Annotated in this window: 100 protein-coding genes, 1 tRNA gene, 1 pseudogene and 1 riboswitch (2 of these 103 running past the window's edge); of the genes and pseudogenes, 59 read left to right on the forward strand and 43 right to left on the reverse strand. The window is 66.8% G+C overall.

Features of this window, described 5'->3' with window-relative positions:
* Both OCJ37_RS10055 and OCJ37_RS10060 read right to left on the reverse strand, forming a co-directional pair.
* A protein-coding gene (locus OCJ37_RS10055) for a lipocalin-like domain-containing protein (RefSeq protein WP_263113488.1) crosses the window boundary here: on the reverse strand, positions 1-347 show its 5' portion. Its footprint begins 154 nt before the window's first position; 347 of the gene's 501 nt are visible here — the first part of the coding sequence; it begins with the start codon at positions 345-347; the stop codon falls past the left edge of the window.
* Positions 348-349: 2 nt separating this feature from the next.
* Positions 350-1,174, reverse strand: a complete 825-nt coding sequence (locus OCJ37_RS10060; RefSeq protein ID WP_263113489.1) for an SDR family oxidoreductase — start codon at positions 1,172-1,174, stop codon at positions 350-352.
* A 97-nt stretch (positions 1,175-1,271) separates the two neighbouring features.
* On the opposite strand from OCJ37_RS10060, the gene OCJ37_RS10065 reads away from it, so the two are divergent.
* The 3 genes from OCJ37_RS10065 (at position 1,272) to OCJ37_RS10075 (ending at position 4,513) form a co-directional block, all read left to right on the forward strand.
* Positions 1,272-2,201, forward strand: a complete 930-nt coding sequence (locus OCJ37_RS10065; RefSeq protein WP_263113490.1) for a LysR family transcriptional regulator — start codon at positions 1,272-1,274, stop codon at positions 2,199-2,201.
* A gap of 270 nt (positions 2,202-2,471) precedes the next feature.
* Positions 2,472-3,482 (forward strand): AraC family transcriptional regulator, encoded by a 1,011-nt coding sequence (locus OCJ37_RS10070; RefSeq protein ID WP_263113491.1) that lies wholly within the window; start codon positions 2,472-2,474, stop codon positions 3,480-3,482.
* On the forward strand, positions 3,479-4,513 hold the full coding sequence (locus OCJ37_RS10075; RefSeq protein ID WP_263113492.1) for an SDR family oxidoreductase: 1,035 nt from the start codon (positions 3,479-3,481) through the stop codon (positions 4,511-4,513). Before OCJ37_RS10070 ends, OCJ37_RS10075 begins: the two co-directional genes overlap by 4 nt.
* A gap of 35 nt (positions 4,514-4,548) precedes the next feature.
* On the opposite strand, the gene OCJ37_RS10080 is transcribed toward OCJ37_RS10075, so the two are convergent.
* Entirely contained in the window at positions 4,549-6,528 is a 1,980-nt protein-coding gene (locus OCJ37_RS10080) for a M61 family metallopeptidase (RefSeq protein ID WP_263113493.1), read from the reverse strand.
* A gap of 147 nt (positions 6,529-6,675) precedes the next feature.
* On the opposite strand from OCJ37_RS10080, the gene OCJ37_RS10085 reads away from it, so the two are divergent.
* The 7 genes from OCJ37_RS10085 (at position 6,676) to OCJ37_RS10115 (ending at position 12,849) form a co-directional block, all read left to right on the forward strand.
* The gene (locus tag OCJ37_RS10085; RefSeq protein WP_263113494.1) at positions 6,676-7,323 is read left to right on the forward strand and encodes a helix-turn-helix transcriptional regulator; all 648 of its coding nucleotides are present in this window, start codon (positions 6,676-6,678) and stop codon (positions 7,321-7,323) included.
* A gap of 508 nt (positions 7,324-7,831) precedes the next feature.
* Entirely contained in the window at positions 7,832-8,170 is a 339-nt protein-coding gene (locus tag OCJ37_RS10090) for a serine hydrolase (protein ID WP_263113495.1), read from the forward strand.
* A gap of 81 nt (positions 8,171-8,251) precedes the next feature.
* Positions 8,252-8,554 carry a hypothetical protein gene (locus OCJ37_RS10095; RefSeq protein ID WP_263113496.1) on the forward strand — a complete coding sequence of 101 codons (303 nt, stop codon included), beginning with the start codon at positions 8,252-8,254 and terminating at the stop codon, positions 8,552-8,554.
* Between the two features lie 278 nt (positions 8,555-8,832).
* Complete coding sequence (locus tag OCJ37_RS10100) at positions 8,833-10,611, forward strand: hypothetical protein (RefSeq protein ID WP_263113497.1); 1,779 nt, start codon at positions 8,833-8,835, stop codon at positions 10,609-10,611.
* Positions 10,608-10,946, forward strand: coding sequence for a hypothetical protein (locus OCJ37_RS10105; protein WP_263113498.1), 339 nt, complete (start codon positions 10,608-10,610; stop codon positions 10,944-10,946). The genes OCJ37_RS10100 and OCJ37_RS10105 overlap by 4 nt, the downstream gene beginning before the upstream one ends.
* Positions 10,943-12,511: a Hint domain-containing protein gene (locus tag OCJ37_RS10110; protein WP_263113499.1), complete on the forward strand. Its 1,569-nt coding sequence runs from the start codon at positions 10,943-10,945 to the stop codon at positions 12,509-12,511. The genes OCJ37_RS10105 and OCJ37_RS10110 overlap by 4 nt, the downstream gene beginning before the upstream one ends.
* Positions 12,508-12,849 carry a hypothetical protein gene (locus tag OCJ37_RS10115; protein ID WP_263113500.1) on the forward strand — a complete coding sequence of 114 codons (342 nt, stop codon included), beginning with the start codon at positions 12,508-12,510 and terminating at the stop codon, positions 12,847-12,849. The genes OCJ37_RS10110 and OCJ37_RS10115 overlap by 4 nt, the downstream gene beginning before the upstream one ends.
* A 47-nt stretch (positions 12,850-12,896) precedes the next feature.
* Here the strand turns inward: OCJ37_RS10115 and OCJ37_RS10120 are convergent, their stop codons facing one another.
* Positions 12,897-20,924: a Tc toxin subunit A-related protein gene (locus OCJ37_RS10120; RefSeq protein WP_263113501.1), complete on the reverse strand. Its 8,028-nt coding sequence runs from the start codon at positions 20,922-20,924 to the stop codon at positions 12,897-12,899.
* Positions 20,925-20,987: 63 nt separating this feature from the next.
* Positions 20,988-28,055 carry a SpvB/TcaC N-terminal domain-containing protein gene (locus tag OCJ37_RS10125; protein WP_263113502.1) on the reverse strand — a complete coding sequence of 2,356 codons (7,068 nt, stop codon included), beginning with the start codon at positions 28,053-28,055 and terminating at the stop codon, positions 20,988-20,990.
* 1,001 nt (positions 28,056-29,056) lie between these two features.
* Between OCJ37_RS10125 and OCJ37_RS10130 the strand changes: the two genes are divergently transcribed.
* Complete coding sequence (locus tag OCJ37_RS10130) at positions 29,057-29,848, forward strand: single-stranded DNA-binding protein (protein ID WP_263113503.1); 792 nt, start codon at positions 29,057-29,059, stop codon at positions 29,846-29,848.
* 329 nt (positions 29,849-30,177) lie between these two features.
* Here the strand turns inward: OCJ37_RS10130 and OCJ37_RS10135 are convergent, their stop codons facing one another.
* Entirely contained in the window at positions 30,178-30,957 is a 780-nt protein-coding gene (locus tag OCJ37_RS10135) for a hypothetical protein (protein ID WP_263113504.1), read from the reverse strand.
* A gap of 557 nt (positions 30,958-31,514) precedes the next feature.
* On the opposite strand from OCJ37_RS10135, the gene OCJ37_RS10140 reads away from it, so the two are divergent.
* The 5 genes from OCJ37_RS10140 (at position 31,515) to OCJ37_RS10165 (ending at position 34,475) form a co-directional block, all read left to right on the forward strand.
* Positions 31,515-32,279, forward strand: coding sequence for an ATP-dependent nuclease (locus tag OCJ37_RS10140; protein WP_263113505.1), 765 nt, complete (start codon positions 31,515-31,517; stop codon positions 32,277-32,279).
* Entirely contained in the window at positions 32,186-33,010 is an 825-nt protein-coding gene (locus tag OCJ37_RS10145) for a DNA-binding protein (protein ID WP_263113506.1), read from the forward strand. Before OCJ37_RS10140 ends, OCJ37_RS10145 begins: the two co-directional genes overlap by 94 nt.
* 88 nt (positions 33,011-33,098) lie before the next feature.
* Positions 33,099-33,191, forward strand: a tRNA-Ile gene (locus OCJ37_RS10150).
* A 655-nt stretch (positions 33,192-33,846) separates the two neighbouring features.
* A complete protein-coding gene (locus tag OCJ37_RS10160; protein WP_152249660.1) occupies positions 33,847-34,206 on the forward strand; it encodes a hypothetical protein in 360 nt (119 codons plus the stop codon).
* 83 nt (positions 34,207-34,289) lie between these two features.
* The gene (locus OCJ37_RS10165) at positions 34,290-34,475 is read left to right on the forward strand and encodes a type II toxin-antitoxin system RelB family antitoxin (protein ID WP_104564397.1); all 186 of its coding nucleotides are present in this window, start codon (positions 34,290-34,292) and stop codon (positions 34,473-34,475) included.
* Between the two features lie 385 nt (positions 34,476-34,860).
* On the opposite strand, the gene OCJ37_RS10170 is transcribed toward OCJ37_RS10165, so the two are convergent.
* The 11 genes from OCJ37_RS10170 to OCJ37_RS10220 all read right to left on the reverse strand — a co-directional run bounded on the left by OCJ37_RS10170 (position 34,861) and on the right by OCJ37_RS10220 (position 43,149).
* Positions 34,861-35,292, reverse strand: a complete 432-nt coding sequence (locus OCJ37_RS10170; protein ID WP_263113508.1) for a nuclear transport factor 2 family protein — start codon at positions 35,290-35,292, stop codon at positions 34,861-34,863.
* Between the two features lie 207 nt (positions 35,293-35,499).
* On the reverse strand, positions 35,500-35,814 hold the full coding sequence (locus tag OCJ37_RS10175; protein ID WP_263113509.1) for a putative quinol monooxygenase: 315 nt from the start codon (positions 35,812-35,814) through the stop codon (positions 35,500-35,502).
* Positions 35,815-35,843: 29 nt separating this feature from the next.
* Positions 35,844-36,797 carry a zinc-binding dehydrogenase gene (locus tag OCJ37_RS10180; RefSeq protein WP_263113510.1) on the reverse strand — a complete coding sequence of 318 codons (954 nt, stop codon included), beginning with the start codon at positions 36,795-36,797 and terminating at the stop codon, positions 35,844-35,846.
* 118 nt (positions 36,798-36,915) lie between these two features.
* Positions 36,916-37,443 (reverse strand): DoxX family protein, encoded by a 528-nt coding sequence (locus OCJ37_RS10185; protein ID WP_263113511.1) that lies wholly within the window; start codon positions 37,441-37,443, stop codon positions 36,916-36,918.
* A complete protein-coding gene (locus OCJ37_RS10190) occupies positions 37,440-38,210 on the reverse strand; it encodes a glucose 1-dehydrogenase (protein ID WP_263113512.1) in 771 nt (256 codons plus the stop codon). Before OCJ37_RS10190 ends, OCJ37_RS10185 begins: the two co-directional genes overlap by 4 nt.
* A complete protein-coding gene (locus OCJ37_RS10195) occupies positions 38,207-38,683 on the reverse strand; it encodes an ester cyclase (RefSeq protein WP_263113513.1) in 477 nt (158 codons plus the stop codon). The genes OCJ37_RS10190 and OCJ37_RS10195 overlap by 4 nt, the downstream gene beginning before the upstream one ends.
* A 155-nt stretch (positions 38,684-38,838) precedes the next feature.
* Positions 38,839-39,261, reverse strand: a complete 423-nt coding sequence (locus tag OCJ37_RS10200) for an ester cyclase (RefSeq protein ID WP_263113514.1) — start codon at positions 39,259-39,261, stop codon at positions 38,839-38,841.
* 82 nt (positions 39,262-39,343) lie between these two features.
* On the reverse strand, positions 39,344-39,943 hold the full coding sequence (gene wrbA, locus OCJ37_RS10205; RefSeq protein ID WP_263113515.1) for an NAD(P)H:quinone oxidoreductase: 600 nt from the start codon (positions 39,941-39,943) through the stop codon (positions 39,344-39,346).
* A 59-nt stretch (positions 39,944-40,002) separates the two neighbouring features.
* Positions 40,003-40,668, reverse strand: a complete 666-nt coding sequence (locus tag OCJ37_RS10210; protein ID WP_263113516.1) for a hydrolase — start codon at positions 40,666-40,668, stop codon at positions 40,003-40,005.
* A 213-nt stretch (positions 40,669-40,881) separates the two neighbouring features.
* Positions 40,882-41,484, reverse strand: a complete 603-nt coding sequence (locus OCJ37_RS10215; RefSeq protein ID WP_263113517.1) for a response regulator — start codon at positions 41,482-41,484, stop codon at positions 40,882-40,884.
* Positions 41,485-41,640: 156 nt separating this feature from the next.
* Complete coding sequence (locus tag OCJ37_RS10220) at positions 41,641-43,149, reverse strand: ATP-binding protein (RefSeq protein ID WP_263113518.1); 1,509 nt, start codon at positions 43,147-43,149, stop codon at positions 41,641-41,643.
* 889 nt (positions 43,150-44,038) lie between these two features.
* Between OCJ37_RS10220 and OCJ37_RS10225 the strand changes: the two genes are divergently transcribed.
* Positions 44,039-44,701 (forward strand): hypothetical protein, encoded by a 663-nt coding sequence (locus tag OCJ37_RS10225; protein WP_263113519.1) that lies wholly within the window; start codon positions 44,039-44,041, stop codon positions 44,699-44,701.
* Between the two features lie 420 nt (positions 44,702-45,121).
* On the opposite strand, the gene OCJ37_RS10230 is transcribed toward OCJ37_RS10225, so the two are convergent.
* From OCJ37_RS10230 to OCJ37_RS10250, 5 genes and pseudogenes are all read right to left on the reverse strand, one after another.
* Positions 45,122-46,588, reverse strand: a complete 1,467-nt coding sequence (locus tag OCJ37_RS10230) for a cation:proton antiporter (RefSeq protein WP_263113520.1) — start codon at positions 46,586-46,588, stop codon at positions 45,122-45,124.
* Between the two features lie 4 nt (positions 46,589-46,592).
* On the reverse strand, positions 46,593-46,997 hold the full coding sequence (locus OCJ37_RS10235; RefSeq protein ID WP_263113521.1) for a carboxymuconolactone decarboxylase family protein: 405 nt from the start codon (positions 46,995-46,997) through the stop codon (positions 46,593-46,595).
* A 16-nt stretch (positions 46,998-47,013) separates the two neighbouring features.
* Positions 47,014-47,301: a DUF1330 domain-containing protein gene (locus OCJ37_RS10240; protein WP_263113522.1), complete on the reverse strand. Its 288-nt coding sequence runs from the start codon at positions 47,299-47,301 to the stop codon at positions 47,014-47,016.
* 41 nt (positions 47,302-47,342) lie between these two features.
* Positions 47,343-47,567 (reverse strand): annotated as a pseudogene (locus OCJ37_RS10245) (Atu4866 domain-containing protein); the annotation flags it as partial.
* A gap of 125 nt (positions 47,568-47,692) precedes the next feature.
* Positions 47,693-48,430, reverse strand: a complete 738-nt coding sequence (locus OCJ37_RS10250) for an SDR family oxidoreductase (protein ID WP_317633232.1) — start codon at positions 48,428-48,430, stop codon at positions 47,693-47,695.
* 242 nt (positions 48,431-48,672) lie between these two features.
* Between OCJ37_RS10250 and OCJ37_RS10255 the strand changes: the two genes are divergently transcribed.
* The 7 genes from OCJ37_RS10255 (at position 48,673) to OCJ37_RS10285 (ending at position 54,065) form a co-directional block, all read left to right on the forward strand.
* Positions 48,673-49,638: an AraC family transcriptional regulator gene (locus OCJ37_RS10255; RefSeq protein WP_263113523.1), complete on the forward strand. Its 966-nt coding sequence runs from the start codon at positions 48,673-48,675 to the stop codon at positions 49,636-49,638.
* Positions 49,639-49,649: 11 nt separating this feature from the next.
* Entirely contained in the window at positions 49,650-50,555 is a 906-nt protein-coding gene (locus tag OCJ37_RS10260) for a helix-turn-helix domain-containing protein (protein ID WP_263113524.1), read from the forward strand.
* A gap of 128 nt (positions 50,556-50,683) precedes the next feature.
* The gene (locus OCJ37_RS10265) at positions 50,684-51,430 is read left to right on the forward strand and encodes an SDR family oxidoreductase (protein WP_263113525.1); all 747 of its coding nucleotides are present in this window, start codon (positions 50,684-50,686) and stop codon (positions 51,428-51,430) included.
* A gap of 71 nt (positions 51,431-51,501) precedes the next feature.
* A complete protein-coding gene (locus OCJ37_RS10270; RefSeq protein WP_263113526.1) occupies positions 51,502-51,837 on the forward strand; it encodes a putative quinol monooxygenase in 336 nt (111 codons plus the stop codon).
* Positions 51,827-52,663 carry an oxidoreductase gene (locus OCJ37_RS10275; RefSeq protein WP_263113527.1) on the forward strand — a complete coding sequence of 279 codons (837 nt, stop codon included), beginning with the start codon at positions 51,827-51,829 and terminating at the stop codon, positions 52,661-52,663. The genes OCJ37_RS10270 and OCJ37_RS10275 overlap by 11 nt, the downstream gene beginning before the upstream one ends.
* Before the next feature lie 22 nt (positions 52,664-52,685).
* Entirely contained in the window at positions 52,686-53,453 is a 768-nt protein-coding gene (locus OCJ37_RS10280; RefSeq protein ID WP_263113528.1) for a meso-2,3-butanediol dehydrogenase, read from the forward strand.
* Positions 53,454-53,504: 51 nt separating this feature from the next.
* Entirely contained in the window at positions 53,505-54,065 is a 561-nt protein-coding gene (locus OCJ37_RS10285) for a flavin reductase family protein (RefSeq protein WP_263113529.1), read from the forward strand.
* Positions 54,066-54,251: 186 nt separating this feature from the next.
* Here OCJ37_RS10285 and OCJ37_RS10290 read toward each other — a convergent pair whose 3' ends face one another.
* Positions 54,252-54,674 carry a hypothetical protein gene (locus tag OCJ37_RS10290; protein WP_263113531.1) on the reverse strand — a complete coding sequence of 141 codons (423 nt, stop codon included), beginning with the start codon at positions 54,672-54,674 and terminating at the stop codon, positions 54,252-54,254.
* Positions 54,675-54,684: 10 nt separating this feature from the next.
* Positions 54,685-55,701, reverse strand: coding sequence for an NADP-dependent oxidoreductase (locus tag OCJ37_RS10295; RefSeq protein ID WP_263113532.1), 1,017 nt, complete (start codon positions 55,699-55,701; stop codon positions 54,685-54,687).
* A gap of 89 nt (positions 55,702-55,790) precedes the next feature.
* Here OCJ37_RS10295 and OCJ37_RS10300 point away from each other — a divergent pair, with 89 nt between their 5' ends.
* The 3 genes from OCJ37_RS10300 (at position 55,791) to OCJ37_RS10310 (ending at position 58,924) form a co-directional block, all read left to right on the forward strand.
* Positions 55,791-56,714, forward strand: coding sequence for a LysR family transcriptional regulator (locus tag OCJ37_RS10300; RefSeq protein WP_263113533.1), 924 nt, complete (start codon positions 55,791-55,793; stop codon positions 56,712-56,714).
* A gap of 476 nt (positions 56,715-57,190) precedes the next feature.
* Complete coding sequence (locus OCJ37_RS10305) at positions 57,191-57,892, forward strand: alpha/beta fold hydrolase (protein WP_263113534.1); 702 nt, start codon at positions 57,191-57,193, stop codon at positions 57,890-57,892.
* Between the two features lie 75 nt (positions 57,893-57,967).
* Complete coding sequence (locus OCJ37_RS10310; protein ID WP_263113535.1) at positions 57,968-58,924, forward strand: helix-turn-helix domain-containing protein; 957 nt, start codon at positions 57,968-57,970, stop codon at positions 58,922-58,924.
* A gap of 190 nt (positions 58,925-59,114) precedes the next feature.
* Here OCJ37_RS10310 and OCJ37_RS10315 read toward each other — a convergent pair whose 3' ends face one another.
* The 3 genes from OCJ37_RS10315 to OCJ37_RS10325 all read right to left on the reverse strand — a co-directional run bounded on the left by OCJ37_RS10315 (position 59,115) and on the right by OCJ37_RS10325 (position 62,090).
* Entirely contained in the window at positions 59,115-59,726 is a 612-nt protein-coding gene (locus OCJ37_RS10315; protein ID WP_263113536.1) for a TetR/AcrR family transcriptional regulator, read from the reverse strand.
* Positions 59,727-60,024: 298 nt separating this feature from the next.
* Positions 60,025-61,425: a sensor histidine kinase gene (locus tag OCJ37_RS10320; protein WP_263113537.1), complete on the reverse strand. Its 1,401-nt coding sequence runs from the start codon at positions 61,423-61,425 to the stop codon at positions 60,025-60,027.
* Entirely contained in the window at positions 61,425-62,090 is a 666-nt protein-coding gene (locus tag OCJ37_RS10325; RefSeq protein WP_263113538.1) for a response regulator transcription factor, read from the reverse strand. Before OCJ37_RS10325 ends, OCJ37_RS10320 begins: the two co-directional genes overlap by 1 nt.
* Before the next feature lie 392 nt (positions 62,091-62,482).
* Here OCJ37_RS10325 and OCJ37_RS10330 point away from each other — a divergent pair, with 392 nt between their 5' ends.
* The 7 genes from OCJ37_RS10330 to OCJ37_RS10360 all read left to right on the forward strand — a co-directional run bounded on the left by OCJ37_RS10330 (position 62,483) and on the right by OCJ37_RS10360 (position 69,869).
* Positions 62,483-63,886 (forward strand): NTP/NDP exchange transporter, encoded by a 1,404-nt coding sequence (locus OCJ37_RS10330; protein WP_263109309.1) that lies wholly within the window; start codon positions 62,483-62,485, stop codon positions 63,884-63,886.
* A gap of 53 nt (positions 63,887-63,939) precedes the next feature.
* Entirely contained in the window at positions 63,940-64,725 is a 786-nt protein-coding gene (locus OCJ37_RS10335) for a MipA/OmpV family protein (RefSeq protein WP_263109310.1), read from the forward strand.
* Between the two features lie 282 nt (positions 64,726-65,007).
* Positions 65,008-66,126, forward strand: a complete 1,119-nt coding sequence (locus tag OCJ37_RS10340) for an SDR family oxidoreductase (protein WP_263109311.1) — start codon at positions 65,008-65,010, stop codon at positions 66,124-66,126.
* A gap of 207 nt (positions 66,127-66,333) precedes the next feature.
* Entirely contained in the window at positions 66,334-67,710 is a 1,377-nt protein-coding gene (locus OCJ37_RS10345) for an NTP/NDP exchange transporter (RefSeq protein ID WP_263109312.1), read from the forward strand.
* A 147-nt stretch (positions 67,711-67,857) separates the two neighbouring features.
* Complete coding sequence (locus tag OCJ37_RS10350; protein ID WP_263109313.1) at positions 67,858-68,814, forward strand: SDR family oxidoreductase; 957 nt, start codon at positions 67,858-67,860, stop codon at positions 68,812-68,814.
* A 150-nt stretch (positions 68,815-68,964) separates the two neighbouring features.
* Complete coding sequence (locus tag OCJ37_RS10355; protein WP_263109314.1) at positions 68,965-69,324, forward strand: hypothetical protein; 360 nt, start codon at positions 68,965-68,967, stop codon at positions 69,322-69,324.
* Between the two features lie 344 nt (positions 69,325-69,668).
* Positions 69,669-69,869 carry a hypothetical protein gene (locus OCJ37_RS10360; RefSeq protein ID WP_263109315.1) on the forward strand — a complete coding sequence of 67 codons (201 nt, stop codon included), beginning with the start codon at positions 69,669-69,671 and terminating at the stop codon, positions 69,867-69,869.
* A 297-nt stretch (positions 69,870-70,166) separates the two neighbouring features.
* On the opposite strand, the gene OCJ37_RS10365 is transcribed toward OCJ37_RS10360, so the two are convergent.
* The gene (locus OCJ37_RS10365) at positions 70,167-70,865 is read right to left on the reverse strand and encodes a TraX family protein (protein ID WP_263109316.1); all 699 of its coding nucleotides are present in this window, start codon (positions 70,863-70,865) and stop codon (positions 70,167-70,169) included.
* A 372-nt stretch (positions 70,866-71,237) separates the two neighbouring features.
* On the opposite strand from OCJ37_RS10365, the gene OCJ37_RS10370 reads away from it, so the two are divergent.
* The 3 genes from OCJ37_RS10370 to OCJ37_RS10380 are packed head-to-tail and all read left to right on the forward strand — an operon-like array spanning position 71,238 to position 73,530.
* Positions 71,238-71,582, forward strand: a complete 345-nt coding sequence (locus OCJ37_RS10370; RefSeq protein WP_263109317.1) for a DUF3649 domain-containing protein — start codon at positions 71,238-71,240, stop codon at positions 71,580-71,582.
* Positions 71,579-73,201, forward strand: a complete 1,623-nt coding sequence (locus OCJ37_RS10375; RefSeq protein WP_263109318.1) for a PepSY-associated TM helix domain-containing protein — start codon at positions 71,579-71,581, stop codon at positions 73,199-73,201. Before OCJ37_RS10370 ends, OCJ37_RS10375 begins: the two co-directional genes overlap by 4 nt.
* On the forward strand, positions 73,198-73,530 hold the full coding sequence (locus OCJ37_RS10380; RefSeq protein ID WP_263109319.1) for a DUF3325 domain-containing protein: 333 nt from the start codon (positions 73,198-73,200) through the stop codon (positions 73,528-73,530). Before OCJ37_RS10375 ends, OCJ37_RS10380 begins: the two co-directional genes overlap by 4 nt.
* A gap of 31 nt (positions 73,531-73,561) precedes the next feature.
* Here OCJ37_RS10380 and crcB read toward each other — a convergent pair whose 3' ends face one another.
* Together crcB and OCJ37_RS10390 are read right to left on the reverse strand one after the other, a co-directional pair.
* Positions 73,562-73,981 carry a fluoride efflux transporter CrcB gene (crcB, locus tag OCJ37_RS10385; RefSeq protein ID WP_263109320.1) on the reverse strand — a complete coding sequence of 140 codons (420 nt, stop codon included), beginning with the start codon at positions 73,979-73,981 and terminating at the stop codon, positions 73,562-73,564.
* Between the two features lie 108 nt (positions 73,982-74,089).
* A riboswitch (Fluoride riboswitch) is annotated at positions 74,090-74,161 on the reverse strand.
* 1 nt (position 74,162) lies between these two features.
* Positions 74,163-75,473 (reverse strand): replication-associated recombination protein A, encoded by a 1,311-nt coding sequence (locus OCJ37_RS10390; RefSeq protein WP_263113647.1) that lies wholly within the window; start codon positions 75,471-75,473, stop codon positions 74,163-74,165.
* Positions 75,474-75,656: 183 nt separating this feature from the next.
* Here OCJ37_RS10390 and dmeF point away from each other — a divergent pair, with 183 nt between their 5' ends.
* Positions 75,657-76,745 carry a CDF family Co(II)/Ni(II) efflux transporter DmeF gene (gene dmeF / locus OCJ37_RS10395; RefSeq protein ID WP_263109321.1) on the forward strand — a complete coding sequence of 363 codons (1,089 nt, stop codon included), beginning with the start codon at positions 75,657-75,659 and terminating at the stop codon, positions 76,743-76,745.
* Positions 76,746-76,775: 30 nt separating this feature from the next.
* Here the strand turns inward: dmeF and lolA are convergent, their stop codons facing one another.
* The 3 genes from lolA to OCJ37_RS10410 all read right to left on the reverse strand — a co-directional run bounded on the left by lolA (position 76,776) and on the right by OCJ37_RS10410 (position 81,889).
* Positions 76,776-77,402 (reverse strand): outer membrane lipoprotein periplasmic chaperone LolA, encoded by a 627-nt coding sequence (gene lolA, locus OCJ37_RS10400; protein WP_263109322.1) that lies wholly within the window; start codon positions 77,400-77,402, stop codon positions 76,776-76,778.
* A gap of 75 nt (positions 77,403-77,477) precedes the next feature.
* On the reverse strand, positions 77,478-79,277 hold the full coding sequence (locus OCJ37_RS10405; RefSeq protein ID WP_263113648.1) for a DUF3857 domain-containing protein: 1,800 nt from the start codon (positions 79,275-79,277) through the stop codon (positions 77,478-77,480).
* Positions 79,278-79,531: 254 nt separating this feature from the next.
* Positions 79,532-81,889: a DNA translocase FtsK gene (locus tag OCJ37_RS10410; RefSeq protein WP_263109323.1), complete on the reverse strand. Its 2,358-nt coding sequence runs from the start codon at positions 81,887-81,889 to the stop codon at positions 79,532-79,534.
* A 288-nt stretch (positions 81,890-82,177) separates the two neighbouring features.
* Between OCJ37_RS10410 and trxB the strand changes: the two genes are divergently transcribed.
* The 4 genes from trxB (at position 82,178) to infA (ending at position 85,405) form a co-directional block, all read left to right on the forward strand.
* Positions 82,178-83,146, forward strand: a complete 969-nt coding sequence (trxB, locus tag OCJ37_RS10415; protein ID WP_263109324.1) for a thioredoxin-disulfide reductase — start codon at positions 82,178-82,180, stop codon at positions 83,144-83,146.
* A gap of 54 nt (positions 83,147-83,200) precedes the next feature.
* Positions 83,201-84,322, forward strand: coding sequence for a GNAT family N-acetyltransferase (locus OCJ37_RS10420; protein ID WP_263109325.1), 1,122 nt, complete (start codon positions 83,201-83,203; stop codon positions 84,320-84,322).
* Between the two features lie 31 nt (positions 84,323-84,353).
* Entirely contained in the window at positions 84,354-85,091 is a 738-nt protein-coding gene (aat, locus tag OCJ37_RS10425; RefSeq protein WP_263109326.1) for a leucyl/phenylalanyl-tRNA--protein transferase, read from the forward strand.
* Between the two features lie 95 nt (positions 85,092-85,186).
* A complete protein-coding gene (infA, locus tag OCJ37_RS10430; RefSeq protein ID WP_004425677.1) occupies positions 85,187-85,405 on the forward strand; it encodes a translation initiation factor IF-1 in 219 nt (72 codons plus the stop codon).
* Between the two features lie 126 nt (positions 85,406-85,531).
* Here infA and clpA read toward each other — a convergent pair whose 3' ends face one another.
* On the reverse strand, positions 85,532-87,814 hold the full coding sequence (gene clpA, locus OCJ37_RS10435) for an ATP-dependent Clp protease ATP-binding subunit ClpA (protein ID WP_263109328.1): 2,283 nt from the start codon (positions 87,812-87,814) through the stop codon (positions 85,532-85,534).
* Between the two features lie 123 nt (positions 87,815-87,937).
* Entirely contained in the window at positions 87,938-88,258 is a 321-nt protein-coding gene (gene clpS / locus OCJ37_RS10440) for an ATP-dependent Clp protease adapter ClpS (protein WP_263109329.1), read from the reverse strand.
* Between the two features lie 87 nt (positions 88,259-88,345).
* Between clpS and OCJ37_RS10445 the strand changes: the two genes are divergently transcribed.
* The 6 genes from OCJ37_RS10445 to OCJ37_RS10470 all read left to right on the forward strand — a co-directional run bounded on the left by OCJ37_RS10445 (position 88,346) and on the right by OCJ37_RS10470 (position 92,803).
* Complete coding sequence (locus tag OCJ37_RS10445) at positions 88,346-88,837, forward strand: hypothetical protein (RefSeq protein ID WP_263109330.1); 492 nt, start codon at positions 88,346-88,348, stop codon at positions 88,835-88,837.
* Positions 88,837-89,295 (forward strand): NUDIX hydrolase, encoded by a 459-nt coding sequence (locus OCJ37_RS10450; RefSeq protein ID WP_263109331.1) that lies wholly within the window; start codon positions 88,837-88,839, stop codon positions 89,293-89,295. The genes OCJ37_RS10445 and OCJ37_RS10450 overlap by 1 nt, the downstream gene beginning before the upstream one ends.
* On the forward strand, positions 89,292-90,434 hold the full coding sequence (gene mnmA, locus OCJ37_RS10455) for a tRNA 2-thiouridine(34) synthase MnmA (RefSeq protein WP_263109332.1): 1,143 nt from the start codon (positions 89,292-89,294) through the stop codon (positions 90,432-90,434). Before OCJ37_RS10450 ends, mnmA begins: the two co-directional genes overlap by 4 nt.
* On the forward strand, positions 90,431-91,045 hold the full coding sequence (hflD, locus tag OCJ37_RS10460; protein WP_263109333.1) for a high frequency lysogenization protein HflD: 615 nt from the start codon (positions 90,431-90,433) through the stop codon (positions 91,043-91,045). Before mnmA ends, hflD begins: the two co-directional genes overlap by 4 nt.
* A gap of 129 nt (positions 91,046-91,174) precedes the next feature.
* Positions 91,175-92,365, forward strand: a complete 1,191-nt coding sequence (locus tag OCJ37_RS10465) for a methyl-accepting chemotaxis protein (RefSeq protein WP_263109334.1) — start codon at positions 91,175-91,177, stop codon at positions 92,363-92,365.
* 150 nt (positions 92,366-92,515) lie between these two features.
* A complete protein-coding gene (locus tag OCJ37_RS10470) occupies positions 92,516-92,803 on the forward strand; it encodes a hypothetical protein (RefSeq protein WP_263109335.1) in 288 nt (95 codons plus the stop codon).
* Positions 92,804-93,012: 209 nt separating this feature from the next.
* Here the strand turns inward: OCJ37_RS10470 and OCJ37_RS10475 are convergent, their stop codons facing one another.
* The 4 genes from OCJ37_RS10475 to OCJ37_RS10490 form a co-directional block, all read right to left on the reverse strand.
* Entirely contained in the window at positions 93,013-94,332 is a 1,320-nt protein-coding gene (locus OCJ37_RS10475) for an ABC transporter ATP-binding protein (protein WP_263109336.1), read from the reverse strand.
* Positions 94,333-94,353: 21 nt separating this feature from the next.
* Positions 94,354-96,102 carry an ABC transporter permease gene (locus tag OCJ37_RS10480; protein ID WP_263109338.1) on the reverse strand — a complete coding sequence of 583 codons (1,749 nt, stop codon included), beginning with the start codon at positions 96,100-96,102 and terminating at the stop codon, positions 94,354-94,356.
* A 76-nt stretch (positions 96,103-96,178) separates the two neighbouring features.
* Positions 96,179-96,850: a PA4824 family protein gene (locus OCJ37_RS10485; RefSeq protein WP_263109339.1), complete on the reverse strand. Its 672-nt coding sequence runs from the start codon at positions 96,848-96,850 to the stop codon at positions 96,179-96,181.
* Between the two features lie 300 nt (positions 96,851-97,150).
* Entirely contained in the window at positions 97,151-99,940 is a 2,790-nt protein-coding gene (locus tag OCJ37_RS10490) for a sensor domain-containing protein (protein WP_263109340.1), read from the reverse strand.
* 196 nt (positions 99,941-100,136) lie between these two features.
* Here OCJ37_RS10490 and OCJ37_RS10495 point away from each other — a divergent pair, with 196 nt between their 5' ends.
* On the forward strand, positions 100,137-102,236 hold the full coding sequence (locus OCJ37_RS10495; protein ID WP_263109341.1) for a PAS domain-containing sensor histidine kinase: 2,100 nt from the start codon (positions 100,137-100,139) through the stop codon (positions 102,234-102,236).
* 4 nt (positions 102,237-102,240) lie between these two features.
* Positions 102,241-103,965: an EAL domain-containing protein gene (locus OCJ37_RS10500; protein ID WP_263109342.1), complete on the forward strand. Its 1,725-nt coding sequence runs from the start codon at positions 102,241-102,243 to the stop codon at positions 103,963-103,965.
* A 248-nt stretch (positions 103,966-104,213) separates the two neighbouring features.
* Here OCJ37_RS10500 and OCJ37_RS10505 read toward each other — a convergent pair whose 3' ends face one another.
* From OCJ37_RS10505 to flgA, 4 genes are all read right to left on the reverse strand, one after another.
* A complete protein-coding gene (locus OCJ37_RS10505) occupies positions 104,214-105,410 on the reverse strand; it encodes an ATP-binding protein (protein ID WP_263113649.1) in 1,197 nt (398 codons plus the stop codon).
* 122 nt (positions 105,411-105,532) lie between these two features.
* Positions 105,533-105,877, reverse strand: a complete 345-nt coding sequence (locus OCJ37_RS10510; protein WP_263109343.1) for a flagellar protein FlgN — start codon at positions 105,875-105,877, stop codon at positions 105,533-105,535.
* Positions 105,874-106,191 carry a flagellar biosynthesis anti-sigma factor FlgM gene (flgM, locus tag OCJ37_RS10515; RefSeq protein ID WP_263109345.1) on the reverse strand — a complete coding sequence of 106 codons (318 nt, stop codon included), beginning with the start codon at positions 106,189-106,191 and terminating at the stop codon, positions 105,874-105,876. Before flgM ends, OCJ37_RS10510 begins: the two co-directional genes overlap by 4 nt.
* A 65-nt stretch (positions 106,192-106,256) precedes the next feature.
* Positions 106,257-106,901, reverse strand: coding sequence for a flagellar basal body P-ring formation chaperone FlgA (gene flgA / locus OCJ37_RS10520; protein ID WP_263109346.1), 645 nt, complete (start codon positions 106,899-106,901; stop codon positions 106,257-106,259).
* A 278-nt stretch (positions 106,902-107,179) separates the two neighbouring features.
* On the opposite strand from flgA, the gene OCJ37_RS10525 reads away from it, so the two are divergent.
* From OCJ37_RS10525 to OCJ37_RS10565, 9 genes are all read left to right on the forward strand, one after another.
* Positions 107,180-108,124, forward strand: a complete 945-nt coding sequence (locus OCJ37_RS10525; RefSeq protein ID WP_263109348.1) for a chemotaxis protein — start codon at positions 107,180-107,182, stop codon at positions 108,122-108,124.
* 166 nt (positions 108,125-108,290) lie between these two features.
* Complete coding sequence (flgB, locus tag OCJ37_RS10530) at positions 108,291-108,692, forward strand: flagellar basal body rod protein FlgB (RefSeq protein ID WP_263109350.1); 402 nt, start codon at positions 108,291-108,293, stop codon at positions 108,690-108,692.
* A gap of 2 nt (positions 108,693-108,694) precedes the next feature.
* Positions 108,695-109,102: a flagellar basal body rod protein FlgC gene (flgC, locus tag OCJ37_RS10535; protein ID WP_263109351.1), complete on the forward strand. Its 408-nt coding sequence runs from the start codon at positions 108,695-108,697 to the stop codon at positions 109,100-109,102.
* A gap of 38 nt (positions 109,103-109,140) precedes the next feature.
* Positions 109,141-109,812 carry a flagellar hook assembly protein FlgD gene (locus tag OCJ37_RS10540; RefSeq protein WP_263109352.1) on the forward strand — a complete coding sequence of 224 codons (672 nt, stop codon included), beginning with the start codon at positions 109,141-109,143 and terminating at the stop codon, positions 109,810-109,812.
* A gap of 25 nt (positions 109,813-109,837) precedes the next feature.
* Positions 109,838-111,061 (forward strand): flagellar hook protein FlgE, encoded by a 1,224-nt coding sequence (gene flgE / locus OCJ37_RS10545; RefSeq protein WP_263109353.1) that lies wholly within the window; start codon positions 109,838-109,840, stop codon positions 111,059-111,061.
* A 149-nt stretch (positions 111,062-111,210) separates the two neighbouring features.
* Entirely contained in the window at positions 111,211-111,966 is a 756-nt protein-coding gene (locus tag OCJ37_RS10550) for a flagellar basal-body rod protein FlgF (protein WP_263109354.1), read from the forward strand.
* Between the two features lie 108 nt (positions 111,967-112,074).
* Positions 112,075-112,860: a flagellar basal-body rod protein FlgG gene (flgG, locus tag OCJ37_RS10555; RefSeq protein ID WP_263109355.1), complete on the forward strand. Its 786-nt coding sequence runs from the start codon at positions 112,075-112,077 to the stop codon at positions 112,858-112,860.
* Between the two features lie 23 nt (positions 112,861-112,883).
* Positions 112,884-113,585: a flagellar basal body L-ring protein FlgH gene (flgH, locus tag OCJ37_RS10560; protein WP_263109356.1), complete on the forward strand. Its 702-nt coding sequence runs from the start codon at positions 112,884-112,886 to the stop codon at positions 113,583-113,585.
* Positions 113,586-113,593: 8 nt separating this feature from the next.
* Positions 113,594-114,404: the 5' portion of a flagellar basal body P-ring protein FlgI gene (locus OCJ37_RS10565; RefSeq protein WP_263109358.1), read on the forward strand. The gene runs 308 nt beyond the window's last position; 811 of the gene's 1,119 nt are visible here — the first part of the coding sequence; it begins with the start codon at positions 113,594-113,596; its stop codon lies off the right edge, out of view.

A 114,404-nucleotide genomic window follows, 5' to 3' on the forward strand; every position in this document is an offset into this window, starting at 1 on the left:
CCGGCGAAACGACCGTGCTCGTCCACCGTGTACGTACCGAAGAACCCGATGCTGGACGCCATGGCGCGCCTGTTCTCATCGTCGGTGCCACCGCCCCGGGCGTTCGACGCGAAGCGTGGGGTGTCGCCATCGGTCAGTACCTCGATGAAGTGCATGTCGCCAGTGAAGACGAGCATGCCTTGGGGATTCTCACCATAGGGCCGCTGGGTCTTGCCATCGCTCTCCAACGTGGCAGCAACCATGCGCCACGTGCCGACGACCTGGTTGGGTTCCGCAGGGGAGGGCATAGGCTCACGGGCTCCGACGGCGATGGGGGCCGCAAGCAAAAGCACGAGCGCACACTTCATGTTCATACCTTGTCCGCCGTCAGCGTCAGCGACTTCTGCGCCACCAGATCGTCCAGACGGGCGGTCAATGCGCGATGGATGTTCTCGAACGCGGTGCTGCCCAGCGCGATCCGGCGCCGCGGCTGCGCCGAATCCGCCACCTGGATCATCGCATCGACCGTACGCTCGGCGTCGCCCTTGATCTCGAATGCGCCGCTGGATACGGCGCGGCGCACGTCGCCGGCCGGCGTCGCGTCGTAGACCTTCATTGGAGTCGCGTGATCCAGGCCACGGGCGAACCCGGTCGCGGTCGGCCCCGGCTCGGCGATGACGACGTCGATGCCGAACGGCGTCACCTCCTGGGCGACCGCATCGAGAAAACCCTCGATGCCCCATTTGGTCGCGTGGTAGAGACTGAAGTTGGGATAGGCCACCTGTCCGCCCTCGGACGAGACCTGCACGATCCGGCCGCCACCCTGCGCGCGCAGATGGGGAAGCGAGGCGCGCACCAGTTGGATCGACGCGGTCAGATTGGTGGCGATCTGGCGTTCGATCTGCGCATCGGTGAGCTCCTCTGCGGCGCCAAACAGTCCGTAACCGGCGTTGCTGACCACCGTATCGATCCGGCCAAACGCAGCGAAGGCGGCATCCACTTCCTGCCGCAGCGCGGCCGTGTCGGCAAGGTCGAAGCACGCGACGCGCAGCCTGTCGCCCACCGATCGCTGGAGCGCCTCGAACGGCGTCGCCCGTCGCCCGCATGCCACCACCCGGTCGCCCCGCGCCAGCAGCTTCGTGGCCATGACCAGCCCAAGGCCGGACGACGCGCCTGTGATCAACCATGTCTTCATCGGGAGCTTCCTGTAGGGGTTTGCATACAAGGTAAGGACCCGGACGGCGTATGATAAGTCGCGCCAGTACGAACAAGCTGGTGATAAAAATTCACCAATGACGGATGTGAGCCTCTCCGATCTGAAAGCATTCGCCCTTGTGGCGCGACACCGCGGCTTCCAGAAGGCCGCCGACGCGCTTGGCGTATCGCGTTCGTCCCTCAGCCATTCCCTGAAGGGGCTCGAGCGCCGACTCGGCGTCCGCCTTCTGCATCGGACCACCCGCAGCGTTGCGGTGACGGAGGACGGCGAGCAGCTGTTGCAGCGCCTGGTCCCCTTGTTGCGGGAACTGGACGACCTGCTGGATGCAGTCAGCCATGGCCAGAACGAACTGGTCGGCACACTACGCATCAACGCCAACAGGGGCGGTGCACGCTGGTTACTCAGGCACGCCGTCCCGATATTCCACCAGCGTAATCCGCGCGTCGTACTGGATCTCGTCGCCGAAGGGCAACTGGTGGACATCGTGGGCGAAGGTTTCGATGCCGGCGTGCGCCTAGCCGAATCGGTACCGAAGGATATGGTGTCCGTACCGTTCGGCAGTGACATCCGTTTCGTTGCGGTGGCTGCGCCGGGTTACGTCGAGGCGTTCGGAGCGCCCGCGACGCCGGCCGACCTGATGTCCCATCGCTGCATTCGCCAGCGGCTCCCCAGCGGCAAGCGCTATCGATGGGAGTTCGAGAAGGGCACCCAGCAACTCGCTCTGGATGTGCCCGGCGTGCTGAGCCTGGACGACAACGACCTGATGGTCGAGGCGGCGTCCGATGGCCTGGGCGTAGCGTTCGTCCCGGAATCCTTCGCTCGGCCAGCCCTGGATAGCGGCGCGCTGGTCCTGCTGCTGGAAGACTGGACCCCGGCGTCACCTGGCCTGTGCCTCTACTACGCCAGCTATCGCCACGTGCCTGCGCCGCTGAAGGCATTCATTGCGGTCGTTCGTGAGGCGACGCGGAGCCGCGACTTGCGCGGATCACCGAAAGCGTCCAGCTGAGCTAGGCGGGATCCATTGCGACTGGCGGCCCGGCCATCCGGAGCGCCGAGCGCGACATGCAGGCGCCGGCGGCTCCCGGTTCTGGGTGGCGCGTCGATCGGCGGTGTCCATTGGCGGCAACGAAGCGTGCTCCCCGGCCCCAGGCCAGCATCGTTCCCAATGGGATCGCGTTGCCGGCGAGCTGTTGGACGTCACCGCGCCATTCTTCGGGAATCGCAATGTTGGCGCGATCGGATTTGCCGACTTCGCGCATCTGCCTATAGTCGCGCCATGGAAGGGCCAGACACGTTCTCAATCCATCAGGACATCCTGACAGACCCCGGTCTGCCGTTTGCCCGGCTTTTGGCGCGCGCGGGCGTCGAACCGTCAAACAGATGGACGACGAAGGACTTCTTCCGCATCTGGGAAGCCGCAGACCGAGAGTTCGACGACCGGTCCATGGGTCTGAGCTTTGGAGCGAACGGGATGAGTTCCGGCTATGGCATAGCGTCGTTGGTCGCCCTGCATGCCCCGGACTTCAGTGGCGCGCTCGCCGCCCTGTCTCGCTACAAGCGCCTGACGTGCCCGGAGCTTGTCGAGGTGGACGTCACGGGGAGCGAGGCGATCGTTCGCTACCGCTGGCTGCAAGCTACGAGCGAAGTGCCACGACTGCTCGTCGACATGACGATGGCCTCGTTGTTCCAGCTGGCCAAAGTCGGGACGGGCTCGAAGGTGAAACCGATCAGGCTCGAACTCTCGCGCCCAAGCAAAGATCGCGAAATGCTCCAGAACCACTTCGGTTGTCCCGTGGTTTTCGGGGCGATGTCCGACGCCATGGTCTTCGAGAGATCCGCGCTCGATGCAGCGTTCGTCACCGCGAATGGAGGCGCGTTCGCTCGCCTCGTGAGGGATCTCGATGGGGAGTTGGCCAGCGGGGCGGGGTATCCAGCACCGATCGCGGAGTTGCGGGTGACCATCGCTCGCCAGCTCAGCGAAGGCCGCCAGGCAAGCGTTGCTGCAGTCGCAGGCCGACTCAATGTCAGCAAGCGCACGCTTCAGCGTCGCCTGGATGGGCACAAGACCAGCTTCCAGCAGCAGCTTGCCGACGTGAGGCGGACGATCGCCAGGCGCCTGCTCGCAAATACCAAGTTCGATACCGTCGCCATTGCCATGGCGCTGGGCTTCGTCGAGCCGAATTCATTCACGCGCGCGTTTCGCTCCTGGGAAGAACAGACGCCGCTTCATTGGCGTCAACAGAACGAAGGCGCGCGCAAGCGCCAAAAGACAAGGAACCGCCCGTGAAACATTCGCATGTGCTTGTTACCGGGGGCTCCGGTTTCATTGCCGGCCATTGCATTCTTGAGCTCCTTGGGCAGGGATACTCCGTACGTACTACGGTGAGATCCCCCGACAAGGAGGCGGCCGTGCGGTCGGCGCTCGAGGACGCCGGCATGGCGCACTCGGATAGGCTGAGTTTCACTGCAGCGAACCTCGCCGATGATGCAGGCTGGACGGAAGCAGCGTCCGATGTCGAATTCGTGTTGCACGTGGCTTCTCCGGTGCAGCCCGGATACGTGCGAAGCGAGAGCGAGCTGATCGCTCCCGCACGGGAGGGTACATTGCGCGTGCTGCGTGCCGCGCGGGACGCGGGAGTAAGACGGGTCGTGCTGACCTCGGCATTTCATGCCGTAGGTTGGGGCCACCCCCGCCGCAACCATGCTTTCACCGAGAGCGACTGGACCAACATCGACGGTCCGGGTGTGGATGCGTATGGAAAGAGCAAGACGCTTGCAGAACGAGCGGCCTGGGACTTCGTGTCCAGCGGCGCTGGAGCCATGGCGTTGACGACAATGCTGCCGGTCGCGGTGATGGGGCCGGTCCTCGGCAAGGAGATTACCGGCTCGAATCACTTGATTCAGCTCATGCTCGCTGGGCGGATGCGCGCCCTGCCTGATCTCCATGTGCCCATTGTGGACGTCCGGGACGTGGCCAAGGCACACGTCCAGGCCATGACCAACCTGCGCGCTGCCGGCGAGCGGTTTCTGCTGTCGAGCGGCCGCGCCCTCTCCATGACGGAGATCGCAACCATCCTCAAAACCGAGTTCGGCGGTGCGGCCGGGAAAGTTCCCACCCGGTTGGCGCCGAGCCTGGCGCTGAGGATCGCTTCCTTCTTCAATCCGGTCGTTCGCGGCATCCTTCCCGATCTCGGTTACGCAAAGAAGGTGTCTCATGAGAAGGCGACAGGCCTGCTCAACTGGATCCCGCGCGACTCGACCGAAGCACTCGTTGCTGCGGCTGAAAGCATGATACGGAAGGGACTGATCGATGCGTGATCTTCGACGACGCGCTTCGATCAGAGATCGAAGGGCTACTCACCCCTCTCGACTTCCACCGGCTTGTCGGCCGACACAGGCGCTCCGAGTGATCGTGGCTTCAGGAGTGGCGTCAGTCGATCAGGGCGACCGCCGATCCTGCGCAGATGCGGATAGCGCGGGCCTCCGTCATAGTCGATCTCCAGGTCGGATCGACAGGCGTCGGTGTTCACCCGCAAAGCGATGGGTGTACCAGCGCTTCTCTCGATCGCGCTCAGCAGCGCCTCGCGAGAGAACGCTTCGCCATCGATCGCCTCCAGCACCGCCCCCGGAGCGATACCCGCACGGTAGGCCGGGCTGTCCCACATGACCGACTGCACCCGTCCCCGCGTGTCGACCACCATGCCAATGGAGTGACGCACGTCGTAGCCCCCCATCTCCGCTTCGTATTGCAGAAAGGTGGGTGTGGGCTTGCGGTCATAGACAAGCTCCCAGCCCGCACGTTCCAGCCCTCTCAGTACCAGCGGCATGTGCGTATCCAGTCGCTCGTCAAGTTGCCTTGACCAGTCAATGGGTAGAAGTCCGTGCAAGGCAGTGCAGAGATCATCGAACGTATAGGTATGAGGACCAGGCCCCATGTCGGCGGAATAGAACGCCGCGGCCAGGTCGTCCAGACCATACCGGCCATCGGAGCCCTCGCGAAGCATCATGTCGATCTCCAGCCAGAGCAGGACTCCCTCGGTGTAGTAGTCCTTGCGACGCTGCCATTCCGGCCATGCCGCATAACGGCTTGACAGGTAGACCGGGTCGTTCGTGGTGTCTCGCAGCGTCTTCCACGCTCGGCCGTTCATCGCCTGGGTGTTGGCCGCATCCAAGGCAAGTTTGTCCAGGGTCTCCTGGTGGTTGCGCAGGCCGCTTCTGGCCGCAAGCACTCGTCCCCAGAACTCGGTCTGACCTTCGTAGATCCATAGCATTCCGTTGCGTATCGGGGTGTTCGGCGTGGGAGTCCATTGTCCAGTCGGCGCGCGGAAGCGCCCATTCCATGCGTGCACGTGCTCGTGGACGATCAGGTCGAGGTTGTTGAGCTGGCTGGAGCGATCGCGGAAGTAATCTGCAGGCAGATAGATCTCCGCAGAGTCGGCATGCTCGACGCCTCCAGCAGGGAATGCGTCACTCAGCACCACCATGGCCTCAAACCGTTCGTAGGGTGCCCGACCGAATACCGCATGGGTTTCCTCCACCATGCGCCGCATGCCGGTCGCATCTCGATCCGAGAGCTGGGGTGCTTCTTCGCTGTCGGACAGAAGGCTTAGCCGGAAGGCCGGCTGTCCAGGCAGGCCCAAGTCGTGAGCGCGGATGTATCTCGCGGCTATCACCGGGGCGTCCAGCAACGCATCCAGCGTAGTGCCACCGAACCGCACCGATTCACCCGAGGTCGCTTCGGCATGCAAGGAAGAAACAGCGTGCAGGCCGCGCGGGAGACGGACACCCGCCTGGATGGGGAGGTTTCTCGCGTACCAGCCGGCAGGGTAGAGCAGCAGCCTTTGCCATTGCACCGTGACCAGGTCCGGACGCAGCAACGCTTCGCCCGCCCGTACCACGTACTGGAACTCGACCGTGATGTCATTGGCGCCTTCAGGGACATCGACATGGAAGGCATGCATCTCGAGCTCATCTCTGCGCCACTCCAGGCGCTGCTGGCCGGCGAACACCACCAGTCCCGCCAGACTTGCCGCAGAGATGGTGGGCGCGTGGCTGGACGCTTCCCACTCCGGATACAGCAAAGTCATCGTGCCCGGCGCCTGCACGGGGATGGTTTCCCGGACGTGGAACACCCGGCGAACGACATCGCGAGCGTCGACCTCGAGCCGTATCGTGCCGTCGAACCTCCGGTCTTGCGGTGCCGCAACGGTCGGCTGCTGCAGAGCCTGCTGCGCATGACAGTTGGCCGAGGCCGGCACTCCCAACGCGGCCACCGCGCCAAGGAACTGAACCAGCCAGCTCAAGAGGACGCCATGACCTTGTTTGCTCGCCACACAATGCCTTCTGTTGCCGCACCGGTCGTCCGGTGACACCCAGGCTAGATCGATTCTAGACAATTTGTCAATGGTGGATAATTTGGATAAATCTGCTTGATCGGGCTACGCTGCACGCTTCCAACATGGTTCCCGCCACCTCCCGACATGCCCAATCGTCCTAGCCCTGCCGTCTCTCTTGCGCCGCATTTCCCGGTTGCCGACGCGATAGCAGCGCTGTTCAGACCTCACGTCGAAGTGGTCGTCCACGACCTCCACACGATGAAGATCGCCCACATCGCCAATCCGATCTCCAAACGCAAGGTGGGCGACAGCTCCAGCGGTGACCGCTTTCCGGATGAGGCACTCCTGCAACCTGTGATCGGCCCCTATCGCAAGACCAATACCGATGGCCGCAACCTACGGTGCGTCACAGCGGTCATACGCGACGAGAAAGGGAAGCCACATGCGATGCTGTGTATCAACTTCGATGTGACCATGCTGGAACGCGTCCGCGATAGTCTCGGGACGCTGGCATTCCTGCCCCCGTCGCCTGAGCCAGAGAACTTCTTTCACGACAACTGGCGACAGGTCCTGGAACAGATCGTCAGCAATCACGAGACGGACGTGGGAATGTCCGCCCGGGCACTGGACGCCACCGGACGTCGTGAACTGATTTTCCGGCTGCACGAGGCCAGGATCTTGGATATCCGCAACGCCGCGCCCGCCGTGGCGAACAGGATGGGCATTTCCCGCGCATTGCTCTACAAGTATCTGAAAGAGATCCGAAAGCCGGACTCGGCTTCCGGCAACTGATCCATCTTTGCCTCGAATCGAATAGCGCGTGCCATCAGCACCTGGTGCCGTGTGCTGGCTGACAGCGCTGGCATCTGCCTGGAGGATGGATGCGGCGCCTCCTGAGCAGCAGGCAAGCTTCGCTCTGCGAGGGCAGGGATTCGGGAACGTTATCGGGGCTAGGGCAGGAGGCCGCTTCTGGCTGATAGCGGCCTCACGTCCCGTGTACTCGGCGTTCGGTCGCCAGGCGGGAGTCGAGCGAACGGTTTCGGATCCTCGCGTCTCCATTTCTGCAGAAGGCTCAGCGACGTTCAGGATCAACCGCACAGCGCTTGGAAACCCGTCTCTCGGCCTGCTCGGCGTCCGTCTCACCGTTGTATCAATCGTGCTGATGCTCGTGGTGCCATCGGCACCTGCGCAGGAGCTGTCACCTGCAATCCAGTCCCGGATTGCCCGGGTGGAACAGGGCCTTTCCAGCCGTACAGTCGTCAAGGGCGCGCCCGGCTAAAAGGCGTCGATTGCCACACGCATGGCCTTCCACGACGTTCCAGCGGTCAGCATTGCCCTCATCAACGCTGGGCATATCGAATGGGCTCGCAGCTACGGTGTGCTCGATACGACCAGCCAACGAGCTGCCGCGCCCGCGAGCCTGTTTCAGGTTGGTTCAATCAGCAAGTCGATAAGTGCGTTAGGCGCGCTGTACCTGGTTGAGCAGGGCAAGCTGTCTCTGAACGCTCCAGCGAACGGGCAGCTCGGTATGACCGCACAGGACATGACGGTTGAGTTCCAGCAGGTAGGCAGCGAAAAGCCGAGCAGCTTTTCTCTGAAGCGCGGGAACAACACCTATCTCGCCATGCTGGCGAAATAGTCGCCAAGCCAATATCACCCAGATGTCCGTTTCTAGCCGGAAGCGGACATCAGTTGGAAATGAGAGGCGGACGAGGGAGCCATGGGTTTTCTGACCTATGGCATTAGCCGCAGCTCCATTCTCCAAGTCGAAAGCGATTACAAGCGGCTCGGCATTGGTAGGGTATTGGTTGAATGCGGCATCGCCGATGAAGTCGTGAAAGGCAACCCGAGATTGATGCTGCGGAACACTTTCCGGTTATGGTTCTGGTCTATCCAAGTGACGCCCTTCACAGACCGGGTGCAGCCTTCTTGCTCGGAGCGTAGAAAAGCCAGCGCCGATGAGCTTACTGACGTAAACCCGGATTGGCTGGCGAAGCCCTTGCCAAGGGCGGGGTGCCCTTGAACCTATATTGTCTACGAATTAGCGCAAAACGCGTCTCCGCATGATGGGTTCGATCTGATTAAATGTTGTAGCGTAACTAGGTAAAGCGTCGTTGCACTCGGGGTGGCCAACGACGCGCGTGCTGCCATCCCTGTTGCGCAACTCCGTGCCATGCATGCGAGACGGCGGTCGCGATAGTGGCGTCGCCTCGGCAGGGGCTGCATTGCATTGGCACAACGGTACCGGTCACGGTTCACCGGTCCTGCGCGTCCTTTACACGCCTCAAAGATCCCCGAGCCATGGTCACTTACCAAGGAGAAAAGGGTATGTTCTGGAGATGGAATCGTATCTTCGGCCTGGCACTTCTGGGCTTCGTCACCGCCGGCGCTCACGCTGGCAATCCGGCCGCATTGACGGCGCAGGAGTCGAGAGACCTGAAACATCTGATCGACAGCGCGCCGAAGCATGGCGAGGCTGCATTGATGGATCTGTCCAATCCCGCATATGAGCGAGCGTATCGCGCTCTGCTGCGGCTCAATGGCCTAACTCCCGATAACCGCCCCCACCTGTACAGCACGCTCGAGCACATAAAGAAATCCCAACAGTCCCTGAGCGCGAAGGGCAAGCCACTGCCGTCGCTTTCACTGCGAAGCAGCGCCTTCGCCAACACCGATTCCCCCCTCAACGACTATGCCGTGCTGAATATCGGTACCAACGACTGGAAGACCATCGATTCCACCGCATTCAGCACCATGTTCAATGGCTCGCATTACTCCAACACCATGGTCACGGTCACTGATGACCGGAACGAGGTGATCAAGAGCAACCTCGCCGAGGAATGGGACGGCGGCCGCGACATGGCCGTGGACAGCGGGCAGGGCGAGAACAAGACGGGCGGTCCGATCGATGCGCTGGGCGTCTATCTCGGCGAAGACAGCACCGGCAAGCCTTACGGCCCGGTCTATGCCGCCATTTCCGGTGGCTATTACCCCAAGCAGATCAACAACGACAAGCCGGTCGTCACGACGACCAACACCAACATCGTGATCTGCCTCAACCGGGCCAATCCGGACCCGTCGGCCCCGACCGCCTGCGATTACGGTCCTACCGATCCTGGCCGCATGCCGCCGAACATCAAGTTACCCTTCAAGGGTTCGGTGCAGTATTTCGGTAACATCGACGTCGATCCGAACACCGGCAAGCCGGCAAAGGGCAGCTACAGCGTGTCGCTTTCGCTCACCGGCCGCACCACCGGGGGCAATTGCAAGCTGGTGGACATCGGCGAGTCGTTCATGAACGACCCGAAAACCAAGGTCAACGGGAACACGATCACCTGGGACCTGGAGCCGGCCAACTTCGGAACCGTGTGCTGGCAGAACAACGAGTATTACACGCTGACGCTGGCGTTGATGCTCAACATCAACAAGGTGCCGGTGTGGGCGACGATCACCAACGCGCCCAACACCAAGCCAACGGTATCGACACTCGTCACCAAGGACATGCAGCTTCAATACGGCTGCATTGTCGAAGGCACGCCGATCCTGATGGCCGATGGCACCGCCAAGCCCGTGGAAGCGGTACGGCGTGGTGATCGGCTGCGCGGCCGGGATGGCAAGCCGGTCGTCGTCGAGTGGCGCACGAACGGATGGGATACCCAGTCCGTGGAATTGACCGACAGCGCCGGCAAGCGCGTGCGGCTGACCCCATTGCATCCGGTGGCGACGGGTCGTGGCATGGTCCAGGCGCGCGAGTTGAAGGTGGGGGATTCGGTCTACGGCCCCGAAGGTGGGACGACGTTGACCGCGGTCTCGACGCGACAGGCGCCGAAGGCGTTCAACGTCTACAACCTGGGCGTGGTCGACGGCAATGGTGCCTTCATTTCCCAACGCGACCAGGCTGCCTTCTTTGCCGGCTCCCTGCTGGTGGGGGATGCTGCCGTCCAGGGCGAACTGGCCCGTGCGATCTCCAAAGCCAGCCACGCCGGCAACCATGTCCAGTTGCGCAGCCGCGTGCCGTCCGCGTGGCATGCGGACTTCGATCACTGGGTAAAGGAACAGTCCGCCCCGGTGAAGCCATGAGCGGCGCGCGCAAGGACGATACCTCGCCGATGGTGATCACCTCGGCGAGTTACGACGGCTCGGAGGTCACGGTGAAATGGCAACCTTTCACGGCGGCCAACCTCACCGGTTACATCGTGACGCTGCTGCAGGTCGGCGTTGGCATGAACAACGTGCCGGTCAATGACCCCGGCGCCGTCTCCAAGGCGTTCGGCGTCCTGCTCAAGGCCGGCGACGTGTACGAAACCTGGGTGACGCCGCTCTTGCGTCCCGGGTTTCCGGACGTACCGAACCAGAGCAACGTGGTATCGATCCCGTATCCATCCACGATGGCATCGCAAGGGAGCTCGAAATGACCCCGTGGAAAGGCAGTCTGCGGGTCGTCACCGTCGCGGTGGCGGCCCTGCTGGCGGTGGCGCCCTGGGCGTCGTCGCAAGCGTACGCGGCGAATAACCGCAGCGGGCTGGAAGCAGCCCCTCGCGCACGTCCGCTCGATCTGGATGATCCAGCGAAGCGACGCATCTATCACGATCTCTTGCGACGCGCCGGTGTGAAGGAGGACAGCCCGCTGTATCAATGGTCGGGCTCCAATCGCAGAACCCCGGTTGCCGATGAAAGCAAGGCCAGCAGCAGTCAGGTGTTCACGCTGCTCGGCTTCGGCAGCGATGACGCAGGCGAGAGTGTGTCCAGTGGCGCCCTGTATGCGTCGAATGCCGACGTCTACAAGATCACGCTGACGCTGCTCGTCACCGATTCGGACGGCACTGTCGTGACCAGCGGTACGACCGAAGTCACCGATCGCCCATCGGCGGTACTGAATGCACCCAAGGGTGCCAATCCGCAGCGAATGCCGCTCAACGCGCTGGCCAGCGCGAGCGTGCTCTACAAGGACGGCTCGCACCAGGTGTACTACGTCAGCGGCGATACTGCCAGCTATCCGACCAAAGTCGATAACCGGGCGCCTGCGCTCAACAGTGCCGCACCCGGCAATACGGACGTGCAGGTCTGCATCGATCGCGCCACCGCCGTGGGGGCGCCTGCGCCGGCCTGCAATTTCGTGCTTGCGGCTGTCGACTCGCCCTCCGCGCTGCGATTGCCGGTCATCGGTTCGACGCTCTTCGACGGGGACATCGACGTCGATGGCACAGGCAAGCCCAGCAACGCCAGTGCGACGCTGGTGATGCTGGCACCGGATGGATCCTCGCCATGCCGCTTCGTCGAGTTGGGTGAGGACTTCTTCAGCGATCCGGGCACCAAGGTCGATCGAAAGACGCTGAGCTGGTCGTTCGACCCGCTGCGTTTCGACAACGGTTGCGCGATTGCTGCGGGTGCGTACAGCTTCTCGCTGGTCATTTCGGTGAGCGTCCAGGGCAAACCCGCCTGGGCCACCGTGAGCAGCGTGGTCGATGGCGACACTGTGACCACTCGCGAGATTCCGTCGGTTCAGGTGGTTGCCGGATGCCTCGCCAAGGGCTCGAAGGTCACGCTTGCGACAGGCGCCACCCGCGTGGTGGAACAGTTGAAGGTGCGGGACAAGCTCAAGAGCCAGGGGGGCAACCTGACGCTCGCCGCGATCGCATCGGGCACGCGCGAGGAATCCGTGACGCTCACGCTGGCCAGCGGCCAAAGCGTGCAGGTCAGCACCAGCCACGCGATCCCGACTCAGCGCGGCATCGTCCAGGCACAAGACGTGCGATTGGGCGATGAGCTGACCATCAGCAGCGGAACATCCCGCGTCACCCGCATCGTGGCCCAGCTGCTGCCCACTCCATTGCAGGTTTACGATCTGGTTCTGACCCCGGCCCAGGTGTCGCAGACGCAGGGATCGACTTACTACGCCGGGGGCATCCTGGTCGGCGACGGCGCGATGAAGGCCGCACTGACCAAAGCGAAGTCGGAAGCAAAGGAGCAGCATCCATGAGTCATAACGACACAGCCAGCGATGCCCGAAGCGCCCCGCGTGGCGGCGCGGTTGCGGACAAGCCGATGGTGATCACGTCGACCTCGTACGAGGCCGACCTCGTCACCGTGAGCTGGGAAGCAGTGAACTACACCGGTGGCGAGGGGTTCGTCATCGGCATCATTACGGGCGCCAGCAGGCTCAACAACTTCCAGATCGGCGATCCCAAGGCGACGAGCGACCAGGTCGACTTCACCTGTGAGCCCGACGGCGTATACAACGTCGTGGTGGAGCCGATCATTCGCGGCCGTCCCAAGGATGCATTGAGCTCGGCCCCAGTTGGCATTCCGTATCCCTGATCCGGCCTGGACGCCGCCCTCCCGCAAGGGGAGGGGGCGTCAGATAGTCATACCGCATCCCCGCTGAATGTCAGCAGCAGGTAGATCCCTACCAGCTTGGCCGGATCCAGGCGGTTCCCCAGCTTCAGTTCGTTCGGGATGTCGGCCCGCTGTACCTGCAGCATCCAGTTCGCCGTCGCATCCAGTTCCGCATCAAACGCGGTGGCCACCGACATGTTGTCTTTCGGAAAGGTCAGCGGGAGCGGGTTGATCACGCCCGGCACAGACAACGTGACCGGCATGGGTCCAACAAACACGGTGTTCGTCACCACCAGTTGCAGATAGGCGCCCGAGAGCGCCACCGGCCCATCGAGGTTGAACGGGAAAAGATTGCGCGGCACGCGGAACTGCAACGTCTGCGCCGCATCGTCCGCGGCGGGATTCATGAAGGCGTACCATGCGCTCGTGCACTGGCTCAGCTCCAGCAGACGCGCGCCGACGATCTCGCTGGGGAGCTTTTCGATCACGGCATCCCGAAACTCCCGGCCACCCGTCAACGCGGTGTAGTCGATCTGGATGATCACATCCGAGATCGTTGACAGGTCGAAGCCGTTCGTGCGCTGGGGCATCTCCAGCTGCCACTGCGACACCGCTCCGGTACCTTCGAAGGGGGCATAGCGGTCCTCGCCGGATTCGACGCCGACACCATTGTCGTCAACCGCACGGGAGATCGCGATCTGCTGCTGGCTGCGCCAATTCAATCGCAATGCGCTATCGACCGGGGCGGCAGTCTCCTCGCCAAGCAGGAACGCTACCGCGAACTTATCGTCCGTGATCAGGATCGTATTGCCGGTCTGGGTCAACAGACCATGCAGATCCTGGTAAGGCCCCACAACCGATGGAACGGTGACTTTCAGGCTCTGGATCTTGCGGCAGTAGTGCCCGGGGTAATCCAGGTCGAACAGCAGTTCGCTCAACCCAAAGGCGCACGTGCCGGTGTTCTGCAGGTCGAGCAGAGCCTTGGGGTCCAGATCGCGCAGCGAAATGGTCTTGCTGATGCTCAACCGACGCGTGTTGCCGGACAGGAAGCTGCTCTCCATCTGGCTCAACCCCAACAGCAGGCCTTCGCCCGCCAGCAGGCCCTTACGCCCACTGTCCCAGTAGCGGAAGTCGACAAAGGTGGCATTGCTGTCCATTTCGTACTGGTAGGCCCGCTGAGCCGCCATCGCCAGATCGAAGGCGAGCTTGTAAGTCTGGAAGTACAGCATGGACAGGCGGGTGGACATCCAGTTGTACAACTCCGCGCTGGTGAACTTGTCCAGAAGGAAGCGTTGGGTGTCATCGGCGTGGGTGATCTGCAGGGTGTTCAATTGCAGGTCGCGCTGGGCCATCGCCACGCGTGCCTGCGCCGCTGCGATCTGGCTCTGCTGCTGGCCGGCCTCATAGCCGGCCAACTGCGCCTGCAGCGACCATTCCTGGCTGCGTCGCTGGTAGCCGGCCAGTACGGAACTCAGGGCCGAGGCGAAGTCGAAATTGCGCGAAACCGTGTCGAAGATGGCCGAGGCAGCATCGAAGGCGAATCCGATCTGGATGCCGCCGTAGGTCATGGCAAACGGCGAGCCTACGTTCGGTACCAGATGCGCCGCGCTCGACATCGCCCGCATGACGCCGGACTGCGTCTGGAATACGTTGGCCAACGCCATCATGGCGATATTGACTTCCTCAGCTGCCGACAGGCCATCATCGACGAGGTTCGCGTAGTAGTTCTGGCGATAGACCGCCGAAGCGTAAGACGTGCGCGATCCGGCAAGGGACTGCTCGGCATCGACGACCTGCTGCTCCTTCATCTGCGTAGTGAGATTGAGAACGGCGCGCTCCTGCATGTTCTGCAGCAACGCCAGCGCCTCTGCGTCCTTCTTCTCCAGGGCCGACAACAGCGCGCCACCGAAGCCGATCAAAGTCTGCGTCAACGACTTTGCGCGCTCGAGCATGGTGCGGAAGCGATAGTTCGGCGCGGCCGCCGGGCTGTGGTCCACCACCTCCGGCAGTTGGCCACCGTTTCTTGCCACAGCCGCCACCAGGGCGTTGGGGTCGATGGGCGGCTGGTAGAACGGTAGCTGTCGCACCATGCCGGCCAGATTCATGCAGTTGCGCAGCTTGTAAAGCCGGTCTTCGATGCGCGACCAGTAGGCGACCAGATCGGCGTTCTCTCCAACACCGAAATAGGTCTGCATCAGATTGAACGGGGCCGGGTTGTACTGGAACTTGGCCGCTGGCGCGACTGGCAATGCAGTCTCCAGATCGATCAGGAATTGCGGGATATCGTCGCCGTAGGTGTCCAGGATGTTCTGGAAATTGATGGGCGCCGGCGTGGGCATGGCGCCGCGTTCGCGTGGCTTGGGCCCAAGCAGGTCATAGGCCATCAGATACAGCAGCAGCGCCTGGTTGAGTGATTCCCGCGTATCCTGCGCGAATTGCGCATCGCCCCAATCCAGCAGGTTGTCGATGTAGTGCATCACCATCGTCTTTCTGAAGGCACTCGGACGCAGGTCCGCCACTGAATAGGGGTCGAAGGGATGCTTGTTCCAGCGCAGTATCGCCACGTTGTCCGAGAGCTCCTGGGTGAGCGACGGCAGCGACGTGTCTTCGCGGAAAGGCTGGAATTGCCAGAACACGGCCGGCTGGGACGCATCCGGATTCTGCACCGCCGCGGTGGGGTCGAATACGAAGTCGTACCAGCGCTGGGCCTCGGCGAAACGCTGGTTGGCGCTGAGCATCGACGCGAGCAGGAACGGAATGTGGAAGAAGACTTCCTCGAAGTACGGTCGATACGCTCCTCTGAAATCGACCTGACCACCGCAGAGCACGTCCGGCGGAATCGTGTTGGGCGGAGGCGGCCCGCCGTCGCCTTGCGGGTCGCAGGTTGCGGTGATGGTCGGCGTAGAGCTGTAGAAGCGGGTGAAGCACAACGCGCCGGACCCCGGCGCGATCTGCGTGGCATTGGACAGCAGGGCCTCGATACCGCCGGTGAAGAGCGCGCGGTTCATGTGCCCAACGGCGCCGGTGCTCAAACGGGTGAACTGCACCACGGCATCCTGCACATTGATGGAATCATCCGTGAAGGCCGCACACGTCAGGGAAACCTCGTCCGGACCGTCGCTCAGGGTCAGGCCGTTGGGCGCCAGGCTGACGATCTTCTCGATCTGCTTGAGCGTGACCTCGGTGGTTACCGCGAGGAACGCCTCATCGCCATTGTCGAAAACCCACCAGCCTGGCAGGTTGGCCACGCCGATCACCTGCGCCTGTCGGGACAGGCTGTAGAGGCACGTGGTGGTCACACCGCCGGCATATACGCGATCGTAGTAGTCCGAGCCTGCCGACAGCATGTTGTCGATCAGCACGTTCTGGCTGGGAATGAGCCGGAACGTGTTCTGGTATGCCGTGGCGCCGAAGGGCTGCGTCCCCTGGGTGTAGTTCCCGAAGAAGGCCCACGCTTCGGTGATGTCCAGGGTGTCGTCGAGCACGGCCACCGGCAGCAGCTGCACCGAGCCACGGGTGCCGGCCGGCACCGCATTGGCGACCAGGGAGGCGTTGTACACGCTGCGATTGAGCTGCGCGCGATCAGCGGCAGGATCGGTGCCTGGCGGGCTCAGCGACGACGTCGTCTGCGCCGCATAGGCATTGCCGAACGTTACCACGAGGCGTTCTGGCATGCCGGCTTCGCCCGGCACCACGGTGACGTAAGGCCGGTACCAGTATGGTTGGCCGACGTCGATCCCTGTCAGCGGATCGTCGCTGCTCGGATTGACCAGTGAAGTTGCGTAGGTGTCGGGCATGGCATCGAAGACGATGCCCGAAAGCACCGGCTGCGGTGCCGTCCAGGTCTTGTCCAGGCGCTGGTACGAGTAACGAATCGAGCCGCGCAAGCTGCTGACGTTCGCCTGCGAGGTGCCTTCCAGCAGGCCGACGCTGGCCTCTTCCGTCTCGACCCAGAACAGGAACAGGCGGCCGAAGGCGTGGACCGGGGTGACGTTGGGCGCGGGAATCTTGAGGTCGACCTTGTGCCAGGCGGACCAGACCGCGCCATCCTCCATCGTCCGCAGGTAGTAGCCGAACGGCTCGTCCGATGTGCGGCCGACCATGATCAGCTGGTCAACCTGTTCGCCGGTATCCGGATCAGGCGCCGTGCAGTAGACCGACCCCACCGTCTGCAACTTGGCCAGTTCGTCCAGCGAGGTCAGATACTGGGTGAAGGCATTGGTCACCGCCGCGTCGGTGATCTCGCCCTGCTGCAACTGGTCGAGCAGCGCAGAAAACAGTGGAGTACGGGAGCGCCGCAGCGTCGGATCGATGTAGCTCTCCGGGTAGAGGAAGACCTTGCGATTGGCTTCCCACACGCGATAACTGGACAGCCAGCTCCAGGTGAGGTCCGAGATTTCGGCGCTGGTCACTCCCGGCTCCAGCGCCATGCGGCAGCGCTGCAGGTACATCTGCGCGGCCAAGGTCAATTCCAGGATGGGCGTGGTGGTATTGCAACTGCACGATTCCACGTCCATCAGCAGGTATTCGCTCAGGCCGCGTGGCGAATCGGCCATCGGCACGTCCGGTTGCAGCAACAGCACTGCCAGGGCCACGAGCGCATTGCGACGGTGCTCGGCCACCGCCTCATGGGCCGGTCGCGACATCTCCGCCCAGGCCGCGTTCCCGTACTTGGCCTTGAGCATGTCCAGTGCGGCCTGCGCCAAGTTGGCCCATCGGCTCCAGACCGTGGCATCGCCTTTCGAAAAGGTGGGCAGCGGAAGTCTGGCGTACCCGGCACTGAGTGCCAGGGCCAGCATGGACTCTAGCTCCACTCCGGCACTGCTCGCACGGTTGAAGCACAGGCGCATGCGATCGAGACCGCGCAGGTTGTTGAAGCCTTCGTTGCCGCCCCACAGCGCCGCGATCAATGCCGCGGATTGCGCGACCGGCCAACCAGTGACTACCTGCAAGGCCTGCAGCTTTACGTATGGGGGCTGCAACGGCGCAAGCAGATAGCCGGCGATCATGAACCCGGTGGTCGAGAAAGCCTTGATCAGTCGCGCGTACGTGTCTAGCAGGTACACGTCCTTCAGGTTGGGATGGGCGAGATCGACGAAGCCGAACGCGCCCGGGATGAGACAGGCGGTGCCCATATCCTGCGCATTGATGCCCAACTTGCTTGCCGCGTAGGCCAGGCGATCGGCGTTGACCAGCGCATCGACCACAGCGGCGATATCTGCCGGCGGCGTCAGCAGCAGTTGCTGCGGTACGCCCAGTTCGCCCAGGGTGAGGGAAGTCACTGCCTGGGCCATCTCGACCTTGTCCTCGAAGAGCAGGGACAGTTGCGTGTAGATTCCCAGCAACTGCTCGCTCAGCGCATCGCCAATGACCGCCGCCGTGTGCACGATGTCGCTGCTGACCTGCAGAAGGACGTCCTGTACGGCATCGATCTTCGAGTGGCGCTTGGGATCTCCCGGGAAGAGGAACGACAGATCGGTTTGGCGCGTCACTTCCGCGGTCAGTACGCTATTGGCGAGGATGTCGTGGGTACTCAATTCGGCGTGGGCCAGGGTGGCGTCGGCTTCAGTGAGGGGTAGGATCTGCAACATCTTCGCCGTGACGGGGAACCGCGGTGCCACCGCGCTGAAATCCGGTGAGCTGGACAGCAACACGACGCCGTCGGCGTCGATGCTGCCCAGGGCAAGGAACGCCTTGAACAGATCGGTTGATCGCTCCAAATCGATGTTGTCGAACACGAACGACTGCCGTCCCAGCAACCAGCTCTTGCCCAGGGTGCGCAGGGTGACGAGAAAGGACGGAATCGTCTGCGGATCCAAGGCACCCGGAAGTTTGCCCAGTACGGGGCCGTCGATGATGTAACCGATGTCGTCCAGGGACAGACCGGCCTGGTCCGCGGCATCCTTGAACGCGACCAGCGCGACCACGCTTTCCAGGCTGTTGGGAATGCCATCGCCTAGCAGATCGATAGCCTGCATCAACGAGGGCAGCTTCAGCTTGAGTGCGCGCGTCAACCGCGCCAAGGCGTAGAAGCGCGACAGCATCGGCACGTCGAGCGTAATCGGCGCCGGTCCGCCGACGCGAGCAGCCAGCAGACGCAAGTCGGCTTCGTTCAGTCGCAGCGCACCCGCCAGCCAGGCGAGCACCCGACGGCTGGCGACGTCATCGGCGTTCGGCGACCATTCGATGGGGGCGGAGGTGAACAACGGATTGTCGGCGTACTTCGGGCGATACGGCGCGCCGTCTTCCAGCACGCGTGTGGTGTTGAACACCCGATCGAACAAGTCGGTCGGTCGGACGTCGTTGCCGCGACCGTAGGTCTTGACCGTTGCGAACAGACCGCAGGCTTCGTCCAGCGGCAGAGCAAGGCGCTCCATCAGGCGAGACAGCGAGGCAAGCTGGGGCAGGGCGGCTTCATCCAGCGTGCCGCGTGCCGCGCAGGCGAGGGCCCAGTCGAGGTCGGCCAGAACCCAGCGACAGGCCGCTGCCAGCCGCAGGAAGCGGTTGATGCGATCCAGGCGGTCCACGCTCAGCCCGGTGAGCAGGTCCAGGCTGTAGTTCGCATCGGAAAGGTCGCTGAGCACGGCGACGGGTGCGCCCTCGTTCGTCGCGTTGATGTAGAAGCGGCCAGCTAGGCCGTTTGCGATTTCCAGGGGGCTCAGGTCCTGCTTCAGCAGGGTATACACGCCTGGCGTGTCCATCCCCGTGACTTTCGAGAACACAGCCAGTTGCGCCACGCTCTGGGGCGGGTAGGCCTGCGCGGCGACGCCGGTCTGGGTTGCGGGCCAGGGCGTGTCCACGCTCATCTCGGTCGCGCTGTCGACGTTGTTGATGACGCGCAATGTGCCGCCTGCATTCACTACCCAGCCGACGACCGCGTCGGTGAATCCGGCGCCGGTCAGGCCCAGTTGGCCCTGGATGACCGACACGCTCCCCAGATCGGTCGCGAGCGCGATGGGGGAGGGATCACCGGATCCAGAGGGTAGGCCGTAATACTGGGACAGCGTACCTGAGGTGGTATCCGGCGTGACGACGATGGCGCGCTGTTCCTTGCTGAGGCCCAGCAGCTCGCAGGCCACATCGATGGGCTTGGGCATTTCGTTAGCGCCGCCATCCACGGCCAGAAACTCCTCGTACACTGTGGCGAGCGACTGACCGTCGATCTTCAGCGTAGCGCGTAGGCCGAGCAGGTGCAGGTTCTGCGGCAGGAAGAACGGAAACACACGGGTCGCGATCGCATAGTCGGCATCGGCGCCCAGAGTGCCGCTCAGGCGCTTGGAGATGACCGCGTTGACGATGTCGATCTTGGGCACCGGATCGAGCGCGTTCGCGCCGGTCAGTAGCGTGCTGAACATGTCCGGCCGCCGCGTGATGAGCTTGTACTCATTGTCGATGGCGGGATTTTCGGCAACGATGGTTTCCTCGACCACGCGCATCAGGTCGACGAAATACGCCGACGGTCCCAGCACGGACTGGTACTCGGGCACTTTCATGTAGTCCAGCGTGCCGAACAGCTCGATGTAACTGGGCAACTCGGCCACTGCACCGACCAGGTCGTCGCCGGGCCGCAGGTAACGGTTGTCGCGCACGTGCGGCGCCAACTGGTCGCGCAGCCGCGCCCAAGCGTGGGTCACGCGGGTCTGGATGCTGCGGGCTTCGTCGTGGACCTGAGCGGCCTCATCGGCAGAGCCCAGGCAGTCGGCGTATTCGCAGATGAAGCGGCGACGCGGCAGCGATGCAATGTGGTGCGCACTGGTCAGGCCGCGCGCTTTCAGAATATCGGCCCGGCCGGGCGCGACACCCATGCGGGCCATGCGCTGATAGTGATGCAGCGACGCCCGAGCGACTTCATGCTCTTCACCGTCCAGTCCCAGTGTGGTCAGGGTATCGCGGTCCCAGAGGTTCAGCGCGAGCAGGTGTTGACCGGACTTGCCAACGGGCAGCGAAGCCAGCACGGGATCGGCGCTGGACACATCGGCGAGCGTCACGCGAAAACGTGACTGTGTGGCGGGCCGACGTGCGGCAACGGGACTGCCGGGGACAGAGGAGTCGAGCATGACGAACCTCGTTGCATGGAGCAGAGGAAGGGGAGGCCGAGCGATGCAGGTCGATCGGCCGAGCTACCAGCCGTTGCTGACCGGCGGGTGACCGAAGCCGCCCGACGGGTTGAAGTTGAAGGCGAACGTCGGTGGAGGTGGCGACCACAACGACATCGGCTGCCACGGGGGCAAGTAGGGCTGAACCACCGGCTGCAAGAACGATGAAGAAGGAATCGATTCCCACAACGACTGGAAGCTCGGTAGCGTCGGTACCAGGACCGAAGGCGTGGGCGGAGGCGGTGGCTTGAGAGCGTCCAGCGGGTCGGGGCCGGGCAGCGTGCGTAAGCCTTGCCAATGCAGCATCAGGCCCGTGTAGGCGCCAATTTCGGTCGTATAGATGTTCCCGAATTTGGCCGCGCCGACCGTGTGGAACGCACCCTCGTGCTGACCCACTACGCCGTAGCTGCTTCCTCCACGCGAGACCGCCCACAGGTTGCTGGCATTGGTGGCGAATTCGGGCAGGAACTGTTTTTTCGCACCATGGTGCAGCTCCACCGTCCGATAGAAATCGTCCGAAGCGACGACGTCCCCCATCTCGGTGTCGTTCATCGCTCTGGTGAAATGTGGCGAGCGCATCTTCGTGTAGGACGAGATCCCACCGGTATCATCATCCACGCCAGCGTTTTCCTGCGCGGTACGGAACACATCCAGCAGTTCCGGGTTGGACGCGATGTGCAGCGGCTTGAATTTCTCGAACATCGACAGCACGCGCAATTCGAGTTGCGGCGATAAGCGGGAGTCGTAGTACTTGATCGCGCCGGGTTGGGACATGTGCACGTAGTCGTGGATGTCCTGCGCCAGTTGCTGGTAGGAACCGGATTCACTCTGGGTCAGGTAACGGTAGTTCGCCTCGAAAGTGCTGAACGCCACCGTCGTGCCGGGCTGCGGCAAGGCGATCTTGGCCTTGCAGCCGCCGCTGGGATCGACCCACGACAAGGGATTGCACCCGACGTACTGGTAAAGGTTGGGGCTGTCGATCGGCCCGTTGGGATCGGGGCTGAGCCAACGCGCCAGCCAGGTCACGTAGTAACGATCGCCGAAGTAGTACAGCCCGGTAGCGTCGTCGCACTCCTTGCCGCAGAAGCGGTAGTCCTTGAGCTTTACCTCGGTCTGCGAATTGCCGGCGATGATGGCCGTGCCGCCGTAAGGGAAGTACTCCTCGTAACTGATCACCGAGCCGTCGGCTTCCACCTCAAGCGCCGACGAACCGGTGACCGTGGCGAGCTGGAAGCGCCATTGCGGCGAGCGTCCATCGCTGGCGGGCCAATAGAAAGCCGTCAGCAGGCGAGCTCCGCCGTCACCTACGGAAATGCCGGTACGCGCGACCTCGGCTATGCCGGATGTGGGCAGGGTGCGGACCAGCTCGCATCCATCCAGATAGACCTTGTCCTCCACCTGCAGGCCACCGGCGGTGAGACGCTGGGTGACGCGGCGCACACGCTGGCCGGCGCTGTTGTAGATGTAGTACTGAGCATCGTCGTCGCCGCCACTGCGGGCGATCAGTACCGCGCATCGCGGCTTGTTGCGCCAGTCCCAGTCCATTGAGCGCAGATGCTCGAAATCCACCATGTTGCCGTTGGCATCGTAGGCCGCATCCGGATCGGGATCGACGGCGTCGGCGTCGAGCACCACGCGGTTGGAGGTCTGCGAAACCGCGTATCCGCGTGTCCACGATAGGGTCGACTGCGGTGTCGTATGCTCGAGCTGCACGAGATTGCCCGAGTCGTCGTACCTGTAGCGCTCCAGGTAGGGCACCAGCTTGGTGCCGTCGGAGGGATTCTGCGGACACAGCGGGAGATACGCGCTCTGCTTGAAGCCGGTGCGGTAGGTGGTCGCGCCGATGGCCGGGTTCTCGCGGCCCGTGGCCTGCAGCAATCGGTAGATCGCATCGTAACCATAATCCTGGCGCGGCCCGATCTGGGACTGGTTGCAGAACACCAGTGGCACGGTGGCGTCCTCGGCGCAGGTGACGTTGCCTACCGGGTCGTAGGTATATGCGATCCGTTGCAGGGCCTTGCTGTCGCTTCGACGCGAAATGTCGATGGCAAGCAGGCGGCCGGTGCTGTCCTCGTAGCCACGAACCGCCAGCACGTCGGTACCCAGCAGCGCCGATGCGCGCTTGCCCTCCGGCGAGTAGACCGCCTGTGTCACTACCTGGCTGGGGGCCGAAGCCCCGGCCAGGGTCAGGTTGCTGGATGCGAGCCAGCCGTTCGCGTAGTAGCCGCTCTGCTGGCGACTGCCATCGGCGCAGATCTTGTCGATCAATTGCCCGAAGGCGTTGCGCTCGCTCTGCGTGGTGCGCGGCGGCTCGAGCGCGACCGTCTTGCCTGGTGACCAGTCGACCTCCTCCACGTAGTCCACGCGCAGTTCGAAACGGCTACTCGTCGGTTTCCCCCCAAGATCGAAGGGGCCGTCGCCGAGCACGCCGGCCGAATCGCGCAGTTCGATGCGCCGGCCAATCGAGTTGGTCGCCGCGTCGGTGCCGTAGCTCAGGCGTTCCACGACCTGCTGCAGCCCCTGCGCGCCATCCACATAGACCTGCGTGAGCCGGTTCATGGCGTCGTAGTCGCGGCGCGAATGCACGCCTCGGCCGTCCCACTGATGCGCCAGGCGTCCCAGGGCATCGTTGAAAACGATGCGCGCGCCCGAATCCATGCTGTCGAGCGACATCGTATTGCCGGCCAGATCGTAACCACTGACGATGTTCCAGATCGGAGTGCCGCCAGTCGCGTTGCGCGCACTGAAACGCGGGTCGGCCAGCGCCAGCGTGCGTCCATCCAGATCGAGCACGCTGGTGGTCACCATCGACTGGATCTGCGGCGCATCCGTGCTGCGGTTACGCTGCTCCAGGTCGACCACGCGACCCAGCGGATCCAGCCATCGCGTCAGGTAAGTGCCTGCGAAAAACGCGGCCTGTTCGAGCGCCCGACGCTCGTCGGCGAACGCCGGCGAAGTGTCGCCGATATGGGCCAGGTAGTAAGGCGAGGTGAGTACCGTATCGTCCAAGTCCCACTGCTCACCGGTCCAGGCACGATAGACGCTGCGCGCGATGAACCCCTTGGCCGTTAGCGTCTCCACGACGCGGCCCTGTGCGTCGCGCCAATCGGTGTCGTACCAGCCGTCCCGGTCTGCGGTGAACGCCACCGCGTCGGTAAAGCGCGGCAGCCAGCGTTTCACCGCCTGCCCCTGCATGTCCAGCTGCACCAGATCGTTGGAGATCCAGGCGTCCTGACCGCGGCCGCAGGCCGCCGCTTCGACCTGCGTCTTGGTTTCCAGGCTTCGGCCGAGCGAATCGCTATAGCTCGCCATCAGCTTCAGTACCGTGGTCTGTCCTGGCGCCAGCTGGCTGACATGCAGTTGACGGGCCACGCTGAACACCACCGGCGGCTGACCGCTGCCCGCGCGGTAGTCGTAGTAGAAGTAGCCGGTCATCTGCTGCAGGTAGGCCGCAGGGTCGGTCAGTACCTGGTCGATGCTGGTCGCAGCCTTCGGGACATAGCTCCCGATGTCGCCGTCGCCCTGGCGCGTGCCACCCGCGGGCGCGTGAAAGCGGGTGGCCACGATCACGCGGCCCAGCGCATCGGGCAGGATTTGGTCGATGACGCCATTGACGTCGGTCAGCGTCGCGGTCTGCAGCGTCTGGTAGTCCGGTACGGCCAGCGCGGTGCCGTCGGCATTGGTGATGGTGACGGGCAGCAATGCGTACGCGTCATAGGCCACACTCACGCTGTTGCCGGCCGCATCGGTCGCGCTGATGGGCCGATAGAACTGCGTCGCATCGGTGTATTGAGTGATGTTGCCCGGTGCCCACCAGTAGTCGCCATCGAGCTGCAGGAAGCCTTCGTCCTGAAGTTGTTGCGCGCTCAGGCGATTGCCGTAGGTCTGCGTCACCATGCCGGCGCTGAAGCGCGTGGTGACCGCATGATGCAGCAGCGCAGGCCAGGCTGCGGTGCCGAATGGCAGCGGTTGCGCTCGCGCTGCGTCCCAGTAGATCTGCCTAGTGTCCAGGCGCAGTCGCGCCTGGGGTTGGGCCCCGGAGAAGGCCTGCTCCGGTGGAAGGATGTTCTGCAGCGCCGTCCGCGTGCGTTCGCGTACCGCATCGAAATCCAGCCAGCCGCCGGTGGCGGGTTCGACCTGACCCAATTGGTAGGCGACTTGCTCGAGCGCCGGCACGACGAACGCGCCATCGTGCTCCACCGGCGCTGCAAAACCCGACTGCTGTGCGGTCACCAGCGCCTGGGTCTGGAACGCGGGCCAGGCGGAGGAGGGCGATGCGCCCGTGGCGGTATTGCCACGCATGTTGGCCACGTCAACCGCAAGCAGTACATGGCCGTAAGCATCCACCTCCAGAGTGAACTGCTGGCTGATGCGCGGGTCCTGCGCGTCGCGTTCGTATACCGCGGTGACGATTTCGCGCGCCGCCACCTGGAACACCGCGTCGTGATCGCCGCTCCCCGGTTGCACTTCGCACACGGTGTAGCTATTGCTCTCCACGGTGAACGGCACGCCTTCCAATGGACCGCCATCCAGGCCGTAACTTTCGCTGCGCAGCGGTTGCCCCTTCAGCGCACGATGGGCGACGCGCAGCAGCGAGGCATCGGCCAGGGAGGACAGGGTCTGGATGGCGCTGTCAGGCGGCGCCGGTTGCCGGCCCGCCACGCCGTGCCAGTAATCCCGCAGGTATTGCAGGGTCAGCGAGTCGCCACCAACGAAGGCACCGGTGTCGTACCAGGTCCTGGTAAAAGCCGAGGGTGCGAAGGACTGACCGCCAACGGTCTGCTCGGTCCAGCGCTCGACATGGCCGAATCCGCGGAACGATTTGGCAACCGGGTCGTAGTAGCCGTCGTGATACGCCATTCGTAGGGTCTGGCTGCAATCGGAAAACGGCTCCGTGCTGGTGACGCAGGTCACCACCTGGACCGGAAACGGCAACGTGCAAGGCCACGGCCGGCCGGCGAGGGCATCGGCCAGGGCGAACTGACTCGACGTGCCGTAGGTCAGTTCGGTGCTGGCCCCCAGATCGCTACGAACGGCCGACAGCAGCCAGGGCTTGCGCCCACCGGTGAAGTCGATCAGCCATTGCCCTTGCGTGGAGGTTCCCAGCAGCAGGTCATGGCTGCCACCGCCGAGCAGATCTGCGCTGCCCGCATAGCTGAGCTGCGAATAGGGCGCAGGCAACTCGACCACCACCGGCGCGGCGAATCCGTCGCCCGCCTGGTTGAGGTAGATGTAGACCTGTCGTTCGCCGAAATAGACCAGGTCCGCACCACCGGAACCGCTGACGTCCGCCAGGCGCAGTCGCGCGGCGTCGAATCCACCCGGGAAACCGGGTGCCCCGTCGAACAGCACACGCTCGCCGAACCGGCCGTAGCCAAGGCTGGGCCAGCACTCCACGCTGCCGTCGCGAATGCGTACGATGTGCGCGCCACCGTCGCCCACGAGGTCGGCGAAATCGATGAACTCCCTCTGCGACGCTGTTCGTGGATCAGGCACGCCTTCCTGCAGAACCAGCTCCACCGGGTCGCCATAACCTTCCTCGCCCCTGCCGGGATAGCGGCGCAGCGATTTCCCCCGCATCACCAGGAGATCGGCCAGGCCGGTGCCGCCAAGGTCCACATATTGGGCTGCAGCCGTAGCCGCTTCGGGTGCCCATTGCGGGAAGGACTGGAACGCGCTCCAGCCCGAATCCCGCTCGTACCGGTAGTAGCCGGCTTGGCTGCCTTCCGCCACCACGCAATCCAGCTGGCCATTGCCCTGCAGGCTGGTGAGCAACTGTCGTCCGGCAGAGACATCGCGCTGCACCGGCATTGCCTGCGGCGTCAGCGCCGCGGCGAAGCGGCCATCACCCAGGTTGCGCCAGAACTGGCAGGCCGACGGTGTGCTGAAAAGCAGACCGGGCAATCCTTCGCCCAACAAGTCGGCGACGATCAGTTCGCCCTGCGACAACGGGGCCGGAAACGCGCCGCGCGCCGGCGCTACCGGCTGGAACGCCTGTTGTGCCGGCTCGAATCGCTGGTAGTCCAGGCTCACGCCCGGCACTTCCAGCATCGTGTACTCTCCCCCCGAAGAGCGGCGGTAGCCGCGCTGCACCGCGCGGCTCAGCACCGACACTCCATCCTGCACGGCGTGCTCGAACACGGTCGCCCCGACCAGGCAAGGCTGCGCACCAAGTTCGGGCAATGCATGAAACATCAGCACGCCTCGGCATAGCCGGTAGGTGCGTACCTCGAATCCACTGCGATAGCTGGAGAATGGGTCCGGTCGTGCGGGCCAAGCGCGTACCGGCGTGTACGGATCGAGATTGCCGACCCGGATGTCGTACTCGCCGTAATCGAACAGCAGACGCATCGCGTAGGCCAGTCCACCCAGGCCATCGGCGTAGGCGCCATAGCGAATCTCAGCGATATAGCGATTCGCGGTATGGTCGCGCCCGGCGTTGCTGGGCAGTGAGGGTATATTGACGCCGTCCTCAGCCTTGTAGCGATACTCAACGCGGTCTCCCAAGGCCGTCAACGAGCGCTCGATCAACCAGGCCAGCACGCGCGAAGGTGCCGCCGGATCCGCGATGCGCGCGCAAGCATCAAGTCCCAGCACGGCCACACTGCCGTCCGCACTGGCGATACGCCAATGTTCATCGTTGTCGCTGAGCCGGCGCCATCGTTCGAAACGCGTTCCATCGCCATCCACGCGCTTGCGGAAGCGCAATACCTGATAGTCGATGCCGTGTTCGGAACGACGATGGATGACTGGCTGCCACTGGCTCCCGACTTGCGCCAGCGTCGGTACCAGCACCTCGCCATCTGCCATGAACTCGTCGGTGTCGTCGTAGCGTGGGATGCTCGCATCGGTACGACGCGAGATTCGGGGCAGGGCGAGATCGAATCCCAAGCCGAAGGGCCCATTGCCGCCGCCGCTGGCATATCCCAGTGTGAGCGATGGCGTGACTTCGCGGCACGTGGAGGCAGGGATGGGTATCCGGAACGTTGCCGCTCCGGTGAAATCGTCTGCGGTGTAACTCTCGCCCATCCCCCGAACAGCGCCTCCGCCGCTGGGAGTGGAGAGTTTGGGTAATTCGATTGCGCTTGCCATCTGGCGTTCCCTGCCTGACAACAACTACGACCCCGACGCCCTTGGCGTAACCGGACGCCCCCGCGGCAGCTTTTTTTGCCGTGCGCTGGACCATAGCATGGAATTTAAATCGGGGAAGTCCTCAAACGGATGGTCCGGGAAATGTCAACGCCGGTCGCTATCGATGTGTCAGTCCGACGTCAGCGCAACAGTCGTCCGACGTGCTATTCCTGTCGCAGTCGCGTTGACCTTGGCGATCCATTGATCGTCTTCTAGATCCCAAAGATTCAAAGGTTTGCGCTTGTGAGCGCTGGTGAAACATGAGCTGGCTAGCTAGCCAAGGGTTCGCAGGCTCTGCGCCTTGAAGTCGGCTACAAACTGCGGACGAAGCTGACGGTAGGCTTGTAGACAATTTGAAGGACCCGGCCTGGATTTTGCTGTTCGGCGGCGCCCTCGATCAGTGTCTCGCGACCAATCGCCAGATCCGCATTACCACCGCCGACGTGCCGGAGGCTGTATTCGAGGGCGAACAGAGGAGAGGATTAGGGTGCGTTATCGGGGGGTAGGGAAGGGCCACTCTCAACTCAACGCAGACGGCGCGGTGTGAGTTGGTGGCCCGGACCAGCCCACGCCAGTCCATCAATTGGCCTACCCATAGATGACTTGCCACTCATCAAGGCTTAGACCGTCTTGTTGCCAATAGAGGACTCCGGCGTCGCACGACATGAGATCATGGTTTGGTAGTTTGGCTTGGTCCTCCAATTCGCATGATCATCGCCTGAGGGTTCCTAGTGTCCACACGCGCGCCTCGCAAGCTTACCGTCCCCTTCGGAATGAAGGACGGGCGACTTGTCTTCGTGTCCGATGTCGCATTTGGCTTGGAGTGCAAGTGCACGTGTCCGGAGTGCGGACAAGCGCTTGTTGCGCGTAACCGGGATTTTCCCGGACGACGCCGCGTCCGGCATTTTCAGCATGTGCGCGCATCCTCATGCCCAGGTGGTTATGAAACGGCCGTACACCGGATGGCTAAGGACGTGCTGGCCACCGCAGATGCAGTTCTGCTGCCGCGTTGGGCTAGCGGCGATGTTGTTATTGAGCCGGAGCCGCTGGTAATCGTGAACGCTGGGCTAGAGGTACCTCTGCTCGACGGGGCCACCCGGCCTGACGTCCTCGTGCATGGAATGGCCTCGGAGATCGAGTTCAATGTGCTCTGCTTCGAGGTTCGCGTTCGACACGCTGTGGACGAGCCCAAGCGTAGTCTGTTAGCCACCAACGGTGTCGATGCGATTGAAATCGATCTCTCGGGTTTGGATGATGAAGCCGTAGCCGATCCCGCAACATTTCGACGCGAAGTGCTGGAGAACCCAGAGAATAGGCACTGGATTCACTTATCGCACGCGTCGTACGTCGCCCAGCGCGCTGATAAAGCGCTGATCGAAGTTGAGGACCTGACCGTCACCGAGCGCGTGCTGATCACGAAGGCTGGGCGACCGTTCACCATCCGGGAGCAATGGGCGTTCTTAGTAAAGCCCGGGTCCCGCGACCGAGTGCGGATCCAGGTCCCGGACGAGACGGTTGGTGAGCAGGTTCAACCTTATCCCCGCGGAATGCACACAATCTCGAGTCGCTCCATCATGGTCGACGAGTGGGGGCGCCTGCGCCTGCGTTACAAGATGTATCTTGATCAGATCCAGATGAACCCTTCCGAGCCCGAGGGACCCCAGCGCGGTCTGTTCGAAGCGTCCGAAGAGAGAGGGGTGGGTCCAGGCTTCAAAGTACGGGTGCGTAACTGGAAAGGGAGTCCCGGCTATTAACCGCCTTTACTAGCCAAGTTGGGGTATGCGTGCAGTGGCCGCGTGAAACAAGCGATCGGCGCCCCGATTCAGTGACGTGTCGCGTGCGTGCCGTCGCCTAGGCGAATGACGCTCCTTGTCGGACTTGATGCTCTGAAGATGCCTAATAAATATGCTGCAAGCCTCGCGGAGAGCAGGCATTGCGGACGCGGGAGATAAGGGAGGTCTATCGGGTGTAGGGAGAGCGACTTCCGACCCGATGCCGTCGCTGATCAACTCATGCCTGCTCTGGCGATTGCGTCGCAACTCTAGTGTCGAATGCAAACCGCTGCCTTGTGTATTGCACGCTGCTAACGCTTCTTCGTCTTCTTGCCTGCCGTACGTCTGGCCTCCGCGGCGCGCTGAGCTGTTTTGATCTTCAGGCCTTCTTCAAACCGCTCTGAGGCTTGTATCGCAAGGTCGTATATGCCGGGCTTTCCACCGCGAAGCTTGCGAAACATGCGGCCGAGCGTCGGAGAGGCCGTGATGCGTCGGTGATGCGCATAGTACGCAAACTGCTTGGAACTGACGTACGTAGAGAAGCCACCTGCCAGGATGCTCAACTGAATCCAGAGTGAGCCGAGCGCTGGAACCCGCCCAGAATAGATCTGCACGAGCGCGATGCAGGAGGCTAGTAGAAGGACCGACGGAAGCGCGATCAGAATAGCCCTGTAGCCAAGTGTGACCTTCAGGATGCCGCTTGGGTCTTTCGCCTTCGCAATGGATGAGATTGCATAGATGTACAGGGGCAACCCTAAGCAGGCGATGTCGATGTTGGATAGGCTATAGGCCGGCTTGGCAGCCCAGAAGATGCCCCACAGCAGGGCAGCGAGCACCAGCATGACGCCGAGGTCTTCATAGAGCAGTTTGTAGAAGTTGCGAAGGAACTCGTTGTTACGACGATGGTGCGAGTTCAGCAAGTCGATGAGATAGGCGGTCGCTGTGCCCCAGAAGGATGTACACAGGAAGACCAGTAGCAGCGCTGCTGTAAGCCCAGGAAAGAAGTCATATGCCCGGACGAAGATGGGTATGATCGATGCCGATCCCCACGCAAGGGGCACAACGATGCACAGCAGGAGGAGGTAGTGCATGCGCAGTAGACGTAGAAGTGGGCATAACCTTTAGCGGCTTCCCGACTGACTTCTAGATACTCAAATTTGTGATGCCCACCTAATATGCGTAAACCGGCCAAGGCCAAGTCACTGGACTGTTCAAACAATTTGTCGAAGTCCATGCCTCCCCTGTCTGCCTGCATGATGCTGGGCTGGAGCACAAAGGATCAAGCCGCCTTGCTAGTGGCGAGGTCTTTTGACTTGAACTAGGCGCGATCGGAGCTGGCGACTTGGCAGACTTATCATGGATAGGGTGGGGCAGCTTTCGACCCCAGGCCGACGTCCCGCTAGGTGGCGCGGCGGCGAATCCAGGTCCGGTTTGCGACGGCTTGTTGGCCAGTCGTGTGCCGCCTAAGATCCAGCCAGGTCGATTATGAAGATGCCTTCCTATCCAAGCGGAGGAGGGCGCCGAAGTAAGGGGGGACTGTACGGAGGATCATTGGCAGCAGGACGCCTTCAGCCAAGTGGATGCGTGGCTGCGTGCGTTGGACTTGCAGGATTGACGGCTATCGGAACGGCGAGAATAAGGGAGTGCAATGAAGATCAGACAGCTGAAGATTTTGAACTTCAGGGGGATTTGCAAACTCGAATGGGATCTCCCTGACGAGAAGACGTTCTGCCTGATCGGAAAGGGCGATTCGACGAAGACCACTGTCCTTGAAGCGATCCGTTGCGTGTTCAGCCCGCAATGGAACCATGCCTTCAACGACTCCGACTTCCACCAATGCGACACGGATAACGCGATCCACATCGAGATCGTTCTCGGGGATTTGTTGCCCGAGTTCTGTGCGGAGCAAAAGTACGGCGCGCATCTTCGAGGCTGGAACAAAGACAAGTTCAAGCTGAACGACGAGCCGGAGGACGATGATGAGTATGTCCTCAGCGCTCGCCTCCTCGTCGCAAAGGATCTGGAGCCCAAGTGGAAAATCGTCACCGATCGAAACCCCGATGGGGTCGACTTCAAGGCCGCCGATCGTGCCAAGGTCGGCGTCGGCCTGATCGGCACATACAGCGAAAAGCAACTCACCTGGGCAGCTGGAACGGCGCTCGCCAAGATCACCGAGGCCGACAATCTGAACTTATCGCGAGTACGTCAACTGCGGGGCAGGGCGCCAATCCGGGAGGCACTTCAATGGCCAGAGGCATCACAGAATCAGACGTCCACGCCGCCGCCGACACGCTTGTCGCGCTTGGCGAACGTCCGACCGTGGAACGAATCCGTGCTCATCTTGGCACTGGCTCGCCAAACACCGTGGTTCGCTGGCTGGAAACCTGGTGGGGAAGATTGGGTGAGCGGCTGACCGCGCAGCAGGTCAGACTTGAGCTACCCAATGCCCCTGCGGAGCTGGCGACCTTGGCCTCACAGTGGTGGGAGCATGCGCTGGCAGCCGCACAGCGCCACGCTGACGCCAACCTGGCTCAACAGCGTGCCGACCTCGTCGCACTACAAGATGACTTGGGCAATCGGGAGGCCGCTTGGCAAGCGCAGATTCATCAGCATTCCGTTGCTGCCAACCAAGCTCGGCAGTCGCTGGTTGTCGCCGAACAGCGGCTGGCCGATCTCCAGCGCTTGTGCGATCAACAGCTTACTCAAATTGCCGACCTGACCACGCAACGCGAAGACTTGCGTGATCGCTGCACCCAGATGGAACAAGAGCTTGGTGCGCTGCAGGGCCGCTACAGCGAGCGTGAGGCGGTGATCACCATCGAGCGCAATCGTCAGGCCGACCATGTGCGCGCAATTGAAGATAGGGCACATGTAGAGATCGATCGGGCACGGCAGGAAGCTCAGGCACTTCTAAAGCAACTTACGAGCGCACAACGGGAGCGTCAAACGTTTGAACAGCACGCTCGCCAGCAAGAAGACAGTACCCGTCAGGCGTTGGCTGAGGCGCTACGAGAAGCTGCCGTCGAGCGAACTCGAGCCGACACCCTGGCAGCAGAGTTACAACGTACCGTCTCAGCGAGGCAAACGTCACGCCAGAAGTCGGCCGCACCGGCGGCACGCAAGCCGCGCCGCGCCGCACGTTAGACAACAAGCGCATGGTATGCTCAAGCCATGAGTGCCTACCACCGCTACGAGCCCGGCTTTCGAATACCGGCGTGATCGCAACGATCACGCCCCTGTAGCTCAATTGGTAGAGCAGCGGATTTATATCCCGTCAGCGCCAGATAAGCGGCAAGTGCCGGTTCGAGCCCGGCCAGGGGCACCACCTGTTCGCGTCGTCGCGGATGACGCGTTGAACCGTGCCTTGCTTCTACCCGGGCATTTAATTGATGCGCTTTTTTCTAGATACCGAGTGGGCCGACACTCTAGGCTCTGAGCTCGTCAGCATCGCCCTGGTGGCGGAGAACGGCATTGACTACCTCTACGCCGAGCGAGAGGTCTTGCCGGCGCGTCCGACTGACTTCGTTCGAAGCGTCGTGTATCCACTGCTGGATCGGGACAAGTCGGTCCTGACGGATCAAGCAATGACCAAGCGCGTACGCGGTTTTCTCAACTCCGCAAGTGCTCCAATGATCTTTGCGGACTACGCCAACGATCTCCAGCTTCTCCACTACGTGCTCGCGGGCTTCGATCTACCCGATACCCAAGTCTATGCGTGCGGCCCGACACCTCGGCCAGTGGATGTGCAGATCATTCACGACAGGCCGACGGCGACATTGGTGGAAGCCTACTTTGAGGCTCATCCTGCAGTTCGGTCCAGACGACACCATGCCTTGGTCGATGCAGAGGCACTGAGAGTGGCATGGCATATCTCTACCGGTCGCGTGCCATGCCCCGCATGGGGCGTTGATGCTATGGCACGAGTAAGCGCACACCCTAGCTAACCATCGTAAGCAGAACCGTGGGGAGAGAGAAGCGGCATGAATGACCTCGCAGACGAACTAGATCCGCAGTACCGATCATGGCTGTTGTCTCAGGCTGTGCCTCATGTATGGGCTGCAACGTTTTCCCTCCATCTTGATAAAGGCGAGGGCACAGCAATCGCGACAGCAGATGCTGCGGCGGGCGTGGTGAAAAGGCTAAAGGATGAACCTGTGCTTCCTCCAGAGGAGGTTGTTGCCAAGTCGGGCTTCGTCTTTTCCTTCGACGATTTTCGGGGCTGGTACCGTGTCACTCATCGATTGCAACAGTCCAGTGGCTCGATCTACCGAGATCCCACTGATACTGAGATCGAGCAAGCCTTCGAGAGCTACCAACAAAGCCGCAGTGACTTCTACTAAGGTCTGGGAACACCAGACCGACATCGGCATGCCATCTTGGCCAATCCGGAGCAGCTTTTCCTTCCTTCCATTTTGGAGTAAACATGGCCAAGCTCGATCCCCGTGTTTCCGAATTTGAGTCGACCGAAGCCGCCGAGGACTACGACTGGTGGTTCCGGGCGAAGATCGAGCGCGCCGTGGCCGACACGCGGCCGACGATTTCGCACGACCAAGTGATGGCGCGCACACGCTGCGATCGAAGCCGCCGCGAAGCGATAGAAGCTCGCTGATGAACCAGGTCCAGAGCTGCAGGAACTTGTCGTCCTATGGAACAGCGCTGCTGGAACTTAAGGTCCAGATTTCAGTACTGGCGGTTGTTCTGGTCAACTCCGGGGCGTTTTTTCCGTCGTTCCATCAAAGCCGTGGCGACTTGTCCAGGCTCCGAGAAATGTGCGGCGTATGTCCGCGGCAAATGGGGTGTATGCCTGCGGGAACGGGGGCATTTCCTGCGCGGCAATCATCCAGTTCGGGACAGGCGCGTTTTGGCTCAATGGCGGGCAGGTCTGCAGGCCGGACTCGTACCACAACATTTCGCATAATGTATATTATGTTAAGACCTGGCTCGCAGTCTGGTCGCCAGCATCTCGTGCCTCTCACCCGCACCAAGCGCATCGCTCATGCGGGAGCACCCGGCGAAAGCTGCTTGAACAGACCGTAGAAGTCGAAGTACGAGTCCGCCCGAATGATCTTGCCATCCTTGAGCCGGTAGACATCGCAGAAATTGACCTGCATCGCCCGACCGGTAGGCTTCAGCTCGCCCGCCGGCGAATTGAACACTCCCAGGTGCGTGCCACGGCCGACACCTTGCGCAACCACGTAGTCGTCGATCGCCACGATGCTGCGCACCTCGCAGTTCGCATCCGGGAAAATATCGAACCAGCTTTTCCACGGATCGATGATGGCGTTGATCCCATAGGTGGTGAAGTCGAACGGCACGTCCAGCCATTCGCTTTCGGGCGCACCGAAATCCGCAATGGTCTTCAGATCCTTGCTGTTGACGGCGTCGTACAGGCCGCGGATCAGCTTCTCGTTCGCTTGGTTGATCATTTGCATGCTCCTGAGTCGAGGGTTCCGGTCGGCGGTCCTGCACCGGATCGGATGCCGGGGCCGTGGTGAAATCCTAGGCCCGTGTACTCGCCGCGCTAATACCGTTTCGTTTACTGGGATTGCCGATTCCTATCGGACATGCGGATCGCGTATGCGTGCGGACCGATGTCCAGGCCAACGACTCAAGGTCGATAGCCGCCGCACGCCCTACAGACGCCAAGGCTCCGGTCGGGACACCATGGAGAAGCCGCGCAGGTCCAGATCGCCTTCGACCAGTGCCGGCAGGTCGGCGGCGAATGCCTGCATGTGCGGCTGCTGGAAATGCGCTGCAAGATCCTCCGCCGAGCGCCAGTTCTCGTAGACGCAGCACAGCTCGCGGTCGTCCAGCGAATGGTGGACGTCGTAGTTGATGCAGCCGGCCTCCTGCCGCGAGGGCGCCACCAGAGCGAGCAGGCGCGCCACAAGATCCTCGCAGCGGCCTGGCTTGGCGCGAATGAAGGCGATGTTGGTGACGTGGGACATATCGATCTCCTGACGATTCGAGGCGGCACTCACGGGATCAGCAGCATCGGCCCCGATGCACGCCGCGCCGCGATGTCGGCATGCGCGAGGGCCGCGCTGGCGAGCGGATAGCGGGCGGCATCGAGCTTGCCGAAGACACCCTGTCGGTACGCATCGAACACCTCGCTGGCGGCTTGCACCACCCTGCCCTGAAGATGCTGCGCCATAGGACCGCCGACCATATGCACGCCACGCGCCGCCAATCCTGCCCGGTCTACCACCGGCGCCCCGGATGCGGCGCCGATGGCGACGATCGTGCCGCCATCGCGCACCGCAGCCACCGACGCGGCAAAGGTGGCCTTGCCGACGAATTCGTACACGACATCCACGCCGTTCGGCGCGAAGGCGCGGATCTGCCCGGCTAGATCGTCGCTGCCCGACAGCAATGCGCAGTCGACCGCATCGCCGAGCGCCGCCCACTTGGCTTGCGAACTCGCGGTGCCGATGACCGCTGCGCCCCTGGCCTTGGCCCAGCGCGAAAGCAGCATGCCGACGTTGCTGGAGGCGCCCTGCACCAGCACGGTGTCGCCAGCCTCGAGCCGGTAGAAGCCGTTCATCGCGGCCCAGGCGGTCAGGCCCTTGGTCAGTATCGTGGCCATCTGCGCCGATGACAGATCGTTCGGGGTATGGACCAGATCAGCCGCATTCACCAAGCGCACCTGGGCGTAGCCCCCTGGGGAAAGGAAGTAGGCCATCCGGTCGCCGATGGCGATGCCCTCGACCCCTGCCCCCACAGCCTCGATCACGCCGGCGCCCTCGACGCCGGTGACCCCCGGCAAGGGCATGGGGAAGATGCCCTGGCGAAAGGCGGTGTCGATGAAGTTGACGCCAATCGCCTCATGGCGCAACCGGACCTGCCCGGGCCCCGGCGCGCCGACCTGTTCGTCCTCCGGCACCAGCACCTCGGGACCGCCATATCGATGGAAGCGAATCGTTGTCGTCATAGGAAACTCTTGATGGGGAAACGATGTTGGCGAATCTGGAATCCATCCCGACTGTGGCGAGCCGGTCCGCCGGCCCAGCGAACGCATCGGACGCGAACGTTCCGTGCCGGCGCGCCGCTCATCCCCTGTCGGCTACAGGCACGCCCATGGACGCACTACGCCGCCGTGCATCCAGGCTGTAGCGCCCGGCGCCGAAGCCGGCGATCTGCAGGAAGCCGCCCGCCATGGCCAGGTTCTTGAAGAAATGGATGAACTGGTTCTGGTCGGAGAACTGGGCGTGGAAGCCCCATGCGGTGGCCACGCAGAACAGCGCCAGCGCCGCCGCCACCCACCGGGTACGGTAGCCGATCACCAAGGCAACGCTGCCGACGATTTCGACGAGCACCGCGATGCCGAAGGCCGCCTGCGGCAATGGCAGGCCGGCGGAGGCGATGTAGCCGATGGTGGCCGCTGGCGCGGCCAGCTTTCCGATGCCCGAGATCAGGAAGATCGCGGCCATCGCGAGCCTGCCGGCCAGCGCCAGTGCCGACGCCAGGCGCGCGCCGGAGGTGGTGTCGAATACGGTTGAAGTGGGCATATCGATAGTCGGGGTTGGTGGCGTAGATGAAAGGCTATGCATCTGGGAGGCGGCGACCCGGGCGGTCACAGCACCGACAACAATCCGCCATCGACGTACAAGGCGATTCCGGTGACATAGCTGGACATGTCCGAACCCAGCCAGACCACGGCATCGCCGATCTCCGACGGCTTGCCGAGGCGCCGCAGCGGCGTGCGCTGGCGGAAACCCTCCGAGGCCTCTGCCACGCCGGGCGTAGTCCGCAGCAGCGCGGTGTCGATGGTTCCGGGGCAGACCGCGTTCACCCGAATGCCCACCGGTCCGAGCGCATCGGCCATCGCCTTGGCCATCAGTACGACGCCGCCCTTGCTGGTCGAATAGGCGATCGTCATCCCAGCGCCCCTGATCCCGCCCATGCTGGCCATCATGACGATGCTGCCGGGCGTGGAACGCGCCTGCATCCGCCTGGCCGCCGCCTGCGCACAGAACAGCACGCCGTCCAGGTTCACCGACATCAGGCGCCGGTAATCGTCCTCCGCGACATCGACACCGTCCGAGCGCAGGGTGATGCCCGCGTTGCACACCATGACGTCGACGCCACCGAACTCGTCGGCCGCCTCCACCAGACGCTCGACCTCCTCGCGCCTGCTCACGTCCGCACGCACGAAACGCGTCCGCACGCCCAGCGCCATGAGTTCGCTGGTCGTCGACTCGCCGCCCTCGCGGGGCGCCTCGGTGACATCGGAAACGACCACGGCCCTGGCGCCGTGCCGGGCGGCTGCGATCGCGATGGCCCGGCCGATCCCGCTGGCCACGCCCGTGACCACCACCACCTTGCCAGCCAGAAGGTCGGTCATGGCGTGGGCTCCTTGGTGTCCGAGTCGCTTTTCAGCGTCTTCTGGAAATTGTGGAACGCCGACGCTTCGGGCGCCACGCCGAGCTGCGCCTGGAAGGCGGCGAAATCGGCGACCTCCCAGTGCTCGGCCAGCTTGCCGTCCTGGATCCGGTAGATCTGGAAGGCGCGGAAATCCACCCGGTTGCCGGTAGCGGCGAGCCCGCCGAAGTCGCCGAGGTGGGTACCGGAGACGCGGTTCATCACCGCCACGCGATCGCCTTCGGCGATGATCTGTTCGATGGTCCAGGTAAAGTCGGGAAAGCTGGCCTTGAGCCCTTGCAGGTAGCTGCGGATGACGCCGATCCCTGCGGTCTGCCCTTCCAGGCGGTCGCCGTAGTCCGCGGTCACGATGTCGCCGAGATGCGCCAGGTCGCCACGGTTGAACGCGTCGAAATAGCGCAGCACGACGGCCTTGTTCGCATCGAGGTCGGCCATGTCAGACGCCCCCGCGGCGCTTGGCGCGCCCGTCGCCGGCAAGAAGAGAAGCGACTGGGTGCTTCGGAGGAAAAGAACGGTGGTTCATGGTTATGCTCCAGGCCTGCCGATCGCAGGATCCAGACGGGTGGACGGACGCATCGGGGCTCGCCGCATCAGGACGGCAGCGCGCCGAGCTGTTGCATCAGCGAGAACAGGTTGGCCACGCCCCAGTGCTCGGCGATCTTGCCGTCGCGCACCCGCATCGCATCGACGGTCTCGAACTGGATCGTCCGTCCCGTCGGCGCGATACCGAACAGCGGCCCGCGATGGGTGCCGTGATAGGTCTTGAACGTAGTCACCACATCGTCCTGGACGGTCTGCCAATGGATGACCGGATGGAAATCGGGAAACGCCTCGCGCAGCCGCCGGTAGAGCACCCGCACGCCGTCCTTGTCGGCCGTGGTGCCCGGCTGCGGGGTGTGGTCGACGAAATCGTCGGCGAACAGCTCCTCGAACAGCGCGAAATCGCCCTGCCCTTGCACCTGCTCGGTATTCCTGCGCACGACGGCCTTGGCCGCCTCGGATGCCTGGTTCACTGGAAAACTCCGGTAGTGGGGGAAACGAGAGCGCTGGCGGACTCCACGGAGGGTGAGGCGTCCGCTCGCGTCCGGACCCAGTTCAGTCGAACAGCCTGGCCGCGGTCCTGGCGACGAGTTCGCCCTGGTGCCGGGCGCCGGCCAGGTCGATCTCCGTCGGCTGGCGCGCACCGTCGCCGCCGGCCACGGTGGTGGCGCCGTAAGGCGCGCCGCCGACGATCTCCTCCACGCTCATCTGGCCCTGGTGGCTGTAGGGAAGACCGACGATCGTCATCCCGTAATGCAGCAGGTTGGTGATGATCGAGAACAACGTCGCTTCCTGTCCGCCATGCTGCGTCGCCGAGCTGGCGAACGCCGCACCGACCTTCCCGTTCAGCGCTCCGCGCATCCACAGGCCGCCGGTCTGGTCCAGGAAGGACGCCATCTGCGCGGACATGCGTCCATAGCGGGTGCCGGTGCCGACCACGATGGCGTCATAGTGCTCGAGCTCCTCCACCTTGGCGACGGGAGCGCGCTGGTCCAGCTTGAAGCCGCTCTTTGCCGCCAGCCCTTCGGGCACCGTCTCCGGAACCCGCCGGATGTCGACGGTCGCGCCAGCGCTGCGTGCGCCTTGCGCTATCGCTTCGGCCATCGTTTCGATATGGCCGTACGACGAGTAATAAAGCACCAATACCTTGGCCATGGATTTGCTCCAGATCGTTGCTTGATGGGTTTCGGTTCGACGCGCGCGTGCGCGGTCGCTCAGACGCCCTGGCCAGGCTTGCCGGCCAGGAGCTGGAACTCCCAGGCCAGGTTGGTGGCGGTCGCGCCGCCGTGCTCGAGCAGCACCTCGACCAGCTTCTTGGCCGACTCCTCCCGCGCCCAGTCGCGCTGCAACTCGGATGCGAACACGTTCCAGGTCAGCGGAACCGCCCCCGCCTGGATCATCCTGGCGATGCCCATCTCATGGGCCTCGACACTGGTGCCGCCGGAGGCATCGGTGACGAAGTAGACCTCGTAGCCTTCGCCCAGCGCATGGATCACCGGGAACGCCAGGCAGATCTCCGTCCACAACGCCGCGATGACGACCTTCTTGCGCCCGGTCCTCTTGACCCACTCGACGCACGCCGGGTCTTCCCAGGTGTTGACCGTGGTCCGGTCGATGGGCGTCTGCTCGGGGAACACGTCCAGCAGCGGCTTGACGATATAACCGCCGCGGTCCTGCACCACGCTGGTCAGCAGCGTGGGCACGCCGAACACCTTCGCCGACTTGGCGAGCGCCACCACGTTGTTGATGAGCAGGGCGCCGTCGATGTTCTTGACGCCGCTCACCTGGAACGGCTGATGGTCGATCAGCATCAGAACGCAGTTGTCGGGAGTGAGCAAGGCATCCAGCCCGACCTTGTTGTTGCGCATTTCGCTTGCCATGACGTTCTCCTCGGAAGTGGGATCACGTTAAGGCGAAGCGCAGAGGGCGAAAATCCGCCATCGGCTGAGAATATATCTACGCCTTTTGGTGGATATCCAGCGCAGGACGCATCGCGTAGCGCGAGGCGCGGCGCGCGCGGAAGCGGCGATGCGGCTGTCCGATCGGTCGAACGCCCGATCGGCAGGCGGCGGCACGGAGCGCGCCACGACCGGTCACAAGTGGATGATGCCCCGATTGAGCGCGATGACGACCGCTTCCGTCCGGTCCTGCGCCCGAAGCTTGCTCAGGATATGCAACACGTGGACCTTCACCGTGGCCTCGGTCCTGCAGATGCGCTCGGCGATCTCCTTGTTGCGCAGTCCCTTGGCGATGAGCTTGAGCACCTCCACTTCGCGGCTGGTCAGCTCGACCCGCGGAACGTATTGCGCCAACCGGCGCGCGATGGCATCGGGCAATATCCATCCCTGCAGCCATACGGCGCGCACCGCGTGGGCTACCTCGTTGCGAAGCACGTCCTTCAGCAGATAGCCGCGTGCGCCCGCCTCCAGCGCACGGTGGATATCCGTGTCCCCTTGGTAGGTCGTCAAGGCGATGATGCGCGCCGTGGAGAACTCCGCGACGATTCCGGAAATGGCGTCCACGCCCCCCATGACCGGCATGCTCAGATCCATCAGCGTGACATCGGGCCGATGCTCCCGGAACTGGCGGATCGCTTCGGCCCCGTCTCCGGCCTCCGCCACCAGCTCCAGATCCTCATGCAGCGACAGGACAGCGGCCAGCCCGTCGCGGTAGATCGGATGATCGTCTACCGCCATGACCCGAATCCGTCGATCCGCTGCAGGGGCTGGCTCGAGATGGTTGTTGCCGACGGACATTGGCACAGGGTGGCCTTGTGGATGGAGATGGGCAATTCACCGATTGGCTAGTATTGGCTGGAAGCGCTTACACCAAGCGGCGACGAACGGCCACGATTATCGCGGCGTTAGCGGCGTGTCGGGGCTTGGCCCGCGCCCCGACCAGACCAGCCAACGTCGCAGCGGCACCGTGAGCGCGATCCGGGTCCCGGCGCCCGGTTGTGCGGATATCGTCAGCCGTGCCCTCACCCGCCGCGCGCGCTCCTGGATTCCGCGCAGCCCCCAGTGACCTCGCCGATTGGCGATGCTGTCGGCGTCGAATCCACAGCCATCGTCGCGAATGGAGATCAACAGCCTGTTCCACGTGTAGGCAAGCTTGATGCCGACCTGGGTTGCGCGAGCATGCTTGCGCACGTTGGTGAGCGCCTCCTCGACGATGCGCACGCATTCGCTCGTTGCATCCTGGGGCAAGTGGCGGATGCGTCCGTCGACCTCCAGCGTCACGGCGGTATCGGTTTCGGCGAAGATCTGATGGGCGGACGTATGGATGGCGGCGGCGAGGTCGCCCAGCTCGTGAGTCTGCCGGATGTCCCAGACCACCTTCCGTGCGCGGGTCAAGGTGCGATCGATGAGCGCCAGGATCCGGTCCAGACGCGGCCGTTCCGCCGTGTGCGATCCGACGCCCTGGGCAATGGCATGCAGCTGCAGCGCGATGCCGCCGAATCCCTGGAGCAGGGAATCATGGATATCCCTCGCGAGCCGGGTACGTTCGTCGTGGATGGCCACACTGCGTGTGCGCAGGATCGTCCGGTGGTAGAGCCACAGGACCGATACGATAGCCAACGTCAATGCCGCCAGGAACCAGACCTGCAGATAGAACGGTGCGAGCACCACCACGTCGATCCCTGCTTCGGCGGGCGTCCAGCTGCCCTGCACGTCGCGCGCCGAGACCCGGAACCGGTACGATCCTGGCGCCAGTCGCGTGTAGGACGCCAGTCGCTGCGTCCCCGCATCGATCCAGTCTGGATCGAAACCTTCGAGCCGGTAGCGGAACCGCACATCGGGACCGTGCGAAAGGTCCACGCCCGCGTAGCTCAGGTCGATCCGTCGCGCTCCTGCGTCCACGGTCACCCGTCGCGGGTCTGGCTGCGGAACGCCGTCGACCGACGCCTCGTCGATCAGCACCTTCGGCGCGAATCCAGGCGCGTTCGCGTCCGCCGGATCGATCGCGACGATGCCATGGCCCATGGCGAACCAGAGCTTCCCGCTGCCATCGTCGTGCGACCAGGGATGCGGCCAGGCAGCCGGGTCGCCCCCCGGCAGGCCGTCCAACGCCCTGTAGCTGACCACGTCCGTGAGCTCGGTCAGTCGTCCGTCGGCCACCGCCTCCAGCTCGCTGGCGTCGATGCGGGTGATCCCGCCCAGCTGACCGAGCCACAGGTGGCCCGACGCATCGGATTCGACCGCACCGACCCAACTGGCAGGCAGTCCTTGCCGTGCAGTCACCACAGCAACACGGCCGCCGGCCACGCGCACCAGGCCCTCTTCCGAACCGACCCATATCGCCCCGCCCGGCGCCTCGAAGACCACGTTCGCGCGCACCGCGACCTGCTCCGGCCAGGGCACGAAAGCTGGCCTTGCCCGCCTCGTCGATGCGGCGTATCCCGGTCAGGCCCGCACCCCATATCGCACCGCGCGTGTCCTGAAACAACCGCAGCAGGTAGTCGTCGCCCCCGCTCTCACGCGGTTGCACGCGGCCCAGCCGGCCATCGATGGCCCGGTACATGCCTCGCCAGGTGGCGACCCATAACCGGTCATTCGCGTCCTCCACGATGTCGGTCACCGGCGGCAAGCCCGTGAACACGGGATCGACCGTCCTTTTCCCGTCGGCCAGGCGCATGACGGTGCCATCGGGTCGGCCCACCCAGATGCCACCCCGCCGTGCGGGCGCGAGCGCGGTCACGAAATCGTCCCCCATTCGATCGACCCGATCGAACCGCGCGCCTTGCTTATCGAGCTTTCCGAAGAAGACCCCTCCGGTGGGCGGGGCGAGCCAGACGCCGCCGGCGCTATCGCGGACCATGCCGCCCGGCATCTCGACCGGCAGTCCCGAATGGGCGGTGTACGCGGCGAAGGGCAGCGGCTGGAACCGGTTCAACCCGTCGCGCGTGGCCACCCAGACGTTACCTTGCCGATCGGGCAGGATGTCGATGACGCGGTCGTCCGACAGCCCGTCCTTGCGCGAGAACGAGCGGAATCGTTCGCCGTCGAACCAGTGCAGCCCGGCCCCGTGCGTGCCTATCCACAGCGTCCCGTCCGCCGCTTGCGTGATCACCGAAACCGAGCCCCTGCCTTGGGTGGCGGGCAAGGCGAAACGGCGAAGCCGGCCCTGGCTCAGGCGGAACACCGCCGTTTCGGTGCCGAACCAGACCGACCCGTCGCGCGCCGCGTACACCCGGTTGGTATTGCCTAGTCTGGCGCCATCGGGAAAATCGACCTTGCTCAGCGCTCCCTCATGGACCCGATAGACGGCGCCTTCCCCTGCGGCGATCCAGATGTCCCCCGCATTGTCGACCGACATGCTGCTGCCGGCGTAGCTGACGACCGTGTCGTCGATTTCCTGCTGGCGCCCATCGCGATCGATGGCAAAGATGCGGCCGCTTCGGGTCACCGCCCAGAGGCGGTCGTGGCGGTCCACCGCCGCCACATTGACGATGTCCGGCTTGAAGGTCTCGTTGCTCGCCACGGCGCGAATCGTCCCGCCCGCCAGCCTGAACATCCCGCTGCCGCTGCCGATCCACAGCCCTCCGTCGCGATCTTCGGCCAAGGGGATGGTGATGAGCCGGATGCGCCCGCGCAACGCCGGCGCGTTGTCGGCAGTGAACGCCTTGAAACGGTAGCCGTCGAAGCGCAGCAGGCCGGATTGCGACGAAAGCCAGAGATAGCCGTCGCGGGTCTGGACCAGGTTGGAGGTAAACGCCAGCTTGATCTCGCCCTGCGACCTCCACGTGTCTACCCGGTAGCGGTCCACGACGAACGACGCCTGCTGCGCGGCGACGCGCGCGGGGGCGCAGACCACCAGCCCAAGCATCAGCAAGGCCACACCGAACCGGAAGCCCAAGGGCATCCTGTTCCACCACACCACCCTCATCGGCACCTACCCCAAACGTTGGCTTAAATGTTGTTTCGATACGGGTGCCCGTCGCGACTCCCGCCTCGAGCGGCCGGCTTCAGGCGCCACTCTCCTTTGGCGTACGGACCAGTGCCCTGCTCCATCCGCGCGCGGAGAACCCTCCCTCGCTCCAACAGGACGCTCAGTTGCCGCTCCACGCTGCCGGAGCGGAGGCCTGCCGACTGGAGCGCTGCGCCGCTGCGAGCGGCAGCGCAAAAATCGCGAGCTCTGCCACGATGAAGGCGTGCATCCAAGCCGACGCGACGCATCGCGCGTGCATCCTGTTGGAGCGCCCCAAAAAAGCTTATCAAGCTCACTGGCGATCGCCTAGCTGCCGCGGGCAGCTGGCAGAGCGCCATCAGCCGAACGCCGGCCAACTTGCGGTGCGGCATCCATCCCTGAAGCAGGCCGCCCGGCACCCGACGCCTAGGCTTCGCTTATGTCCCGCTCTGCGTGCGGGGTCAGGCTCAACTCGCGCCAGTCCAGCTCCTCCTGCAGGATCCGGAACGCGTCCTGCGGGAGCCGGTTGTCGCACAGCAAGCGCTGCAGTGCCGTGCGTTGCGCGGCCACCACCGCGCGCTCCACCTCCTCGGCCGATGCGGCCTGGGCAGCACTGTGCGAGACGGCACGCGTGCGGGCCTGCGCCAGGGCGGCGCGGCCGAGCGACAGGTCGCGTTCGAGCGTGGTGTCCTTCGGGATGCCGAGCCAGCGCATCAGCGGCGCGATCGTCGCGCCCTGCACGATCAACGTCCCCAGCACCACCGTGAACGCGCTCAGCACGATCAGATCGCGGCCCGGGAACAACGGCGGCAGCGACATCGCGGTGGCCAAGGTCAGGATGCCGCGCATGCCGCACCATCCGACCAGCAGGCGCGTGCGCGCCGTTCCGGCCGGCGACCGCCGCAGCGGCGGCACCCAGCGCCCCAGAAGCTGCCGATAGCTCATGACCCAGGCGATGCGAACCACGACGACCACGACGAACACCGTCGCCGCGAAAGCGAGCGCCTCGAAGATTCCGGCGCGGTCCAGCCGCAGGAGTATCGCGCGGGCCTGTAGGCCCGTGAGCAGAAATGCAATGACATTGAGGATGAAGACCGCCGCGTCCCAGACGGCGAACGAGTGGATGCGATCGCGCGCGGACTGATGGCGTTGCGCCGAACGCGCGACCCACATCGCGTAGGCCACCACCGCAAGCACCGGCGAAGCGTGCAATCGTTCGGCGAGCAGCCAGACGGCGAACGTGGAAGCGAACTCCAGGATCGTCGAACTGAGCGTACCGGCCCACAGGCGCCACAGCCGCACGAACAGCATGCCGGCCAGGCAACCCAGCAGCATGCCTGCAGGGGCGGCCAGGCCCAGCCGCCACAGCGCCGCGGCGGACGTCTCGGACCGCAGCGAGCCCACCGCCGCGGCGAACACCAACAGCGCCACCGCATCGTTGAACAGGCTCTCGCCCTGGAGCACCGTCATCGTGCGCCTGGGCAGGCCCTGGCTGGCCAGCACCGCCTGTGCCGCCGCCGCGTCGGGCGGCGCGACGATGGCCCCCAGCGCGATCGCCGCGGCCAACGGCAACCCGGCCATGGCCCATCCAACCCAGGCCACCGCGGCGGTGGTCAGCAGTACGGCGAACAGGGCCAGCGCCACGAGCGCGGCCCAATGGCGGCGAAGCTCGTGGAGCGATGTGTCGTAGGCGGCGCTCAGGATCGCCGGCGCCACGAACAGCACCAGCGCCAGGTGCGGGTCGATGCCTATCTGCGGCGCCCATGGCAGCACCGCCACCAGTGCCCCGGCCAGGGCCAGCATCGTCGGATAGGGAACGCGTACCCAACGCGCCAGCTGCAGGAACAGCGCCGAGAGCAGCAGCAGGACCATCAGCGATTCGAACAGGGCCACGTGGTTACTCCGCGCCTTGCAAGGCTGATAGCGCGGGCGCGGCGAACGCCGCCCTCGCCACGGCCAGGCCATCGATCGCCGCGGCAAAGCCCGCATCCGCCGCCATCTGCCGGATCGCCTCGGCGATCTGGCGTGGCGTGCAGCCGACCTTCGATACACCGTCGATGTGCGCCTTGAACCGCGCCGTCGCGATGCAGAGCGCGGCCAACGCCGTGATCGCTGCGATCTGCCGGGCCCGCTTGTCCAGGCCTGGCCCGGCCATGACCTCGCCGTTCGCGAACGCGACGACCCAGCCGGCGAAGCCCGGCGCGATGCCCTTCGGGCATTCGACCACGGCGTGGCGGCGGCTGCCGGTGCTGGCGTTCAGAGTTGCCACGCCGATGGCATGGCGATCGGAGCGATTGGACATGTCGTCGCTCCAGAAGTCAGTCGGTGCCGAAGGCGACCAGGTCAGTGTGCGCGCTCGCCTGGCGCAAGGCCGCAAGCGGCGCGTACTCGGGCGAAGCCAGCAGATTCCGCACCGCCGCCAGGTCGGGAAACTCGAGCATGATCATGTTTCGCGGAGCCCAGTTCCCTTCGAAGAGCACCGGTGTGGCGTCGATGGCGATCGCCTTGCCGCCGAACTTCTCGACCAGCGGCAGTGCCATGCGGCGATACTCGGCGATGGCGGGTTCGTCGTGGATCTCGACGTTTCCAATCAGATAAGCAGGCATTTCTAACTCCAGTGGGAAAAGGCGAAGGGAACGCGGACGCGCTACCATTCGCGGTACAGCACCATGCCGGCGTGGTACAGCACGCCATCGACGAAGTCGCCATCGGCGCTGAAGCCGGTATCGTCCACATACTCGATGTGGTCGCCGGACAGCGTATAGCGGCCCTGGTAGGCGCTGCGGCGCGTGCCGCGCGCCTCGTCGTAGCGCCCGTCGGGCAGCAGCTCGTGGCGGATATGGCCGTCGGCAGTCACCCACATGCCGACATAGGACGGTGCATTCATGGAAGGTCCCTCGATGATGGTTGGATCCGCTGCGTTGAAGACGCCGCAGAAAACAGGAAGTGCCCGCAACAGCCGCCAAGGCGTGCCGGGCGCCGCGCGTGTCGCTGGCCTCAATAGGGACTGGCGGTAGGGCGCACGATCAGCTCGCTCACGTCGACCTCGTCGGGCTGGCCGATCGTGTAGGCGATCGCGGCGGCGATGGCCTCCGGCTGCAGGGCGATCCGCCGGAACGCCTTCATCGCATCGCGGGCGCTGGCGTCGGAGATCGTGTCGGCCAGTTCCGACTCGACCACGCCCGGCGACACCACCGTGACGCGGATCTTGTCGGTCTCCTGGCGCAGGCCATCAGAGATGGCGCGCACCGCGTACTTGGTGGCGCAGTACACCGCCGCGGTCGGGGACACCGCATGGCCGCCGATCGAGGACACGTTGACCACATGGCCGCGGCCGCGCGCCTCCATGCCCGGCAGCACCGCCGCGATGCCATGCAGCACGCCGCGCACGTTCACGTCGATCATGCGGTTCCACTCATCGAACTTGAGCGCGTTCAACGGCGACAGCGGCATGACGCCTGCGTTGTTGACGATGACATCGACCGGGCCGAACGTGGCCTCCGCGAACGCGACGAAGGCGCGCATCTCCTGCATGTCGGTCACGTCCAACGCACGGAACGTGACCTGCCCGCCGTCGTCGCGCAGTTGCGCGGCGAGCGCTTCGAGCCGGTCGGTGCGGCGTGCGCCGAGCACCACGCGGTGGCCCTGCCGGGCCAGGCAACGGGCTGTCGCTTCGCCGATGCCGCTGCTGGCACCGGTGACCAGGACGACCTTGGATGCGTGAGGGATGTTCATCGGAAGACTCCAGAAGTGATGCGGCGCCTGGACGCGCCGCGGCAAGGGGAGGAAGACGGCGGTCCCGGCCGGGACCTGGCCCGGCGAGGTCCCGCGGACCGCTCCAGGTGCCCCCATGCTAGGCAGCGCGGCCTCCGGCGCTAAGCCCGGATCGTCTACGGACATTGCCCAATCCTCTTCGCGCCCTGCAAAGAGCCTCGCAACTGTGATGAGATATGGCCTGTTTCTATCGGAGCCGCCGCATGGCCAACCCCTCCCCTTCCGCGGCCGCATTCGACCGCCAGGCGCGGATGGTCGACCTGATCGATCGGCTCGCCGTCCGCGAGGGCTACACCCAGTCGCATCTCGATGGCGTCACCCTGATGCGCTCCAACCGACCGCTGGAGCGCATCGCCGCGCTGTACGAGCCGAGCATCGTGATCGTGGCGCAGGGCCGCAAACGCGGCTTCCATGGCGGCCAGACCTACGTGTACGACGCACAGCACTATCTGGTGCTCGCCGTACCGCTGCCGTTCGAGATCGAGACCGAGGCGAGCCCGCAGGAGCCGATGCTGGGCATCGCGCTGCGCATCGATCCAACCATGACGGCCGAGCTGGCGCTGGCCGTGGACGAAGGCCGGCCGCACAGCGCCACGGCGCCTCACACCCTGTATGCCACCCCCATCGACGAGCGCATCGCCGACGCGACGGTGCGGCTGCTGGAGGCCTTGTCGGATCCGACCGAAGCCCGATTGCTGGGCCCGGGCGTGGTCAGAGAGTTGACCTTCCGGGTGCTCGCGAGCGAGCAAGGCGGCGGCCTGCGCGCGGCGCTGACCCACGGCGGCCATTTCGGCCGCATCGCGAAGGCCTTGCGCCGCATCCACAGCCAGTACGACCGCGACCTGGATGTGGCGACGCTGGCCAACGAGGCGAGCATGAGCGTCCCGGCATTCCATGCGCACTTCAAGGCGGTTACCGCCACCTCGCCGATCCAGTACATCAAGGCGATGCGCCTGCACCAGGCGAGGCTGCTGATGATACGTGGCGGGCTCACCGCGCTCACCGCGTCCGAGCGCGTCGGCTACGAGAGCGCTTCCCAGTTCAGCCGCGAGTTCAAGCGAATGTTCGGACGCAGCCCGTTGGAGGAAGCCCGACACCTGAAGGACGTACTGAACCTGTCCTCCCCCGCGCGGCCGGGCACCGCGCAAGCTCGAACCCTGTCCTCCTAGGAAAGCCGCCGATGTCCGACGCCCCGCGCAGCTCAGCCGAAGCGCTCGACCTGCACATACCCGGCCGCTGCATGGCCAGCAGCGGTGGGCGCGCCTGGGAGGACCTGCTGGTGCAGATCTTCGAGCGCGAGCCGAGCCAGGAGAGCTTGCTCGTCCCCGCGGTCCCCGAGCCCTTGGTGGTGTGGGTACTGGCCGGTACGGCGACGGTGGAGGAACGCGAACTGGGCGGTGCCTGGCACGCCAACACGGTGTCGGTCGGCGATTTCTTCCTCACCCACGCGGCCGAACCCTACGAGCTGCGCTGGGCCGCCGAGGGCCGCGGGCCGTTCGCCGTCATGCATCTCTATCTGGGATTGCCGCTGCTGCAGCGCGCCTTCCAGGAAGTGTTCCCCGGCGCGGGCGAACTGGAGTTGCGCGACGTCTCCGGCGCGCGCGACGCCGTCCTGTGCGCCTTGCTGGAACCGTTGCGTGCGGAGCTGGTGTCGGGCCACGAACCCAGCGGCATGTTCGTGCAGGGCCTCGCGCAGAGCCTGGCAGTCCATCTGGTCCGACGCTACGGCGGCGTCGCCCAGACCAAGCGGCGCCCGCGTGGCGGCCTGCCCGCGTTCAAGCTTCGCCGCGCGATGGCGCTGATGGAACAGGAACTGGCACAGGAGTTCCAGCTCGGCCGCCTGGCCCGCGCTGCCGACCTCAGCGAGTTCCACTTTTGCAGGGCGTTCAAGCAGAACACCGGCTATGCGCCCTCGCGCTACTTCATCCGAATGCGGATGGAGCGCGCGCGGCGCCTGTTGCGCGAAACGTCGCGCTCGATCATCGAGATCGGCCTGGAAGTGGGCTATTCCAGCGCCAGCCATTTCTCCCAGGTGTTCCGGCGCGAGACCGGCGTCACTCCCAGCGAGTACCGCGGCCACGCCTGACCGCAAGATCCCGACAGACGCGGCAAGACGGCAAGAGAAGCACTTTCCGGACGGGCGCAACCTACGCCCCGTGCTCCACCGACGCACTGTGCACCGGCGGCACTACCCCCGACTGAAAGGTGAATCTCATGGATCTCAAGGACAAAATCGCTCTGGTCACCGGCGCATCCAGCGGCATCGGCGCCGCCACCGCCCTGAAACTGGCCGCCAACGGCGTCAAGGTGGGCCTAGCCGCCCGCCGCGTCGACCGCCTGCAGGCATTGGTCGACCAGATCAAGTCCGCCGGCGGCGAGGCCATCGCCATCGAGATGGATGTGGTCGATGCCGCGTCGGTCCAGGCCGGCGTCAAGCGACTGGCCGACGCCTACGGCAGCATCGACATCCTGTTCAACAACGCCGGCCTGATGCCCATCTCCGATGTCGAGTCGCTCAAGACCGACGAATGGCATCGCATGGTCGACGTCAACATCAAGGGCTTGTTGAACAGCACAGCAGCGGTTCTGCCCTACATGCAGAAGCAGCGCCAAGGCCACATCTTCAATACCTCGTCCATCGCCGGCCGCAAGGTCTTTCCGGGCCTGTCGGTGTACTGCGCCACCAAGCACGCGGTCACCGCGTTCTCCGAAGGCCTGCGCCTGGAAGTGGCGAAGAAGTACAACATCCGCGTGACCTGCATCCAGCCGGGTGCCGTGGACACCGAGCTGTTCGAGCACGTGAGCGACAAGGGCTACCGCGAACAGATGGAGGGCCTGCGCGAGCAGATGGCGTTCCTGAAGGCGTCCGATATCGCCGATACCATCCTGTTCGCGCTGCAGGCGCCGGATTACGTGAACGTGGCCGAGCTGTTCGTGCTGCCCACCGATCAGCCCTGGTAATCCCTCGCCGGCGGCTGGCCCCGCCCGATGGCGGCGGGGCTGCGCCCGCCGGCCCGATAAGGAGCTTTCCCATGACCGCGATCAGCAAGATCGCCTTCTTCGCTGCCAGGCGCGGCGAAGAGGCGAAGCTCGGTCAGCAGTTGCTGGCCCTGGTCGGCCCCAGCCGGGCCGAACCCGGCAGCCTGCGCTACGAAGTCCTCCAGGACGGTCACGACGATGGACTGTGGACCGTTCTTGAGGACTGGCGCTCGGAGGCCGATTTCCACTTCCACATGGCGACGGACTACGTGCGGACGTTCATGCGGCAGGTGCCGTCGCTGTGCGACGGCGAGCCGGATATCCGCACCTACCACAAGCGCTCGACCAGCGACCGCCGCCGGTTTCCTGGAGACGAACATGCGAACTGAAAACACCACATGGTTGATCACCGGCTGCTCCAGCGGATTCGGACGGCAGCTGGCACTGCACCTGTTACGCGAAGGGCGCCAGGTCGTGGCGACGGCGCGGCGCCTGGACAGCATCGAAGACCTCGGCGCGCACGCCAACGCCACCCTGCTCGCGTTGGACGTGACCGACGCCGGCCAGTGCGCCAGCGTCGTCGCCGAGGTCCAGCGGCGGCTCGGCAGGCTCGACGTAGTCGTCAACAACGCCGGCATCGGCTACTTCGCCGCGGTCGAGGAAACGCCGCCGAGCGCGATCGACCGGCTGTTCGCGGTGAACTACCGCGGCACGGCCAACATGATCCAGGCCGCGCTGCCGGTGATGCGTGCGCAGCGCCGCGGCACGCTGGCCAACCTCACGTCCATCGGTGGCCTGTGCGGCTATCCGGCAGTAGGCCACTACTGCGCCAGCAAGTTCGCCGTCGAGGGTCTGTCGGACGCGCTGCGCCACGAAGTCGCGCCGCTGGGCATCCATGTCATGACGATCGAGCCCAGCGCGTTCCGCACCGAGTGGGCGGGCTCGGCCGAAGCCGCGGCCGATGCGATCGCCGACTACGACGCCACCGCCGGCCAGGCGCGGCGCGCCTATCACCAGTCGGTCGGCCGGCAACCGGGAGATCCGGCCCGCGCCGCCGCGGCCATCGTGCAGGCGATCGACGCGCAGAGCCCGCCCGAACGGCTGTTGCTCGGCCAGCGCGCCCATGAGGACGCCGTGCGCAAGATCGATCGCATGCGCGAGGAATTCCTGCGCTGGCGCGATGCCGCGATCAATGCCGACTTCCCGCAAACCTGATCTTTTTCTCGGAGACATTCCCATGAATCGTTTCAACGACAAGGTCGTGCTCGTCACCGGCGGCGGCTCCGGAATCGGACTGGCCACCGCGCGGCGCTTCCTCGACGAAGGCGCCAGCGTGGCGATCGCCGGCCGCAATCGCCAACGCCTCGAGGCCGCCTCGGCCGCGTTGCCCGCCGACCGCGTGTTGCTCGTCGCGGCGGACGTGGCCGTGCGCACGGAGTGCGATGCGCTGGTGGCCGCCACCGTGCAGCGCTTCGGGCGCCTGGATACCGTGGTCAACGCCGCCGGAATGAATCTGGTCGGCTCGCTCAGCGACACCACCGACGCCGATTGGCGGCAGTGCATGGGCGCCGATCTGGACAGCATCTTCTACATCGTGCGCGCCGCGCTGCCGCACCTGCGCGCCAGCCGCGGCTCGATCGTCAATGTCGGTTCGGTTTCCTCCCTGGGCGGCGGTTGGAGCCACGCCGCGTACTGCGCCGCCAAGGCGGCCGTGGCCAACCTGACCCGATCCATCGCCTGCGACAACGGCCGCCACGGCGTGCGCGCCAACACCGTGTGCCCGGGACTGACCATCACCGCGATGGTGGACGGCATCATGGACGATGCAGCCTTGTTGCAGAAGGCGTGGGAGCGGATCCCGTTGCGCCGCGCCGCCGAGCCGCAGGAAGTGGCCGCGGCGATCGCCTTCCTGGCGAGCGAAGAAGCCGCCTATATCACCGGCATCGCGCTGCCGGTCGACGGCGGCCAGACCTGCACCGACGGCGGCCCCGAATGGGGCAAGTGATCCAGCCTCGGGCGCCGGCCTTCGTGGCCGGCGCCCTGCGGAGAATGCACAATGAAAATCCCAGAGAAACAGGACTTTCCCCTGACCGATATCCGACGCTATCTGGAACCGGGCCCGATCGTGCTGGTCAGTTCCCGCTGGCGAGAACGCAACAACATCATGACGATGGGCTGGCACATGATGCTCGGCTTCTCGCCTGCGCTGTTCGCCTGCTATATCTGGAGCGGAAACCATAGTTTCGAACCGATTCGCCGCAGCCGCCAGTGCGTGGTCAACCTGCCCACCGCCGACATGGTCGATACGGTCGTGGGCATCGGCAATTGCACGGGCGCCGACGGCATCGACAAGTTCCAGAAATTCGGCCTCACCGCGCAACCGGCATGCCATGTCGACGCGCCACTCATCGCCCAATGCCATGCCAACTTCGAGTGCAAGCTCGTCGACGACCGGCAAGTCGACGAGTACGGCATGTTCATCTGGGAGGTCGTGAAGGCGCATGTCGCCGCATCCCCAAAGCGCCCACAAACCTTGCACTATCGCGGCGATGCGGAGTTCATGGTCGCAGGCAGCCACATCCGCCGGCGCAGCAGGTTCAAGCCGCAGAATCTGTAACCAAGCAGCCGCGCCCACGCATGCTGCAGACCGCGCCATGGGATGCCAGGAAACTGCGCCGCTCGTCGCTGGTGTAGACCGAGCCTTGATCCGACCCGACGCTTGTGCCCTCCATCGCGATGAAATCGCGCATGGGGGGGGGTGCGCTCCTGGTAGCGCGTGGCGTGGCAGCGCTTCGGGGGCGTTCTAGCATGTCCGATCGACGATGTCGTTGTGGCTTTGCGCGAGCGCTTCGGCGATCGGGGACAGGTCACCTTCGACCGTGATCGCGCCCGAATCGAGTGCATGTTTCATGTTCGTTTCGAACCGTGGATCATGGCTGTAGAGCAGGTTGAGGGTACGCGCAGCCGCTGACGTCACTTCGATCGTGGCATCGCCTTGCTCCTCCGGCGCGACGCCAACCCTGTAGGCGGCGGCGCCTGCACGAAGATCGAAGCGAATGCCCTGGATCAAACCGTTCGGCAGACGCACTCCGTCAGAATACCGTTCGATCAGGGTCCAGTTTCCCGGAAATGGATATCCAGCTCGCTTCACAGCGCGGCAGACGAGCGTGCCGACCATGTCGAACCACTCGCTGGAGCCTTGGACAAACCGGGAAGCAGCGTTCATCCCTCTCTCCTCAAACGACGCTCAGGACGATCTTCCCTTGCAGATTGCCCCTGGCGGCACGCTCATGTGCCAGGCGCGCATCGGCCAAGGGAAAGATGCTGTCGATTACGACGCGGATGGTCCCGTCGTCCAGAAGGGGACCGATCTGCGCGAGCTGCGCTCCGCTCGAAACCACCTGCGTGGTCGATACTGTCACTCCGCGCCGGGATGCCTCGCCGTTGTCGTCATAGTCCAGGCCGAAGACTGGAAACAGGGCGCCGCCAGGCTTGATCGTCCGGAGGAACCGGCTGCTCTGGGCGCCGCCAACCGCATCGACCACGAGGTCGAGCCCGCGTACGGTCTCAGCGACATCCGTAAGCGCGTAGTCATGATACTCATCGGCACCAAGCTCACCCAGCATGGCCGCGTGCTTGCCGGACCCCACAGCGATGACGTGCGCGCCGCGCCACTTCGCCAACTGGACCAGCAAATGACCGACGCCACCGCCTGCCCCGTTGATGAGGACGGACTTGCCGTCGAGCGGCACCGGCTCATGCTGGCGCGGCTGTAGCGGGTTCGGCACGTTGTGTCCTTGCTCGATGATGAATTGCCACGCCGTCAGGAGCGACATGGGCGCCGCGGCCGCATGAACGTGATCGATACCCGCAGGCTTGTGAGCGAGCTCTGCGGCTGGCACTGCGACGTACTCCGCATAGGCGCGGCTTTCCCCATTCAGGCCCGCTGGAAAGCGCACCATCGCGTAGACCTGATCGCCGACCGCAAATCCGTCGACGTCATCGGCGAGCGCCGCGACGACCCCCGAGATGTCCGTACCCGGAATGATGGGAAACGCCATCCGCGGCTGCCATTCCGGAGGCAGCATTGTGTAGCCCTCGCGCAGATACCAGTCGGGTGGATTCACCCCGACCGCGTGGACACGGACCAAGACCTCGCCGGGGTTGACCGTCGGCTTGGGCGCATCTTCGTAAACCAGAACGTCCGGGCCGCCGAACGTATGCAGCCGAACCGCTTTCATCACGTCGCTCATCGCTTTTTCCTGGAAGGGGATACCAGGGCGCCATCGTAGAAGCTGGATTCCTGGTTGATAATTGGGATCAAAGGCGTTTTACTAGTTCCATGAAGGAACAAGTTGCATTCGAGCGTCTGACAGGCTTGCTGGCATTTGCGCGGGCCGGGTCGCTCGGCAGCTACACCTCGGCGGCGCGTTCCCTTGGGGTGTCTCCCTCCGCGGTGAGCAAGAGCGTCCAGCGCTTGGAACAGCGACTAGGGCTGTCTCTGTTCACACGGACGACCAGGTCGCTGACGCTCACAGCCGAGGGCCGTGACCTCCACGAGCGTGCATTGCGGCTTCTCAGGGATGCCGAAGAAATCGAGCAGGTCGCCACCGCCGCTCGCGCCCAGCCGTCCGGCACTCTCCGGGTCGCCACCTCGCTGCCGATCGGCCTTCACCTCGTCGCACCCTGTCTTCCGGCGTTCCGTGCGCAGAATCCAGGCGTTACCGTCGACCTGAGGCTTGACGACCATTACATCGATATCGTCGACCAAAGCGTCGACGTAGCAGTGCGGCTAGGCGAGTTAGCGGACTCGCGACTCATCTCGCGGCGACTCGCGCATTTGCGACTGTGCGCCTTCGCAGCGCCCGCATATCTCGCTGCACATGGAACGCCTTCCCATCCTGACGAGCTTGAATACCACCAGACGGTAAACCTCCGTTTCAAGAGCACCGGCCACTTGTTCCGCTGGCCTTTCGAGGTGGGTGGGCGTGAGGTCGAAACAGTTCCAGCCGCGGGCATAATTGTTGACGCGAGCGAGGCCGTGATCGCCACGGTGACGGCGGGCGGGGGCATTGGCGTCTTGGCGACGTTCATCGCTGCTCCGTACGTGGCGCGCGGTGAGCTGTTGCCCGTGCTGAGCGAGTTCGCGGTTACTCGATATGGAATCACCGCCCTGTGGCCGGAAAGCCGCCGCAGCAATCCGGCGGTTCGCGCGTTCATCGATCATCTTCAAGAGGCTGCGCGCAAGATCGAGACGAACGGCTAGAGCCAGGCTGGAAGGCTGTACGCGCGCGGAATCTGTGCAGCCTGCGCCCCAAGCCTCCTGCCGATGGCCCGTGCCAATCGGGCAGGCAACGCTTGCCCGCCGTGGACCTCCCTGCCGACGGAACGACGGAATCCCTAGAGCGACTCCGTTGTGGGCGTGGCCTCCAATGCGGCTACTCCCGATGCCCCCTCGAGCACTGGACGACCTGGGGCTGCCGGAGGCAGCGTAGCTGCCCAGCATCGGCCTGCACTGGTGCCGGCTGCCGCGCTATCCCCGAAGGTCAGGCAGCTTCTGGCGGCCCATCGGATCCTGGTGCTGGATGATCCCGCCGCCGGCGCAGCGCCAGATGGCCGGACGTGCCGCCGGAGCTGCAGGACGTGGCCCGTTCGTTCAACCCTTGTCTCGATTGTTCGCGACCGGCTCTCCGTGCCTGCGCCAGCATGGCGCCTCGTCAAAAGCTCACTTCGGAGGCTGCTATGGAACTGAAAGACGCATTGATTTCCATCGTTCTCGTCCACGGCGGTTTCGTGGACGCATCGGGCTGGCGGGGTGTCTACGAGGAACTGACCAGGGACGGCTACCGCGTCAGCGTAGTCCAGAACCCGACAACGTCCTTGGCGGACGATGTGGCGGCTACCCGCCGGGCCATCTCGGCAATCGACGGACGCGTGGTCTTGGTTGGCCACTCCTACGGTGGCGTCGTCATTACCGAGGCCGGCCACGACCCCAAGGTCGCGGGTTTGGTCTATGTCGCTGCGTTCGCGCCCGATGCGGGCGAGTCGGTGTCCTCGCTGATCGCCAATCCTCCTCCTGGCGCTCCGGTGCCGCCGATCCTGCCCCCAAAGGAGGGATGGCTCCTGCTGGACCGGTCGAAGTTCGCAGGCGCGTTCGCTGCTGATCTGGATCCCGCGCTGGCACAATTCATGGCCGACTCCCAGCTGCCCTGGGGCGTGAACGCCCTGGCAGGCGCGATCGGCACGCCCGCATGGAAAAGCAAGCCCAGCTACTACCTCGTGGCCACAGAAGATCACATGATCCCGGTCCCTGCCCAGCGCTCGATGGCAGAGCGTGTGGGCGCGACGGTTGCGGAGGTCCCCGGAAGCCACTCCGTGTACGTCTCGAAGCCCAAGGAAGTCGCCGCACTGATTCGCCGTGCGGCCGAGGAGGTTTCCAAGTAGGTCGGGATGACGCGATCACGGCGGCGGCGCATACTCGCGCCGCCGGCGTGCTCTGCTGGCCCTCCGGGGAACCTCATGACCCTCGATACTGCACACGTGGAGAAAGATCCTTCCGGCCTCCGGGTCGTTCCCGACTCTCTCCATTTGCGCGATGCCGCCGTGCTCCCAGCAGGTGCAACATGCAAGTCGGGCATGGGATTTGTAGAACTGGTCGGCAGTCGGGCGGACGTAGGCATCAGTGAATCCGTTTGCGACGACGCGTTCATGATCGCGGTCCAGCTCAAGGACTGCCCGGATTTCGACTTGTTTGTGGATGAGCGGGCGCACCGCCACCGGGGCTTCGTGACCGGCAGCGTCGCGATCTATGACCTTCGCGCCAATCTGGTCTACGACCTGCGCGCGCCGAGGTCGGCGAAGGCTGACGAATCGTTTCATGCGATCGATTTCTACCTGCCTCGAACATCGCTCAACGCCCTAACCGACGACATGGGGTGCGGCCGAATCGATGAGCTCAGGCACGAGCCCGCAAGAGCGCTCGCGGATCAGGTTTCGGGCAACCTCCTGAGGGCTGTTCAGCCCACGCTGGCAGCACGGGCCGAAGAGCGCAACGGCCTGTTTGTCGACCACGTGGCAATGGCGCTTGCCACACATGTCGTGCACGCCTATGGCGGAGCCCGGTCGCTGCCGCGATCGGCGTTTGGACGCTTGGCCCCCTGGCAGGAACGGGCGGCGAAGGAATATCTTGCCGCAAATCTCAGCGGCAACATCGCATTGAGCGACCTGGCAACGATCTGTGAGCTGTCAGTCCGACAATTCACGCGGGCCTTTCGCGTGTCCACGGGCATGTCAGCCCATGCTTGGCTGCGGCAGGCGCGAATAGAGAAGGCAAAGAGCCTGCTCGTCGCTCGGAACTCGGTGCTTGCTGACATCGCCTTCCACTGCGGCTTCGCCGACCAAAGCCATTTCACCCGGGTCTTCCAGCGAAACGTTGGCGTAGGCCCCGGCGCCTGGCGGCGCATGTACCGACGCTAGCTTCTCCTTCCCTGGAGAACGACGCCGCGTTCAATGGGCCGACCGAGTGACGCCGGCTTTCGGCCAGAAGCTGACATGACGATCGCCGCAGCCATAGCGCCCAATCGGGGGCGCCCACCTCACGGCTAAACCTTTCGAGGTACGCACCGATCAAGGGGCCGGAGCCTGCGGATCCGATCCCAGTGCGCCGTCAAAGTACGGACTTCAGGGTGTCAAAGGCGTCGCGCAAGAACTTGGCGGCTGACTTCCGCTGACCGGTCTGTTCCCGCCACGCCTGAAGCGCGATCTTCATCGCGCCGATGGACAGCATGGCCACCATCCGAAGCGCCGCGCGGCGTTCGGGCTGTCGCCAGACCTCGCACAGTGCGTTGAACAGCGCCTGTTCCTGTTCCGCGTAGTGTGCCTGCTTGCGCGCAAGCAGCGATTCGCTCGACAGCATGAGATTGTCGACCGCGATCATCTGCTCGGTCGTGTATCGCGCGATGTGCTTGACCATCACGTCGCGCACCGCGTCGAGCGGTGGCACGTCGGGCGAGGTCTTCAGCAGGCTGGCGATCAGGCTCGCCCTGTCGGCGTCCATCCAGAAGAATATGATGTCGTCCTTGGACTTGAAGTACGAGAAGAAGCTGCGACGCGAGATGCCGGCCTCTGCTGCGATCGCGTCCAGCGTCGTGCTGTCGTAGCCCTTGCTGAGGAACAGGCGCTGGCCGATCTCCGCGATACGCTGCTGCGTCTGGCGGCGCTTGCGTTCCCGCAAGCCTTCTGCGGGCACAATGCCCGCGCGGGGAAGGAGTTCCGACATCGTGAATGGCGCCTATTGCGTGATTGCGCTTGGTGCAGAATTCAAGCACCCGGGTGCACTGACTTGTGCACTCAGCTTACCAGAGCGTGGCCGCTGGGAAAGCCTTCGATGAGCCACTTGCGCGATCCTGCGACGGTTGCGAAGCCGGTGGCCGAGCCGGCGTTCTCGTCGTGACGCCGTGGCCGCCGCTATGGCCAACGGCTTCGCGCAGAAGAGGCAGCCATCCGCTGCCAGTGCGCAAAATCGCGATTGCAGCCGCCGTGGCTAGCGCGCCGGCTCGATGCTGTCTTCATGCGCGCTACCGGCCGCGGTCGGCGTGGGGGCGGCTTGCAGAGATGGCGGGCAACCGGATCTCGACGCCAAAGCCGTGGCCGTCGAGCCCCGCGCCACAGCGCAGCCGCCCGCCATGAGAGGCGACCACGCGCTCGACCAGCGACAGGCCCATGCCGATGCCCTGTGCGCGATGGCCGGTGCCGGCGCGGTAGAACCGCTCGAATACCCGCTCGCGTTCGTCCTCGGCGATGCCCGGACCATCGTCGGCGACGGTCAGGATCGCCACCGGCGCGCGGCCCTCGTTCTCGACCCGGGTTTCCAGTCGCACGCGCGTGCCCTGCCCTCCGTGCCGCAGGGCGTTGTCGAGCAGGTTCCGGACCAGGATTCCCAGATCGTCGATGTCGCCATGCACCGGCGCGTGCCCGCCTTCGACCTCGATCGACTGGCCACCGCGCAGCGCGAACAGTTCGAATTCGTCGGCGACCATTCCCACGACCAGCGCCAGATCGACCTCCGCCGCGCGCGCGACGCCGCCACCGCCCTCCACCCGCGCGGCATCGAGCAGTTGCTGCGCCAGCCGCGAGGTGCGCTCGATCCCGGCAACCAGATGGTCGAGCGCCTCGCGCGCCTCGTCGCGGTCGCCTGCGTGCTGCAGCACCTGCGCCTGGGTCAGCAACGCCGCCAGCGGCGTGCGCAGTTCGTGCGCGGCCTCGTCGAGGAACTGGCGCTCGTGCTGCAGCGCCTGCGCCAGGCGCGCCATCAACTGGTTGAACGAGCGCACCAGCGGCGTGAACTCGTCCGGCAGTCCGCGTTCCGGCAGCGGCGCCAGGTCCAGCGGCGCGCGCGTGGCGAGCGACTGGCTGACCCGCACCACCGGCCGCAGCGACCAGTGGATCACCAGCCAGATCGCAACGCCGATGCACAACAGCAGCAGCAGTGCGCTGCCGAGGCTGGCGCCGAACCACCGCCGCAGCTCCGCGCGCAGCGCCGCTTGCGGCAAGCCGACCTGCACCTGCACCCGCGCGTCGGCATCGCTGAGCGCGAACACGCGCCAAGGCGCACCGGCGATGGTCGTCTCCGAAAAACCGTCCGTGAAGTCCGGCACCATTGCGTGCGCCGGTGCCGGCCGCGACGACATCAGGCGCCGCCCGGTGCCGCGCTCCCAGACCTGGAACCCCAGCGCGGCGAACTTGCCGCTGGCCGGCGTCGCTTCACCGCCAAGCGCGAACTGCCGCTGCTGGCCCGCGGTCGCGATGTCCGCCGGCAACGAATAAAGGATCTGCTCGGCAACATTGCGCAACATGCCATCGACCTCGCCGCCCTGCCGCGCCGTCATCTCCAGGTACTGCATCAGAAACCAGCCGCCCCAGGCGGCGAGCAGCACCGCCGCCAGCGCCACCAGCAGTCGCGTACGCAGTGCGCGCATCAGCCTTCGCTCCCGGCGCGGTAACCGAAACCGAGTTCGGTCAACACCACCTCGTCGCCGAGCTTGCGCCGCAACTGGTGCACGTATACCGCGACCGTGTTGCTGCCGATCTCTGCATCGCCGCCGTAGAGCCGATCTCGCAGTTGATCGCGGCTGAGGACCCGACCGCGCGCCTGCAGCAACGCCACCAGGATGCTGTACTCGCTCGCACTCAGGCTCACCCGCTTGCCGCCCCTGGTCACCGTCCGCGCGGCCGGATCGACCTCGACATCGCGCCAGCGCAGCACTGGCGTCACCGCGCCACGGCTGCGGCGCAGCACCGCGCGCAGCCGGGCCAGCATCTCGTCGCGCTGGAACGGCTTGACGATGTAGTCGTCGGCGCCGGCGTCCAGCCCGCGGACCCGGTCGCTGAGCTGATCGCGCGCGGTGATGATCAGCACCGGCGTCGGGTCATAGCGGCTGCGCATCGTCGCCAGCACTTCCAGCCCGGAGCCGCCCGGCAGCCCGAGGTCGAGCAACACCGCGACGAAGGCATGGTCGACCAGGGCGGCGCGCGCGGATGCCGCGTCCTCGCAATGGACTACGCGCCAGCCTTCCTGGCCGAGCGCGGCAGTCAGCGCACGGCCAAGCATGTGGTCGTCTTCGACGAGAAGGAGTGCATCCATAGCGGCGGGCAGAAGAGAAAGCGATCGGCGATGGTCCGACGCCGGCATTAATACCGGATTAAACGCCGCAGTCAAAACCCGCGGGGTCCATCGCCCGCCACGGCAGGCCCCTTTGCGATGCGGCAGCGCCTGCGCTGCCGCCTTAAACGCAAATTAATCGCACCCGCAGAACTTGGCGGCGTCCGCTCCCGCCGATGCATGGATGCATTGCATCCGATCCCCCTCCCCTCCCTGCAAGGCACAGATCATGCCCCACTGGACAGCTACCGGCATTCCCTCTAGACGCGCCCGCGCCGCGATCGGCATCGGCACCGCAAGCCGCGCTCCCATCGCAGCCGAATGAATTGCCAGCGCACGCCCGTGCGGCGCGCACCGAACCAGGATCCCCGCTCATGAATCGAACCACGACACCGGCGCCGCGTCGCCCGAACCCGTTGCAGGCCCTGTTCAATCTCCGCCGCGAGGAGGTCGGGCCGGTACTCGTTGCATCGCTGTTCTTCTTCTGCGTGCTGACGGCGCTGATGCTGCTGCGCCCGGCCCGCGACGCGCTGGGCATGGAGCGCGGCATCGAGGGCATCCGCTGGCTGTTCATCGGCACCGCGGTGGCGACGCTGGCGGTGAACCCGCTGTTCGGCTGGCTGGTCGCTCGCCTGCGGCGGCTGCAGTTCATCGCTGCCACCTACGGGTTCTTCATGCTGAGCTTGGTGGGCTTCTGGGCGCTGCTGTCGTTCGCGCCCGGCGCGATCGGGCAGCGCAGCGGGCAGGTGTTCTACGTCTGGTTCAGCGTGTTCAACCTGTTCGTCACCATGGTGTTCTGGGCGCTGCTGGCCGACCGTTTCAGCCTCGACCAGGGCAAGCGATTGTTCGCCCTGATCTCGGTGGGCGGCACCCTCGGCGCGATCTTCGGGCCCTGGCTGACCTCGCGGCTGGCCGAGCCGCTGGGCACGCCGAGCCTGCTGCTGGTCGCCGGCGGATTCCTGCTGCTGGCCCTGGCCGCGGCCTGGTTGCTGGTGCGCGTGGCGCCGGACAGGACGGGCGCCGAGGCACCTGGCGCCGATGTCGGATCGGCAAAGGACGCCGGACCTATCGGCGGCAGCGCCTGGGCGGGCGTGCGCGCGGTGTTCCGGTCGCGCTACCTGACCGGCATCGCCGGCTACATCGTGCTGATGACCGTGCTGGCGACCTGCATCTACTTCACCCGCCTGCAGATGGTCGCGGCCGCGGCGGACGGGCTGGACGCACGCGCGGCGATCATGGGCAACATCGACATGTGGACGCAGGTCGCGGTGCTGGTGCTGCAGTTCACCCTGACCGGGAAGATCATCCAGCGCTTCGGCCTGGGCGCGACGCTGGCGATCCTGCCGGTCGCCACCGCGCTCGGCTTCATCGGGCTGGCGATCTATGGCTCGTTCGCGGCGCTGATCCTGCTCGAGGCGGCCAACCGCGCCGTGCAGCGTGGCATCACCCGGCCGGCGCGCGAGGCGCTGTTCACCGTGGTCAGCCGCGAGGAGAAATACAAGGCCAAGGCCTTCGTGGACACCTTCATGTACCGCGTCGGCGATGTCGTCGGCGCGCAGGCCGAAGGCGTGCTCGGGCGGCTGGGCCTGGCCATGGGCGGACTGGTGGGCGCAGTCGTTCCACTGGCGCTGGCATGGGCCGCGCTGGGCATCTGGCTGGGACGCGCGCAAGCCCGGCGCAGCACGCCGCCGGCAGAAGCCGCGCCTGCTCCTTCCAGAGGCGCGCACGAAGACCCCTCCCCCGCTGCGGCGCATACCGCCGCATCTTCCGCGCGCTAGCGCGCATCGACCGAGCCCCAACCACCCATCACCACGGCAGCCACGGAATGAACATGACAGCACGCAACCTCGTAAAACTCGCTCTTCTCGCGCTTCCCGCCACCGCGCTCGGCCAGCAGCCCCCGCCCGCCGCCGGCACATGGTCCATCGGTGCCGGCGCTGCGGCCATCGACAGCCCCTATGCCGGCGAAGGGACGCGGATACGCCCCTTTCCCCTGGTCGGCTACGAGGGAGAACGCGTATTCCTGCGCGGCGTCTCCGGCGGCGTGCACGTGTACAAGTCCGGCGGGTTCACGCTCGATGCGCTGCTGTCCGCCCGGCTCGACGGCTTCGACATCGGCGATCTCGGGCGCACCGAGCTTCTCGCCAACGGCGTGAATCCCGACCTGCTGAGCGATCGCGACGACGGCATCGACGCCGGCTTTCGCGCCAGTGTCGGGTCGACGTGGGGCGCGATCGCGCTCGAAGCCGTCCACGACATTTCCGATACCAGCGACGGCTACCAGATCTCCCTGGACTATCGGTACACGTGGCTGCTCGACCGCAGCACGCTCACGACCAACGCGGGCGCGAACTGGATGTCGTCGGATCTGGCCAACTACTACTTCGGAATCCTCGACGAGGAAGTCGCGCGCGGCGTCGCCGCGTATGCGCCGGGGTCGGTGCTGGTCCCGCGCGTCGGACTGACCCTGATGCAGCCGATCGGAACGACGAAGTGGCAACTGCTCGGATCGGTCGAGTATCGGTTCCTGCCAAGCGAGCTCAGCGACAGCCCGTTGCTGGAACATGGTCGCAACGGGCTCGGGCGCGTGGTGCTCGGGCTGAGCAGGCGCTTTTGATCCCGCCAAGCGGCGCCGATGCATCTGGCGAATGGACACAGATGCTCCGCCCGCCTGGCGCCTCCAAACGCACCGATCCGCGCCCCGGGTTCCTGTGCCACGGCCACTGGGCCTGTCCCTCCCGCCAACTCGAACCATTGCACGCGGCCTCGCGACGATGGGCGCCAGCCACGAATCCGCCTCGGACGACCACCGCCTTTTCAACCCAGCGCCATACGAATGCCGCTATCGCAACCAAGCGACTCGAATCCCCTGCTCCCCATCCCCTTTAGGAAGACGATCATGATCAACTGGACAGTTCGCACGATTTTCTCTCGACGTCGGCGCCCGGCGCTGGCCGCTGGAACTGGCAGCCACAGCACCCAGGATCGGCGTGCCGCCCGCCATGGATGGCGGAACCGGCTTGCCGCCCTCAGCGTGCTGCTGAGCTGCGCTTTCTCGACAGGCAGCGCGCTTGCGCAGGACCCGCCGAAGCCCGATTGGGGCCTGGCCGACATTCCCTCGCAGAAAGGCCACATCTTCCTGATCACCGGCGGCACCAGCGGCATGGGATACGAAGATGCCCAGGCCCTGGCCGCTGCGGGCGCCCAGGTGGTGATCGCGGCGCGCAACCCGCAACGGGGCCAGGAAGCGATCGAACGGATCAAGCAACGGACGCCCGACGCCCAGGTGCGGTTCGAAGCCGTCGACCTGGCCGACCTGTCCTCGGTTCGCGCGTTGGCGCGACGTCTGGACACCACCCTGCCCCGGCTCGATGGCCTGATCAACAACGCCGCCATCATGGCGCCACCGGAACGCGGCACGTCGCCGGACGGCTTTGAGATGCAGTTCGCCACCAACTACGCGGGGCATTTCGTGCTGACCGCCGAACTGTTGCCGCTGCTGCGCAAGTCCCAGTCCCCCCGCGTGGTCACGGTGTCCAGCATCGCAGCGCAACGCGGCCGCATCAATTTCGACGATCTCCAATCCAAACAGGCCTACGACCCGATGGCCGCCTACGCCCAGTCCAAGCTGGCGTGCCTGATGTTCGCCTTCGAGCTACAGCGGCACAGCGAGGCCGAAGGCTGGGGCATCCGCAGCATCGCCGCCCACCCCGGCGTGGCGGTGACCGAACTGGTGGCACGCGGCCCGGGCCTGGACAGCGCACAGGGCCGCCAGTGGTCCAGCAACCGCGAGCACTTCCAGACCGCCGCCCAGGGCGCGGTGCCCACCCTGTACGCCGCCACGGCGGCCGAAGCGCAAGGCGGGGCCTATTACGGCCCGACCGGCCCGAACGAACTGGCCGGCCCGCTCGGCCTGGCGGCCGTTCCCGCCGCAGCCCGCGACGCGACGGTGGCGGCCTACCTGTGGACGATCAGCGAAGAACTCACCGGCACGCGCTTTCCCACGCGCGCCCGGTGATCCCAGCGGTCACCGTCCGGCGCGAGACGTCAGGACGCCCGCACAGGGACAGGTCGCAGGCGCTGCCCATGCGTTCTGCGGCCTCCGTGCGGAGGCCTGCCCTCCGTTTCGCGTCCCCTCCTGTTGTGAGCATCCGGCAAAGCCGCCGTTTGCCTGACCGTACCGATCGAGCGCTCGCGTCCCAGACGCCGGCGCCCAGGAACCACCATGCGTCGGACCGACATATCCACCCAGCGCCCGCTTCTGTGGGAGACAGCGTTCAACCTCCGTCGCGACGAACTCGGGCCGGTCCTGATCGCGTCGCTGTGCTTCTTCTTCGTGCTGACCGCCCTGATGGTGTTGCGGCCCGCGCGCGACGCCCTGGGCATGGAGCATGAGATCGAAGGCGTGCGCCGACTGATCACCGTCACCGCGGTATTGACGCTGGCGGCGAACCCGCTGTTCGGCTGGCTGGTCAGCCGCTTGCGCCGGTTGCAGTTCATCGGCGCGACCTACGGCTTACTCGCACTGACCCTGGTGGGCTTCTGGGGCCTGATGACGTTCGCACCGGGTGCGGCACGCCAGGGCGCCGGCCAGGTGTTCTACGTCTGGTTCAACGTGTTCAACCTGTTCGTCACCATGGTGTTCTGGGCGTTGCTGACCGAACGCTTCACCAGCGACCAGGGCATGCGTTTCTTCGCCCTGATCTCGATCGGCGGCACGCTCGGCGCGATCTTCGGCCCATGGCTCGCCTCGCAGTTGGCCGAGCCGCTGGGCACGTCCAGCCTGTTGCTGGTCGCCGGCGGCTTCCTGCTGCTGGGCATGCTGGCCGCCTGGCTGCTGCTGCGGGTCGTGCCCGACCATGCGGCCGACACCGGCCTGGCCGCGTCGCTGCGCGCGGACGACGCCGCGCGCATCGGCGGCAGCGCCTGGGCCGGCATCGGCCTGGTGCTCCGCTCGCCCTACCTGGCCTGCATCGCCGGCTACGTGATGCTGATGGCGGTGATGGTGACCTTCGTGTACTTCACCCGCCTGCAGATGGTCGCGGCGATGGCTGACGGCATCGACGCGCGCGCGGCGATCCTGGGCAAGATGGACATGTGGACGCACGTCGCTGCGTTGGCGCTGCAGCTCACCCTCGCCGGACGGATCATCAAGCGCTTCGGCCTGGGCGTCGCGCTGGCGATCCTGCCGGTGGCCACCGCAGCCGGTTTCGTTGGATTGGCGATCTACGGTTCGTTCGCGGCATTGGTGCTGCTGGAGGCCGTCACCCACGCGGTGCAACGTGGCATCGCCCAGCCGGCGCGCGAGGCGCTGTTCACCGTCGTCGACCGCGAAGGCAAGTACAAGGCCAAGGCGCTCGTCGACACCTTCATCCACCGCGCAGGCGATGTGGTTGGAGCCCAGACCGAGGGCGCGCTGGGTCGGCTCGGGCTCGCGATGGGCGGCCTGGTCGGCGTGGTCGTGCCGCTGGCGCTGGCGTGGCTGGCGCTGGGCCTTTGGCTGGGCCACGCACAGGCGCGGCGCGCAGCGCCGCCGCTGACGCGTGGCAGCCCGGCACCATCCCGCGCCACGAACAATCACACCGTCCGACCCGTTGCGTAGTTCCCGCGTCTCCCTGGTACGGCGCTGCGGTCCCTGGAGGGGCCACGACGTTCGCACGAGCCGTTGCAAAGCCGGCCTGGATACCCATATTATGCACTCAGTGCAATTTTTAATGCACTTGGCGCAACCACTCTAAAGGCAACCACCATGGCCCACTGGAAAGCTACCGACATACCCTCTCAACGCGGTCGCATCGCGGTCGTCACTGGCACGGGGGGGCTCGGGTTCGAGGATGCATCGGCGCTGTCGCGTGCCGGTGCGCACGTCATCATTGCCGGCAGAAGCCCGTCGAAAGGGGCGATTGCGGTCGACCAGATCCGCAAGCGCGTTCCCAACGCGGATGTGCGGTTCGAAGCGCTGGACCTCGCCAGCCTCGATTCCATCGAGGCGTTCGGAGAGCGGCTGCGCTCCTCGATCGACTGCCTCGATCTGCTGATCAACAACGCCGGTGTGATGGCGCCCCCGAAGCGGCAGGTGACCGCCGACGGGTTCGAATTGCAGTTCGGTACGAACCACCTGGGCCATTTCGCCCTGACAGCGCAGCTGCTTCCCTTGCTGCGCCGGGGCAATCAGTCACGCGTGGTCACGCTGTCGAGCGTCGCCGCGCGCAGCGGTGCAATCAACTTCCACGATCTGCAGTCCGAGCGCGGCTACAACCCGATGACCGCCTATAGCCAGTCGAAGCTGGCCTGCCTGATGTTCGCGCTCGAATTGCAACGTCGCAGCGATGCGGCCTGCTGGGGGATACGTGGCGTGGCTGCTCATCCGGGCATTTCGCGCACCGATCTGTTGCCCAACGGCGCAGGCTCTGGGAGCGCTGCCGGTCTCGCCCGTCGCTTCCTGTGGTTCCTGTTCCAACCTGTCGCGCAAGGCGCGTTGCCCACGCTCTTCGCCGCGACGTCGCCGCAGGTCCAAGGCGGCACCTACTACGGCCCGGACAAGCTAAGCGAGACGCGAGGCTACCCTGCCGCCGCCAAGGTACCTGCGCAAGCGCTGGACCTGGGCGACGCCGAAAGGCTGTGGCGCGAGTCGGAACGACTGACGGGGATGATTTTCCCTGCAGCCCGTACCCAGGATTCCAGCGTGGCGCACATCGGGAAATGAGTGCGCGCACCGCCGCCATTCGTGTGCCGGATTCCTTCCCCGGCGACCGAGCCACCTGGCCGCCTACGCCAATGGGCCGTGCGCCGACGCGCATGGCCGCTGTCGCCGGCGAGCAGCCGCTCGCCGCACCGATCATCAGGAGCAAGCACCATGCACAAGTACATCGTCTATGCGGCCTACGGCTGGCTTGCCCTGAGCGGGGCACTGCATTTCATCGTCGACGTGGTGTCCCAGTATCTACGCGGGAAACGCGAACCCGGCTTGGAAACGACGCTGTATTACGGGCTGAACTCCGCCTTTTCGCTGGGGCAGGTCGCCTTCGGACTGCTCGGGGTCTTCCTGGCTTGGCGGGCCAGGGACCTGGTGAGCGCGACGCCCGTGCTGATCCTGTCGATCGCGGCGGCGCTTGGATGGCTCGCAATCACGTTCATGTTCATGGAGTACTGGGAGCCCAAGCTCAACGTCGGAATTTTCCTTGCGCTTCTTGTTGCCGTCCTCGTCACCCGGTGATCGTGGCTGCATGCAGGGACGCATCTCGGCGATCGAACGTCGGTGCGGACGGGACCCTTTCTCCGCTACTTCGCGGCCGTTGCCGAAGCGACCGCTTTCCCGTGTTGCCCGGCGGACCTTTTCGCATCGTGCAGCCGCCATCGCACCTGGCAGCGGCTTGGGTCCTGGCGGCCGGGGCTGGATCCCCATCTGCGCCGTTGCCGTTCGAGACCCTGACCTGGCGTGCGCGCACGCATGCTCGCCCGCCCGGCTCGCGCCGGTCTGGAGCGGATCCTCTCTTCCGGTCGCACGATCTGAACTTGTCCCTCGCCGTCTACCCATAGGCAAAAATAGGAGGCCCGATCATGAAGCACGGCATCGTTCGTCAAGTCGCCAATCTCGCGCTTCAGCTCGACAACGACCCGGAGCACGTCTATCGCTGGATAACCGAAGAGCAGATTCCAGCCCTCGATGATCGAAGGCCGATAGAGCTGATCTGGGAAGATAAAGGCGAGCGCGTGCTTTCCTTTCTGTCTGATCTGATCGACAAGAACGTGCCATCCTGAGCCGACATTGCCGCGCGTGACGCATGGCGGGACGCGCCGCACCATCCGCATCTTCGCCCTCAACACGGCGCTGTCCCGAAGCGGCGGCGCCTGGTCGGACCTTGCCAGTGCGCATGCCAGTCGCGGGGACCACGCCGCCGCTAGCATGCTCTCTGCGACGGCGCTTCAGATTGAACGCAAACATTTCCAATCGACTGGCGCGGACGCGGACGGCACTGTTCTTCCACGCCTAGGCCGTTCGGCCGGCCTTGGGCAACCCCGGCTACCTCCCTACCTGTCCCCCGCTCTCCAACTGAATTAAATATTCGATGGAACGCATAGCGCCAACACCGCCAAGTGCCCCACGTAGTAGATGTAGAACGCCCAGCGCAGCCGTGGGATGGGAAAACGACGGTTCGCCAGCAGCGCCGCTATCGGGAGCGCCAGCAGCGCCCAGCCATTGCCGTTCCACCAGCACAGCGGGCCGAACGACAGGACGAGCGCCGCGATGCGTACGCTGCGGCGCTCGGTCCACGGCCGGAGGCCGTTCTGCGGTGTGGTCGCGTGCAGTGGTTCTTGCGCTGCCGGACGCAGGCGGAACAGCCACCAGCCCGCCAGCACCAGCATCAATCCGGTCCAGTTGTAATCCACCATCGGCGGTGCCGCTAGCGCGCACATGCCGAGCAAGGTCCATTGCCGTTGCTGGATGCTCCAGATCGCGGCGGCGGCCAGGGCGAAGCTGAGCAGGATGTTGAACGGCGCCCAGTAGCCGAATGCCAGTCCATGCAGCGGTTGCGCCACGATGCCCCACAGCAGCAGCCGGCGCAGGGACTTGAGCACGTCGGCGCCGGGTTGGGCCAGGTTGTAGGCCATGACCAGGGCGAACAGCGGGAACGCGATTCGGCCCAGTTCGGACACGATCAGGATGTAGCCGCCGGCGAGCACTTTCGCCACGTGGTCGCCGGTCATCAGGAGCAAGGCGATCCATTTCAAGAGCTCGCGGGCACTGCTGGTCATCGCGTCATTCCGATCGCTCACTGCTTCTGGTTGTCGATGTGTCCACCCTGCTCCGGCGACCGTTCGCGCGGAGGGCGATCGCTGTGCGAACCGGCGCGCTCGTGCAGAGCCAGTGGACGTTAGACGGTTCCGCATGAGGCAGCAACACGGCTTCGTGATGCGCATCGGCGCCGCGCGTCGCAGACCGCCTCGCGTTGCAGCGTGGACGGTGAGGCCGCTCCGCCAACGGTTTTGGCGGAATGCCAGGCGCGTCACGCGAGGCGTTTGCGCGGCACAGATAGGAATGCGTATCATTAACTCGCTGGATCATCCAGTTCCATCCCGCTCCGCTAGCCCAATGCCAAGCCGGTGCCTCTTCCCCGACAGGCTTGCATGTATCCAGTTCCGCCTCTACGCGATCCACGCGCCCCTGCAGACGCATCCGCCACGCCGCGGCGTCCGTTGCCGCCGTGGCTGGGCGTGCTGTCGCGCAGCGTGGCGGCGATCTTCGGCGGCTATGCGCTGGCCGCGGCGACCTCGGCGCTGTTGCCGTTGCTGTGGCCGTCGCTGCGGGCGCAGGCGGTCCTGAGCGGCATGATGCTGGGCATCCTGGTCTGCGCCTGCACCGCCCTGTGGGCGTTCGCCACGCGCAGTGCGACGCGCGCCTGGCTCGGCGTTCTCGCGTTGCTGGCGCCGATGGCGCTGGCCATCGCCTGGCTGCAGCAGCACGCGCCGTGAAGCAGGGATTCCGCCAGTCGATGGCGTGGCTGCACACCTGGACCGGCCTGCTGGTCGGCTGGGTGCTGCTGTTGATCTTCATGGCCGGCACCGCCAGCTATTTCCGCGACGAGATCAGCCGCTGGATGCGTCCGGAGCTGCCGCGCGCGCAGCTGAGCACGGAGGCGATCGCCGCGCGCGCGGTCGCGCTGCTGGAACGCGAAGCGCCGCAATCGCCGCAATGGACGGTGTCGCTGCCGGGCGCGCGTTCGTCGTTCACCCAGATGTTCTGGCGCAATCCGCCGCCGGCCGACGGCCGCAAGCAGAGCCGCAAGGAGCGGTTCGGCGACGCCCTGCTGGATCCGCGCAGCGGCCAGGCCAGCGCCGCGCGCGACACCCGCGGCGGCGACTTCTTCTATCGCCTGCATTTCGACCTGCACTACATCCCGGCGCTGTGGGCGCGCTACATCGTCGGCTTCTGCGCGATGTTCATGCTGGTGGCGATCGTCACCGGGGTCATCACCCACAAGAAGATCTTCAAGGACTTCTTCACCTTCCGCCCGGCCAAGGGCCAGCGCTCGTGGCTGGACTTCCACAACGTCAGTGCGGTGCTGGCCCTGCCCTACCACGCGATGATTACCTACACCGGGCTGGTCACGCTGATGCTGATGTACCTGCCGTGGGGCATCAAGGTGGCCTATCCCGACGCCGAGGCCGCGTTCTATGCCGAAGCCTTCCAGCAGCCGGAAAACACCCGCGAGGCCAGCGGCCAGCCCGGCCGGCGGCTGCCGATCGCGCGCCTGCTGGACGTGGCGCGGGCCGAATGGGGCGCGCAGGCGCCGATCGCCGGGTTCTCGCTATACAACCCGGGCGATGCCGCCGCGGTGATCGAGATCCGCCATGGCACGGGCCAGCGCCTGGCCTACGATGCGCCGACGCTGCTGCTGGACGCCGGCAACGGGCAGGTCCTGGCGCGCAGCGGCGACCCCGGCGCCGCGGCACAGACCCGCAACACGCTGTACGGCCTGCACCTGGCGCACTTCGCCGGGACCGGGTTGCGCTGGCTGTTCTTCGGTTCCGGCCTGCTCGGCTGCCTGATGGTCGCCAGCGGGGTGATCCTGTGGGCGGTCAAGGAGCGGCCCAAGCATGCCAAGGCCGGCAGGATCGGCTTCGGCCTGCGCCTGGTCGATGCGTTGAACATCGGCGCGGTGGCCGGGTTGCCGATCGCCTTCGCCGCCTACTTCTGGGGCAACCGGCTGCTTCCGCTGCAGATGGCCGAGCGCCCGGAGCAGGAGGCGGCGGTGTTCTTCCTGGCTTGGGCCGCCGCGCTGCTGGCGGCGTTCGCCTGGCCCAGGCGCGCGATGTGGGCCTGGCAGCTGTACCTGGGCGCGGCCCTGTTCGCGCTGTTGCCGGCGCTCAATGCGCTGACCACCGACGCGCACCTGGGCAACACCTTGCCGGCGGGCGATTGGGCGCTGGCGTCGGTGGACCTGGTGTGCTTCGGGCTGGGCTGCGCGCTGGCGGTCGCCGCGCGGCGCATGCAACGGTGGCAGCCGCCGCTGTCGGCGGCCGCACGCCGCGCGCGCGAACGCGCGGCGGCGGCGCAGTCGGTCCCGAATGCGGCGCTGGAGGCGCCATGAGCCTGCTCGGCCTGGGCCTGGCCTTCTCCGGTTTCGTCGCGCTGTGCCTGGCGATGGAGAAACACCAGCTGGAACTGCATGGCGCGCAGCGCGCCACGCCGGCGCGGATGCGCCAGCTGCGGATCGCCGGCTGGCTGCTGTTGGGCGCGGCATTCGCCTGCTGCGTCGTCGCCCGCGGCTGGAGCATCGGCCCGGTGCTGTGGCTGGGCACGCTCAGCGCCAGCGCCGCGCTGCTGACCTACGGCCTGCTGCCGTACCGGCCGCGCGCCATCGTGCCGCTGGCGCTGGCGGCACCGCCGCTGGGCCTGGCCGCCGCCCTGTTGTCCTGACGTAGGGTCTGGCGCGACGACGCGGTGCGGTTCATCGGCCGGCGCTGGCCGCCGGCGGGCGCAGTTCCGTCGCCACGCGGGCGCCGGCGAACACCAGCAGCAGGCCCGCGGCCAACGTGATCGCCAGATAGATCGGCACCATGCCGCCGCGCCCGCCGCGCAGGAACACCAGGCTCTCCATCATCAGCGAGGAGAACGTGGTCAGGCCGCCGAGCAGGCCGACGATCAGCAGCGCCCGCCAGTACGGCGCGCTGGCGCCCTTGCCGTCGATCCAGACCAGCAGGAAGCCGCCGCAGAACGCGCCGACCAGGTTCACCGCCAGCGTGCCCCACGGGAAGCCGGCGCCGTAGCGCTGCAGCAGCGCGCTGCCGACGGCGAAGCGCAACCCGGAGCCGACCGCGCCGCCGGCCATCGCCAGCAACAGCTGCTGCCACCACAGGGCGAAATTCATGCGCGGCTCCGGCGTGCGGCGGCAGGACGTGGACGGGGGAAAGCGAAGGTCGGCATCGTGGTCTCCGAAAAGGGCGATGCCGGGGCGCAGGCCTGCCGCCCCGGCGGGGGTTGGGCAGGCATCATCAGCGCGCAGGAGGCTGCGGGCGGTTCGAGGAGGAATGCCATCTCCTTGGCCGCGATTATGAGCGCGTCGGCTTGGCCTTGTCAGCCCGCGCCTGTTCGCGCGCGGCGCGCAGCCGGTCCAGCTTGTCCTTGAGCTTGATCTCCAGCCCGCGCTCCACCGGCCGGTAGTACACGCGCTCGCCCATGGCGTCCGGGAACCCGGTCTGGTCCAGGGCGATGCCGCCCTCGGCGTCGTGGTCGTACTGGTAGTGCTCGCCGTAGCCGAGGTTCTTCATCAGCTTGGTCGGCGCGTTGCGCAGGTGCAGCGGCACCTCCTGGGTGCCGCTCTCGCGCACTTCGGCCTTGGCCTGGTTGAAGGCGGCGTAGCCGGCGTTGGACTTGGCGGTGCTGGCCAGGTACAGCACCAGCTGCGCGAAGGCCAGCTCGCCTTCCGGGCTGCCCAACCGCTCGTAGATGTCCCAGGCTTCCAGCGCCATCTGCTGCGCGCGCGGGTCGGCCAGGCCGATGTCCTCGATCGCCATGCGGGTCAGGCGCCGCGCCAGGTAGGACGGATCGCAGCCGCCGTCGAGCATGCGCGTCAGCCAGTACAGTGCGGCGTCCGGGTTGGAGCTGCGCACCGACTTGTGCAGCGCCGAGATCTGGTCGTAGAACTGCTCGCCGCCCTTGTCGAAGCGGCGGGTGCGGTCGGCCAGCACCTGCAGCAGGGTCTGCGGGGTGATTTGGCCGCCCTCGCCTTGCGCCAGTTCCGCGGCGATCTCCAGCAGGGTCAAGGCGCGCCGCACGTCGCCGTCAGCGGCGCCGGCGATCTCCAGCAGCGCCGCGTCCGACACCTGGATCGCCTCGCCGCCCAGCCCGCGCTCGCTGTCGTGCAGCGCCCGCTGCAGCGCCTCGACGATGTCCTGCGGCGACACCGGTTCCAGCACGTGCACGCGGCAGCGCGACAGCAGCGCCGAGTTCAGCTCGAACGACGGGTTCTCGGTGGTGGCGCCGACGAACAGGATGGTGCCGCGCTCGATGTGCGGCAGGAACGCGTCCTGCTGCGCCTTGTTGAAGCGGTGCACCTCGTCGACGAACAGCACGGTGCGGCGCCCGTCGGCGAAGCGCTGCGCAGCCTCGGCCAGCACCAGCCGCACCTCCGGCAGGCCGGAGAGCACCGCCGAGATCGCCTTGAACTCGGCTTCGGCGTACTGCGCCAACAGCAGCGCCAGGGTGGTCTTGCCGCAGCCCGGCGGGCCCCACAGGATCATCGAATGCACGCGACCGGACTCCACCGCGCGGCGCAACGCGCTGGCCGGCGCCAGCAGGCGTTTCTGCCCGACCATCTCGTCCAGCGTGCGCGGGCGCATGCGCTCGGCCAGCGGGCGCATCGCGTCGCGATCGACGCTCAGCAGGTCGGGGGTATCGGGGGCGAGGAGTCTGCGCTTGGCCACCCGCACATTCTATCGCCGACGCCCGTGCGTCGCGCGTCGCGGCGGCCCTACCCCATGCGGAAACGCTGCAGTACCGGGACTACAATCGGCGCGCCGCCCTGCCCCGACGAGTGCCCCGCGATGAGCCACCACCGCACGCTGGATGCCTTCACCCATCACCACGACTTCCTCGGCGACCGCCATGAGCGCAACGCGCGCCGGACCTGGGCGGTGGTCGCGCTGACCGCGGCGATGATGCTGCTGGAGATCGTCGCCGGCTGGTGGACCGGCTCGATGGCGCTGCTCGCCGATGGCCTGCACATGGCCACCCACGCCGGGGCGCTGTCGATCGCCGGCTTCGCCTACTGGTTCGCGCGCCGCCATCGGCACGATCCGCGCTTCAGCTTCGGCACCGGCAAGGTCGGCGACCTGGCCGGATTCTGCAGCGCGCTGATCCTGGCCATGATCGCGCTGGGCATCGGCGTGGAATCGGCGCTGCGCCTGGCGCAGCCGCGGCAGATCGCCTACGACGAGGCGATCTGGATCGCGTCGCTGGGCCTGCTGGTGAACCTGGCCAGCGCCTGGATGCTCGGTGCCGACCATCATCATGGCCACGATCACGATCACAGCCACGATCACGGCCATGGCCATTCCAGCCGCAGCCACGCAGCGGTCGAGCGGCGCCACGCGCAGCATGACCATGACCATGACCATCGCCACGACGATCATGCCCACCCGCACGCGCCCGCTCACCAGCACGACCACGCCCACGCGCGTGCCGCCGGCGACCACGCCGCGCACGCGCACACCGACCACAACCTGCGCTCGGCCTACGTGCACGTGCTGGCGGACGCGCTGACCTCGGTGCTGGCGATCGTGGCGCTGCTGCTTGCCAAGCGCCTGGGCTGGCTGTGGATGGACGCGCTGGTGGGCATCGTCGGCGCCGTCGTCATCGCCCGCTGGTCGCTGGGGCTGCTGCGCGATACCGGCGCGGTGCTGCTCGACGCCTCTGCGCCGGCGGCGCTGCAGGCGCAGATCCGCCAGCGCCTGGAACAGGACGACGAGCGCATCGCCGACCTGCACGTGTGGCGGATCGGCCCCGGCCAGCATGCGGCGATCGTGTCGCTGGTGACGCACCGGCCGCGGCCGGCGGCGTTCTACCACGCGCGCCTGGACGGCGTGGCTACGCTGGGGCACGTCAGCATCGAAGTGCAGACCTGCCCCGATTGACGCTCGGCCGGGCGGCGCCCGGCGTCCGGCTCAACGGTCGCCGACCACGTCCACGTCCTTGTCCGGCACGTAGCGGAAGGTGCCGGCGGCGAAGGCCGGGTTGCGTTTCCAGCCGCTGAAGCTGATCTCGGTGCGCTGGCCGACCGCGTCGACCACTTCCATCCGCGCCAGGCCGCCGGCGTCGAAGCCGAGCTTGGCGATCTGGAAGCTGGCCTCGGTGTCCACCTTCGGCGTCATCGACAGCCACTGCAGGCCGTCGCGCGCCACCGCTTCCTCGCTGACGTCGTACTGGCGGTCCAGCTTGCCCGGGTCGATCAGCGCGGTCAGCGGGCTGTTCTGCTCCTCGGCGCCCTGGGTGCGCACGGTGACCTGCTTCAGGTCCGGATCGTAGACCCAGACCTTGGCGCCGTCGGCGACGATCAGCTGCGTGTAGGGCTTGCGGTACTCCCAGCGGAACAGGCGCGGCGCCGACAGCGCGACGCGGCCGCTGGCGGTTTCCTTCAGCGCGCCCTTGCCGTCGTAGACCTTCTGCGCGAACTGGCCGTCCAGGCCCTTGAGCCCGCGGGTGAAGGCGTCCAGGTCCTGGCGCGCGCCGGCGAAGGCGCTGCCGGCCAGCAGCGCGGTGGCGAGAACGGTGTAGCGAAGTGTGCGAAGCATGCGGATGCGGTTCCGGATGGGATGTGGGAAGTGTGACGCGGTCAAGCTGAATAGGCGATCAGAGGCGACACGCCCTCACTGCCCGGTCTGCATGCGGCCGAGGTCGCCGTACAGGATCTGCCCGCGGAAACCGCGCCGCACCTGCTGGTACAGCTCGCGGAACGCGGCGTAGTCCTGCGGCTGGCACAACGCCTGCGGGCCGTGCACCGCGCGCCGGTGCAGCGTGTGCGTGGCGACCACGGTCTGCCCCTGCCGCGCCCAGGTCGCGGCGTACTCGCCGGCGGCGTTGCTGAAGCGGGTGTCGGCGGGGATCGCGATGATCGGCACGCTGTCCGGGAAGGTCAGCCGGTAGGTCTCGCTGCGCGCGTTGTCGTTGCAGTAGAACGGGGTCAGGTTGCGCTCGGCCGAGGCGGTGGCGTAGACCCCGCGCACCGAGTCGGCGCCGGGCATCTGCGGCAGGGTCATGCCGCCGACCACGCCGAAGTCCACGTAGTCGCTGGCGCGGAACCGGTAGGCGTAGCCGAACGGCCGACTCAGGTCCTGCGGCGCGCCCTGCAGCAGCAGTTCGCCGCTGCCGTCGAAGCCGGACGTGGCCAGGATCGATTCCTCGATGCGGGTGCGGTTCTGCGTGTTGAGCTGCACGAACATGGTGCGCAGGCCGATCTCGCCGATCTGGCCGCTGTCCAGCGTGGTGGTGCCGCTCAGGCTGCCGTCGGCGGCGAAGCGGTAGTCGGCCTCGGCGCGGTACAGGTTGACCCGCGCGTCGTTGGGCGGGGTGCGCGCCACGGTGCCGTCCACGGTATGCAGCACCGGTACGCCGAGATCGCCAGCCGGCAGCTGGCCGAAGCGCGCGTAGGGATTGGTCGAGTCCACGTACAGCTTGAACTCGGGCAGATAGGTGATGGCGTGGTTGAAGCGGCCTAGCACCGGCACCTCGGGCAGGGTCGGCCCGCCTTCGGCGCCGATCAGCACCGGCGTGCTGGCGATGCCCTTGGCCGCCAGCAGCGCCTCCAGCACCACGGTGTGGTCCTTGCAGTCGCCGTAGTGGTTGTCGAGGATGCTGTCGGCGCTGTTCGGCTCCAGCCCGCCGTTGCCCAGGTACACCGCGACGTAGCGGATGTTGCGCGCCACCCATTCGTACAGCGCCGCGGCCTGCGCGCGGCGGTCGCCGATGCCGGCGGTGATCTGCTCGGCGCGCGCGCGCACCTTCGGCGTGACCTGCGCGGCGACGCCGCTGCTGCGCTGGTAGGCCTGGCCCATCTGCGACCAGCGGCGGAAGCTGCTGGCCATGATGGTCGGGCTGAATTCCCAGGTCGCTGCCGCCCAGTTCTGGCTCTTCATCGGCTCGCGGCGCTGGTAGCGCCACTCCCAGCGCGCCTGGTCGCCGTCGATCTTGGGCTTGTTGGCGCCGTCCACGCCGCGCGTGTACAGGTGCATCGGCATGCGCCGCGGCGCGGTGAGGGTCACCGTGGCGTCGTCGTACTGGGAGAACACGCTGAAGGTCTCCCAGAGGCTGAAGTAGCCGGGGAAGTACGGCACGGTCTGGGTGCGGCGCACCCGGTACACCAGCCGCGTGCCCGGCATCAGGTTGGGGAACACCACCACCTTGACCTTGCGGTCGGCGTACATCGCCGCCGAGGCGCTGGAGTAGCTTTCCTGGGTGTAGATCTTGTCGGCGGGCACGTCGTGGCGCAGCCCGTCCGGGGTGATCGCGTAGGCCGCCAGCACCTCCAGGGTCTCCAGCTTCTCGCTGTAGCTCAGCCGCACCTGGCTGAACTTGTCCACGCCGGCCTTGGTCTTCAGCAGCAGCTCGTATTCGTCGGTCTCCACGCTGCTGGCGTCCTCGCGCACCTCGTAGTCGGCGCGGTAGCGCACGTAGCTGTAGTTGTTGGCGACCTCGGGGACGGCGGCAGCCGGCGCCTGGGCCGACGCCTCGGCGGCGGGCGCCGGCTGCGCCACGGCAGCGGCGCAGGCCGCGGCCAGCAGGGCGCCCAGCAGCGGGCGCAGGACACAGGCGGTTCGGGACATCGGCAACGGCAGCGGGCGGGAGAGGCCGCCAGCGTCGCATACGCCGCGGCGGCGGGCGGCCGCCGCAGGCACGAACCGGGATGCGGGCCGCGTCGCGCGCCTCACTTCGGCGGCGGCGGCGCCAGCACGGAGCGGTCGCCGTTGTGTTCGGGCGGGCTGACCACCCCGGCCGCTTCCATCGCCTCGATCAGCCGCGCGGCGCGGTTGTAGCCGATCTTCAGCCGCCGCTGCACGCCGGAGATCGAGGCGCGGCGGGTCTCGGTGACGATGCGCAGGGCCTCGTCGTACAGCGGGTCGGACTCGTCCCCTCCCCCGCTGTTGCTCTCCGGCAGGCCGGTGGCGCCGACCACGGTGCCGTCGCCCATGGTCTGCACCTCGTCGAGCACGCCTTCGATGTAGTCGGCCGGACCGCTGGCCTTGAGGTGCTCGACCACGCGATGCACTTCCTCGTCGCTGACGAAGGCGCCATGCACGCGGTCGGGCATCGCCGTGCCTGGCGGCAGGTATAGCATGTCGCCGTGGCCGAGCAGGGTCTCGGCGCCGGACTGGTCGAGGATGGTGCGCGAGTCGATCTTGGAACTGACCTGGAACGCGATGCGGGTGGGGATGTTGGCCTTGATCAGGCCGGTGATCACGTCCACCGACGGGCGCTGGGTGGCCAGGATCAGGTGGATGCCGGCCGCGCGCGCCTTCTGCGCCAGGCGCGCGATCAGCTCCTCGACCTTCTTGCCGACGATCATCATCATGTCGGCGAATTCGTCGATGAAGATGACGATGAACGGCAGCGTATCCAGCGGCCGCGGCGCCTCGCCCAGGTCCGGGTTGGGCTTGAACAGCGGATCCATCATCGGCTGCCCGGCGTCCTGCGCGTCCTTGACCTTCTTGTTGAAGCCGGCCAGGTTGCGCACCCCGACCGTGCTCATCAGCTTGTAGCGGCGCTCCATCTCCGCCACGCACCAGCGCAGGCCGTTGGCGGCCTCCTTCATGTCGGTGACCACCGGCGCCAGCAGGTGCGGGATGCCCTGGTAGACGCTCAGCTCGAGCATCTTCGGGTCGATCATCAGCATCCGCAGTTCCTTGGCCGAGGCCTTGTACAGCAGGCTCAGCACCATCGCGTTGACCGCCACCGACTTGCCCGAGCCGGTGGTGCCGGCGACCAGCAGGTGCGGCATGCGCGCCAGGTCGGCCACGGTCGGGCGGCCGGCGATGTCCTTGCCCAGGGCCAGGGTCAGCGGGCTGGCCGACTTGTCGTATTCCTTGGAGCGCAGCAGTTCGCTGAGATAGATCATCTCGCGGCTGACGTTGGGGATCTCCAGGCCGATCACCGACTTGCCCGGGATCACGTCGACCACGCGCACCGACTTCACCGACAGGCCGCGCGCGATGTCCTTGTCCAGCGAGCTGATCTGGCTGACCTTGATGCCCGGCGCCGGTTCGATCTCGAAGCGGGTGATGACCGGGCCCGGGTAGGCGCCGACCACCTGCGCGTCGATGCGGAAGTCCTTGAGCTTGAACTCGATCTGCCGCGACAGGGTCTCCAGGGTCTCCTCGGAATAGCCCTTGACCTGCGGCTTGGGGTCGTCGAGCAGCGCCAGCGGCGGCACCCCGGACTGGTCGCCGCCGGTGCCGTGGAACAGCGGGATCTGCTGCTCGCGCTTGGCGCGCTCGCTCTTCTCCACCACCGGCGCCGGCGGCGGCTCGATCCTGACCGGCTCGCGCTTGGCGCGCTGCACCGCATCGACCTTGCGCACTTCCTCGCGTTCCTCGCGCATGGCGCGGGTCTGCTGCCATTCGTTGGCCTGCTGGCTGCCGCGGCGGGCCAGCGCCGGCAGGGTCATCACCGCGCGACCGATGCGCTCCATCACCGCGAACCAGGACAGCCCGGTGGCCAGGGTGATCGAGCCGAGCAGCAGCACCAGCACGAACAGGTTGCTGCCCAGCGCGCCGAACCCGGCGGCCAGCGAGCTGCCGACCAGCTTGCCGAGGATGCCGCCGGCGCCGGCCACGTCGCCGCTGAACAGGCGCAGGTGCAGCAGCCCGGTGGCGGCGATCAGGAAGCCGACGATGCCGACCAGGCGCAGCGCCGGGCCCAGGTCGGCCTCGCCGTCGCCATCGCTGTCCATGCCGAACAGCGCGATCCAGGAGATCGCGCCGATCACCAGCGGCAGCAGGAACGCCACGTAGCCGAACAGCTGCAGCAGCACGTCGGCGATCCAGGCGCCGAACTTGCCGCCCATGTTGTGCACCGGCGCGACCACGCTGCCGGTGTGCGACCAGCCCGGATCGGTCGCCGAATAGGTCGCCAGGCTGGCCAGCAGGTACAGCAGCAGCGGCGCGATCGCGATCAGCGCCAGGTCGCGCCACAGCTTCTGCCGGCGCGGATTGGCCGCGGCGGCCTGCTTGCGTGCGGCCGCATTGGCGCCCTGGGATTTGCCGCGTTCCGGAACCTGCTTCGCCACGCTCTGACCAGACCTTAGGAATACACCGTTAGTGATTGATAATAAACGAATCGGCTAGGCATTTCAGCAGGCGGCGCCTGAACCGCCCGGCGTTCCCCCTGGCGCGCTTCGCGCCCGCGCCCGGGGCACGCAGAGGCGGCATTCGAAAGGTCCGGCGCACGTCGCAGGCCGCAGCGTTCTCGCCACGCGGCTTGATTCATCCCAGGTCGGCCGCCACTCTATGCGACTTCGCCGGATGCCGCGCAATGCCGCGAATCCGCCGCTATTTCACCCTCTTCGCGAGTATACATGAGCCCCTCTGCCGCCAATTCCGCCAAGCATTCCCGCCTGCTGATCCTGGGCTCCGGCCCGGCCGGCTGGACCGCCGCGGTGTACGCTGCGCGCGCCAACCTCAAGCCGGTGGTGATCACCGGCCTGCAGCAGGGCGGGCAGCTGATGACCACCACCGAGGTCGACAACTGGCCGGGCGACGCCCACGGCCTGCAGGGGCCGGACCTGATGGCGCGGATGCAGGCCCATGCCGAGCGCTTCGATACCGAGGTCATCTTCGACCACATCCACACCGCCGACCTGTCGCAGCGCCCGTTCCGGCTCAGCGGCGACGGCGCCGACTACACCTGCGACGCGCTGATCATCGCCACCGGCGCCACCGCCAAGTACCTGGGCATCCCCTCGGAAGAGGCCTTCAAGGGCCGCGGCGTGTCCGCCTGCGCCACCTGCGACGGCTTCTTCTACAAGGACCAAGACGTGGTCGTGGTCGGCGGCGGCAACACCGCGGTGGAAGAGGCGCTGTACCTGTCCAACATCGCCCGCAAGGTCTACCTGGTGCACCGCCGCGACACCCTGCGCGCGGAGAAGATCATGCAGGACAAGCTGTTCGCCAAGGTCGCCGCCGGCAAGATCGAGACCGTCTGGCACCACGCCATCGACGAGGTGCTGGGCAACGAGGCCGGGGTCACCGGGGTACGGGTCAAGTCCACGCTCGACGGCAGCACCCGCGAACTGGCCGCGCACGGCTTCTTCGTCGCCATCGGCCACCACCCGAACACCCAGCTGTTCGACGGCCAGCTGGCGATGAACAACGGCTACCTGGAGATCCGCTCCGGCCTGGGCGGCGCGGCCACCGAGACCTCGGTGCCCGGCGTGTTCGCCGCCGGCGACGTGGCCGACCAGCACTACCGGCAGGCGATCACCTCGGCCGGCTTCGGCTGCATGGCCGCGCTGGATGCCGAGCGCTACCTGGACAAGGGTGCCTGAGCCGGCGCCCGCGCGCCCGCTGATCCTGCCGGCCATGCGCACGCGGGCGCAGGCATGAGCGGCGTGCGCTGGCTGCACCGGCTCGACGAGGTCGCCGCCGCCGACTGGGACGCACTGCACGACGGCCGCAACCCGTTCGTCGCCCACGCGTTCCTGGCCGGGCTGGAGCGGCACGGCTGCCTGCGCCCGGACTGGGGCTGGACGCCGCTGCACCTGACCCTGTGGGACGGGGACGCCCTGGTCGCCGCCGCACCCGGCTACCTGAAGACCAATTCGCACGGCGAGTTCGTGTTCGACCACGCCTGGGCGCACGCCTATGCGCGCTACGGCGAGGACTATTTCCCCAAATGGCTGTGCGCGGTGCCGTATTCGCCGGTGACCGGGCCGCGGCTGCTGGCCCGCGACGCCGCCGGGCGCCAGGCGCTGCTCGCCGCGATGCAGGCATTGACCCAAGCCAGCGGCCTGTCCTCGGCGCACGTGAACTTCCACGGCGCCGACGAGGACGCCGCGTTCGGCGAGGACTGGCTGGCGCGCAGCGACGTGCAGTACCAGTGGCACAACGACGCCGGCTGGACCGACTTCGACGCCTACCTGGCGGCGATGGACCACAAGCGGCGCAAGAACATCCGCCAGGAGCGGGCCAAGGTGCAGCGCGCCGGCATCGGCTTCCGCATCGTGCATGGCGACGAGGCCAGCGCCGACGACCTGCAGGCGATGTACGGCTTCTACCTGCGCACCTTCGAGGACTACGGCAATTCGCCGGCGCTGACCGCGGACTTCTTCTCGCATCTTGCGCGAGAAATGCCGCGCAACCTCCTGATATTTCTTGCAATACAGAATGACGTTCCGGTAGCCGGCGCCCTGTGCCTGCGCGGCGGCGACACCCTGTACGGCCGCTACTGGGGCGGCGACACCCTGCCCGGCCTGCATTTCGAGACCTGCTACTACCAGGGCATCGACTACTGCCTGCGCGAGGGCCTGACCCGCTTCGAGCCCGGCGCGCAGGGCGAGCACAAGATCGCCCGCGGCTTCCTGCCGCGGCTGGTGCGCAGCCGCCACTGGATCGCCGACCCCGGCTTCCGCGCGCCGCTGGCCGACTGGTGCGCCGAAGAACGCGCGGCGGTACGGCAGCACGCGGCGGCGCTGTTGCGGCACTCGCCGTTCCGCCAGGACTGAAAGCGCCTCCGGATCGGCTACGCTGCGCCCGATGCGCCGTCTCCCCGCCCTGCTCCCGGACGACCCCGCCGCCCCGTTCCCGCCGGCGGCCAGCGCGCTGCGCGACCCGGACGGCCTGCTCGCGATCGGCGGCGACCTGTCGCCCACGCGCCTGCTCGCCGCCTACGCGCACGGCATCTTCCCGTGGTATTCGGACGGCCAGCCGATCCTGTGGTGGAGCCCGGACCCGCGCACCGTGTTCCGCAGCGACGGGGTACGGCTGTCCTCGCGCTTTCGCCGTTCGCTGCGCCGTTCGCCGTGGCGGGTGCGCGCCGATACCGCGTTCGCGCAGGTGATCGAGGCCTGCGCGCGGACCCCGCGCCCGGGCCAGGACGGCACCTGGATCACCGCCGAGATGGCGGCCGCCTACCTCGCCCTGCACCGCGCCGGGCATGCGCACTCGGTGGAGGTGTTCGACGGCGAGGAGCTGGTCGGCGGCATCTATGGCGTGGCGCGCGGGCGCATGTTCTTCGGCGAGAGCATGTTCAGCGCGCGCAGCGGCGGCTCCAAGGTGGCGCTGGCGGCGCTGGCCCGGCGCCTGCACGGCTGGGGCTGGCCGCTGATCGACGCCCAGGTCGAGAACGACCACCTGCTCGGCCTGGGCGCGGAGCGCTGGCCGCGCGCCGCCTTCCTCGACGCGATCGCCGCCCTGGTCGCCGACCCCGCCCCGGCCGGCCCGTGGACCCCGCGTTTCGGCGAACTGGCGGCCGCGGAACTGGCCGCGCCCTGAGCGGGGGTTAACGCAAACTTTGCATGCGGCGGCCGAGGCGAGTAAAATCCCCGATCTTAAGGCCTTTGGCCGCACGCGAAATCGCACAGGAATACATGTCGAAAGACGACTCCATCGAATTCGAAGGCACCGTCAGCGAGACGTTGCCCAATACCACCTTCCGGGTCAAGCTGGAAAACGGGCACGAGATCATCGCCCACATCTCCGGCCGCATGCGCAAGAACTACATCCGCATCCTGACCGGCGACCGGGTGAAGGTCGAGATGACCCCGTACGACCTGACCAAGGGCCGTATCACCTACCGCATGAAGTGATCGCCCCGCAGCGGTCGTGAAAAAGGCGGCCATCGGCCGCCTTTTCGTCTCATCGGTGACATCGCAAGGCGACTGCAGGTGCTGCAGCCGCCTTTTGTCGTGTCCGGCGTTCCGCCGAACCGCCGATTACTCGACGGTCGCCGGCAACAGCCGCTCCGGCTCGGCCTGGGTCTCCACCACCAGCTCGCCGTCGCGCACGTCGATGGTGACGCGGCCGCCACCGACCAGCTTGCCGAACAGCAGTTCGTCGGCCAGCGGGCGCTTGACCTTGTCCTGGATCACCCGCGCCATCGGCCGCGCGCCCATCAGCGGGTCGAAACCGTGCTGGGCCAGCCAGTCGCGCGCGGTCGGCGTGGCCGACAGCGACACGTGCTTCTCCTGCAGCAGCATCTCCAGTTCGATGATGAACTTGTCGACCACGCGCAGGATGTGGCTGAACGCCAGCGGCTGGAACTGCACCACCGCGTCCAGGCGGTTGCGGAACTCCGGGGTGAAGCTGCGGCGGATGGTCTCCATCGCGTCGGTGGAATGGTCCTGCTTGGTGAAGCCGATCGAGCGACGCGAAGCCTGGGTGGCGCCGGCATTGGTGGTCATCACCAGGATCACGTTCTTGAAGTTGGCTTCGCGGCCGTTGGTATCGGTCAGCACGCCGCGGTCCATGACCTGCAACAGGATGTTGAAGATGTCCGGATGCGCCTTCTCCACCTCGTCCAGCAGCAGCACGCAGTGCGGGGTCTTGACGATCTTCTCGGTCAGCAGGCCGCCCTGGTCGAAGCCGACATAGCCCGGGGGCGCACCGATCAGGCGGCTGATCGAATGCGGCTCCATGTACTCGGACATGTCGAAGCGCACCAGTTCGATGCCCAGCTGCAGCGCCAGCTGCTTGGTCACCTCGGTCTTGCCGACGCCGGTGGGACCGGAGAACAGGAAGTTGCCGATCGGCTTCTCCGGGTTGGCCAGGCCCGAGCGCGCCAGCTTGATCGACGAGGCCAGCGTCTCGATCGCCGGGTCCTGGCCGAAGATCACCATCTTCAGGTTGCGCTCCAGGTGCTGCAGCACGTCCTTGTCGGTGGCGCTGACCTGCTTGGCCGGGATCCGCGCCATCTTGGCGACGATGGTCTCGATCTCCTCGATGTCGATCAGCTCCTTGCGCACGCCCTGCGGCAGCAGCCGCTGGCGCGCACCGGCTTCGTCCATCACGTCGATGGCCTTGTCCGGCAGCAGGCGGTCGCCGATGTGCTTGACCGACAGGTCCACCGCCGCCTGCAGCGCGTCGTCGGCGTAGGTCACGCCGTGGTGCGCCTCGTACTTGGGCTTGAGCCCCTGCAGGATCTCGAAGGTCTCGCCGACGGTCGGCTCGACGATGTCGATCTTCTGGAAGCGCCGCGCCAGCGCGCGGTCCTTCTCGAAGATGCCGCGGTATTCCTGGAAGGTGGTCGAGCCGATGCAGCGCAGGTCGCCCGAGGCCAGCGCCGGCTTGATCAGGTTGGACGCGTCCATGGTGCCGCCCGACGCCGAGCCGGCGCCGATGATGGTGTGGATCTCGTCGATGAACAGCACCGCGTTGGGCACCTTCTTCAGCGCGGTCAGCACGCCCTTCAGGCGCTTCTCGAAGTCGCCGCGGTACTTGGTGCCGGCGACCAGCGCGCCCAGGTCCAGCGAGTAGATGACTGCGTCGGCCAGCACCTCGGGCACGCTGCCCTCGACGATGCGCTTGGCCAGGCCCTCGGCGATCGCGGTCTTGCCCACGCCGGCCTCGCCCACGTACAGCGGGTTGTTCTTGCGCCGGCGGCACAGCACCTGGATGGTGCGCTCGATCTCGTCGGCGCGGCCCACCAATGGGTCGATGCGGCCGTTGCGCGCCTGTTCGTTCAGGTTGCTGGCGTATTCGGCCAGCGCGTCGCCCTTCGGTTCGCCGTCGCCCGCCTCGCCCTTGGGCTCGCCGTCGGACGGCGCCGGGCTCTCGCCCTCCTCGCCCAGCTTGGCGATGCCGTGCGACAGGTAGTTGACGATGTCCAGCCGGGTGATGTCCTGCTGGTTCAGGAAATACACCGCATGCGAGTCCTTTTCGCCGAAGATCGCGACCAGCACGTTGGCGCCGGTGACCTCCTTCTTGCCCGAGGACTGCACGTGGTAGACCGCCCGCTGCAAGACCCGCTGGAAGCCCAGCGTGGGTTGGGTGTCGCGGCCGTCGTCCTCGGCCAGGCGCGAGACCGAGGCCTCGATCGCCTGCTCCAGTTCGCCGCGCAGGCGCTCGGCATCGGCGCCGCAGGCCTTGAGCACCGCCTGCGCCGAGGGGTTGTCGAGCAATGCCAACAACAGGTGTTCGACCGTCATGAATTCATGGCGGGCTTCCCGGGCGCGCTTGTAGCACTGGCCGATGGTTTGCTCGAGATCTTTGCTGAACATGGTTCACTCCGACGTCTGTTGCCAACAATATGCGGCTGGAGTTGCGAATTTCCACAACCCTATCGGATCAGTGTGTTCAGACCGCGTTAGTCCGGGCAAACCGGTGACCGACGCTTACCAATATCAGGCTTTTTCCATCGTGCACAACAGGGGGTGCTGGTTCATCCGCGAGAACTCGTTCACCTGAGCCACCTTGGATTCAGCCACCTCGCGGGTATAGACCCCGCAGACGCCGCGGCCGCGGGTATGCACGTGCAGCATCACCTGCGTGGCCCGTTCCAGGTCCAGCGAGAAAAACTGCTGCAGCACGGTCACCACGAAGTCCATCGGGGTGTAGTCGTCGTTCAGCAACAGCACTTGGTACATCGGCGGGCGGGCGACTTCCGGCTTGCCGGTCTCCACCATGACGCCGTGGTCGTGATCTGAAGAATTCTTGCGAGGCATGCGCCAATTATATACGGCGGCTGTCGGCCTGGATTGGACGATCGCCGATCCTGCCCGCACAATTCCCCTTCTTTGACGGCGCAACGCATGCATTCGACGACTTTCCGCACGGCCGCCCTGCTCGCCGCGCTCCTGGCCGGCGCCGCCGCGCCGGCGCTGGCCGCGCCGGACCAGGCGCTGGGCAAGCGCCTGCAGGCGATGGGCTACGACGTCCAGGCCGATGCCGACGGCGACTACCAGCTGCTGTTCGGGCTGCGCGCGCAGGGCCGCGAGCGCCAGCAGCTGATCTACGTGCGCTCGCCGGTGGAGACCTTCGGCAGCCACCGGATCCGCGAGATCTGGTCGCCGGCCTACCAGGCCAAGGGCGACACCCTGCCGGCCGCGGTCGCCAACCGCCTGCTGGCAGACGCGCAGGCCGACATCCTCGGCGGCTGGGTGCGCCAGGGCGGCACCGCGGTGTTCGTGGTCAAGCTCGCCGCCGATGCCGACGACACCGCCTTGCGCGAGGCGCTGGAAGCGGCCGCGCGCGGCGCCGACGCGATGGACGCCGAGCTCAACGCCGGCAAGGACGCGTTCTGATGGCGCTGGCCCCCGGCCCCTGGCAGCCCGACGTGACCGTGGCCACGGTGGTGGTGCGCGACGGCCGTCTGCTGCAGGTGGAGGAATCCATCGCCGGCGCGCTGGTGCTGAACCAGCCGGCCGGGCACCTGGAGCCGGACGAGAGCCTGCTGCAGGCGGCGCTGCGCGAGACGCTGGAGGAAACCGGCTGGCAGGTGCGGCTGACCGCGTTCATCGGCGCCTACCAGTGGAAGGCCGACAACGGCCGCCACTACCTGCGCTTCGCCTTCGCCGCCGAGCCGCTCGCGCACGATCCGCAGCGGCCGCTGGACGACGGCATCGTGCGCGCGCTGTGGATGACCCCGGCCGAACTGGAGGCCGCCGCGCCGCGCTGGCGCAGCCCGCTGGTCTGGCAGGTGGTCGCCGATTTCCTGGGCGGCAGGCGCTATCCGCTGGACCTGGTGCGGCAGCTGCCATGAACGGCGCGCGGATCATGGTCGGCGTCTCCGGTGGCGTCGATTCGTCGGTGGCGGCCTGGCAGCTGGTGCGGCAAGGCGCCGACGTGGCCGGCCTGTTCATGCAGAACTGGGCCGACGACGGCAGCGGCGACTGCCGCGCCGAGGACGACCGCCGCGACGCGGTGGCGGTGTGCGGCCTGCTCGGCGTGCCGTTCCACTTCCGCGACTTCTCGCAGGAATACTGGCAGGGCGTGTTCGCGCACTTCCTGGCCGAATACGCCGCCGGGCGCACCCCCAACCCGGACGTGCTGTGCAACCGCGAGGTCAAGTTCAAGCATTTCCTGGACGCGGCGCGCGAACTGGGCGCCGAGCGCATCGCCACCGGCCACTACGCCCGGGTGGCCTTCGCCGGCGGCCGCTGGCGGCTGCTGCGCGGCGTGGACCGCAACAAGGACCAGAGCTATTTCCTGCACCAGCTCGGCCAGGCGCAACTGGCCGCGACCCTGTTCCCGGTCGGCGAGCTGCCCAAGGAGCAGGTGCGGCGCATCGCCCGCGAGGCCGGCCTGCCGACCCACGCGAAGAAGGATTCCACAGGCATCTGCTTCATCGGCGAGCGCGACTTCCGCGAGTTCCTCGGCCGCTACCTGCCGGCCCGCCGCGGCGAGATCCGCGATCCGCACGAGCAGGTCGTGGCCGAGCACCCCGGCGTGTTCTATTTCACCCTGGGCCAGCGCGAGGGCCTGAACATCGGCGGCGTGCGCGGGCGCGCGGCGGCGCCGTGGTACGTGGTCGGCAAGGACGTGGCGCGCAACGTGCTGTACGTGGACCAGGACCGCGACAGCCCCTACCTGATGGCCGCCCGGCTGCACTCGGAAACCGCGCACTGGATCGCCGGATCGGCGCCGGCGCGGCGCTTCGACTGCACCGCACAGACCCGCTACCGCCAGGCCGACGAGCCGTGCACGGTCGAGGTCGGCGACGACGGCACCCTGGCGGTGCGCTTCGCGCGGCCGCAGCGCGCCGTCACTCCCGGCCAGTCGCTGGTGCTGTACCAGGGCGAGGACTGCCTGGGCGGCGCCGTGATCGCCACCACCGATGCCCCGCTGGAACGCCGCCTGGCGCAGCAGCACTCCGCACCACACGAGGAAACCATCCGATGACCGATTCCATGGACGCGCGCGTGCTGGCGCTGGCCGGCGTCGCCCAGGCCCTGCAGCAGGTCCGCCGCATCGCCGAGACCGGGCAGTCGGAGGCATCGCTGGTGCGGACCCTGCTCGACAGCGTGTTCCGCACCGACGCCGCCACCCCCGAAGCGGTCTACGGCCGCGCCGCCGACGTGGCGCCAGGGCTGCGCCTGCTGCACAACTATTTCCGCAACCAGGGCCAGGACGAGGCGCTGCCGCGGCTGGCGCTGGCGGTGCTGCAGCTGGAGCGGCGCTTCGTGCGCGACACCGAGACCGGCGCCAAGGTCACCGCCGGCATCGCCCGGATCGCGCCGGCGCTGGCCGAACACGCCGACAGCGCGCACCCGGAGGTGATCGGCGCGCTGGGCCAGCTGTATGCCGATACCATCAGCCACCTGCGCCCGCGGGTGATGGTGCAGGGCAACCCGCACTACCTGGGCCAGGCCGGGGTGGTGGCGGAGATCCGCGCGCTGCTGCTGGCGGCGATGCGCTCGGCAGTGCTGTGGCGGCAGATGGGCGGCAGCCTGTGGGACTTCCTGCTGGCCAAGCGGCGCATGCTCGAGGCGGTGGACCGGGCGCTGCGCTGAGCGCCGCCCGGCCCTGCGCTTCTCGACGCAGGGCACGTTTCGCCACGCGGACGCGATCGATGCCACGCCGCGGCTAAAGACCGAGGGGGGACGGCCGATACAGCAATCGTGAATCTGCCGAGAACGTCCATGTACTCACGCCTCTTGATCCGTCTGGCCGCCCCGCTCGCCCTGACGCTGCTGTTCCCCATCGCCGCTGGCTTCGATTGGCCGGCCCCGGTCCGTTGGGCCATCCTCACCACGATGACGCTGAGCTGGCTGGGCTTTGCCGCCTGGACGGCCTACAGCCAGAGCCGGCGATCGCCGGAGCAGTCCAAGATCATGCGCGAGCAGGATCAGCTGCTGTCGGAGCTGCGCAACTTCGTCGGCAACGAGATCGAAGGCTCGCGCAGCGAGATCGAACGGGCCCGCGAACTGATCCGCCAGGCGGTCAGCGGCCTGGGCGGCAGCTTCGAGGCGATGAACCGCAAGTCGCGGCAGCAGAGCGTGGCGCTGGCCCGGATCGTGGACCGCGCCGGCGAAGACGGCGGTGCCGGGGTCGACGTGGCCCGCTTCGCCCAGCATGCAAGCCAGCGCATGGAGCAACTGGTCGAGGCGCTGGAACAGGTCAGCGGCCAGAGCAGCGCCACGGTGCACTACATCGACGACATGTCGCAGCACCTGGACGGCATCTTCGCGCTGCTGGAGGACGTCAAGTCGATCGCCGACCAGACCAACCTGCTGGCGCTGAACGCGGCGATCGAAGCGGCGCGCGCCGGCGAGGCGGGCCGCGGCTTCGCGGTGGTGGCCGACGAGGTGCGCAACCTGTCCGAGCGCTCGACCACCTTCAACGAGCAGATCCGCAAGCTGGCGCACAGTTCCAAGGACGCCATCGCCAAGGTCCGCGAGACGGTCTCGCACATGGCCTCGCGCGACATGGACCGCTCCCGCGAGGCGCGCGCCGAGGCCGCGTCGATGCTGGACAACGTGGCGGCGATCAACAACTCGCTGGGCGAAGGCATGCGCGAGATCTCCGAATGCGGCCGTGCCATCGACAGCAGCGTCGCCGAAGCGGTGCGCGCCCTGCAGTTCGAGGACATCGCGACCCAGGCCCTGGGCGGCGTGCACACCCACCTGGACCGCCTGACCGCGATCAACCGTGAGGCCGTGGCCCTGCAGGAACTGCTGCATCGCAACGGCGGGGTGTTCGACAGCGAACTGGTCGAAGCCCTGCAGCGGGTCGGCAGCCGCCTGCGCGAGATGCGCGTGGAGTGGGAGCGCCCGCCGCACAAGCCGGTGGCGCAGCAGAGCATGGGCGCCGGCACCGTCGAACTGTTCTGACCGGCGCCGTGTTCCCTGCCACACCATGAAGCGACCAGTCCCCGGCCCCGGCCGGGGCTTGTCGTCTCTGCCCTTCCCCGTCCGGCCGAGTCGATGCCCTTCCAGTCCCAGTCCCGAGCCCAGGCCATGCCCTGCGACGACTTGAGCGCCATGCACGCTGCCGCCTCCGCCCACCCGGGCGCGGGCACCGGCGACGGCGCCAAGCCCGCCGCGGCACGGCGCCAGCCGGGCAGCGCGCTGCGGCAACTGGAAGCGCTGGCGCAGGACGAATTGCGGCAGATGCTCGGCAGACGTGCGCCGGCGGCGCAGGACGGCGGCATCGCCGACCCGGTCTGGGCCGGCCTGGCCTGGGACATGGGCCTGAACGGGACCGCCATCGCCGCGGCCGGCACCGCGCCGCCGCTGCCTGGCTACCTGGCGCTTGGCGATCACGACTGACCGACCGGCGTAGCCGCCGCGGCCTGCGCCGCGGATGAGCGGCAGCGCATCGAGACATCTTCCGTCTTCGCGCCCCGCGGGTCGCGCTGCGGATGTTGTAGGAGCGGCTTCAGCCGCGACCGATTCTGACCGCAGGGCCGGTCGCGGCTGAAGCCGCTCCTACAAGGTGCTGGATACAAGGCGCGGCGTCTGCGAATCGCTGAAACACCCTAGCTGGGGTTCTCCAGCGAGAACAGGTCCGCCTGCTTGTCGTAGGCGAAGTATTCGGCGTAGCGCGCCCAGCTGGTCACCGCCTGCACGGTTTCCGCCGCGTAGTCCTCGGACATGTGGTCTTCCAGTTCGTCGCGGAAGCGCCGCGCCGGCGCGTGGTGGGTCGGGCGTTCGTCGAGCACGCGGCGGATGTGCGCGGCCAGCGGCACGTAGGTGGCCAGGTGCTGGGCGAACAGTTGCTTGCGCGCGTCGGTGCCGAGCTCGGCGAAACGCTGCCCGGCCGGGGTCAGCTGCAGGTCGCCCTGCTCGAACACTGCCAGGCGCAGCAACTGCAGGGTTTCGGCGATCGGGAACAGTTCGTCCACTTCCAGCTGCAGGCTGGCGGCCAGCGGCGGCAGGTCGGCGCGGCCGTGGTAGGGCTCGGCCGCCACTGCCTCGACCAGGCCGGCCAGCAGGTTGCTCGATACCCGCGGCAGCACCATGGCGATGCCGCTGCCGGGGAACACGCCTTCGCGCGCCTGCGGCCGCTGCGGGCTGGCGGTCATGCGCGCATAGATGTCGTCGACCAGGGCGCGGAACGCCGGCGCCAGGCGGTTGCGCGGCTGCGGCAGGGTGACCTGGATCTCGCCGATCACCCGGCCCGGATTGGCGCCGAAGATCACGATGCGGTCGCACATCAGCACCGCCTCCTCGATGTTGTGGGTGACCATCAGGATCGACTCGATCGGCATGCGCCCCTCCGACCACAGGTCGAGCAGGTCGGTGCGCAGGGTCTCGGCGGTCAGCACGTCCAGCGCCGAGAACGGCTCGTCCATCAGCAGCAGCTTGGGCCGCACCACCAACGCGCGGGCCAGGCCGACGCGCTGGCGCATGCCGCCGGACAGCTCCTTCGGATAGGCGCCCTCGTAGCCGTCCAGGCCGATCAGGTCGATCGCCGCCAGCGCGCGCCGGCGGCGTTCGTCGACGGCCACGCCGCGCGCCTCCAGGCCGACTTCCACGTTCTGCAGCACGGTCAGCCACGGAAACAGGGCGAAGCTCTGGAACACCATCGCGATGTCGTCGATCGCCTGGGACGGGGTGGCGTCGCGGAACGCGATGCTGCCGGCGCTGGGCTGCAGCAGCCCGGCGATGGCGCGCAGCAGCGTGGACTTGCCCGAGCCCGAACGCCCGAGCAGGCCCACGATCTGGCCCGAATGCAGGGTCAGGTCGACGTCCTCCAGCACCACCAGCGGGGTCGCCCCGCCCTTGTCGTAGCTCTTGCGCACGCCTTGCACGCGGACCAGCGGTGCGCGCTCGGGGGCGCTTGCGGAAAAGGTCATGGTCGTTTCTCCAGGGGGTCGTCAGTCGAAGCGCAGGCGGCGTTCGGCGAAGGCGTACAGGCGCCGCCACACCGCACGGTTGAAGAGGGTCACGAACAGCGACATCACCGCCACCCCGAGCAGCACCCGCGCGCCGTCGCCGGCGGCGGTGGCGCGGGCGATGTAGGAACCCAGCCCGTACGCCTGCACCCGGGTGTCGCCCCAGCTGGCCAGTTCGGCGACGATGCTGGCGTTCCAGGAACCGCCCGAGGCGGTCAGCGCGCCGGTGATGTAGTACGGGAAGATGCCCGGCAGGATCACCCGCCGCCACCAGGTCCACGAGCGCAGCTGGTAGACCGTGGCCGCCTCGCGCAGGTCGGTGGGAAACGCGCTGGCGCCGGCGATCACGTTGAACAGGATGTACCACTGCGTGCCCAGGATCATCAGCGGCGACAGCCAGATGTCGGGGTTGGCGCCGGTGGCGACGATCGCCAGCACCGCGAACGGGAACAGCACGTTGGCCGGGAACGCGGCCAGGAACTGCGCCAGCGGCTGCACCCGCTGCGCCAGCGTCGGGCGCAGCCCGATCCACACCCCGATCGGCACCCACACCACGCTGGCCAGCGCGATCAGCACCACCACCCGCGCCAGCGTGGCCAGGCCGCCGCCGAACGCCTCGGCCAGGTCGTGCAGGCCCAGGTGGCGGCGGCCGTAGTCGAACGCGAACCAGGCCGCGGCCAGCCCGGCGATCGCCAGCGCCGCGCTCCACAGCCGGTCGCCCCAGGCGCTCGCGGCGCCGCCCTGCACCGCCGCCGGGCGTGCCTGCCGCGGCGCCCAGCGCAGCAGCAACGCGCGCTGCCAAACCCAGGCCAGCGGCGCGACCAGGCGCTTGGCCAGGCGGGTGCGCCGCAGCAGGTCGTACAGCCACGACTGCGGCTTGTCCTGCGAGGCGGTGAGTTCGGCGCGGAACTTGTCCGACCAGGCGACGATGGGGCGGAACAGCAGCTGGTCGTACAGCGCGATCAGCACGCCCATCGCCAGCACCGCCCACCCGACCGCGGCGAAATCGCGCTGCGCGATCGCCAGCGCCAGGTAGGAGCCGATGCCGGGCAGTTCCAGGGTGTGATCGCCGACCGTGATCGCCTCGGAGGCGACCACGAAGAACCAGCCGCCGGACATCGACATCATCATGTTCCAGACCAGCGCCGGCGTCGCATACGGCGCCTCCAGCCGCCAGAAGCGCTGCCAGGACGACAGGCCGAAGCCGCGGGCGACCTCGTCCAGGTCGCGCGGCACGTTGCGCAGCGACTGGTAGAACGAGTACGCCATGTTCCAGGCCTGGCTGGTGAAGATGGCGAAGACCGAGGCCAGCTCGGCGCCGACCTGGCGGCCGGGAAACAGGCCCAGGAAGAAGGTCACGGTGAAGGTCAGGAAGCCCAGCACCGGCACCGACTGCAGGATGTCCAGCGCCGGCACGATCAGCCGCTCGGCGCGGCGGCTCTTGGCCGCCAGGGTCGCCACCACGAAGGTGAACAGCAGCGAGGCGGCCATCGCCGCAAACATGCGCAAGGTGGTGCGCAGGCCGTATTCGGGCAGCTGGCGCAGGTCCAGCGACACCGCCGCGGTGCCCGGCGGCGGCAGCGGCGCGCGCATGTCGGCGGCGCCGTGCAGCAGCAGCACGCCCAGCGCCAGCAGCAGCGCGAACACCGCCAGGTCGTGGAGATTGGGCAGCACGCCGGGGCGTGCGGCGACAGCGCCGGGCGCGTTGCGGTCGCGGGGAAGTAGCACCATGGGAAGTTTCCGGCAGGATGGCGCAGCGGATGCGCCGCGGGTGGGGGAGATGGTGGAACCAGCGGGGGACGGCGACTCAGTCCGGCAAGGCGACATTCAAGCCGAGCGTCAGCCAGCGCTGCGCCGGATCGGCGCTGCGGCGCCCGGCCAGCAGGTCGACGCTCGCCGCGCCGTTGAACGCGTAGCGGGCGCCGGCTTGGGCCAGGGTCGCGGCGCGTTCGCGGTAGCACTCGCCGAGCCAGGTCCAGTGGCCGCCGGCGGCGCGCTCCAGGCCCAGCCCGGCATGCGCGCCGCCGACGCCGCTGCGCGGCTGCGACCAGCCCAGGTTGACGTGCAGCAGCGCGCGCCGCTGCGGGTCCAGGGCAAAGCTCAGCGGCAGATTGAGCGTGCTCTCGGCATAGCGCGGCGAACGCGCCTGCCAGCTCGATTCCAGCGACAGCGCCGCGCCCCACCCGCCCTGCTCCGGATCGCGCAGCGACTGCTTGATGCCGATCGCGAACGCGGAGGCGGCAGCGCCCAGGCCACGGCTCAGGGTGAGCCCGACTTCGGTCGACGCCCAGGCGCAGGCGGGGGCGGCAGTGAGTTCGCCGGCACCGGCGTCGCGCCACCACGATTCCACCTGGCAGTGGCCGGCGGCCGTGATCGACGCATCGTCCACCCACAGACTGGCCCCGGCATGCGCGCGGGCGACCGGCAGCGTGCAAAGGGCGCACAACAACAACAACGACAACGACGACGACAGATGCATGGGCGGCTCCGGACTGCGGAAACGCCAGGGGCTCACGCTCGGAAAGGCCTCGCGGATCGGGCATGCGTACTGCGGAAATCTCGCCAGCGCCGGGCGGCGGTGGCGAACGGTCCCGTCCTGAGCGGACGGGACCCATCTGGGACGAACCCAGACCTTGGCGGTCCTGTCAGCTCAACAGCTGCAGCGTCGGTCTAGGATGACTGTCCAAGGAAGTGGCCTCTGGCCGGGGGCGATGGGCGCGCAGTATAGCCAGCCAATGCGGCGCCGCAACACCGTGCCGCGCGGCCTCGCGGCAGGCGTTCACTGGCCAGCAAGCACCAGCCGCGGCTGCGTCGCCGGCAGCATGCCGTGACGGGTGCGCAGCCACGCCGCCAGCTCCCGCGGCGGCAGCGGCCGCGAGTGCAGATAGCCCTGGATCTCGTCGCAGCCCTGCTCGCGCAGCAGCGCTTCTTCCTGCGCCGTCTCCACGCCCTCGGCCACCACCTGCATGCCCAGCGCGTGGCCGAGCTGCACGATCGCCTGGGTGACCTTGGCGGTGCCGCTGTCGTGCAGCATGTCCTGCACGAAGCTGCGGTCGATCTTCAGCCGCTGCACCGGGAAGCGGTTGAGGTAATGCAGGTTGGAGAAGCCGGTGCCGAAGTCGTCCACCGCCAGCAGCACGCCTTCCTGCTCGAACAGTTCGAAGCAGCGGCGCAGCGATTCGGTGTCGCGGATCAGCGCCGACTCGGTCAGCTCCAGCTCCAGCCGCTTCGGCGACCAGCCGTTGCGCTGGCACAGTTCGATCACCCGCTCGGCGAAGCCGCGGTCGCGCAGCTGCATCGCCGAGACGTTGACCGATATGCGGTCGAAGCTCAGCCCCGCCGCGTCCCAGGCCGCGGCCTGGCGGCAGGCCTCGTTGATCACCCAGTCGCCCAGGCGCACGATCTCGCCGCATTCCTCGGCGATGGGAATGAACTCGGCCGGATTGCAGTGGCCATGCCCGGGGCGGTGCCAGCGCAGCAGCGCCTCCACCGCCGGCGCGCGTTCGCCGGTCGCATGCACCAGCGGCTGGTACACCAGCGAGAACTCCTCGCGGTCCAGCGCGCCGTGCAGCGCGTGCTCGATCTCCAGGCGCCGCTGCGCGCGCAGCAGCACGTCCTGGCTGTAGTAGTGGCAGGTGTTGCGGCCCGATTCCTTGGCCGCGTACATCGCCGCATCGGCGGCGCGCAGCAGGCTGTCGAAATCCTGGCGGCCCTCCTCCATCAGGGCGATGCCGATGCTGGCGCCGATCTTGATCACGTTCTCGCCGTTGTGCAGCGGCTCGGCCAGCGCCGCGATCAGCTTGCGCGCCACGTGCCCGGCGTCGCCCGGCTCGGCCAGGTCGCGCAGCACCACCACGAACTCGTCGCCGCTGAAGCGCCCGAACAGGTCGCTGGTGCGCAGCTGCTGGTGCATGCGCGTGGCGGCCAGCTTCAGCAGCGCATCGCCGGTGGCGTGGCCGAAGGAATCGTTGATGCTCTTGAACCCGTCCAGGTCTACGAACAGCATCGCCAGCGTGCTGCCGCGCTCCACCGCGTCGTGCATCGCCTTCTCGGCCTGCTCGCGCAGCAGCTGCCGGTTCGGCAGCCCGGTCAGCAGGTCGTAGTGGGCCAGCAGCTCGATGCGCTCGCTGGCCTCGCGTTCGCGGGTGATGTCGCGGAACAGCACCACGAAGCGCGGCGGCAGGCCGTCGCGGTCGTCCAGTTCGATCAGCACCTGCACCCAGACGCGGTGCCCGGACGGGCGGTGGAAGCACAGGTCCAGCTGCTCGGGCAGCCCGCCGTGGACGATCCGCACCAGCGCCGCCTCGAACGCGTCGCGCGAGTCCTGGGTGTACAGCGCCAGCGCCTGGTCCAGGTCGATGTTCTCCTTGCGCAGGCCGTGGATGCGGTAGCACTCCTCGGTCCATTGCATGCGCCGGGTGCCGACCTCGATCTCGCAGCCGCCGATCTTGCCCAGCGCCGAGACGCGGTTGAGCAGTTCGGTGCGCCAGCGGATCAGCGCGTCGGTCTGGCGCTGTTCGGTGATGTTCTGCACCTGGCCGAGCACGCGCTGGATGCCGCCGTCGGCTTCCAGCTGCGGTTGCGCCCAGACCCGCAGGTGCAGCGGCGCCTCGCTGCCGCGCACCAGCTCGACCTCGAAGTTGGCCTGCTTGCCGTCGCGCTGCATGCGCCGCCAGATCGCGATCACCTGCGCGGCCGACTCGCGGCTGAGCAGGCGCAGCCAGCCGCGGCTGCTCGGCACCTGGTCCTCGGCCAGCCCGGTCACGTGCAGGAACTCGCGCGACCACCAGATCCGGTTCTGCAGCGGATCCCACGACCAGCTGCCCATGCGGGTCATGCGCTGCGCCTCGCGCAGCAGGGTCTGCTGGTCGCGCAGGCGCTGCTCGAGCAGCTTCTGCTCGTGGATGTCGGTATGCGTGCCGACCATGCGCAGCGGGCTGCCGTCGGCGGTGCGGGCGACGATGCGGCCGCGGTCCAGGATCCAGCGCCACTGGCCGTCCTGCTGGCGCAGCCGGAACTCGCAGACGTAGGTCGGGGTGCGGCCTTCGAAATGGGCGCGGATCGCCTCGCGCAGGCGTGCCTGGTCCTCGCTGTGCACCAGCGGCAGCAGCGTGTTGAGCCCGTAGTCCGGCGCCTCGCCGCTGTAGCCTAGCATCTGCTTCCAGCGCTCGGAACGGAAGATCGTGTCGCTGGGGATGTCCCAGTCCCACAGGCCGTGTTCGGCGCTGTCCAGGGCGATTTCCCAGCGCGTGGCGCCGTTGCCGTCGACCGGCTCGGGCACGCTCAGGGTATAGGCCAGCAGCGCGCCGGCATCGTCGCGGACCGCGCGCAGCCAGCCGTCCAGGCGCCGCCCCGCGGTGCCGGGCAAGGCGCAGGCGAGCATGCCCTCGCCGTCCAGCAGGCGTTCGCGTACGTCGCGCATCAGCTCGGCATAGGCCTCCACGGTGCGCGGCAGCTCCAGCGCCTGCGCGGCCCGGTTCGCGGCCAGCGGCCGCCCTTCGGCGTCCAACAGGACCACAGCCGAGGTGAGCGGATGCTGCAGCAAGCTTGCGATGACGCCTTGATCCACGCCGAGGTGCTCCGTTTCTACCGCGCTGAGGCCGGCGGACGAAGGAGATAACGGCACCCGCCGCCATTAATTGAGCGCGCGGCCGGCCGCATGCCGCCGCGCCGGGCCCGCCAGGCCGCCCGCCTTGGTGGGCCGCGGTGACCGCTTGCCGCTAAGATGGCGGCGGACAACTACCGCCGCACCAGGCTGTCGGGGCATGCAACCACAATTCGATCTCCCCCCGACCCATCCGTCGTCGGACCTGCGCCTGGCGCAGCGCCTGGACCGCGGCATCTGGCGGACCGCGCTGCTGTACCTGCTGCTGGGCCTTGGCTGGTCGCTGGGCAGCGACCTGCTGCTGGCCAGGTTCGTGGACGACCCGCGCACGCTGGCCGTGCTGAACCTGGCCAACGACGCCGTCTTCCTGCTGTTGACCGCCATCGCCCTGTACTTCCTGCTGCGTCCCCTGGTGCGCGGGGCGATGCAGGTGCACGCGCGGCTGGCGCTGTCGGAGGCCGGCTACCGGCAGATGTTCCAGGCCAATCCCAGCCCGATGCTGGTCTACGACCTGGAAACGCTGCGGGTGATCGACGTCAATCCGGCCGCGATCGCCTTCTTCGGCTGGCCGCACGACGCCTTCGTCGGCCTGGAGCTGGAGCGGCTGTGGCCGCCGGGCGCGTCGGCGCGCATGCGCGAGGTGATCCGGAGCATCCGCGACACGCCGTCCAAGGTCTGCGTGGTGGCCGAGCCGCTGCGCCTGCGCGACGGCAGCCAGCGCATGGTCGAGTCGCGCAGCACCGGCCTGGACTACCAGGGCCGCGACGCGCGGCTGGTGGTGATCAGCGACCGCAGCGCCGAGCACGAGGCGCAGCAGCGCCGCGACCAGGCCCTGCAGCGGCTGGAGGAGGCGCAGGCGATCGCCCGCCTCGGCTCCTGGCAACTGGACCCGTGCAGCGGGCTGGGCCGCTATTCGGACCAGGTCTACCGGATGCTCGGCCGGCGCGTGCCGGAGGAGCCGCGCGCGCATCGCCTGGAAGAGCTGCTGATTCCGGCCGACCTGGCCTCGCAGGCGCGCATCCAGCGCATGCTCGAAGAAATGTGCGGCGCGGCGCCGGTGCAGCTGGACATGCTGCTGCCGGTGCTGGCCGCCGACGGCCAGGCGCGCATGCTGCACCTGCGCGCCGAAACCGCCTGCGACGACGCCGGCGCGGCCTGCGTGCGCGGCACCCTGCAGGACGTGACCGAGCACGAGCGCTCGCGGCGCCTGCTGCACGAGCGCGAGGAACAGTTCCGCGAACTGGTGCGGGTGCTGCCCGACGGGGTCGCGATCCTGCACCAGGAGCACGTGCTGTACGCCAACGCGGCCTGCGCCGGGCAGTTCGGCTACGAGGGCGAGAACCTGCTCGGCGAACCGCTGCAGGGGCTGGTCCATCCCGGCGACCTGCAGCAGGTGCGCGAGCAGATGCGCGATGCCGGCGACAAGGGCGAACGCGGCGCGGCGGCGCGCATGCGGCGCCGCGACGGCTCGCTGTTCCATGCCGGGCTGTCGTTCGGCAACGTGCGCTACAGCGGCCGCGACTGCAAGCTGCTGATCGTGCGCGATCTCAGCGAGCCCGAGCGCATGCGCGACGCGCTGGCGCTGAGCAACCGCGAACTGCAGGCGATGGCGCGGCGGCTGTTCTCGCTGCAGGAGGACGAGCGCCGGGCGATCTCGCGCGACCTGCACGACGACATCGGCCAGGCGATCACCGCGATGAAGCTGTCCGCGCACGCGGCGCTGGACGAAGCCGACGCCGAGCGCCGCCGCGAGGACCTCAACGAGATCGTGCAGCTGGCCGACAGCAGCATCACCAAGCTGCGCAACCTGTCCACCCTGCTGCGCCCGCCGCAGCTGGACGCGCTCGGGCTGGAGGCGGCGCTGCGCTGGCAGGCCGGCATGCTGTTCCGCGCCTCGCCGGTGCGCCTGCAGCTGGACATCGCCGCCCTGCCCGCGCGGCCCAGCGGCGAGGTCGAGCAGGCCTGTTTCCGCATCGCCCAGGAGAGCCTGACCAACGTGCTGCGCCACGCCTGCGCCGGCGAGGTGCGCATGGCGCTGAGCGACGAACAGCACCGTCAGCTGCGCCTGGAGGTGGTCGACGACGGCGACGGCTTCGATCCGGCCGGGCCGCGCGGGCTGGGCCTGATCGTGATGCGCGAGCGCGCGCAGAGCGCAGGCGGTACCCTGCAGATCGATACCGCGCCCGGCGCCGGCACGCGGGTGACCCTGTGCCTGCCCTACGCCACGGCGGCGACGCCGGCGCACCCACCTGGACCCTGAGACGATGTGGAATCCCGCTGTCCCCGTGCCGCCAGACGACGAACTGCCGTCGCGCCTGGGCGCCGGCCATCCGGCGCTGACCGGCATGATCGGCGAGGCGCTGGCCGGCGGGCCGGGGGTGATGCTGCTGCACATCGACATCGACCACTTCGCCTCGATCAACGAGAACATGAGCGCGGAAGTGGGCGACCACGCGCTGGCGCTGCTGGCGCACCGGCTGCAGGCGCACCTGCGCGGGCGCGGCCTGCTGTGGCGGCACGGCAGCGACGAGCTGGTCATGGCGGTGCCGCGCACCGCCGACGTGCCGCCGCCGGAGGCCTTCGCCGAGGAGATCCGGCAGCAGATCGAACTGCCGCTGTCGGTGCTGCCGTACACCTTGTTCATGACCGGCAAGATCGGCGTGAGCCTGTGCCCGGAGCATTCCACGCGGCTGTCCACCCTGCTCGACTACGCCGAGGACGCGGTCTACCAGGCCGCGCGCGAGGGCGGCAACCTGGTGCGCCTGTACGCGGCCGACGGCCCGCCCAGCGCGCACAGCGAGAGCATCATCTCGCGGCAGATCGTCGATGCGATCCCCAACGGCGAGCTGCGCCTGCGCTACCAGCCGATGGTCAGCGCCCGCGACGGCCGCGTGGTGGGCATGGAATCGCTGCTGCGCTGGCAGTCGCCGACGCTGGGCATCCTGGTGCCGGAGCGGTTCATGCGCACCGCCGAGCGGCTGGGCGTGATCGTGCAGATCGGCACCTGGGTGATGGAGGGCGCGCTGCGCCAGGCGCGGCTGTGGCGCGACCAGGGCTTCGACGACTTCACCATCGCGGTCAACGTCTCCACCCTGCAGCTGCTGCGCCCGACCTTCTTCAACGAAGTGATGTCCGCGCTGCAGGCGGCCGGCGTGCCGCCGCAGATGATGGTGCTGGAGATCAACGAAAGCGCACTGACCAACAACGTCAACTTCGTCCACGAGACCCTGGCCAACCTGTGCCGCGAAGGCATCAGCCTGAGCCTGGACAACTTCGGCACCGGCGATTCCAGCCTCAGCGCGCTGGTGCGCTACCCGGTGGACAAGCTGAAGATCGACCGCAGCTTCATCAAGAGCGCGCCGGCCGGCAACCGCGAGGCGGCGATCGCCCGCGCCATCATCGCCATGGGCCACCAGCTGGGCATGGTGGTGATCGCCAACGGCGTGGAATCGCAGGCGCAGCTGGGCTTCCTGCGCCGCAACGACTGCGACATCTTCCAGGGCTACCTGTTCGGCGAGCCGATGTCGGCCGAGGCCGCCGGCATGGCGCTGCGGCGGCGCTACCTGCGCCCGGAATCGTTCACCGAGACCCGCCCGGACCGCACCCTGCTGCTGCTCGACGACGAGGAGAACGTGCTGCGCTCGCTGGTGCGCCTGTTCCGCCGCGACAACTACCGGATCCTGGCCGCCGGCAACGTGCGCGACGCCTTCGACCTGCTCGCCACCAACGACGTGCAGGTGATCCTGTCCGACCAGCGCATGTCCGACATGAGCGGCACCGAGTTCCTGGGCCGGGTGAAGATGCTCTACCCCGACACCATCCGCCTGGTGCTGTCCGGCTACACCGACCTGGCCACGGTCACCGACGCGATCAACCGCGGCGCGATCTACCGCTTCCTGACCAAGCCCTGGAACGACGACGAACTGCGCGAACACATCCGCCAGGCGTTCCGCACGCACGACGAACAGCGGCGCGATGCGGGGCCCTGAGGGGCTGGGATTCGGGATTCGGGATTGGGGATTGGCAAGAGCCGCAATGCCGGCTTTTCATTGACGCGCATGGGAATGGAACAACAAGCGCAGAACCGCGCTTCGAATCCCTGAGGGGCCGCGATTGGGGATTGGGGATTCGGGATTGGCAAACCGCAATGCCGGCTTTTCATTGATGTGCGCAGCGACGGAACAGCCCCGCGCAAAACCGCTCTTGCCAATCCCCAATCCCCAATCCCCAATCCCAGCTACTTCGGCTGCCGCACCGGAATCACGATCCGGAAGCTGGAGCCTTCGCCGACGGTGCTGGTCACGTCGATGCGGCCGTGGTGCTTGTTGATGATGCCGTAGGAGATCGACAGGCCCAGGCCGGTGCCGCTGCCGACCGGCTTGGTGGTGAAGAACGGGTCGAAGATGCGCTGCAGCAGGTCCGCCGGAATGCCGGCGCCGGAGTCCCTGAACTCGATCCACACCTCCTCGCCGTCCTGGCCGGTGCTGACCGCGATGGTGCCGCGCTCGCCGATCGCCTGGCCGGCGTTGAGCAGCAGGTTCATGTACACCTGGTTGAGCTCGGACGGCAGGCACTCGACCAGCGGCAGGTTGCCGTAGTGGCGGTCCAGGGTGACCTTGTACTTGAGCTCGTTCCAGATGATGTTGATCGTGGATTCGAGCCCGGCATGCAGGTCCACCAGCTTCCACGATTCCTCGCGGCCGGAGTACGAGAAATCCTTGAGGTCGCGCACGATGCGCGTCACCCGCTCGATGCCCTCGCGCGACTCGGCCATCAGCTGCGGCAGGTCGCGGCTGATGAAGTCGATGTCGAAGCGGGTGCGGATGTCGTCGATCTCCGGGATCAGCGCCTTGGGATCGGGTGCACGCAAGGCGCGCTCGTAGGCCTCGATCAGGGTGAACAGGCTGCGCAGGTACTCCTGCAGGCTGCCCAGGTTGGAATGCACGTAGCCGATCGGGTTGTTGATCTCGTGGGCGACGCCGGCGGCGAGCTGGCCGATGGAGGCCATCTTCTCCGACTGCAGCAGCTTTTCCTGCGCGCCGTTGAGGCGCAGGTAGGCCTGGCGCAGTTCGGCGTGGCGCTGCTGCAGTTCCTGCTCGTAGTCCTGCTGGCCTTCGATGCCCTGGATCAGCGCCAGGTAGTGGCCGTCGTCGCCGTCGGCATGGAAATACAGGTGCGCCAGCACCACGTGCTCTTCGGTCGGCAGGCTGCCGCTCCAGCGGCCGCTGCTGCGCGCCTGCGAGCGCGCATCGTCGGGCAGCCACTGCGCCAGGCGTTCGCCCAGCGCGCGGTCGTCGACGGTTTCGGCATTGCACAGGTGGCCGCGCGCGGCGCGGTTGGCCAGCAGCAGGCGGCCGTCGGCGCGGAACAGCACCAGGCCTTCGTCGATCAGCTCGCTCAGCGCGAGCAGGCTCTTGCGCGAAGGCAACGGCACCGCATCGGTGTAATCGGGGTCGGCGAGATTCACGAAAGGCGACGGGTAACGAGCGGACGCACAATATACGCCGATGCCATCGTCGGATGCGCGGCGCCGGCCCTGCGGCCGGCGTGGGTGGCTCAGGCGATCGCCAGGTGCCGGCTGGTGCGCAAGGTGCTGGACTGGCCGTTGGCATCGTAGGACGAGGCGCTCTCGCTCCGTCCCAGGTGACGCAATGCCCAGTTCACCTCGCGCCGCCGCCGCGACAGCAGCGCGCCGTTGGCGCGGTTGGCGTCGGCCAGTTCGCGCAACAGCGATTCGGCCTCGGCGCCGGCCGGCACGTCGGCCTCCAGCGCGCGCAACGCGGCCAGCTTGTCGCTGGTCGCCCGCATCAGCGCTTCCACGTTGTGATCCAACAGGGCCTGCCGTTCGCCGGCGAGCGCGTCGCTGAGCTGTTGCAAGGGGTTGGTCACGGAAGTGTTCATGCGCTGAGCTGTTGGTCCAGATCGAGCATACGATTGGCGATGACGTCGGGATTGATCTTGTAGCTGCCGTTCTGCAACGCGTTGCGCACCGACTCCACGCGGTTGCTGTCCACCGCCGGCGCGGTCGACAGCTCGCGCTGCAGGGTCTGCAGGCCGGACGCCTCGCCGGTCAGGCGCAGGCTGTCGGCCGCGGCCGTGGCGTCCACCGCGCGCGCCTGGCCGTCCTCGGACGCGCCGGAGGCGGCCTTGGTGCTGACGGACGTGGTGCGGAGCGCGGCCTGGCTGGGCAGGCTCCCCTCGATTTTCTGACTCATGGCGAGATCCTGTTACGGGTTCGGTGTAGGTAACGGCGTTACCCCACGGAACTTTAGTCCGGATCTCAACGCGTCACAAAAACGTCGCCATTTTGTGACACAGTTCCCTGAACGACGCGGCGTGACGACAGGTTCTCGACGGTCACCCGCTCGTTCTCGCCCCCGTCGCTGAGCGCGCGGCCAGCCATGCGTACCTCCAGCGACCCGTTGCGCGCCACCAGCGCCACCGTGTCGCCGCGCCGCACCAGCCGCTGCGCGACCAGATCGTTGGCCGACAGCAGCGTGCCGGCCGGCAGCGTGCGCCGCACCACCCGGCCGACCGCCATCGCCGGATCGGTCATCGCCGCACCGACGATCCGCGCCACGTCGCGCTTCTCCGACACCATATCGGCGGCACCGACGGTCTCTCCAGCGGCCAGGCCGCGGCTCAGCACCAGCACGTCCTGCAGGCGCCGCACCTTGACCGGCACGAACAGGCGCCAGCCGGCCTCGCGCGGGCAGCTCACCTCCACCGTGGTGGTGCCGGTCGGCTGCGCCTGCAGCGGCACCGGGCACAGCGGCACCCGCACCGACGGATCCAGGGTCGCCTCGGCCGTGGCGTCGGGCCCCAGCGTGGACAGCGCCGCGGCGCGGATCGAGTCGACCGGTTGGAATTCCGCGGCCCAGGCCGGCAATGCCGCCAGCAGGACCACTAACAGGATCAGGCGCATGGCCATCTCGCTAAAGGGATGAGTCGCCAGACCTCCTGCAAAGCCTGTGCCGCGATCGCGGGTCGGTCCCGGGGTCGCGAACGCGCCTCACGGTGTTGGCATCTATAGATGCCTTGGGTGGCGGTGGCGGACGCCTGCATGTCCCTTGCTTTTCCATGGCCGGCCGAGCGCCGAGCGGCGGCCCGCCGGGCCGCGCGGCCTGGCTCGCCCCCCATCGCGCGACCGGCCCTGCGGAGTTGACCCTCAAGTTCCGCCGCGAATGCGCCGATATGAACGCCATGTCTCATGACCTGCTCAACCGAATCGACCAGCGCACCCGCTTGGCGGGCCACAATCGGCTTGCCCTGCTGCTGTTCCGGCTGGGCGGTCGTCAGCTTTTTGGCGTGAACGTCTTCAAGGTGCAGGAAGTGCTGCGCCGGCCGGATCTGTTCCAGGTGCCAGGGCTGCCACTGCAATTCTCCGGCGTCGCCGATGTCCGCGGCCGTTCGGTGCCGGTGCTCGACCTGGGCCTGGCGATCGGCCACCCGGAGCGCGAGACGCACGCCGACAAGGCGCCCGGCTACCTGGTGGTCACCGAGTTCAACCGCTCGGTGCAGGGCTTCCTGGTCAGCGGCGTGGAGCGCATCGTCAACATCGCGGTGGAGGACATCCATCCGCCGCCGGAACTGGGCGCCGAATCCAGCTACCTGACCGCAGTGACCCGCTTCCAGGGCGAGCTGATCCAGGTCATCGACGTGGAAAGCGTGCTCGCCGACATCGCCCAGACCCGGGTGGAGGCGCAGATCGACCCGTCGCTGGCGCTCACCGGCTCGCAGCTGCAGGTGCTGGTGGTGGACGACTCGCGCGTGGCCCGGCAGCAGATCCGCAGCGTGCTGGACCAGCTCGGGGTCGGCGCCACCCTGCTGTCCGACGGCCGCCAGGCCCTGGACCATCTCTTGCAGATCCACGCCGGCGGCGAGAATCCGGCCGAGCGCTACGCCATGGTGATCTCCGACATCGAGATGCCGGCGATGGACGGCTACACGCTGACGACGGAAATCCGGCGCCACCCGGGCCTGGCCGGCCTGTACGTGCTGCTGCATACCTCGCTGTCGGGCGTGTTCAACAACGCCATGGTCGAGCGCGTCGGCGCCAACGCCTTCGTCGCCAAGTACAGCCCGCACGAACTGGCCGACTACGTGCTGGCGCGGCTGCGGGTGGTCGCCGAGGCCCAGGCCGCCTAGTTCCGCGGCCCCGGCGCTACGCCGGAAGCCTGCACGGGGCGCCGCCGCGGCGCCGCCCTGGCCCGCCCGGCACATGCCGCAAGCGGGCAACCCTCCACGCGACGGATCCCCGCGGTTTTGGCACAGGCCTTGCCTGTTCTCCTGCAACGAACCGCGGGAGCGCGCCATGTCCAATCTGATTTCATCCTATCTGGGGGTCCACGGCGACGCCCTGCCGCTGCGCGAGCAACGGATGAAGCTGATCGCCAGCAACCTCAGCAACGTCGACACCCCCGGCTACAAGGCCCAGGACCTGGACTTCGACGCGGCCCTGCGCGCCGCGCAGGGCCAGCGCGACGGCAGCCAGTTGCAGGTGAGCGACAGCCGCCACATCGCGGTCGCCGGCAGCCCCGGCCTCAATCCGTTCCAGGTCACCCGCGAAGCGAGCCAGCCCAGCCTCGACGGCAACACCGTCGATCCGGATGCCGAGCGCGCCGCCTACGGCCGCGCCGCGCTGGAATACCGCGCATCGCTGAGCTTCGTCGAATCCAAGGTGCGCAGCATGCTCACCGCCATCACGGGCCAATAAGCATGAGCAATCTGCCGATCTTCGATGTCGCCGGTTCCGCCCTGCAGGCGCAGTCGGTGCGCCTGAGCACCATCGCCAGCAACCTGGCCAACGCCGACTCGGTGGCCGGCTCGGCCGAGGCCGCCTACAAGCCGATCGAACCGATCTTCCAGGCGGTGCGCAACCCGCACGACAGCAGCCTGACCGCGGTCAACGTCAAGGAAATCAGCCAGAGCAAGGATCCGCCGCTCAAGCGCTACGAACCCGGCCATCCGCTCGCCGATGCCGACGGCTACATCTACTCGCCGGACGTGGACCCGGTGGCGCAGATGGTCAACCTGATCTCCGCCTCGCGCAATTACCAGGCTGGCGTGGAAGTCCTCAACACCGCCAAGGAACTGGCGCTGTCCACCTTGACCATGGGCCGCTGAGCCCTCCCTCCCGCCGCTCCCCGGCCTAGGACGCACTGATGAGTACCGTTTCCAACGATATCTATTCCAGCCTCGGGCTGACCGGCTCCAGCGGCAGCAAGACCCCGTCCAAATCGGACTCGCTGAACCAGGCCGACTTCCTGAAGCTGATGACCGAGCAGTTGCAGCACCAGGATCCGCTCAAGCCGATGGACAACAGCCAGATGGTCTCGCAGATGGCGCAGCTGTCCACCGTGCAGGGCATCGGCGACCTCAACAAGACCGTGACCGCGCTGTCCGATTCGATGAGCACCGACCAGATCCTGCGCGGCGCCCAGCTGGTCGGGCACAAGGTGCTGGTGCCGTCGGAAACGATGCCACTGGGCACCGAGGGCGGCGTCAACGGCGTGATCGCCGCGCCCGGCGCCGGCATCGTCAACCTCACCGTCAGCGACGCCAACGGCAACGCGATCAAGCAGATCAGCGTCAGCGCCAGCAAGGCCGGCGAAGTCAATTTCAGCTGGGACGGCACCGATGCCAACGGCATCCGCCAGGCCGCCGGCAAGTACAGCGTCACCGCCACGCATACCGACAGCAGCGGCACCAACAGCAAGCTGTCCACCTACGTCCAGGCCCCGGTCGAGAGCGCCACCATCGGCTCGGACGGCATCTACCTCGACCTGACCGGGCTGGGCACCGCCCCGCTCGCCAACGTGCTCCGCGTCAGCTGAGCCGGCCAATCCACAGGAGTCCATCATGGGTTTCAACACTTCGCTGTCCGGCATCAAAGCGGCCAATTCCGACCTCAACGTCACCGCCAACAACATCGCCAACGTCAACACCACCGGCTTCAAGGAGTCGCGCGCCGAGTTCGCCGACCTGTTCTCGGCCACCGGCTACGGCATCGCGCGCAACGCGATCGGCGCCGGCGTGCGGGTCAGCAACGTCGCCCAGCAGTTCTCGCAGGGCAACGTCGACCCGACCGGGCGCAACCTGGACCTGGCGATCTCCGGCGACGGCTTCTTCACCATGACCAGCAACGGCGCCAAGGTGTATTCGCGCGCCGGCAACTTCCAGACCGACGAGAACGGCTACGTGGTCAATCCGCAGGGCGCCAAGCTGCAGGTGTTCCCGCCGGCGGCCAACGGCAACGGCTTCGCGGTCGGCACGCTGACCGACCTGCAGCTGCTGACCACCGACAGCTCGCCCAAGCAGAGCGACAAGGTGAACCTGATGTTCACCCTGCCCGGCAACGCCAACGTGCCGACCGTGGCGACCTTCTCGCCGACCGACGCCAACAGCTACAACCACTCCACCGGCGGCATCACCGTCTACGATTCGCTGGGCGTCAGCCACACCCAGACCTCGTACTTCGTCAAGACCGGCGTCGCCAACCAGTGGCAGGTGCACAACTACGTCGACGGCGTGGCGGTCGGCACCCCGAGCACGCTGCAGTTCGACGGCAACGGCAAGCTCACCACGCCCGCCGACGGCCGCATCACGCTGAGCACGTTCACCCCGAGCACCGGCGCCGGCACCCTCAACCTGACCCTGGACGTGAGCGGCTCGACCCAGTACGGCGAGACCTTCGCCCTGCGCGACGCGCGCCAGGACGGCTATGCCAGCGGCAAGCTCAACTCGATCAGCATCGACGCCAATGGCGTGGTCTACGCGCGCTACTCCAACAACGCCGACAAGGCGCTGGGCCAGGTCGCGATGACCAACTTCGTCAACCCGCAGGGGCTGAGCTCGCTGGGCGACAACGTGTGGGCGGAAAGCTCGGCCTCGGGCAACGCCCGCACCGGCGCGCCGTCGACCTCCGACTTCGGCGACATCCAGTCCGGCGCGCTGGAAGCCTCGACCGTGGACCTCACCGAACAGCTGGTCAACATGATCGTCGCGCAGCGCAACTTCCAGGCCAACTCGCAGATGATCTCCACCCAGGACCAGGTCACGCAGACCATCATCAACATCCGTTGAGGCCGGGATTGGTGATTCGGGATTGGTGATTCGCAACGGCTGGCATTCCGTCGATCGGACGCCAGCCTTGCACGCCACCCCTGATCGTTTGCGGCACACCCGCTTCTTCGAATCCCGAATCCCCTCATCCCCCATCACGGCTCACACCCATGGACAAAGCACTCTACGTCGCCATGACCGGCGCCCGCGCCTCGCTGCAGGCGCAGGGCACGGTCTCGCACAATCTGGCCAACGTCGATACCGCCGGTTTCAAGGCGGCACTGGCCAATACCGAGGCGTTCCGCATCCAGGGTGCCGGCCATCCGTCGCGGATCGATGCGCTGCACATCGACCAGGGCTTCAATCGCGACGTCGGCGCGCAGCAGGTGACCGGCAACGCGCTGGACGTCTCGCTCAGCGCCGACCGCTGGCTGGCGGTGCAGGCCGCCGACGGCAGCGAGGCGTATACGCGCGGCGGCGAACTGGCGCTGACCGCCAACGGCCAGCTGGTCACCTCCAGCGGCCGTGCGGTGCTCGACGACCAGGGCAATCCGATGGCGATCCCGCCGCACCAGGCGCTGGAGATCGGCAGCGACGGCACGGTCTCGATCGTGCCGCTGGGCGAAGGCCCGCAGGCGATGACCGCGATCGGCACGATGAAGGTGGTGGAGGCGCCGGCCGAGCGCCTGGAACGCCGCCCCGACGGGCTGATGCGCAACGTCAGCACCGACCCCGCCCAGGCCTTCGTCCAGGCCACCGGCAAGTCGGTCAACAGCGGCGCGCTGGAAGGCAGCAACGTCGATGCCGCCGGTGCGCTGGTGCAGATGATCCAGCTGCAGCGCCAGTTCGAGATGCAGGTGAAGGTGATCAAGCACGGCGACGAGAACGCGCAGTCGGCCAACACCATGCTGCGCCTGAACGGCTAAGCCCGCGGCCGGCGCAGACGGAAAGCCGGCGCAGTTGTGGCACGGCACATGCATCAGTCTCCCTGCCCCTCGCGGATCGCGCGGGCCATCATCTAGAGGAATCGGGTCATGAATCAGGCTTTGTGGGTCGCCAAGACCGGACTGGATGCGCAGCAGACGCGCATGTCGGTCGTCTCCAACAACCTGGCCAACACCAATACCACCGGCTTCAAGCGCGATCGCGCCAGCTTCGAGGACCTGCTGTACCAGCAGGTGCGCCAGCCTGGCGGCGCCAGCTCGGCGCAGACCCAGCTGCCGTCGGGCCTGCAGCTGGGCACCGGCGTGCGCGTGGTCTCCACCTCCAAGGACTTCGAGCAGGGCAACCCGCAGCAGACCGGGCGCGCGCTGGACGTGATGGTCAACGGCCGCGGCTTCTTCGAAGTGCAGATGCCCGACGGCACCTCGGCCTACACCCGCGACGGCAGCTTCCAGATCAATTCGCAGGGCGAGCTGGTCACCAACAGCGGCTATGCGGTGCAGCCCGGCATCCAGATCCCGGAAGGCGCGCAGTCGCTGACCATCGGCACCGACGGCACGGTCAGCGTGCAGGTCGCCGGCAGCGCCGCGGCGCTGGAGATCGGATCGTTGACGCTGAGCGACTTCATCAATCCCTCGGGCCTGCAGGCCAAGGGCGAGAACCTCTACGCGGAAACCGCGGCCTCCGGCCCGGCGCAGAACGGCACCCCCGGCCTCAACGGGCTCGGCACCACCGTGCAGGCCTCGCTGGAAGGCAGCAACGTCAACGTGGTCGAGGAGCTGGTCAGCATGATCGAGACCCAGCGCGCCTACGAGATGAACGCCAAGGCGATCTCCACCACCGATTCGATGCTCGGCTATCTGAACAACAACGTCTGATCCCGACTCTCCTGGAAACCGCCATGTCGCGTCCGTCCTCCCTCTCTCTCCTCGCCGCCGCGCTCCTGCCGGCGCTGCTCGGCGGCTGCGCCGGCCTGGGCATCGCCGCCGGCGACGTGCGCCCGTACGCGCCGATGGCGCCGATCGTGCCGGTGGCGGCGCCGCCGGCGCAGGCCAGCGCCGGGGCGATCTACGCCGCCGGCCCGGGCCTGTCGCTGTACTCGGACCGGCGCGCCCGCGACGTCGGCGACCTGCTGACCATCACCCTGGTCGAAAGTACCAACGCCAGCAGCACCGCCAACACCAGCATCACCAAGAAGGACGCGGTGACGATGGCCACGCCGACCCTGCTCGGCGCGCCGCTGACGGTCAACGGCGTGAACGTGCTGAACAACTCCACCAGCGGCGACCGCAGCTTCGCCGGCAAGGGCAACACCGCGCAGAGCAACACCATGCAGGGCAGCATCACCGTGACCGTGATGCAGCGCCTGCCCAACGGCAACCTGGTGATCCAGGGGCAGAAGAACCTGCGCCTGAACCAGGGCGACGAACTGGTGCAGGTGCAAGGCATCGTGCGCGCCGCCGACATCGCGCCGGACAACACCGTTCCCTCCAGCAAGGTCGCCGACGCCCGCATCGCCTACGGCGGCCGCGGCGCCGTGGCCCAGTCCAACGCGATGGGCTGGCTGAGCCGCTTCTTCAATTCGCGCTTCTCGCCGTACTGAGGCCTGTCATGAACCTTCCGTCCCTGTCCTGCCGCCTGCTCGCCGCGTTCGCGCTGTGCGTGGGCCTGGCCGCCCCGGCCGCCGCCGAACGCATCAAGGACCTGGCCCAGGTCGGCGGCGTGCGCGGCAACGCGCTGGTCGGCTACGGCCTGGTGGTGGGCCTGGACGGCAGCGGCGACCGCACCAGCCAGGCGCCCTTCACCGTGCAGAGCCTGAAGAACATGCTCGGCGAGCTGGGCGTCAATGTTCCGTCGAACGTCAATCCGCAGCTGAAGAACGTCGCCGCGGTGGCGATCCATGCCGAACTGCCGCCGTTCGCCAAGCCCGGTCAGCCGATCGACATCACCGTGTCCTCGATCGGCAACGCGGTCTCGCTGCGCGGCGGCTCGCTGCTGATGGCGCCGCTGAAGGGTGCCGACGGCCAGGTCTACGCGATCGCCCAGGGCAGCCTGATCGTCGGCGGCTTCGGCGCGCAGGGCAAGGACGGCTCGCGGATCTCGGTCAACGTGCCCAGCGTCGGCCGCATCCCCAACGGCGCCACGGTGGAACGCGCGCTGCCGGACGTGTTCGGCGCCAGCAACGAGATCACCCTGAACCTGCACCAGAACGATTTCACCACGGTGTCGCGGATGGTCGCGGCGCTGGAGAACGCGTTCGGCCCCGGCAGCGCGCATGCGGTCGACGGCGCCACCGTCGCGGTGCGCTCGCCGACCGATCCCGGCGCCCGCGTCGGCCTGCTGGCGCGGATCGAGAACATCGAATTGTCGCCGGGCGCGGCGCCGGCCAAGGTCGTGGTCAACGCGCGTACCGGCACCGTGG

This window comes from Xanthomonas sp. AM6 (assembly GCF_025665335.1).
In the GTDB taxonomy this organism is placed as follows: Bacteria; Pseudomonadota; Gammaproteobacteria; order Xanthomonadales; family Xanthomonadaceae; genus Xanthomonas_A.

Coding starts and splice junctions, on each gene's coding strand:
- OCJ37_RS10125 (WP_263113502.1), bottom strand. CDS start 28,055: ATGGCAAGCGCAATCGAATTACCCAAACTCTCCACTCCCAGCGGCGGA.
- OCJ37_RS10510 (WP_263109343.1), bottom strand. CDS start 105,877: ATGAACACTTCCGTGACCAACCCCTTGCAACAGCTCAGCGACGCGCTC.
- OCJ37_RS10260 (WP_263113524.1), top strand. CDS start 49,650: ATGTCCGACGCCCCGCGCAGCTCAGCCGAAGCGCTCGACCTGCACATA.
- OCJ37_RS10210 (WP_263113516.1), bottom strand. CDS start 40,668: ATGGCAAGCGAAATGCGCAACAACAAGGTCGGGCTGGATGCCTTGCTC.
- OCJ37_RS10240 (WP_263113522.1), bottom strand. CDS start 47,301: ATGCCTGCTTATCTGATTGGAAACGTCGAGATCCACGACGAACCCGCC.
- crcB (WP_263109320.1), bottom strand. CDS start 73,981: ATGAATTTCGCCCTGTGGTGGCAGCAGCTGTTGCTGGCGATGGCCGGC.
- OCJ37_RS10070 (WP_263113491.1), top strand. CDS start 2,472: ATGGAAGGGCCAGACACGTTCTCAATCCATCAGGACATCCTGACAGAC.
- OCJ37_RS10120 (WP_263113501.1), bottom strand. CDS start 20,924: ATGCTCGACTCCTCTGTCCCCGGCAGTCCCGTTGCCGCACGTCGGCCC.
- OCJ37_RS10085 (WP_263113494.1), top strand. CDS start 6,676: ATGCCCAATCGTCCTAGCCCTGCCGTCTCTCTTGCGCCGCATTTCCCG.
- OCJ37_RS10235 (WP_263113521.1), bottom strand. CDS start 46,997: ATGTCCAATCGCTCCGATCGCCATGCCATCGGCGTGGCAACTCTGAAC.
- OCJ37_RS10340 (WP_263109311.1), top strand. CDS start 65,008: ATGATCAACTGGACAGTTCGCACGATTTTCTCTCGACGTCGGCGCCCG.
- OCJ37_RS10195 (WP_263113513.1), bottom strand. CDS start 38,683: ATGGCCGACCTCGATGCGAACAAGGCCGTCGTGCTGCGCTATTTCGAC.
- OCJ37_RS10485 (WP_263109339.1), bottom strand. CDS start 96,850: ATGCATCTGTCGTCGTCGTTGTCGTTGTTGTTGTTGTGCGCCCTTTGC.
- OCJ37_RS10175 (WP_263113509.1), bottom strand. CDS start 35,814: ATGTCCCACGTCACCAACATCGCCTTCATTCGCGCCAAGCCAGGCCGC.
- OCJ37_RS10305 (WP_263113534.1), top strand. CDS start 57,191: ATGGAACTGAAAGACGCATTGATTTCCATCGTTCTCGTCCACGGCGGT.
- OCJ37_RS10170 (WP_263113508.1), bottom strand. CDS start 35,292: ATGATCAACCAAGCGAACGAGAAGCTGATCCGCGGCCTGTACGACGCC.
- OCJ37_RS10320 (WP_263113537.1), bottom strand. CDS start 61,425: ATGCGCGCACTGCGTACGCGACTGCTGGTGGCGCTGGCGGCGGTGCTG.
- OCJ37_RS10090 (WP_263113495.1), top strand. CDS start 7,832: ATGGCCTTCCACGACGTTCCAGCGGTCAGCATTGCCCTCATCAACGCT.
- OCJ37_RS10130 (WP_263113503.1), top strand. CDS start 29,057: ATGGCTAAGGACGTGCTGGCCACCGCAGATGCAGTTCTGCTGCCGCGT.
- flgH (WP_263109356.1), top strand. CDS start 112,884: ATGTCGCGTCCGTCCTCCCTCTCTCTCCTCGCCGCCGCGCTCCTGCCG.
- flgB (WP_263109350.1), top strand. CDS start 108,291: ATGTCCAATCTGATTTCATCCTATCTGGGGGTCCACGGCGACGCCCTG.
- OCJ37_RS10180 (WP_263113510.1), bottom strand. CDS start 36,797: ATGACGACAACGATTCGCTTCCATCGATATGGCGGTCCCGAGGTGCTG.
- OCJ37_RS10480 (WP_263109338.1), bottom strand. CDS start 96,102: ATGGTGCTACTTCCCCGCGACCGCAACGCGCCCGGCGCTGTCGCCGCA.
- OCJ37_RS10495 (WP_263109341.1), top strand. CDS start 100,137: ATGCAACCACAATTCGATCTCCCCCCGACCCATCCGTCGTCGGACCTG.
- OCJ37_RS10140 (WP_263113505.1), top strand. CDS start 31,515: ATGAAGATCAGACAGCTGAAGATTTTGAACTTCAGGGGGATTTGCAAA.
- OCJ37_RS10315 (WP_263113536.1), bottom strand. CDS start 59,726: ATGTCGGAACTCCTTCCCCGCGCGGGCATTGTGCCCGCAGAAGGCTTG.
- OCJ37_RS10310 (WP_263113535.1), top strand. CDS start 57,968: ATGACCCTCGATACTGCACACGTGGAGAAAGATCCTTCCGGCCTCCGG.
- OCJ37_RS10095 (WP_263113496.1), top strand. CDS start 8,252: ATGGGTTTTCTGACCTATGGCATTAGCCGCAGCTCCATTCTCCAAGTC.
- OCJ37_RS10355 (WP_263109314.1), top strand. CDS start 68,965: ATGCACAAGTACATCGTCTATGCGGCCTACGGCTGGCTTGCCCTGAGC.
- flgG (WP_263109355.1), top strand. CDS start 112,075: ATGAATCAGGCTTTGTGGGTCGCCAAGACCGGACTGGATGCGCAGCAG.
- OCJ37_RS10540 (WP_263109352.1), top strand. CDS start 109,141: ATGAGTACCGTTTCCAACGATATCTATTCCAGCCTCGGGCTGACCGGC.
- dmeF (WP_263109321.1), top strand. CDS start 75,657: ATGAGCCACCACCGCACGCTGGATGCCTTCACCCATCACCACGACTTC.
- OCJ37_RS10060 (WP_263113489.1), bottom strand. CDS start 1,174: ATGAAGACATGGTTGATCACAGGCGCGTCGTCCGGCCTTGGGCTGGTC.
- flgA (WP_263109346.1), bottom strand. CDS start 106,901: ATGCGCCTGATCCTGTTAGTGGTCCTGCTGGCGGCATTGCCGGCCTGG.
- OCJ37_RS10165 (WP_104564397.1), top strand. CDS start 34,290: ATGGCCAAGCTCGATCCCCGTGTTTCCGAATTTGAGTCGACCGAAGCC.
- OCJ37_RS10100 (WP_263113497.1), top strand. CDS start 8,833: ATGGTCACTTACCAAGGAGAAAAGGGTATGTTCTGGAGATGGAATCGT.
- OCJ37_RS10445 (WP_263109330.1), top strand. CDS start 88,346: ATGCATTCGACGACTTTCCGCACGGCCGCCCTGCTCGCCGCGCTCCTG.
- OCJ37_RS10360 (WP_263109315.1), top strand. CDS start 69,669: ATGAAGCACGGCATCGTTCGTCAAGTCGCCAATCTCGCGCTTCAGCTC.
- trxB (WP_263109324.1), top strand. CDS start 82,178: ATGAGCCCCTCTGCCGCCAATTCCGCCAAGCATTCCCGCCTGCTGATC.
- OCJ37_RS10345 (WP_263109312.1), top strand. CDS start 66,334: ATGCGTCGGACCGACATATCCACCCAGCGCCCGCTTCTGTGGGAGACA.
- flgM (WP_263109345.1), bottom strand. CDS start 106,191: ATGAGTCAGAAAATCGAGGGGAGCCTGCCCAGCCAGGCCGCGCTCCGC.
- OCJ37_RS10270 (WP_263113526.1), top strand. CDS start 51,502: ATGACCGCGATCAGCAAGATCGCCTTCTTCGCTGCCAGGCGCGGCGAA.
- OCJ37_RS10420 (WP_263109325.1), top strand. CDS start 83,201: ATGAGCGGCGTGCGCTGGCTGCACCGGCTCGACGAGGTCGCCGCCGCC.
- OCJ37_RS10450 (WP_263109331.1), top strand. CDS start 88,837: ATGGCGCTGGCCCCCGGCCCCTGGCAGCCCGACGTGACCGTGGCCACG.
- OCJ37_RS10330 (WP_263109309.1), top strand. CDS start 62,483: ATGAATCGAACCACGACACCGGCGCCGCGTCGCCCGAACCCGTTGCAG.
- OCJ37_RS10475 (WP_263109336.1), bottom strand. CDS start 94,332: ATGACCTTTTCCGCAAGCGCCCCCGAGCGCGCACCGCTGGTCCGCGTG.
- OCJ37_RS10500 (WP_263109342.1), top strand. CDS start 102,241: ATGTGGAATCCCGCTGTCCCCGTGCCGCCAGACGACGAACTGCCGTCG.
- wrbA (WP_263113515.1), bottom strand. CDS start 39,943: ATGGCCAAGGTATTGGTGCTTTATTACTCGTCGTACGGCCATATCGAA.
- OCJ37_RS10350 (WP_263109313.1), top strand. CDS start 67,858: ATGGCCCACTGGAAAGCTACCGACATACCCTCTCAACGCGGTCGCATC.
- OCJ37_RS10160 (WP_152249660.1), top strand. CDS start 33,847: ATGAATGACCTCGCAGACGAACTAGATCCGCAGTACCGATCATGGCTG.
- OCJ37_RS10470 (WP_263109335.1), top strand. CDS start 92,516: ATGCACGCTGCCGCCTCCGCCCACCCGGGCGCGGGCACCGGCGACGGC.
- OCJ37_RS10215 (WP_263113517.1), bottom strand. CDS start 41,484: ATGGCGGTAGACGATCATCCGATCTACCGCGACGGGCTGGCCGCTGTC.
- OCJ37_RS10300 (WP_263113533.1), top strand. CDS start 55,791: ATGAAGGAACAAGTTGCATTCGAGCGTCTGACAGGCTTGCTGGCATTT.
- OCJ37_RS10190 (WP_263113512.1), bottom strand. CDS start 38,210: ATGACCGACCTTCTGGCTGGCAAGGTGGTGGTGGTCACGGGCGTGGCC.
- OCJ37_RS10390 (WP_263113647.1), bottom strand. CDS start 75,473: ATGCGCCCGCTGGCCGAGCGCATGCGCCCGCGCACGCTGGACGAGATG.
- aat (WP_263109326.1), top strand. CDS start 84,354: ATGCGCCGTCTCCCCGCCCTGCTCCCGGACGACCCCGCCGCCCCGTTC.
- OCJ37_RS10250 (WP_317633232.1), bottom strand. CDS start 48,430: ATGAACATCCCTCACGCATCCAAGGTCGTCCTGGTCACCGGTGCCAGC.
- OCJ37_RS10280 (WP_263113528.1), top strand. CDS start 52,686: ATGAATCGTTTCAACGACAAGGTCGTGCTCGTCACCGGCGGCGGCTCC.
- OCJ37_RS10255 (WP_263113523.1), top strand. CDS start 48,673: ATGGCCAACCCCTCCCCTTCCGCGGCCGCATTCGACCGCCAGGCGCGG.
- OCJ37_RS10365 (WP_263109316.1), bottom strand. CDS start 70,865: ATGACCAGCAGTGCCCGCGAGCTCTTGAAATGGATCGCCTTGCTCCTG.
- OCJ37_RS10370 (WP_263109317.1), top strand. CDS start 71,238: ATGTATCCAGTTCCGCCTCTACGCGATCCACGCGCCCCTGCAGACGCA.
- OCJ37_RS10335 (WP_263109310.1), top strand. CDS start 63,940: ATGACAGCACGCAACCTCGTAAAACTCGCTCTTCTCGCGCTTCCCGCC.
- clpA (WP_263109328.1), bottom strand. CDS start 87,814: ATGTTCAGCAAAGATCTCGAGCAAACCATCGGCCAGTGCTACAAGCGC.
- OCJ37_RS10325 (WP_263113538.1), bottom strand. CDS start 62,090: ATGGATGCACTCCTTCTCGTCGAAGACGACCACATGCTTGGCCGTGCG.
- hflD (WP_263109333.1), top strand. CDS start 90,431: ATGACCGATTCCATGGACGCGCGCGTGCTGGCGCTGGCCGGCGTCGCC.
- OCJ37_RS10275 (WP_263113527.1), top strand. CDS start 51,827: ATGCGAACTGAAAACACCACATGGTTGATCACCGGCTGCTCCAGCGGA.
- OCJ37_RS10295 (WP_263113532.1), bottom strand. CDS start 55,701: ATGAGCGACGTGATGAAAGCGGTTCGGCTGCATACGTTCGGCGGCCCG.
- mnmA (WP_263109332.1), top strand. CDS start 89,292: ATGAACGGCGCGCGGATCATGGTCGGCGTCTCCGGTGGCGTCGATTCG.
- OCJ37_RS10550 (WP_263109354.1), top strand. CDS start 111,211: ATGGACAAAGCACTCTACGTCGCCATGACCGGCGCCCGCGCCTCGCTG.
- OCJ37_RS10105 (WP_263113498.1), top strand. CDS start 10,608: ATGAGCGGCGCGCGCAAGGACGATACCTCGCCGATGGTGATCACCTCG.
- OCJ37_RS10525 (WP_263109348.1), top strand. CDS start 107,180: ATGTCTCATGACCTGCTCAACCGAATCGACCAGCGCACCCGCTTGGCG.
- OCJ37_RS10135 (WP_263113504.1), bottom strand. CDS start 30,957: ATGCACTACCTCCTCCTGCTGTGCATCGTTGTGCCCCTTGCGTGGGGA.
- OCJ37_RS10110 (WP_263113499.1), top strand. CDS start 10,943: ATGACCCCGTGGAAAGGCAGTCTGCGGGTCGTCACCGTCGCGGTGGCG.
- flgC (WP_263109351.1), top strand. CDS start 108,695: ATGAGCAATCTGCCGATCTTCGATGTCGCCGGTTCCGCCCTGCAGGCG.
- OCJ37_RS10285 (WP_263113529.1), top strand. CDS start 53,505: ATGAAAATCCCAGAGAAACAGGACTTTCCCCTGACCGATATCCGACGC.
- OCJ37_RS10290 (WP_263113531.1), bottom strand. CDS start 54,674: ATGAACGCTGCTTCCCGGTTTGTCCAAGGCTCCAGCGAGTGGTTCGAC.
- flgE (WP_263109353.1), top strand. CDS start 109,838: ATGGGTTTCAACACTTCGCTGTCCGGCATCAAAGCGGCCAATTCCGAC.
- lolA (WP_263109322.1), bottom strand. CDS start 77,402: ATGCTTCGCACACTTCGCTACACCGTTCTCGCCACCGCGCTGCTGGCC.
- OCJ37_RS10380 (WP_263109319.1), top strand. CDS start 73,198: ATGAGCCTGCTCGGCCTGGGCCTGGCCTTCTCCGGTTTCGTCGCGCTG.
- OCJ37_RS10265 (WP_263113525.1), top strand. CDS start 50,684: ATGGATCTCAAGGACAAAATCGCTCTGGTCACCGGCGCATCCAGCGGC.
- OCJ37_RS10225 (WP_263113519.1), top strand. CDS start 44,039: ATGGACCCGATAGACGGCGCCTTCCCCTGCGGCGATCCAGATGTCCCC.
- OCJ37_RS10465 (WP_263109334.1), top strand. CDS start 91,175: ATGTACTCACGCCTCTTGATCCGTCTGGCCGCCCCGCTCGCCCTGACG.
- OCJ37_RS10065 (WP_263113490.1), top strand. CDS start 1,272: ATGACGGATGTGAGCCTCTCCGATCTGAAAGCATTCGCCCTTGTGGCG.
- OCJ37_RS10115 (WP_263113500.1), top strand. CDS start 12,508: ATGAGTCATAACGACACAGCCAGCGATGCCCGAAGCGCCCCGCGTGGC.
- clpS (WP_263109329.1), bottom strand. CDS start 88,258: ATGCCTCGCAAGAATTCTTCAGATCACGACCACGGCGTCATGGTGGAG.
- infA (WP_004425677.1), top strand. CDS start 85,187: ATGTCGAAAGACGACTCCATCGAATTCGAAGGCACCGTCAGCGAGACG.